The sequence below is a fragment of the Rhizobacter sp. P5_C2 genome (genome assembly GCF_054049715.1).
The window spans coordinates 1-101,062 of record NZ_JBFULV010000010.1 but is presented as its reverse complement, the minus strand read 5'-3'; the positions used below and the strand labels follow the sequence as shown (position 1 = coordinate 101,062).

The 101,062-nt window shown below is 69.3% G+C and carries 102 protein-coding genes, 1 tRNA gene and 1 riboswitch; of the genes, 54 read left to right on the top strand and 49 right to left on the bottom strand.

The features are described from left to right. Both ACXJLU_RS05710 and ACXJLU_RS05705 read left to right on the top strand, forming a co-directional pair. Positions 1 to 273, top strand: a 273-nt coding sequence (locus ACXJLU_RS05710) for a hypothetical protein (protein ID WP_457329482.1), incomplete at its 5' end; no start/stop codon positions are given. 10 nt (positions 274 to 283) lie between these two features. Continuing rightward, positions 284 to 622 carry a hypothetical protein gene (locus ACXJLU_RS05705; RefSeq protein WP_457329481.1) on the top strand — a complete coding sequence of 113 codons (339 nt, stop codon included), beginning with the start codon at positions 284 to 286 and terminating at the stop codon, positions 620 to 622. A 6-nt stretch (positions 623 to 628) separates the two neighbouring features. Here the strand turns inward: ACXJLU_RS05705 and ACXJLU_RS05700 are convergent, their stop codons facing one another. From ACXJLU_RS05700 to dusB, 10 genes are all read right to left on the bottom strand, one after another. After that, complete coding sequence (locus ACXJLU_RS05700; RefSeq protein WP_457329480.1) at positions 629 to 1,108, bottom strand: 6,7-dimethyl-8-ribityllumazine synthase; 480 nt, start codon at positions 1,106 to 1,108, stop codon at positions 629 to 631. An 80-nt stretch (positions 1,109 to 1,188) separates the two neighbouring features. Next, positions 1,189 to 1,359: riboswitch (FMN riboswitch) on the bottom strand. Between the two features lie 48 nt (positions 1,360 to 1,407). Then, positions 1,408 to 2,637: an alpha/beta fold hydrolase gene (locus ACXJLU_RS05695; protein ID WP_457329479.1), complete on the bottom strand. Its 1,230-nt coding sequence runs from the start codon at positions 2,635 to 2,637 to the stop codon at positions 1,408 to 1,410. Between the two features lie 12 nt (positions 2,638 to 2,649). Next, positions 2,650 to 3,561: a hypothetical protein gene (locus ACXJLU_RS05690; RefSeq protein WP_457329478.1), complete on the bottom strand. Its 912-nt coding sequence runs from the start codon at positions 3,559 to 3,561 to the stop codon at positions 2,650 to 2,652. After that, complete coding sequence (locus ACXJLU_RS05685; protein WP_457329477.1) at positions 3,558 to 4,124, bottom strand: DUF6932 family protein; 567 nt, start codon at positions 4,122 to 4,124, stop codon at positions 3,558 to 3,560. Before ACXJLU_RS05685 ends, ACXJLU_RS05690 begins: the two co-directional genes overlap by 4 nt. Before the next feature lie 94 nt (positions 4,125 to 4,218). Beyond that, a complete protein-coding gene (gene ruvC / locus ACXJLU_RS05680; RefSeq protein WP_457329476.1) occupies positions 4,219 to 4,767 on the bottom strand; it encodes a crossover junction endodeoxyribonuclease RuvC in 549 nt (182 codons plus the stop codon). Between the two features lie 15 nt (positions 4,768 to 4,782). Further along, positions 4,783 to 5,751, bottom strand: coding sequence for a phosphatidate cytidylyltransferase (locus ACXJLU_RS05675; RefSeq protein WP_457329475.1), 969 nt, complete (start codon positions 5,749 to 5,751; stop codon positions 4,783 to 4,785). Beyond that, positions 5,751 to 6,371: a lysophospholipid acyltransferase family protein gene (locus ACXJLU_RS05670; protein ID WP_457329474.1), complete on the bottom strand. Its 621-nt coding sequence runs from the start codon at positions 6,369 to 6,371 to the stop codon at positions 5,751 to 5,753. The genes ACXJLU_RS05675 and ACXJLU_RS05670 overlap by 1 nt, the downstream gene beginning before the upstream one ends. Before the next feature lie 22 nt (positions 6,372 to 6,393). After that, positions 6,394 to 7,977, bottom strand: a complete 1,584-nt coding sequence (gene purH / locus ACXJLU_RS05665; protein ID WP_457329473.1) for a bifunctional phosphoribosylaminoimidazolecarboxamide formyltransferase/IMP cyclohydrolase — start codon at positions 7,975 to 7,977, stop codon at positions 6,394 to 6,396. A 14-nt stretch (positions 7,978 to 7,991) separates the two neighbouring features. Next, positions 7,992 to 8,228 carry a Fis family transcriptional regulator gene (locus tag ACXJLU_RS05660; RefSeq protein WP_047500781.1) on the bottom strand — a complete coding sequence of 79 codons (237 nt, stop codon included), beginning with the start codon at positions 8,226 to 8,228 and terminating at the stop codon, positions 7,992 to 7,994. Continuing rightward, entirely contained in the window at positions 8,225 to 9,283 is a 1,059-nt protein-coding gene (dusB, locus tag ACXJLU_RS05655) for a tRNA dihydrouridine synthase DusB (RefSeq protein WP_457329472.1), read from the bottom strand. Before dusB ends, ACXJLU_RS05660 begins: the two co-directional genes overlap by 4 nt. Positions 9,284 to 9,348: 65 nt before the next feature. Between dusB and ACXJLU_RS05650 the strand changes: the two genes are divergently transcribed. Beyond that, a complete protein-coding gene (locus tag ACXJLU_RS05650) occupies positions 9,349 to 9,831 on the top strand; it encodes a YqaA family protein (protein WP_457329471.1) in 483 nt (160 codons plus the stop codon). Positions 9,832 to 9,987: 156 nt separating this feature from the next. Next, positions 9,988 to 10,731: a hypothetical protein gene (locus ACXJLU_RS05645; RefSeq protein WP_457329470.1), complete on the top strand. Its 744-nt coding sequence runs from the start codon at positions 9,988 to 9,990 to the stop codon at positions 10,729 to 10,731. Positions 10,732 to 10,866: 135 nt separating this feature from the next. On the opposite strand, the gene ACXJLU_RS05640 is transcribed toward ACXJLU_RS05645, so the two are convergent. After that, positions 10,867 to 11,394 carry a phasin family protein gene (locus ACXJLU_RS05640; protein WP_073465630.1) on the bottom strand — a complete coding sequence of 176 codons (528 nt, stop codon included), beginning with the start codon at positions 11,392 to 11,394 and terminating at the stop codon, positions 10,867 to 10,869. Between the two features lie 203 nt (positions 11,395 to 11,597). Here ACXJLU_RS05640 and ACXJLU_RS05635 point away from each other — a divergent pair, with 203 nt between their 5' ends. Next, positions 11,598 to 13,595, top strand: a complete 1,998-nt coding sequence (locus ACXJLU_RS05635; RefSeq protein ID WP_457329469.1) for an SDR family oxidoreductase — start codon at positions 11,598 to 11,600, stop codon at positions 13,593 to 13,595. On the opposite strand, the gene ACXJLU_RS05630 is transcribed toward ACXJLU_RS05635, so the two are convergent. The 6 genes from ACXJLU_RS05630 to ACXJLU_RS05605 all read right to left on the bottom strand — a co-directional run bounded on the left by ACXJLU_RS05630 (position 13,545) and on the right by ACXJLU_RS05605 (position 19,818). Beyond that, entirely contained in the window at positions 13,545 to 14,468 is a 924-nt protein-coding gene (locus ACXJLU_RS05630) for a hypothetical protein (protein WP_457329468.1), read from the bottom strand. The two genes, ACXJLU_RS05635 and ACXJLU_RS05630, sit on opposite strands and share 51 nt — an antisense overlap. A 67-nt stretch (positions 14,469 to 14,535) precedes the next feature. Next, entirely contained in the window at positions 14,536 to 15,771 is a 1,236-nt protein-coding gene (locus ACXJLU_RS05625) for an MFS transporter (RefSeq protein WP_457329467.1), read from the bottom strand. Between the two features lie 17 nt (positions 15,772 to 15,788). Next, positions 15,789 to 16,847, bottom strand: a complete 1,059-nt coding sequence (locus tag ACXJLU_RS05620; RefSeq protein WP_457329466.1) for a phosphotransferase family protein — start codon at positions 16,845 to 16,847, stop codon at positions 15,789 to 15,791. A 29-nt stretch (positions 16,848 to 16,876) separates the two neighbouring features. Continuing rightward, on the bottom strand, positions 16,877 to 17,644 hold the full coding sequence (locus ACXJLU_RS05615) for an SDR family oxidoreductase (RefSeq protein WP_457329465.1): 768 nt from the start codon (positions 17,642 to 17,644) through the stop codon (positions 16,877 to 16,879). A 28-nt stretch (positions 17,645 to 17,672) separates the two neighbouring features. After that, positions 17,673 to 18,674, bottom strand: coding sequence for a Fe(II)-2OG oxygenase family protein (locus tag ACXJLU_RS05610; RefSeq protein WP_457329464.1), 1,002 nt, complete (start codon positions 18,672 to 18,674; stop codon positions 17,673 to 17,675). 13 nt (positions 18,675 to 18,687) lie between these two features. Further along, positions 18,688 to 19,818 carry a hypothetical protein gene (locus ACXJLU_RS05605; RefSeq protein WP_457329463.1) on the bottom strand — a complete coding sequence of 377 codons (1,131 nt, stop codon included), beginning with the start codon at positions 19,816 to 19,818 and terminating at the stop codon, positions 18,688 to 18,690. 297 nt (positions 19,819 to 20,115) lie between these two features. Between ACXJLU_RS05605 and ACXJLU_RS05600 the strand changes: the two genes are divergently transcribed. Together ACXJLU_RS05600 and acpA are read left to right on the top strand one after the other, a co-directional pair. After that, positions 20,116 to 21,501, top strand: coding sequence for an FAD-containing oxidoreductase (locus tag ACXJLU_RS05600; protein ID WP_457329462.1), 1,386 nt, complete (start codon positions 20,116 to 20,118; stop codon positions 21,499 to 21,501). A 43-nt stretch (positions 21,502 to 21,544) separates the two neighbouring features. Next, the gene (acpA, locus tag ACXJLU_RS05595) at positions 21,545 to 23,185 is read left to right on the top strand and encodes an acid phosphatase (RefSeq protein WP_457329461.1); all 1,641 of its coding nucleotides are present in this window, start codon (positions 21,545 to 21,547) and stop codon (positions 23,183 to 23,185) included. Between the two features lie 23 nt (positions 23,186 to 23,208). Here acpA and ACXJLU_RS05590 read toward each other — a convergent pair whose 3' ends face one another. Further along, the gene (locus ACXJLU_RS05590) at positions 23,209 to 24,471 is read right to left on the bottom strand and encodes a cytochrome-c peroxidase (protein ID WP_457329460.1); all 1,263 of its coding nucleotides are present in this window, start codon (positions 24,469 to 24,471) and stop codon (positions 23,209 to 23,211) included. Positions 24,472 to 24,603: 132 nt separating this feature from the next. On the opposite strand from ACXJLU_RS05590, the gene ACXJLU_RS05585 reads away from it, so the two are divergent. The 3 genes from ACXJLU_RS05585 to ACXJLU_RS05575 all read left to right on the top strand — a co-directional run bounded on the left by ACXJLU_RS05585 (position 24,604) and on the right by ACXJLU_RS05575 (position 28,800). Next, the gene (locus tag ACXJLU_RS05585) at positions 24,604 to 25,398 is read left to right on the top strand and encodes a substrate-binding periplasmic protein (protein ID WP_457329459.1); all 795 of its coding nucleotides are present in this window, start codon (positions 24,604 to 24,606) and stop codon (positions 25,396 to 25,398) included. 14 nt (positions 25,399 to 25,412) lie between these two features. After that, a complete protein-coding gene (locus ACXJLU_RS05580) occupies positions 25,413 to 27,986 on the top strand; it encodes a CHASE domain-containing protein (RefSeq protein ID WP_457329458.1) in 2,574 nt (857 codons plus the stop codon). A gap of 64 nt (positions 27,987 to 28,050) precedes the next feature. Continuing rightward, positions 28,051 to 28,800 (top strand): class I SAM-dependent methyltransferase, encoded by a 750-nt coding sequence (locus ACXJLU_RS05575; protein WP_457329457.1) that lies wholly within the window; start codon positions 28,051 to 28,053, stop codon positions 28,798 to 28,800. Between the two features lies 1 nt (position 28,801). On the opposite strand, the gene ACXJLU_RS05570 is transcribed toward ACXJLU_RS05575, so the two are convergent. Beyond that, the gene (locus tag ACXJLU_RS05570; RefSeq protein ID WP_457329456.1) at positions 28,802 to 29,641 is read right to left on the bottom strand and encodes a tetratricopeptide repeat protein; all 840 of its coding nucleotides are present in this window, start codon (positions 29,639 to 29,641) and stop codon (positions 28,802 to 28,804) included. Positions 29,642 to 29,791: 150 nt separating this feature from the next. Here ACXJLU_RS05570 and ACXJLU_RS05565 point away from each other — a divergent pair, with 150 nt between their 5' ends. Together ACXJLU_RS05565 and ACXJLU_RS05560 are read left to right on the top strand one after the other, a co-directional pair. Continuing rightward, positions 29,792 to 30,175 (top strand): thioredoxin family protein, encoded by a 384-nt coding sequence (locus tag ACXJLU_RS05565; protein ID WP_457329455.1) that lies wholly within the window; start codon positions 29,792 to 29,794, stop codon positions 30,173 to 30,175. Positions 30,176 to 30,177: 2 nt separating this feature from the next. Continuing rightward, a complete protein-coding gene (locus ACXJLU_RS05560) occupies positions 30,178 to 30,906 on the top strand; it encodes a cytochrome c biogenesis CcdA family protein (protein ID WP_457329454.1) in 729 nt (242 codons plus the stop codon). On the opposite strand, the gene ACXJLU_RS05555 is transcribed toward ACXJLU_RS05560, so the two are convergent. Next, positions 30,881 to 31,591: a cation efflux transmembrane domain-containing protein gene (locus tag ACXJLU_RS05555; RefSeq protein ID WP_457329453.1), complete on the bottom strand. Its 711-nt coding sequence runs from the start codon at positions 31,589 to 31,591 to the stop codon at positions 30,881 to 30,883. The genes ACXJLU_RS05560 and ACXJLU_RS05555 overlap by 26 nt on opposite strands. A 72-nt stretch (positions 31,592 to 31,663) precedes the next feature. On the opposite strand from ACXJLU_RS05555, the gene ACXJLU_RS05550 reads away from it, so the two are divergent. Continuing rightward, positions 31,664 to 32,101 (top strand): Cd(II)/Pb(II)-responsive transcriptional regulator, encoded by a 438-nt coding sequence (locus ACXJLU_RS05550; protein WP_457329452.1) that lies wholly within the window; start codon positions 31,664 to 31,666, stop codon positions 32,099 to 32,101. 62 nt (positions 32,102 to 32,163) lie between these two features. Further along, positions 32,164 to 33,099 carry an acetylglutamate kinase gene (gene argB, locus ACXJLU_RS05545; protein WP_073465612.1) on the top strand — a complete coding sequence of 312 codons (936 nt, stop codon included), beginning with the start codon at positions 32,164 to 32,166 and terminating at the stop codon, positions 33,097 to 33,099. Between the two features lie 6 nt (positions 33,100 to 33,105). Here the strand turns inward: argB and ACXJLU_RS05540 are convergent, their stop codons facing one another. Next, on the bottom strand, positions 33,106 to 33,297 hold the full coding sequence (locus ACXJLU_RS05540; protein ID WP_073465611.1) for a heavy-metal-associated domain-containing protein: 192 nt from the start codon (positions 33,295 to 33,297) through the stop codon (positions 33,106 to 33,108). A 128-nt stretch (positions 33,298 to 33,425) separates the two neighbouring features. Here ACXJLU_RS05540 and ACXJLU_RS05535 point away from each other — a divergent pair, with 128 nt between their 5' ends. The 15 genes from ACXJLU_RS05535 to tatC all read left to right on the top strand — a co-directional run bounded on the left by ACXJLU_RS05535 (position 33,426) and on the right by tatC (position 45,777). Next, positions 33,426 to 35,585, top strand: a complete 2,160-nt coding sequence (locus tag ACXJLU_RS05535; RefSeq protein WP_457329451.1) for a heavy metal translocating P-type ATPase — start codon at positions 33,426 to 33,428, stop codon at positions 35,583 to 35,585. Next, entirely contained in the window at positions 35,582 to 35,968 is a 387-nt protein-coding gene (gene cueR / locus ACXJLU_RS05530) for a Cu(I)-responsive transcriptional regulator (protein WP_457329450.1), read from the top strand. Before ACXJLU_RS05535 ends, cueR begins: the two co-directional genes overlap by 4 nt. Next, positions 35,965 to 36,666 carry a pyrimidine 5'-nucleotidase gene (locus ACXJLU_RS05525; RefSeq protein ID WP_457329449.1) on the top strand — a complete coding sequence of 234 codons (702 nt, stop codon included), beginning with the start codon at positions 35,965 to 35,967 and terminating at the stop codon, positions 36,664 to 36,666. Before cueR ends, ACXJLU_RS05525 begins: the two co-directional genes overlap by 4 nt. A 17-nt stretch (positions 36,667 to 36,683) precedes the next feature. Then, entirely contained in the window at positions 36,684 to 37,340 is a 657-nt protein-coding gene (slmA, locus tag ACXJLU_RS05520; protein ID WP_457329448.1) for a nucleoid occlusion factor SlmA, read from the top strand. A 28-nt stretch (positions 37,341 to 37,368) separates the two neighbouring features. Beyond that, positions 37,369 to 38,046 (top strand): ligase-associated DNA damage response endonuclease PdeM, encoded by a 678-nt coding sequence (gene pdeM / locus ACXJLU_RS05515; RefSeq protein ID WP_457329447.1) that lies wholly within the window; start codon positions 37,369 to 37,371, stop codon positions 38,044 to 38,046. A gap of 51 nt (positions 38,047 to 38,097) precedes the next feature. After that, complete coding sequence (locus ACXJLU_RS05510; protein WP_457329446.1) at positions 38,098 to 40,923, top strand: diguanylate cyclase domain-containing protein; 2,826 nt, start codon at positions 38,098 to 38,100, stop codon at positions 40,921 to 40,923. A 395-nt stretch (positions 40,924 to 41,318) separates the two neighbouring features. Further along, a complete protein-coding gene (locus ACXJLU_RS05505; RefSeq protein WP_457329445.1) occupies positions 41,319 to 42,197 on the top strand; it encodes an ATP-binding protein in 879 nt (292 codons plus the stop codon). After that, positions 42,194 to 42,643 (top strand): NUDIX domain-containing protein, encoded by a 450-nt coding sequence (locus tag ACXJLU_RS05500; RefSeq protein ID WP_457329444.1) that lies wholly within the window; start codon positions 42,194 to 42,196, stop codon positions 42,641 to 42,643. The genes ACXJLU_RS05505 and ACXJLU_RS05500 overlap by 4 nt, the downstream gene beginning before the upstream one ends. Continuing rightward, complete coding sequence (gene hisI, locus ACXJLU_RS05495; RefSeq protein ID WP_457329443.1) at positions 42,640 to 43,038, top strand: phosphoribosyl-AMP cyclohydrolase; 399 nt, start codon at positions 42,640 to 42,642, stop codon at positions 43,036 to 43,038. The genes ACXJLU_RS05500 and hisI overlap by 4 nt, the downstream gene beginning before the upstream one ends. Continuing rightward, on the top strand, positions 43,035 to 43,421 hold the full coding sequence (locus ACXJLU_RS05490; RefSeq protein WP_457329442.1) for a phosphoribosyl-ATP diphosphatase: 387 nt from the start codon (positions 43,035 to 43,037) through the stop codon (positions 43,419 to 43,421). Before hisI ends, ACXJLU_RS05490 begins: the two co-directional genes overlap by 4 nt. Continuing rightward, on the top strand, positions 43,418 to 43,804 hold the full coding sequence (locus ACXJLU_RS05485) for a DUF4870 family protein (RefSeq protein WP_457329441.1): 387 nt from the start codon (positions 43,418 to 43,420) through the stop codon (positions 43,802 to 43,804). Before ACXJLU_RS05490 ends, ACXJLU_RS05485 begins: the two co-directional genes overlap by 4 nt. Then, positions 43,801 to 44,151: a histidine triad nucleotide-binding protein gene (locus ACXJLU_RS05480; protein WP_457329440.1), complete on the top strand. Its 351-nt coding sequence runs from the start codon at positions 43,801 to 43,803 to the stop codon at positions 44,149 to 44,151. Before ACXJLU_RS05485 ends, ACXJLU_RS05480 begins: the two co-directional genes overlap by 4 nt. Positions 44,152 to 44,196: 45 nt before the next feature. After that, positions 44,197 to 44,439, top strand: a complete 243-nt coding sequence (tatA, locus tag ACXJLU_RS05475) for a Sec-independent protein translocase subunit TatA (protein WP_457329439.1) — start codon at positions 44,197 to 44,199, stop codon at positions 44,437 to 44,439. 43 nt (positions 44,440 to 44,482) lie between these two features. Next, on the top strand, positions 44,483 to 44,971 hold the full coding sequence (gene tatB, locus ACXJLU_RS05470; RefSeq protein ID WP_073465599.1) for a Sec-independent protein translocase protein TatB: 489 nt from the start codon (positions 44,483 to 44,485) through the stop codon (positions 44,969 to 44,971). A 17-nt stretch (positions 44,972 to 44,988) separates the two neighbouring features. Further along, positions 44,989 to 45,777, top strand: coding sequence for a twin-arginine translocase subunit TatC (tatC, locus tag ACXJLU_RS05465; RefSeq protein WP_073465598.1), 789 nt, complete (start codon positions 44,989 to 44,991; stop codon positions 45,775 to 45,777). A 37-nt stretch (positions 45,778 to 45,814) separates the two neighbouring features. Here the strand turns inward: tatC and ACXJLU_RS05460 are convergent, their stop codons facing one another. Further along, complete coding sequence (locus ACXJLU_RS05460; protein ID WP_457329438.1) at positions 45,815 to 46,993, bottom strand: trypsin-like peptidase domain-containing protein; 1,179 nt, start codon at positions 46,991 to 46,993, stop codon at positions 45,815 to 45,817. Between the two features lie 17 nt (positions 46,994 to 47,010). Here ACXJLU_RS05460 and ACXJLU_RS05455 point away from each other — a divergent pair, with 17 nt between their 5' ends. Next, on the top strand, positions 47,011 to 47,763 hold the full coding sequence (locus ACXJLU_RS05455) for a Nif3-like dinuclear metal center hexameric protein (RefSeq protein ID WP_457329437.1): 753 nt from the start codon (positions 47,011 to 47,013) through the stop codon (positions 47,761 to 47,763). On the opposite strand, the gene ACXJLU_RS05450 is transcribed toward ACXJLU_RS05455, so the two are convergent. Together ACXJLU_RS05450 and ACXJLU_RS05445 are read right to left on the bottom strand one after the other, a co-directional pair. Then, positions 47,764 to 50,703, bottom strand: a complete 2,940-nt coding sequence (locus ACXJLU_RS05450; protein WP_457329436.1) for a GH92 family glycosyl hydrolase — start codon at positions 50,701 to 50,703, stop codon at positions 47,764 to 47,766. A gap of 209 nt (positions 50,704 to 50,912) precedes the next feature. Beyond that, positions 50,913 to 51,302: a BLUF domain-containing protein gene (locus tag ACXJLU_RS05445; protein ID WP_457329435.1), complete on the bottom strand. Its 390-nt coding sequence runs from the start codon at positions 51,300 to 51,302 to the stop codon at positions 50,913 to 50,915. Positions 51,303 to 51,384: 82 nt separating this feature from the next. Here ACXJLU_RS05445 and ACXJLU_RS05440 point away from each other — a divergent pair, with 82 nt between their 5' ends. Further along, complete coding sequence (locus ACXJLU_RS05440) at positions 51,385 to 52,152, top strand: Crp/Fnr family transcriptional regulator (RefSeq protein WP_073465593.1); 768 nt, start codon at positions 51,385 to 51,387, stop codon at positions 52,150 to 52,152. A 26-nt stretch (positions 52,153 to 52,178) separates the two neighbouring features. Beyond that, entirely contained in the window at positions 52,179 to 53,177 is a 999-nt protein-coding gene (gene pdxA, locus ACXJLU_RS05435) for a 4-hydroxythreonine-4-phosphate dehydrogenase PdxA (RefSeq protein WP_457329434.1), read from the top strand. A gap of 23 nt (positions 53,178 to 53,200) precedes the next feature. Here the strand turns inward: pdxA and ACXJLU_RS05430 are convergent, their stop codons facing one another. Together ACXJLU_RS05430 and mscL are read right to left on the bottom strand one after the other, a co-directional pair. Continuing rightward, on the bottom strand, positions 53,201 to 55,885 hold the full coding sequence (locus ACXJLU_RS05430) for a DUF1631 family protein (protein WP_457329433.1): 2,685 nt from the start codon (positions 55,883 to 55,885) through the stop codon (positions 53,201 to 53,203). Positions 55,886 to 56,045: 160 nt separating this feature from the next. Then, positions 56,046 to 56,474, bottom strand: coding sequence for a large conductance mechanosensitive channel protein MscL (mscL, locus tag ACXJLU_RS05425; protein ID WP_073465590.1), 429 nt, complete (start codon positions 56,472 to 56,474; stop codon positions 56,046 to 56,048). 187 nt (positions 56,475 to 56,661) lie between these two features. Between mscL and petA the strand changes: the two genes are divergently transcribed. The 6 genes from petA (at position 56,662) to ACXJLU_RS05395 (ending at position 60,944) form a co-directional block, all read left to right on the top strand. Beyond that, on the top strand, positions 56,662 to 57,324 hold the full coding sequence (gene petA / locus ACXJLU_RS05420; RefSeq protein ID WP_073465589.1) for a ubiquinol-cytochrome c reductase iron-sulfur subunit: 663 nt from the start codon (positions 56,662 to 56,664) through the stop codon (positions 57,322 to 57,324). A gap of 27 nt (positions 57,325 to 57,351) precedes the next feature. Continuing rightward, positions 57,352 to 58,752: a cytochrome b gene (locus ACXJLU_RS05415; RefSeq protein ID WP_073465588.1), complete on the top strand. Its 1,401-nt coding sequence runs from the start codon at positions 57,352 to 57,354 to the stop codon at positions 58,750 to 58,752. Positions 58,753 to 58,780: 28 nt separating this feature from the next. Beyond that, complete coding sequence (locus tag ACXJLU_RS05410; RefSeq protein WP_457329432.1) at positions 58,781 to 59,554, top strand: cytochrome c1; 774 nt, start codon at positions 58,781 to 58,783, stop codon at positions 59,552 to 59,554. A 119-nt stretch (positions 59,555 to 59,673) separates the two neighbouring features. Continuing rightward, complete coding sequence (locus ACXJLU_RS05405; RefSeq protein ID WP_073465586.1) at positions 59,674 to 60,285, top strand: glutathione S-transferase N-terminal domain-containing protein; 612 nt, start codon at positions 59,674 to 59,676, stop codon at positions 60,283 to 60,285. 21 nt (positions 60,286 to 60,306) lie between these two features. Then, positions 60,307 to 60,855, top strand: coding sequence for a ClpXP protease specificity-enhancing factor (locus ACXJLU_RS05400; protein ID WP_457329431.1), 549 nt, complete (start codon positions 60,307 to 60,309; stop codon positions 60,853 to 60,855). Positions 60,856 to 60,868: 13 nt separating this feature from the next. After that, positions 60,869 to 60,944, top strand: a tRNA-Thr gene (locus ACXJLU_RS05395). Positions 60,945 to 61,013: 69 nt separating this feature from the next. On the opposite strand, the gene ACXJLU_RS05390 is transcribed toward ACXJLU_RS05395, so the two are convergent. Further along, on the bottom strand, positions 61,014 to 61,331 hold the full coding sequence (locus ACXJLU_RS05390) for a DciA family protein (RefSeq protein ID WP_073465584.1): 318 nt from the start codon (positions 61,329 to 61,331) through the stop codon (positions 61,014 to 61,016). Between the two features lie 16 nt (positions 61,332 to 61,347). On the opposite strand from ACXJLU_RS05390, the gene ACXJLU_RS05385 reads away from it, so the two are divergent. The 4 genes from ACXJLU_RS05385 (at position 61,348) to argJ (ending at position 67,279) form a co-directional block, all read left to right on the top strand. Further along, positions 61,348 to 62,310, top strand: a complete 963-nt coding sequence (locus ACXJLU_RS05385) for a M23 family metallopeptidase (protein WP_457329430.1) — start codon at positions 61,348 to 61,350, stop codon at positions 62,308 to 62,310. 216 nt (positions 62,311 to 62,526) lie between these two features. After that, positions 62,527 to 65,283 carry a preprotein translocase subunit SecA gene (gene secA / locus ACXJLU_RS05380; protein ID WP_073465582.1) on the top strand — a complete coding sequence of 919 codons (2,757 nt, stop codon included), beginning with the start codon at positions 62,527 to 62,529 and terminating at the stop codon, positions 65,281 to 65,283. Positions 65,284 to 65,437: 154 nt separating this feature from the next. Next, a complete protein-coding gene (locus tag ACXJLU_RS05375) occupies positions 65,438 to 66,040 on the top strand; it encodes a GNAT family N-acetyltransferase (protein ID WP_457329429.1) in 603 nt (200 codons plus the stop codon). A gap of 9 nt (positions 66,041 to 66,049) precedes the next feature. Further along, complete coding sequence (gene argJ, locus ACXJLU_RS05370; protein ID WP_457329428.1) at positions 66,050 to 67,279, top strand: bifunctional glutamate N-acetyltransferase/amino-acid acetyltransferase ArgJ; 1,230 nt, start codon at positions 66,050 to 66,052, stop codon at positions 67,277 to 67,279. A 655-nt stretch (positions 67,280 to 67,934) separates the two neighbouring features. On the opposite strand, the gene ACXJLU_RS05365 is transcribed toward argJ, so the two are convergent. The 11 genes from ACXJLU_RS05365 to ACXJLU_RS05315 all read right to left on the bottom strand — a co-directional run bounded on the left by ACXJLU_RS05365 (position 67,935) and on the right by ACXJLU_RS05315 (position 81,478). Beyond that, positions 67,935 to 69,107 (bottom strand): glycosyltransferase family 2 protein, encoded by a 1,173-nt coding sequence (locus ACXJLU_RS05365; RefSeq protein WP_457329427.1) that lies wholly within the window; start codon positions 69,105 to 69,107, stop codon positions 67,935 to 67,937. Beyond that, positions 69,104 to 70,255, bottom strand: coding sequence for a glycosyltransferase (locus ACXJLU_RS05360; protein WP_457329426.1), 1,152 nt, complete (start codon positions 70,253 to 70,255; stop codon positions 69,104 to 69,106). Before ACXJLU_RS05360 ends, ACXJLU_RS05365 begins: the two co-directional genes overlap by 4 nt. Beyond that, positions 70,252 to 70,863 carry a polysaccharide deacetylase family protein gene (locus ACXJLU_RS05355; protein ID WP_457329425.1) on the bottom strand — a complete coding sequence of 204 codons (612 nt, stop codon included), beginning with the start codon at positions 70,861 to 70,863 and terminating at the stop codon, positions 70,252 to 70,254. Before ACXJLU_RS05355 ends, ACXJLU_RS05360 begins: the two co-directional genes overlap by 4 nt. After that, positions 70,860 to 71,942, bottom strand: coding sequence for a glycosyltransferase (locus tag ACXJLU_RS05350; RefSeq protein WP_457329424.1), 1,083 nt, complete (start codon positions 71,940 to 71,942; stop codon positions 70,860 to 70,862). The genes ACXJLU_RS05355 and ACXJLU_RS05350 overlap by 4 nt, the downstream gene beginning before the upstream one ends. A gap of 487 nt (positions 71,943 to 72,429) precedes the next feature. Further along, positions 72,430 to 73,608 carry a hypothetical protein gene (locus ACXJLU_RS05345; protein WP_457329423.1) on the bottom strand — a complete coding sequence of 393 codons (1,179 nt, stop codon included), beginning with the start codon at positions 73,606 to 73,608 and terminating at the stop codon, positions 72,430 to 72,432. Further along, positions 73,605 to 74,768, bottom strand: a complete 1,164-nt coding sequence (locus ACXJLU_RS05340) for a glycosyltransferase family 2 protein (protein ID WP_457329422.1) — start codon at positions 74,766 to 74,768, stop codon at positions 73,605 to 73,607. The genes ACXJLU_RS05345 and ACXJLU_RS05340 overlap by 4 nt, the downstream gene beginning before the upstream one ends. 22 nt (positions 74,769 to 74,790) lie before the next feature. After that, positions 74,791 to 76,500 (bottom strand): phosphotransferase family protein, encoded by a 1,710-nt coding sequence (locus tag ACXJLU_RS05335; RefSeq protein WP_457329421.1) that lies wholly within the window; start codon positions 76,498 to 76,500, stop codon positions 74,791 to 74,793. A 47-nt stretch (positions 76,501 to 76,547) separates the two neighbouring features. Then, entirely contained in the window at positions 76,548 to 77,564 is a 1,017-nt protein-coding gene (locus ACXJLU_RS05330) for a polysaccharide deacetylase family protein (protein ID WP_073468516.1), read from the bottom strand. Positions 77,565 to 77,587: 23 nt separating this feature from the next. Further along, entirely contained in the window at positions 77,588 to 78,859 is a 1,272-nt protein-coding gene (locus ACXJLU_RS05325) for an O-antigen ligase family protein (protein ID WP_073468517.1), read from the bottom strand. Then, the gene (locus tag ACXJLU_RS05320) at positions 78,856 to 80,340 is read right to left on the bottom strand and encodes a lipopolysaccharide biosynthesis protein (RefSeq protein WP_457329420.1); all 1,485 of its coding nucleotides are present in this window, start codon (positions 80,338 to 80,340) and stop codon (positions 78,856 to 78,858) included. The genes ACXJLU_RS05325 and ACXJLU_RS05320 overlap by 4 nt, the downstream gene beginning before the upstream one ends. A 13-nt stretch (positions 80,341 to 80,353) precedes the next feature. Then, entirely contained in the window at positions 80,354 to 81,478 is a 1,125-nt protein-coding gene (locus ACXJLU_RS05315; protein WP_457329419.1) for an acyltransferase family protein, read from the bottom strand. A 184-nt stretch (positions 81,479 to 81,662) separates the two neighbouring features. On the opposite strand from ACXJLU_RS05315, the gene ACXJLU_RS05310 reads away from it, so the two are divergent. Continuing rightward, positions 81,663 to 82,823, top strand: a complete 1,161-nt coding sequence (locus ACXJLU_RS05310) for an imelysin family protein (protein ID WP_457329418.1) — start codon at positions 81,663 to 81,665, stop codon at positions 82,821 to 82,823. A 25-nt stretch (positions 82,824 to 82,848) separates the two neighbouring features. Then, positions 82,849 to 83,355, top strand: coding sequence for a GyrI-like domain-containing protein (locus ACXJLU_RS05305; RefSeq protein WP_457329417.1), 507 nt, complete (start codon positions 82,849 to 82,851; stop codon positions 83,353 to 83,355). A 16-nt stretch (positions 83,356 to 83,371) separates the two neighbouring features. On the opposite strand, the gene ACXJLU_RS05300 is transcribed toward ACXJLU_RS05305, so the two are convergent. From ACXJLU_RS05300 to ACXJLU_RS05285, 4 genes are all read right to left on the bottom strand, one after another. Beyond that, positions 83,372 to 84,673: a UDP-N-acetylglucosamine 1-carboxyvinyltransferase gene (locus ACXJLU_RS05300; RefSeq protein WP_457329416.1), complete on the bottom strand. Its 1,302-nt coding sequence runs from the start codon at positions 84,671 to 84,673 to the stop codon at positions 83,372 to 83,374. Positions 84,674 to 84,772: 99 nt separating this feature from the next. Then, on the bottom strand, positions 84,773 to 85,006 hold the full coding sequence (locus ACXJLU_RS05295; RefSeq protein ID WP_073468522.1) for a DUF2630 family protein: 234 nt from the start codon (positions 85,004 to 85,006) through the stop codon (positions 84,773 to 84,775). 44 nt (positions 85,007 to 85,050) lie between these two features. Beyond that, complete coding sequence (locus ACXJLU_RS05290; RefSeq protein WP_457329415.1) at positions 85,051 to 85,746, bottom strand: general secretion pathway protein GspB; 696 nt, start codon at positions 85,744 to 85,746, stop codon at positions 85,051 to 85,053. A gap of 11 nt (positions 85,747 to 85,757) precedes the next feature. Continuing rightward, positions 85,758 to 87,461: an ExeA family protein gene (locus tag ACXJLU_RS05285; RefSeq protein WP_457329414.1), complete on the bottom strand. Its 1,704-nt coding sequence runs from the start codon at positions 87,459 to 87,461 to the stop codon at positions 85,758 to 85,760. Positions 87,462 to 87,557: 96 nt separating this feature from the next. Here ACXJLU_RS05285 and ACXJLU_RS05280 point away from each other — a divergent pair, with 96 nt between their 5' ends. Beyond that, positions 87,558 to 88,217 (top strand): PA4824 family protein, encoded by a 660-nt coding sequence (locus ACXJLU_RS05280; RefSeq protein ID WP_457329413.1) that lies wholly within the window; start codon positions 87,558 to 87,560, stop codon positions 88,215 to 88,217. Positions 88,218 to 88,222: 5 nt separating this feature from the next. Here the strand turns inward: ACXJLU_RS05280 and ACXJLU_RS05275 are convergent, their stop codons facing one another. Together ACXJLU_RS05275 and ACXJLU_RS05270 are read right to left on the bottom strand one after the other, a co-directional pair. Continuing rightward, the gene (locus ACXJLU_RS05275) at positions 88,223 to 88,345 is read right to left on the bottom strand and encodes a hypothetical protein (protein ID WP_255376901.1); all 123 of its coding nucleotides are present in this window, start codon (positions 88,343 to 88,345) and stop codon (positions 88,223 to 88,225) included. Between the two features lie 146 nt (positions 88,346 to 88,491). Then, the gene (locus ACXJLU_RS05270) at positions 88,492 to 88,983 is read right to left on the bottom strand and encodes a pilin (RefSeq protein WP_200799046.1); all 492 of its coding nucleotides are present in this window, start codon (positions 88,981 to 88,983) and stop codon (positions 88,492 to 88,494) included. Positions 88,984 to 89,128: 145 nt separating this feature from the next. On the opposite strand from ACXJLU_RS05270, the gene ACXJLU_RS05265 reads away from it, so the two are divergent. The 4 genes from ACXJLU_RS05265 (at position 89,129) to ACXJLU_RS05250 (ending at position 92,514) form a co-directional block, all read left to right on the top strand. Next, positions 89,129 to 89,995: an alpha/beta hydrolase gene (locus ACXJLU_RS05265; RefSeq protein ID WP_457329412.1), complete on the top strand. Its 867-nt coding sequence runs from the start codon at positions 89,129 to 89,131 to the stop codon at positions 89,993 to 89,995. Positions 89,996 to 90,154: 159 nt separating this feature from the next. Further along, positions 90,155 to 90,574 (top strand): rubrerythrin family protein, encoded by a 420-nt coding sequence (locus ACXJLU_RS05260; RefSeq protein WP_073468527.1) that lies wholly within the window; start codon positions 90,155 to 90,157, stop codon positions 90,572 to 90,574. A 4-nt stretch (positions 90,575 to 90,578) separates the two neighbouring features. Continuing rightward, positions 90,579 to 91,925, top strand: a complete 1,347-nt coding sequence (locus ACXJLU_RS05255) for a (Fe-S)-binding protein (RefSeq protein ID WP_457329411.1) — start codon at positions 90,579 to 90,581, stop codon at positions 91,923 to 91,925. Positions 91,926 to 91,938: 13 nt separating this feature from the next. Beyond that, entirely contained in the window at positions 91,939 to 92,514 is a 576-nt protein-coding gene (locus tag ACXJLU_RS05250) for a DUF3501 family protein (RefSeq protein WP_457329410.1), read from the top strand. Here ACXJLU_RS05250 and ACXJLU_RS05245 read toward each other — a convergent pair. From ACXJLU_RS05245 to rarD, 3 genes are all read right to left on the bottom strand, one after another. Beyond that, positions 92,471 to 93,385, bottom strand: coding sequence for an alpha/beta hydrolase (locus ACXJLU_RS05245; protein WP_457329409.1), 915 nt, complete (start codon positions 93,383 to 93,385; stop codon positions 92,471 to 92,473). The genes ACXJLU_RS05250 and ACXJLU_RS05245 overlap by 44 nt on opposite strands. A 68-nt stretch (positions 93,386 to 93,453) precedes the next feature. Next, positions 93,454 to 94,125, bottom strand: coding sequence for a chitosanase (locus ACXJLU_RS05240; RefSeq protein ID WP_457329408.1), 672 nt, complete (start codon positions 94,123 to 94,125; stop codon positions 93,454 to 93,456). Between the two features lie 433 nt (positions 94,126 to 94,558). Then, positions 94,559 to 95,434 carry an EamA family transporter RarD gene (gene rarD / locus ACXJLU_RS05235; RefSeq protein ID WP_457329407.1) on the bottom strand — a complete coding sequence of 292 codons (876 nt, stop codon included), beginning with the start codon at positions 95,432 to 95,434 and terminating at the stop codon, positions 94,559 to 94,561. A gap of 44 nt (positions 95,435 to 95,478) precedes the next feature. Here rarD and ACXJLU_RS05230 point away from each other — a divergent pair, with 44 nt between their 5' ends. From ACXJLU_RS05230 to ACXJLU_RS05220, 3 genes are all read left to right on the top strand, one after another. Then, the gene (locus ACXJLU_RS05230; RefSeq protein WP_457329406.1) at positions 95,479 to 95,748 is read left to right on the top strand and encodes a MoaD/ThiS family protein; all 270 of its coding nucleotides are present in this window, start codon (positions 95,479 to 95,481) and stop codon (positions 95,746 to 95,748) included. 17 nt (positions 95,749 to 95,765) lie between these two features. Then, positions 95,766 to 96,842 (top strand): WD40/YVTN/BNR-like repeat-containing protein, encoded by a 1,077-nt coding sequence (locus tag ACXJLU_RS05225; protein WP_457329405.1) that lies wholly within the window; start codon positions 95,766 to 95,768, stop codon positions 96,840 to 96,842. Positions 96,843 to 97,006: 164 nt separating this feature from the next. After that, a complete protein-coding gene (locus ACXJLU_RS05220; RefSeq protein WP_457329404.1) occupies positions 97,007 to 97,537 on the top strand; it encodes a hypothetical protein in 531 nt (176 codons plus the stop codon). Here ACXJLU_RS05220 and ACXJLU_RS05215 read toward each other — a convergent pair whose 3' ends face one another. Next, the gene (locus ACXJLU_RS05215; RefSeq protein ID WP_457329402.1) at positions 97,538 to 97,912 is read right to left on the bottom strand and encodes a YchJ family protein; all 375 of its coding nucleotides are present in this window, start codon (positions 97,910 to 97,912) and stop codon (positions 97,538 to 97,540) included. Then, positions 97,909 to 98,883 carry a bifunctional helix-turn-helix transcriptional regulator/GNAT family N-acetyltransferase gene (locus tag ACXJLU_RS05210; RefSeq protein ID WP_457329401.1) on the bottom strand — a complete coding sequence of 325 codons (975 nt, stop codon included), beginning with the start codon at positions 98,881 to 98,883 and terminating at the stop codon, positions 97,909 to 97,911. The genes ACXJLU_RS05215 and ACXJLU_RS05210 overlap by 4 nt, the downstream gene beginning before the upstream one ends. 132 nt (positions 98,884 to 99,015) lie before the next feature. Here ACXJLU_RS05210 and imuA point away from each other — a divergent pair, with 132 nt between their 5' ends. Together imuA and ACXJLU_RS05200 are read left to right on the top strand one after the other, a co-directional pair. Further along, positions 99,016 to 99,831 carry a translesion DNA synthesis-associated protein ImuA gene (gene imuA / locus ACXJLU_RS05205; protein ID WP_457329400.1) on the top strand — a complete coding sequence of 272 codons (816 nt, stop codon included), beginning with the start codon at positions 99,016 to 99,018 and terminating at the stop codon, positions 99,829 to 99,831. Positions 99,832 to 99,849: 18 nt separating this feature from the next. Further along, positions 99,850 to 101,062, top strand: a 1,213-nt coding sequence (locus tag ACXJLU_RS05200) for a Y-family DNA polymerase (RefSeq protein WP_457329399.1), incomplete at its 3' end; no start/stop codon positions are given.

Genomic DNA, 101,062 nt, shown 5'->3' with positions numbered 1-101,062 from the left:
CTGCAGCGCGTCGGCTCGGCCGGGCTGCATGCCGGCGCGGTGGTCGGCCTGGCGAGCCTGGTGGCGGGCCCGTGGCTGCATGCGGCCGATGCGCTGCCGGCGGCGCAGGTGCTGGCGATGGCCGGCGGCATCGGGCTGATCGGCCTGGTGCTGTTCGAGTTCGGCCGGCTGATGTCGTTCGAGCAGCGTGCGCGCGAGGAGCTGTCGCCGCAACGCCTGCGCCCGTCTCCGGCGATCGAGGGCCATTCGAGCCTCGACCGCCGCAAGCACTGAGCAGCCTGCGATGGCGCAACTGGACTTCGGGGACCGCCTCGCGTCGGGCTTCGTCGGCGTGGTCGTCGGTGCGGTGATCGGTGGCGCGGTGGCCTGGTGGCTGGGTGTCTACCACGCGGCGATCGACGTGCCCGACCTGCGGCCGGTGTTCGTGCGCTGGATCGGCGGCACGGCGCTCGGCTTCGGACTGGTCGGCTTCCTGTTCGGCCCGGTCGTCGGCACGCTGCTCGGCGAGGTCATCAGCTTGCTGTTCCGGTTCGAGGACCGGCGACACACCGAGTTCCCGTTCGGGTTCTCGGTGCTGGCGCTGCTCGGCGTCGGGCTCTGGTACTACATCAAGTACCACTGAGCGGCATCAGGCCGGCAGCGCCCTCAGCGCATCGAGCGTCGCCAGGCAGGCGCCGGCCACTTCGGCGCCCTTCTTGACGAAGTGCTCGCTGAAGAACTGCCGGTGCTCCGCATGCTCGTGGAAGTGCCGCGGCGTCAGCACGGCCGAGAATACCGGTACGCCGGTGTCCAGCTGAACGCGCATCAGGCCGTCGATCACCGCGGCGCTGACGAACTCATGCCGGTAGATGCCGCCGTCGACGACGAGCGCGCAGCCGATGACTGCGTCGTAGCGGCCGCTGCGCGCGAGCTTCTGCGCATGCAGCGGGATCTCGAACGCGCCGGGCACGTCGAAAGCATCGATGCCGTGGGTCGGGATCCGTCGTCGCTCGAACTCGTCGAGCAGCCCGCGACGGGCCTGTTCGACGATCTCGCGGTGCCAGGAGGCGCAGACGACCGCGATGCGCGGCGCGTCGGTGGGGGAGGGAGTGGTGAGGGTCTGATTCATGGGGTCCTCGAGTTGGATGGCCAGAATCAGGGCGCGCGACAACGCGGGCGCTGCAGCCGAAGCCGCCGTGCCCGTGGCATTCGCGTTTCTCTTTCATCCGGACTGTGACCGTCGGCCCTGGCATCGCACCAGGTCTGCTGACCCCGATCGCACCGATGCGTGACGCAACGGCATGACCGGGCGCTCGCGGGCTCCCGTGATCGCTCACGGATACCGCCGGTGGGGAATTTCGCCCCGCCCTGAGAACGCTGTCCGCCGGTGAAGGCGGACGCCGCGATTCTAGGAGGGTCGGAGCAAGCTCACTCGCAGCGCGCTGCCCCGCTCGCCACGCAGTCGAAGAAGCCGAGCACCCGGTGCAGCGTCGGGATGCGGTACGCGTCGGCTTCGATCAGCAGCGAGTGCTTGCCCTGCATCACCGTGCGGGCGACGCAGTAGCCGGCGCCGTGCGCTGCGTTGAGGTTGTCGCAGAAAGTCTTCTGCGCCGACGGCTTCACCACCACATCCTGCTCGCCCTGCAGCAGCAGCACCGGCTGGCGGATGCGGCCGGCCGCTTCGCCGCGCACCCGTTCGGCGGCGGCGCAGGACTGCTGGAACCAGCGGTACGACACACCGCCCACCTTCGCATGCGGCGAGCCGCAGTCCGGCCCGTCGCAGCGTGCTTGCGCGCGCATGTCCCAGTGGCGCTTGAAGCGCGCTGCGCTGTGCGTCAGCGCGTTCGGTGCGTCGGGCGCGCGCTGCCTGATCAGCTCGTAGGCCGGATCGAAGGGCGTGCCCTCGGCATAGCTCTTCGGCATCAGCCACGCGATGCCCGACAGCTGCATCGTGCCGCCGTCGCAGAGGTAGTCGGCCAGCTGCGCCGTGACGCCGGCGTTGCTCGCGCCGGTGGCCCACGGCGCCATCATCGGCGTGACGAGCGCCAGCGCCGCGATGCGTGCCGACGGCGAGGCCTCGAGGAACAGCGCCGCCGCGGCGCCGCCCATCGAATGCGCCAGCAGGAACAGCGGCAGCGGCCGGCCGATGCGCGCCGTGCGCACCGGGCCGTCGACGAAGGTTGCGAGGTCGTTCACGTAGTCGTCGAAGTTCTCGACGTGGCCGATCGAATCGTCCTGCGGCAGCAGGCGCTGCGAGAAGCCCTGGCCGCGGTGGTCGTGGATGTAGACCGAGTAGCCGCTGCGCACCAGGTCGCGCACCGTCTCCTGGTAAAGCGCCAGGCCTTCGGTGCGGCCGGTGGAGATGACGATGCCGCCGCGCGTCTCGGTGCGGTGCTGGTACAGCCGGTAGTGGATCTTCACGCCGTCGACGCCGGTGAAGGCGCCGCGCGTGAGCTGGGCCTCTTTCAGCGCGAGGGCTTCGAGATCGGTCCAGCTCGGCGACGCGGCGAGATCGGCCTCGGTGCCGATCACGTAGGGTGCAGGGCCGGAGGCCTCCAGCGGTGGGAACGACGAGGCCTCCTGGGCGTTGGCCGGGTCGGCCGTTGCCACGAAGATCAGCCCTGCGGCCAGCAGCCGCATCAAGTTTCGAAAATTCATCTCAGGGGAATTTCAGGTCCAACGTGGGGAGCGGACAAGCAGGTAGCGCGGGCGTCCGTTGCCGACCTGGGTGGTCAGGACGTCGATTGCCACCGTTTCGCCCAGGTGGCGATTGATCTCGGCGATGCCCTCGACGGTGGGCGCAATCTTCCCGCGCAGGAGTTGGCCGCCGGTGTCGGTCTTGAACTCGAAGGTTCGGGCCTGGGGAAGCAGTCCGGTGAAATGTCCGGTCAACGTGACGTGGTCCTCGTGCAGATTGTCTTCGGCCAATCGTTGCAGGCTTTGCTTCACCTGCCCGACATCGACATAGCGGACGGTGCGATCGGCAACCTGCAGTGTGCAGACAGCATCGTGGTCCGCCAGCACCTTGAGGAACGCTCGCACCTTCTCGACGGCGCGCCGATCGGTCTCGGAGGCGACGTCGGCCAACTCCTCGTCGGTGCCGAAGGTGCTCGCGAGCAGTGCATGCGTGCGCTCGAGCGCCGTGGCCATCGCACTGCGCTCCAGGGAAGGGGTTGGGTCCGGGCTGTGTTCCTCGAGTTCGAAGCCGAAGGATCCCAGTGCCGTGCTCGTGATGAGCAGCGGGTTCTGCCCGCGATTTGGAATCGGGCCCGAGGCAGCGAGTGGCGCCGACAAGGAAGCGGCCATGGCTGCAATGGCTTCGCTGAAGCTGTTCACCGCGCGCATGCCGAAGTCGGCCGAGACACCTCGGCTGCCCACCACCGGTGCGCCGCTGAAGGTGAGTCGGGCACGAGCGGGTTCCGGTTCGAGACCCTCGGGCGTTTCCTGAAGGCGGCTCTCGACGGCGCGCAGGCGGGCTTCATTGCTGCTGCGCGTCAGCAGTGCCGACGCCGGAAGCCGTGCCAACTGATCGCGAAGGAACTGTTGGTCGGCAAGCAGGTGATGGCGTTCGTCGGGTGTCATGGATGCAGCGAATCGTAGCGGTCGAGCCATTGCCGCGCCAGCAGATCGGTGGCGGGCTCGAGGTCGACTTGCAGAAAGCCTTTCCAGGTCGCGTTGCGCCGGTGCGACCAGAGGCTGTACCAGTAGGTGCTCAGGGAGACGATGGTTCGTGCCGGCAGCTTGTCGAGTTCCACGAAGTAGCTGTCGACGTGGAAGCGGGCCTTGGCTTCGTCGTGATCAAGGACGCTGGTGTTGTCCGGACCGGGCGCGAATCCTGGTGGTGAATGAAGAAAAGTGACCACATCGATGTCCCGAGGTGCACGCTGCTCGAGCAGTTCGATGTGCTCCATGAAGCTGCCATCAAGCCACTGCATCCCGCTGACAAGGCCGATGGCATGCAGCGCTGCGCGGTAGTGTACGAATCCCGACAAGATCTGATGGCGCGCCGGGCTGGTCGCGAATCGCATCACCAGATCCAGCATCGAAATGGAATAGGGCGAGCGTTGCGGCGCTGTGGGGTTTTGCGAGTCCATCGGCGGCAGGATGCCCAGCGGCGTCCACTCGGGTATGGCAACGGTGCTCAATGAACTGTCTCCGCCGGGTTGTGAAGGCCGGCGGGCAATCTATCAGCCTGTCGAACGGACGCGAACGGGACAGATGTGCTTTGGTGGCCGAGACTCAGTACGTCCGCCCGGCCTTGAACTGCGCCCGCGTCGTGCGCGTGCGCTGCGTTGCCCGGTCGATCGCGGCGAACGACTTCGCGGCATGCGCATGGCACACCGCGAGGCCGAGCGCGTCCGCGGCATCCTTGCCGGGCAGGCCGGGCAGCTTCAGCAGCCGCATGATCATTTCCTGAACCTGCTCCTTGCGCGCCTGGCCGTGGCCGACGATGGCTTTCTTCATCTGCAGCGCGGTGTACTCGGCCACCTCCAGGTTGCCCGATACCAGCGCGGTCAGCGCCGCGCCACGGGCCTGGCCGAGCAGCAGCGTGCTCTGCGGGTTCACGTTGACGAAGACGATCTCGACCGACGCGCAATGCGGCTCGTAGCGGGCGGCGACCTCGCGCACGCCGTCGAAGATGATCTTCAGCCGCGCCGGCAGGTGGCCGATGTCGGCGGCATCGGTCTTGATGGTGCCGCTGGCGACGTAATGCAATTGCGTGCCGTCGATGTCGACCACGCCGAAGCCGGTGGTCCGCAAGCCGGGGTCGATGCCTAGGATGCGCATGTCAGGTGGCGCTCATCACGCATCGAAGTACCACCGCACCGAATGGAAGAACACCGGCGCCGCGAAGGCGAGCGGTGCGACGCGGTCGAGCAGCCCGACCGCACCCGTCACCGATGCGCGGTTGCCCCAGCGCCGCACGCCGGCATCGCGCTTCAGCGCCTGCATCACCAGCGAGCCCAGCGTGCCGCAGCCCGACGCGATGAAGCCGATCAGCAGCGACTGCGCCGGCTTGAACGGCGTGATCCAGTACAGCAGCCCGCCGACCACCCCGCCGCCCAGCGCGCCGATCACGAAGGCGCGCCACGAGAACGCACGGTCGATGTGGCGGGCCACCGGCCGTGCGCGCACGCGCCGGCTCGCCAGCGCCTGCACGCCTTGCGCACACGCCACCACCAGCACCAGGTACAGCACCAGGAAGGCACCGCGCTCCTGGTAGCCCTCGAAGTCGAGCAGCAGCAGCGCCGGCGCGTGGCTCATGCCGTAGATGCAGACCATCGTGCCCCACTGGATCTTCGCGGTGCGTTCCAGAAAACGCGTCGCGTCGTTGCCGAGCGCCGCCAGGATCGGCAGCGCCGCGAACGCATAGACCGGGATGAACACGGTGAACAGGTCGAAGTGGCGCGTGCCCGCGAGGAAGTACTGCGCCGGCAGCACGACGAAGAAGGCCGCCAGCAGCGCGCGGTGGTCGCCGCGCCGGGTGTGCGTCAGCGTGATGAACTCGCGCAGCGCGAGGAAGCTCATCAGCGCGAACAGCAGCGTCGCGATGAACGCGCCCGACGCCCAGGCCACCCAGAACAGCACCGTGCCGATCCACACCGCGCGCAGCTCGCGCCGGAAGCGCTCGGTCAGCTCGGCCATCTCGGGCGACAGCTCGCGCAGCGAGCGCGCGAACGCGAGGCCGGTCACGATCGCCAGCAGCCCGAAGATGATCACGAACAGCAGGCCGACCTGCTGGCTCACCGTCAGTTGACGCAGCGCACCCATCAGGCGGCCACCTTGCTGAGCGCCAGCACCGCGGAGCGCGCGCGGTCGAGGAAGACGCGCTTGTCTTCACCGGCTGCCAGCGTCATCGGCGCGCCGAAGGTCACCGAGCAGAGGATCGGCACCGGAACCACTTCGCCCTTGGGCATCACGCGTTGCACGTTGTCGATCCAGGTGGGTATCAGCTGCACGTCGGGGAACTGCTCGGCCAGGTGGTAGAGGCCCGCCTTGAAGGCCTGCGGCTCGCCCTTGTTGCCGCGCGTGCCTTCGGGAAAGATCACCAGCGAGTCGCCGTTGCGCAGCGCTTCGGCCAGCGGCTCCAGCGGGTCTTCATCCTCGGTGCGCACGCGGCTCACGTAGACCGCATTGAACACCTCGCGCGTGATCCAGTGCTTCAGCGGCGACGAGGTCCAGTAGTCGCGCGCGGCGATCGGCCGCGTCTGCGCCCGCAGGTCGTGCGGCAGCGAGGCCCAGATCAGCACCCAGTCGAAGTGGCTCTGGTGGTTGGCGAAGTAGATGCGCTGCTCGGCCTTCGGCGGGCTGCCGTACCAGTGCCCCTGGGCACCGGTGATCAGGCGGGCGATCGACGACAGCAGTAAACCGACGAGCTCGGGACGGGTCATGCCGGGATGGTAGCCGCCGGCTTCAGTGACGGAAGTGACGAATGCCCGTGAGCACCATCGCGATGCCGCGCTCGTTCGCCGCGGCGATCACCTCGTCGTCGCGCATGCTGCCGCCCGGGTGGATCACGCAGCTCGCGCCGGCATCGATCACCACGTCCAGCCCGTCGCGGAACGGGAAGAACGCATCGCTCGCGACCGCCGAATCCTTCAGCGACAGCTTGGCGTTCTCGGCCTTGATGCTCGCGATGCGCGACGAATCGACGCGGCTCATCTGCCCGGCGCCGACGCCGAGCGTCATGCCGTTCGCGCAGAACACGATTGCGTTGCTCTTGACGTACTTCGCGACCTTCCACGCGAACAGCAGGTCGAGCATCTGCTGCTGCGTCGGTTGCTTGACGGTGACGACCTTCAGGTCGGCGAGCGCCAGCTCGTGGAGGTCGGCGGACTGGATCAGCAGGCCGGAGCCGACGCGCTTCACGTCCTGCGCATTGCGGCCCTGCGACCACGGCGTGGCGCCGCCCGGCGGCAGCGCGATCTGCAGCAGCCGCACGTTCGGCTTGCCCTTGAAGGCCGCCAGCGCCTCGGCGCTGAACGACGGCGCGATCACCACCTCGGAGAACTGCTTGACGACCAGCGCCGCCGCCGCGCCGTCGAGCTCGACGTTGAACGCGATGATGCCACCGAAGGCCGAGCTCGGGTCGGTGTGCAGCGCCTTGCTGTAGGCCTGCGCGGCATCGGCGCCGATCGCGACGCCGCACGGGTTCGCATGCTTGACGATCACGCAGGCGGCCGGTGCGTCGCCCGGGCCGAACGACTTGACGCATTCCCAGGCCGCATCGGCATCGGCGATGTTGTTGTACGACAGCTCCTTGCCCTGCAGCTGCTGGCCGGTGACGAGCGAGCCCGGTGCCGGGTTCAGGTCGCGGTAGTACGCGGCCGCCTGGTGCGGGTTCTCGCCGTAGCGCAGGTCCTGCAGCTTCACGAAGCGGCCGTTGCTCTGCGCCGGGAAGGCGCTGCGGCTGCCGTCGGGCTGCAGCGACGACAGGTAGTCGCTGATCGCGCCGTCGTAGTCGGCGATGCGGTTGAACGCCGCCACCGCCAGCTTGAACTTCGTCTCGCGGCTCACGCTGCCCGCGGCCTTCAGCTCGGCGACGACGCCGGCGTACTGCGACGCGTCGGTCAGCACCGCGACGTCTTTCCAGTTCTTCGCGGCCGAGCGCACCATCGCCGGCCCGCCGATGTCGATGTTCTCGATCGCGTCTTCGAGCGTGCAGCCGGGCTTGGCCACCGTGGCCTCGAACGGATACAGGTTGACGACCAGCAGATCGATGGTCGAGATGCCGTGCGCCTGCAGCGCCGCCATGTGCTCCGGCACGTCCCGCCGCGCCAGCAGGCCGCCGTGCACTTTCGGGTGGAGCGTCTTCACGCGGCCGTCGAGCATCTCGGGGAAGCCGGTGTGGTCGGCGACCTCGGTCACCGGCAGGCCGGCATCGGCGAGCAGCTTCGCGGTGCCGCCGGTCGAGAGCAGCTTGCAGCCGAGGGCATGCAGTTCGCGTGCGAGGTCGAGCACGCCGGTCTTGTCGGAAACGGAAAGCAGGGCTTGCATGAGGGGGTCTCGAGTTATTTGGTGAGCTTGTGGTCGAGCAGCTTGCGCCGCAGCGTGTTGCGGTTGATGCCCAGCCATTCGGCGGCGCGGCTCTGGTTGCCGTCGGCATGCTTCATCACCACGTCGAGCAGCGGCTTCTCGACGACCTTCAGGATCATGTCGTACATGGCGTTCGGCTCGACGCCGCGCAGGTCCTTGAAGTAGGTCTCGAGGCTGTCACGGATGCATTCTTCGATGTGCTTCTTGCTCATGCTTCTTGTTCGATGAGATCGTGGTTGGCTGCGCCGCCGGGGTGTGCCGCGGGCAGCCGATGGTGCGTGTCGGCCAGTTGATCGAACCAGTCCGTCACGGCGCGGACCTGCTCCTCGCAGGTGTCCAGCGTGTTCATGCGGGCGCGAAAGCCCTCGCCGCCGGGCAGTGCGCGCACTGCCCAGCCGATGTGCTTGCGTGCGGTGCGCACGCCGGCGTATTCGCCATAGAGGCCGTAGTGCTCGTGCAGGTGCTCCAGCAGCCAGGTCTTGGCCTGCAGCACCTCGGGCGCCGGCAGGTGTTCGCCGGTGTCGAGGAAGTGTGCGATCTCGCGGAAGATCCACGGCCGGCCCTGCGCCGCGCGGCCGATCATCAGCGCGTCGGCGCCGGTCGCGGCCAGCACCTCGCGCGCCTTCTCGGGCGAGTCGATGTCGCCATTGGCCACCACCGGGATGCGCAACGCGGCCTTCACCGCGGCGATCGTGTCGTACTCGGCGTGGCCGCCGTAGCCTTGCTCGCGGGTGCGGCCGTGCACCGTCACCATCGCGATGCCGGCCGATTCGGCGGCGCGCGCGATCGCGAGCGCATTGCGTTCGCTCTGGCACCAGCCGGTGCGCATCTTCAGCGTCACCGGCACGTGGCGCGGCGCGCAGGCGGCGACCACCGCCTCGATGATCGAGAGCGCGAGCGGCTCGTCCTGCATCAGCGCCGAGCCGGCCCACTTGGTGCAGACCTTCTTGGCCGGGCAGCCCATGTTGATGTCGATGACCTGCGCGCCGCGGTCGATGTTGTAGGCGGCGGCCTCGGCCATCTCCTGCGGCTCGGTGCCGGCGATCTGCACCGCGATCGGCGCCACCTCGCCGTCGTGGTTGGCGCGCCGCGAGGTCTTCAGGCTGTTCCACAGCTCGCGCCGCGACGTCACCATCTCGCTCACCGCGTAGCCCGCGCCCAGCCGCTTGCAGAGCTGGCGGAACGGCCGGTCGGTCACCCCTGCCATCGGCGCGGCGAACAAGCGGTTCGGCAGCACGATGTTGCCGATGACGGGGCCGGTGGGCATGGTGGGGGGAGTGCCAAAAAAGGAGGCAGAGTATAGCCCTTGGGGTCTGCGCATAATGCCCGCGGATGGATGCATGGATCGACCCGCTGATCGCCCTGCTGGCGCTGCCCGGATACGGCCTCAGTTCGATCTTCGTGATCGCGCTGATCTCCGCCACCTTGCTGCCGATGGGCTCGGAGCCGATGGTGGTGGCCGTGGTGAGTGCCAACACCAGCCTGTTCTGGCCCGCCGTGCTGGTGGCGACCGCGGGCAACACGCTGGGCGGCGCGATCACCTGGTGGATGGGCTACGGCGCCGAGAAGGCCTACGAGCATGTGAAGCACAAGCCGCACGAGGTGCGCGTGCTGCGCTGGCTGCAGCGCTTCGGGCCCAAGGCCTGCCTGCTGTCGTGGCTGCCGATCGTCGGCGATCCGCTGTGCGCGGTGGCCGGTTGGCTCAAGCTGCCGTTCTGGCCCTGCGTCGGATTCATGGCGATCGGCAAGTTCGCACGCTACCTGGTGATGACGGCGGGTGCGCTGTGGTTGTTTCCGGGCTGGTTTGCGGGATGATGGGGGGTTCATTCGGCACCGCAACGGTGCGCAATCAAACCGTGATGGATTGCCGGCCGGCAGCGATTGGCGGCGATTGGCGGCGAATTGCGATGACGGCGCCATGGCCCCTCGTGGCACGATCCTCGCTGGGCCCGCGGGCTGACAAGGCAAAGCATGAAGTTTCCGACCCAATCCAAGCCCGACACCAAGCCCGCCGCTGCGAAGGGGTCGGCCAAGGGTGCGCCGAAGAGCGCGGCCAAGCCGGCCGCCGCACCGGCCCGGCCGATGAAGGCGTCGACTGCGACGCCCGCCTCCACGGCCACCAAAGACACCAAGGGAAGCAAGGCGGCCAAGGCCGGCAAGGCGGGTAAGCCGGCCGCGGACCCGAATGCGTTCCTGAAGAACCCGGTGCGCTGGCTGAAGCGATTGTTCCGCCGGCCGGTCCGGCTGAAGCGTCAGGGCCTGGATTTCAAGCTCGTGCTCGACGATCCGGCGACCCGCTTCGGCGACGCGGCGATGGACGGCCCGAAGATGACGCCGTCGGACACCGCCGACGTGCAGGCGATGCGCCTCGAACTGGGCGCGGTGCTCGACCGCGATCCGCGCTCGCGCAGCGTGCTGGTGCACCTCAACATGCTGGAGCGCGCGCTGAAGACCAAGGGCATGAAGGCCTTTGAAGACCTGCCGGCCGAACTGCTGCGCAAGGCGATGGCCCAGCTCGACACGCTGGTGATGGATTGGTCGGCGCGCGGCCTGACGCTGCTGCGTGCACGCGCCTCGGGCACGCTGGCGCGCACGCGCATCAGCGCCGGCACGCGGCAGGCCGACTTCGGCGACACCACGCATGTGCAGGTGCGCGAAGCGAGCGTCACGACCTTCATGGAAGTCGAGCGCGAGTGGGAAGACATGAAGCGTTGACCACCGCAGAAGTTGACCACCCCCGGAGGTAGAAAGTTGACCACCCCCGGAGGCGCTGCGCGCCTTCCCCCTCAAGGGGGCGCCGCCAGCGGCCCGGCGGAGCCGGTTCCGCGGCGTCCGCTGGGCTGAACCCGCTCAGGCGGTCTTGCGTGCGGCCCGTTTGGCGGGCGTCTTGGTCGGTGCCTTCACGGGGGCCTTTGACGCGGCCTTGCGTGCCGCCTTGGCCGGTGCGCTGCCGTTCAGGCCGGCGACCTTCGCGCTCAGTTCGTCGATGCGCTTCGTCAGCGCAGCGACATCCTTGGCGCTCGGCACGCCCAGCTTGGCCAGCGCCTTCGCGGTGCGTTCCTCGAAGATCGTTTCCAGCTTGTCCCAGTGCTGGCCGGCCTTGGCGCTCACGTCGCCGGCCATGCCGCTCATCTTGTTCGTGACCTCGCCGATCTTCTCCTCGGCCACCGCCTGGGTCTTGCGCTGCAGGCTCACGCCTTCCTTGACCAGCGCGTCGAACACCTTGCCGCCTTCTTCCTGGGCCTTCGAGAAGGCGCCGAGGCCGGCCAGCCAGATCTGCTGGGCCGAATCCTTCACCGTGCCGGCGAACGCGCTGTCGAGCAGGCCGGCCGCCGAGGCGCTCTTCTTCTCGGCCATCTTCTGCAGTTTCTTGACCATGGGTTCCTCTGTGGGTTGTGGAGTCGGTGATGTGAAAGTCGCCGCGCCACTATAGGAGGCCACCTCGCACGCGGCACCGGCTTTCTCTAGGGCGCAGCCTCTATGCGGCATCGGTGGCGGGCTCGGGTAATCGCGCAGCAGGGCGCCTGCGGGTTTGGTCAAGAATCAAACCAAACCAACCCGACCGTTCCCAGGAGGACTGCATGCAGTATTTCGTCACCGGCGCCACCGGCTTCATCGGCAAGCGGCTCGTCAAGACCCTGCTGCAGCGCCGCGGCGCGACCGTCCACTTCCTGCTGCGGCCCGAAAGCGAAGGCAAGGTCGACGAACTGCTGCAGTACTGGGGTGTCACGAAGGCGCGCGCCGTGCCGGTCTACGGCGACCTCACCGCGAAGAAGCTCGGCGTCGCGGCCGATGCGCTGAAGGCGCTGAAGGGCAAGATCGACCACGCCTACCACCTCGCCGCCGTCTACGACCTCGCGGCCGACGAAGAGAGCCAGGTGCGCGTCAACGTCGAAGGCACGCGCAACGTCGTCGAGTTCGTCCGCGCCATCGATGCCGGCCACCTGCACCACGTCAGCTCGATCGCGGCCGCCGGCCTGTACGAGGGCGTGTTCCGCGAGGACATGTTCGACGAGGCCGAGGGCCTCGACCACCCATACTTCATGACCAAGCACGAGAGCGAGAAGATCGTGCGCAAGGAGTGCAAGGTCCCGTGGACGGTGTACCGTCCGGCGATGGTGGCCGGAGATTCGCAGACCGGCGAGATGGACAAGATCGACGGCCCGTACTACTTCTTCAAGCTGATCCAGCGCATGCGGCAGATCCTGCCGCCGTGGATGCCGAGCGTCGGCCTCGAAGGCGGACGGGTCAACATCGTGCCGGTCGATTTCGTCGTCGCGGCGCTCGACCACATCAGCCACGCGAAGACCGAACTCGACCGGAAGTGCTTCCACCTCGTCGACCCGCAGGGCTACCGCGTCGGCGACGTGCTCGACATCTTCAGCAAGGCCGCGCATGCGCCGAAGATGAACCTGTTCATCAATGCCGCGCTGCTGGGCTTCATCCCGCGCAGCGTCAAGAAGGGCCTGATGGCGCTGGCGCCGGTGCGCCGCGTGCGCGCCGCGGTGATGAAGGACCTCGGCCTGCCGGAAGACATCTTCACCTTCATCAACTACCCGACGCGCTTCGACTGCCGCGACACGCTGGCCGCGCTGAAGGGCTCGGGCATCGCCTGCCCGGACCTGCGCGACTACGCGTGGCGGCTGTGGGATTACTGGGAGCGCCACCTCGACCCGGCGCTGCTGATCGACCGCTCGCTGCGCGGCACGGTGGGCGGCAAGGTGGTGCTGGTGACCGGCGGCTCGTCGGGCATCGGGCTGGCGGCGGCGATCAAGTTCGCCGAGGCCGGCGCGATCACGCTGATCTGCGCGCGCGACGAGGCCAAGCTGGCCGAGGCCCGCAAGGAGATCCTGCTGGCCGCCGGCAAGGACGCCCGCGTCGAGACTTTCTCGTCCGACATCTCCGACGAGGCCAGCTGCCGCGACCTGATCGACTGGATCAACACCAACTTCGGCGGCGTCGATTTCCTGGTCAACAACGCCGGCCGCTCGATCCGCCGCGCGATCGAGAGCAGCTACGACCGCTTCCATGATTTCGAGCGCACGATGCAGCTGAACTACTTCGGCTGCCTGCGCGTGACGATGGGCCTGCTGCCCGGCATGGTCGCGAAGAAGAAGGGCCACATCGTCAACATCAGCTCGATCGGCGTGCTGACGAATGCGCCGCGCTTCTCGGCCTACGTGGCCAGCAAGGCGGCACTCGACGCCTGGACGCGCTGCGCCTCGAGCGAGTACGCCGACACCGGCATCACCTTCACGACGATCAACATGCCGCTGGTGCGCACGCCGATGATCGCGCCGACCAAGATCTACAACAACGTGCCGACGCTCGCGCCCGAAGAGGCGGCCGACATGATCGCGCAGGCCTGCGTCTACAAGCCGGTGCGCATCGCGACGCGCCTGGGCATTGCCGGCGAGGTGCTGCATGCGCTGGTGCCGCGCATCGCGCAGATCGTGATGAACACCAGCTTCCGGATGTTCCCGGACAGCTCGGCGGCCAAGGGGGACAAGACAGGCAAGCCGACGCTGTCACCCGAGGCGATGGCCTTGCAGCAGATGATGCGAGGCATCCACTTCTGACAGCGGCACGGGTTCCGAGAGGTACTCGCGCGCCGCGACCGCGCCGGCGCTGATTTCCATCCAGCGCTCGGGCGCCGCGGCGATCTGCTCCAGGTGCTGCTGCGCCGCGCAGGTGCCCTTGCTGCGTTCGGGCAGGTCGCGCAGCACCGCCCAGCAGACACGCCGCAGCGCGTGCAGCGCCGCGGCCAGTTGCAGCGCGTTGCCGCCGAGCTGGGTCGACGCGCTGTCGATCTCGCGCACCACGCGGTCGCTGTCGAGGCCTTCGCGCACGATGCGCTTGACGCTCGCGACCGGGTCGTAGGCGCGGCCCAGCTGGAACAGGCGCAACGCGAGCGCGATCGCGACCAGGCCGGCCAGCACGTGGCGCGCCGCGAACAGCTCGCCGCGCGACAGGTGGCGGCAGATCGACATGTGGGCATAGCCGACGTCGAACTGGGCGCGTGCCGCGATGCGATCGTTCGTCAGCTGGCGAGCCACTGCCGCCTGCAGCGGCATCAGGTGCCTGGAGCCCCACAGCGGCTGCCAGCGCAGCACGCGCTCGACGATCGGCAGCGTGTCGGGCGTCACGATGAAGAGTTCGAGCTTGAAGCCGTCGGCGTACAGCACCGAGGTGCGGCAGCCGAAGCCCTCTTTCCAGCTCGGACCGCCCACCAGCTGCACCGGCTCGGCGACCAGCGGCAGCAGCGCGGTGGCGACCTGCCGGGCGCCGTCGATCAAGGCCCCCTCGGCGAGCAGAACGACGAGGTCGAGGTCGGACTGGTCGTCATGGCGGCCGCTGGCCTGCGAGCCGCCGAGCGCGACCGCCAGCGCATGCGGGCAGTGCTGGAGCGTGGCCTGCGACAGCCGTGCGGCGAGTTGCGCGCAATCTCTCATGGGGGGCTTCTCGTGGGGGTGACGGGCATGGCGAACGGCAGGAGCGGGGGCCGCTGGCGGCGTGGTGTCAGGCCTGCAGCACCGCGCTGACGCGTRCACGCTCGGCCAGCGCCGCGCGCGTCGCGATCACCAGCGCGCCGCCGGCGGTCATCGTGGCCGCCAGCCCGTACACGCCGGCACCCCAGGTCGGCAGCGCGCGGCTGGCGAACCAGGCGGCACCGGCCAGGCCGATGCCGTGCGCGCAGGCGGTGTAGATCGCCTGCCCGGTGATGGCGTAGCGGCTCGGGCTCAGGTCGCGGACCCACAGCGCGCACAGCGCGTGCATCCACGAGAACGATGCGACGTGCAGCACGAAACCCGCCAGCAGCCATGGCAGCGCGCCGTCGGCCGCGAGCAGCGACCAGCGCAGCAGCGACAGCATGACGATCACGCCGAACACCCGGGCGTTGCCCCAGCGGGCGCGCAGGCGGTCGAAGGCGGCGAAGCCGAGCGCTTCGACGCCGAACGCGGCGCACCACAGCGCGGCGATGGCCGGCCCGCCGGCGCCGCGCTGTTGCAGCAGCAGTGTCGCGCTGCCGTAGAACACGCCGTTGGCGCCGATCAGCAGCGTGGCGCCCGCCAGCAGCAGCAGGCCGCTGCGGGTCGCGAGCGAGGGCGGCGTGCGCCTTCCCGTTGCGGTGGGGTGGTGCGCGGCAGCCGGCGACTGCGTCACCGGCCCGCCCTGCACCGTCGCTTGCACCATCGCCTGCACCGCAGATTGCATCGCGCGCAGGCTGAAGAGCAGCACCAGCGCCGACACCAGCACCAGCAGCGGCAGCGCGGCCTGCTGCCACGCCGGTCCGGCCGACCACAGGCCGCCGAACACCAGCACGCCGATGCACACCGAGGCCGAGCCGAGCGCCCGCATCGACCCATAGCGCGCGCCGCCGCCGGCACTGCGCAGCCGGGTCGCGAGGGCCTCCAGCAGGCTCTGGAAATAGTTGCGGCACGCGGCGATGACGACCACGCCGAGCAGCAGCCCGCCGAAATGCGTCGAGCTGGCCAGCAGCCAGACGGCGGCCAGGCCGGCCCAGGCTGCCATCCACAGCAGGCTCGACTGGCGCCGCGACGCATCGGCCCACCAGGCGAGCATCGGCCCGGTCAGCAGCTTGACGCCGAACACCGCGCTGAAGATCCAGCCGACCTCGTCGGGCGCGAGCCCCTTGTCGCGCAGGAAGGGCGGCAGGTAGCCCAGCAGCACACCGGCCGGCAGGAAGAAGCCGATGTAGCCGAGCGGCAGATGCCACGCTCGCCAATCTCGCAAGCCTTGTCCGGTGCAGGTCACAGCAGGCGCTCCAGCATGCCCAGGCTCCATTCGCGCACGCGCCGGCCGGCGGCCTCGTCGAGGTGGCCGGTCCAGACGGCGCGCGTCGGACCGACCAGCCGGTACAGGCACTGGAAGGCCAGGTGCAGGTGCAGGCGCCGCTGCCAAGCCGCCGGATCGGCCGGCAGCCGGGCGCTGCCGTAGTGGTCCCAGGCGCGGGCGACGATCGGCAGCGGGTCGCGATCTTGGTGCAGCGCGCGGATCGCGTACTCGCTGAGCAGGTAGGCGAGGTCGTAACTGCCTTCGCCGAAGTGGCCCTGCTCGAAGTCGATCACCGACACCACGTTGTTGCCGTCGACCAGCAGGTTGCGCGAGTTCAGGTCGCCGTGCACCGGCTCGGCTTCGAGCGCCAGGTAGTCGTGGATGAACGCCAGCGCATCGCGGTGCAGCGGCGGTGGCAGTTCGTCGACCAGGCGGACGTACTGCAGCTCGATCTTGAAGGCCTTGAACGGCCGGCTCGCAGCGAGCAGGTGGTTGCGCGGCTGCAGCGGCAGCGAATGCAGCCGGCCCAGCCAGCGCGCGATCGAACGCAGCGGCACCTCGAGCGCGGCTGCCTCGCTGCTGGTGGCCTGCAGGCGCTCATACAGCGGCGCGCCGGCCGCGGCGTCCATCGCGACGATGTCGTATTCGCTCTGTATCGCGAGCAGCGCCGGCACGTTCAGCGGCCGGGCGGCGGCCTGCGGCGCGCAGGCGCGCGACGCCAGGTCGTGCCAGCTGCAGGCGACGAGGCAGCGCTGCGCGGCACGGGTCGGCAACGGCGGGAAATCGCCCGACAAGGCCACTTCGGTGAAGCGCTTCAGGTAGTGCGTGCCGGCCGGCGAGGTCACCTTCAGCACGCGGTTGAACAGGCCGCCGGCGACCGGCTTGATCGACTGCGGGCTGGGCCAGAGCAGCCTGGCGACCTGGAGCATTTCGCTGTCGATGCCGGTGGTGTCGGCCGGTGCGGCCGATGCACCCGACAAGGGCAGGCTGAGGGGGGCCGTGGCGAGCGGAGTGGTGAAGGCGGTGTATGACATGGTGGCGTGCCGTGAGTGGAGGGACAGGGTCAACGCAGGGATGCCGCCCGGCTGTCGACCGGGGGCGGGTGGCGATGGATGCCGCGCACGTACAGGCTTTGCGCGACCGGGAACAGGCTGATCTCCTGCACGTTGACGTGGGCGGGTTGAAGGTGGATCCATTCGATGGTGCGGGCGAGGTCTTGTGCTTCCAGCGGCGCGAAGCCCTCGAAGCGCCTCGCGGCGTCGAGCCCGGGCTGGCCGTCGAGCAGGCCGGTGCGGGTGGTGCCGGGCTGCACGCAGCTGACGCGCACGCCCGAGCCGTGCAGGTCGGCGCGCACGCAGCGCAGCAGCTGCTGCGTGTAGGCCTTGCTCGCGGCATAGGCGGCCATCGCCGGCGCGGCGTCGTGGCCGGCGATGGAACCGAGCACGATCAGCGTGCCGCCGCCGCGCTGCTGCAGCAGGCGGGCGACGTCGCGCACGACCAGCGTGGTGCCGAGCACGTTGGTGTCGATGGTGGCGCGCAGGTCAGCATCGCTCATGTCGGTGAGCGGCGCGCCCTGGAACGCGCAGCCGGCGCAGTGCACCGCGAGTTCGAGGTCGTGCAGCCGCAGGCGCTCGCCGGCGGCGAGCCGGTCGAAGGCGGCGCGCAGGCCGGGCCGGGCGACGTCGTGCGGCAGCGCGATGAAGCGTTGCGGCCAGTCGCGCGCCATCTCGGCCAGCAGCGCGGCATTGCGGGCGATGCCGATGACGCTGAACCCGCTCGCGAGCAGGCCTTGCGCGACCGCGCGGCCGATGCCGCGGCTGGCGCCCGTCACGGCGCACCAGCGGGTGGGTGGGCGCCGGTCAACCATTGATCAGGTACGAGCTGCCCGGGACCAGGTGGGGCACGTGCGGCGCGATGGCATGCACGTTGACCGTCTTGATGCTCCAGCGCTGGCGTTGCGCGGCCTCGTTGCGCACGGCGCCGATCTCCTTGCCGTGCAAGGACAGGTTGTTCGAGATCGACACGAAGTCGCCAGGCCGCATCTGCACCCGGCGCTTCACGGCATGCAGCGCCTCGGTCAGGCGCTTCACCGCCCGGGTCGCCGAATCGGTCAGGCCCTCGGTGCGGTTCTCGAAGAAGCGCAGTTCGACCTCGCGCGTCAGCACGGCATGGTCGGCCGCCTTGCCCAGCGCCACGTTGCCGCCCATCATCGACAGGTCGTCGTACGGGGTGTAGAACGCCCCTTCGCGCAGCACCGCGAGCGTGTTCTTGTCGAGCGCCGCGAGCACGTCGCGGTTCGCGACGAAGGTGGTCCAGATCTCGTTGTCGTCGCAGCTGCGCAGCGCCAGGATGTTGACCAGGTCGGGGCGCACGAAATGGTTCGCCAGGTCCTTGTGGAAGTGGATCGGGCCGAGCGCCTTCTGCGATTGCGAGGCGCCCAGCGATTCCTTCGGGAAGATGTCCTGGAAGACATCGCCGTCGTTCACGTTCAGGTACGAGATCGGATGCTCGCCGGCCACCTCGGCATGCAGCTGCAGGAAGCCCTCGGCGACGAAGCTGCGCTTCAACCGGTGCTTGTCGGCCACCGGGTCGGCATTGCCGAGCTCGGGCAGCACGCTGTCGATCGGGCAGTTCTCGATGAACACGAACGGCCGCTCGTAGGCCGACACGCGGCGGCGCGCCTCCATGAAATCGCGGTACCGCGCGACGTGGGGGTCGCTCGCGACCAGCATGCGGATCTCGTGGCGGAAGGCCTCGTAGGCCTTGTACGGGTTGACGCGGATGGACTCGAGCCGCCGCACCAGCGCGCTGCGCTCGGTGTCGGCGAAACTGAAATCCAGCGGCAGTTCTCTGCAGGTCATTTGGTGTTCCCTTTCATCGATCGAGAAGTTTCCGCAAGCCCTGCTTGCCGCAGACCGGGTCGAGGGTGACCTCCAGCCAGGGCACGCCGGCGGCACGCAGCCAGCCGAGCGCCGCGGCGGCGGGGTCGCCGCGCTGCGCGAGGCCGCGCGTGTCGCCATGCCAGCACGGGAAATCGGGGTCGTCGGCCGGGAACAGCGCATCGGCGATGTCGGCATGCTGCAGGCCGGCGGTGCTGCCGGCCGAGTGCAGCGTGATGCCGGCCGCATGGCCGGGTTCGAGCGTGGCCCGCACCACGCCGGCCAGCGGCGCGCGCGGCACGTAGAGCGTGCCCAGCACCTCGGCCAGCAGGCAGGGCGCGACGATGCGCTTGTGCTGCTGCTGGTAGCTGCGCCGGTACAGCGCGCGGTCGCAGGTCTGGCCGGCGTCGAGGTGGCGGCGCTGCAGGTCGCGCAGGCCGGCGTCGAAGATGCGCCGCAGCTCGGGGTAGTCGACGATCGTGCCTTCGCAGTACGACAGGTAGCTGGGCCACGACCACACGCTGCGGCCGTCTTCGGCATCGAGCAGCACGCGGTCGTTCGCCAGCGGCCGCGCACCGTGTCGCAGCACCGTGTCGATGAACAGCGTCGACTTGCCCGCCCCCTTGCTGCCGAGGAACAGCCAAGCCGCACCGTCGAGCACGATCGCGCTCGCATGCAACATCGGTGCGAAGCGCGGGCCGCGGCGCCACAGCGTCAGGTTGCGCGCCGCGTGGAAGATCAGCTCGCTGGAGCGCAGCGCGTGCATCGGGTCGATGTGCACGTCGAGGCAGGCGCGTCGCGCGTCGTGGCGGAACAGCATGCCTTCGCCGGGCAGGTGGATCGCCCCGGTGCTGCTGTCGGCATCGAGCTGGGCCGGGCCTTCGAGATTCCAGTGCGGGTAGTTCAGCGAGCGGTGGAAGCGCGCATGCGCCGGCCAGTCGGCGGCGGCGTCGACCAGCTCGGCCGCGCTCGCGTGGTGCACGCGGATGTCGAGCGACGGCGTGGCGCAGGGCTCGATCGGCGAGGGTTCGTACGAGCGCGCGATGCGGTCGAAGAACCACGCATCGCCGAACGCACTGTGAAGCTGGAACTGGCTGTCGAGCAGCCGATGACGACTCGTGTCCACGCAGGCCTCGAAGACGCAATGTTCCTCGGCGGCAAGGGCAGCCGAGGCCCGGTTGAAGGGGGAGCGTCTCCGTGTGGGAGTCGTGTGCCGCATGACAGGCGGCCGGCTGGCGCGGGCCCCAAGAATTCTTGGGGGCCCTGGGCGGCGGAGTCTAAGGAGCCGACATGGGCGGGTCAAGCGCCCTGCGGTGATGAGGGCTGTCAGTTTCCTGTCTCGAACCCGACTGAGGTGCAGCTTCTTTCATGTCGACGCATGATGCTCGGCAGCTTGTTGCACATCACCCCTCGGAGGATTCTGATGACACGCCAATTCGACGCCATCGTGATCGGCAGCGGCCAGGCCGGACCGTTCCTCGCCGCGAAGCTGTGTGCCGCCGGCATGAAGACCGCGCTGGTCGAGCGCGAGCACCTCGGCGGCACCTGCGTCAACGACGGCTGCATCCCGACCAAGACGCTGGTGGCGAGCGCGCGCACCGCGCATGTGGCGCGCCGCGCGGCCGACTACGGCGTCGTGATCGACGGCGCGGTGCGCGTCGACATGAAGGCGGTGAAGGCGCGCAAGGACGCGATGGTGGCGCAGTCGGTTTCGTCGCTGTCGTCGTGGCTCGGCGGCATGGAGAACCTGAGCCTGGTCTGGGGCCACGCGCGCTTCGCCGGACCGCAGCGCGTGCAGGTCGGCGACGAGCTGCTCGAGGCGCCGAAGGTCTTCATCAACACCGGTGGGCGCGCGCTGCTGCCCGACTGGCCCGGCATCGCCGACGTGCCGGTGCTGACGAACACCTCGATGATGTCGCTCGACGTCGTGCCGGAGCACCTGCTGGTGGTCGGCGGCAGCTACATCGGGCTGGAGTTCGCGCAGATGCACCGCCGCTTCGGCGCGCGCGTCACGGTGCTGGAACACGGCGGGCGCCTGGTGTCGCGCGAGGATCCCGAGGTGTCGGCCGAGATCCGCGCGATCCTCGAGCGCGAGGGCATCGAGGTGGTCACGATGGCGCGCGATTTCTCGCTGGCGCGCACGGCGGAGGGTGCGATCCGGCTGAACATCACGCAGGACGGACGGCCGCGCGAGTTCACCGGCAGCCACCTGCTGGTGGCGGTGGGCCGTCGACCGAACACCGATGACCTCGGGCTCGAGCACGCCGGCGTGGCCTGCGATGCGCGCGGCTTCATCGAGGTCGACGACCAGCTGCGCACCAGCGTGCCGGGCATCTGGGCGATGGGCGACTGCAACGGCCGCGGCGCGTTCACGCACACCTCGTACAACGACCACGAGATCGTCGCCGCCAACCTGCTGGACGACGACCCGCGCCGCGTCAGCGACCGCATCCCGGCGTATGCGCTCTACATCGACCCGCCGCTCGGCCGCGTCGGCATGACCGAGGCCGAGGTGCTGGCGAGCGGGCGCGACGCGCTGGTCGGCGTGATGCCGATGACGCGGGTCGGCCGCGCGAAGGAGCGCGGCGAGACGCAGGGCTTCATGAAGGTGCTGGTGGATGCGCAGACCGAGCGCATCCTCGGCGCGTCGCTGCTGTGCATCGACGGCGACGAGATCGTGCATTCGCTGCTCGACGTGATGGCGGCCAACGCGCCGTACACCGTGATCGCGCGGGCGGTGCACATCCACCCGACCATCAGCGAGCTGATCCCGACCTTGTTGCAGCAGCTCAAACCGCTGGAGAAATGATGGAAGATGGCGCTCCCTAGAAGAACCACCAGGAGAGCGACCGATGAAGATCCGTGCCACTGCCGTTGCGCTGGCGGCGTCCCTTGCCGCGTGCGGCACCCAACCGCCGGTGGGCGGATCCGTCAGCGATGCGAAGCTGCAGGACAGCATCCAGACGGTCGTCGTGATCTTTGCGGAGAACCGCGCCTTCGACAACCTGTACGGCCTGTTCCCCGGTGCCGACGGCATCCCCGGCGTGAACCCGTCGTCGCGCGGCACCTGGCAGCCGCAGACCGAGCGCGACAGCGACGTCGTGCTGCCCAAGCTGCCGCAGACCTGGGGCGGCGTCACCGCGGCGGGCCAGGCAGTGACGCTGGCGCAGGGTGCGACCGCGAACCAGGACAACAAGCCGTTCCAGATCGATGCCGAGGCCGGCTACCAGGGCAGCGGCGTGAAGGTCGGGCAGGACGTGATCACGCGCGACCTGTACCACCGCTTCTTCGAGAACCAGATGCAGATCAACGGCGGGCGCAACGACAAGTTCGCCGCCTGGGCCGACGGGGGCGGGCTGTCGTTGGGCTACTACGACGGCAGCCGCATGCGGCTGTGGCAGGTCGCGCAGCAGTACGTGCTGGCCGACCGCTTCTACATGGGCGCGTTCGGCGGCTCGTTCCTGAACCACCAGTACCTGGTGTGCGCCTGCGTGCCGGTGTATCCGGAGGCCGAGCAGTCGCCGGCCAAGGGCTCGATCTCGGTCGTCGACAAATTGCCCGACGGGCGCTGGAGCGCGAAGCTGACGACGCGGCCCGATTCGCCGTCGTCGGCGATCGCCGGTGCGCCGAAGTACATCAACAGCAGCAACCTGACGCCGGCCAACTACGCGGGCGATGGCCAGTACTACGCGGTGAACACGATGCAGCCGGCCTACCAGCCGAGCGGCGTGCCGCCCGCGGCCGCCGGCAGCGACCTGCTGGCCGATGCCGGCAAGGCCAACACGCTGCCGCCGCAGAAGCAGCTGACGATCGGCGACATGCTCGACCGCAAGGGCGTCGACTGGACCTGGTACGGCGGCGCGTGGAACGCGGCGACCGACGAGGGCCGGCAGCCGGCTGCGGTGGTGCGCAAGATCATCTATGCGTCGCCGATCGGCTTCCAGACGCACCATCAGCCGTTCAACTACTACGCGACGGTCGACCCGACCGATCCGGCGAAGGCCGCGTACCGCAAGGCGCACCTGAAGGATTTCGACGAGAGCTTCCTGAAGGACGCGGCCGCGGGCACGCTGCCGCCGGTGGCGTTCTACAAGCCGCAGGGCAACCTGAACCAGCATGCGGGCTATGCCGACGTGGCGTCGGGCGACCAGCACATCGCCGACCTGATCGCGACGCTGCAGCAGAGCCCGCAGTGGAAGCACATGCTGGTGGTCGTGACCTATGACGAGAACGGCGGCTTCTGGGACCACGCGCCGGTGCCGAAGGGCGATATCTGGGGCCCGGGCACGCGCATCCCGGCGATCATCGTGTCGCCGTGGGCGAAGAAGGGCTTCGTCGACCACACGCCCTACGACACCGGTTCGATCCTGCGCTTCATCACGCGGCGCTGGCAGCTGGAGACGCTGCCGGGGTTGAGGATGCGCGATGAGGGGCTCGCAAAGAACGGGTCGGCGGCGATGGGGGATTTGACGCAGGCGTTGAATTTGCGGTGAAGCGGCGGCGAATCGCCCTGCGCTCAGGGCTGGGGTTCGTACCCATCCGTCAACGTCTTCAAGAACGCGATCACCTCCGCGATCTCCTGCGCATCGAGCGCCGGCTTGTCGCCCGCGACCCGATCGAACGGCGGATCGCGGTTGACGTTGTCCTTCAGCGCCCCCGGCAGGTCGTCGTACAGCTCGACCTTGCCATCCGCGCCGCGGCCGAACCAGCGCTGCGGCTCCAGGTCGCGCGTCACGTAGAACTGCATCACCTCGTCCAGCGTGTGCAGCACGCCGTTGTGGAAGAAGGCCTGCCGCAGCGCCACGTTGCGCAGCGTCGGCGTGCGGAATGCGCCGCAGTGCTCGGGCCGGTTGGTGAGGTCATGGCGCTCGGGCCCGCACAGCCCCAGGTCGTGGAAGCCCGCATCACGGTTCGCCGGCAGCTCGCGGTTGCGCGGCACGCCGACCACGATGTGGCCGTGGTCGGTGAAGGCCGGGAACGCGCCGGTCGTCGCGCTGACCGCGCTCGGGTGGCATGACGCGCAGTTGCCCTTGGTCTCGTCGTTGAACAGCGCGAGGCCGCGCGCCTCTTGCGGCGTCAGGCTCGCGCGGCCGCGCAGCACCGCGTCGTACTTGCTGCTGTACGGATGGAACTGCGCCGCATCCTGCTGGAACATCTCCAGCGCCAGCAGCGCCCATTGAAAGGCCGGCTCCACCGCATCGAGCGCGTCGGCGCCGAAGGTCGCGCGGAACTCGCCGGCATACGGCGCGCGGCGCAGCCGCTCCACCACCTCGGCCGCGCTCGCGTTGGCCATCTCGTTCGGCGACAGCAGCGCGAGCCCCGATTGCTCGTGCACCGTCGCCGCGCGGCCGTCCCAGTCGTGGCCGCCGGCGGGGCCCTGGTCGACGCTCTCGTCGACGTCGTCGTCGAAGCGGTGCTCGGTGAACGGCGGCACGTTCTGCAGGTAGCGCAGCGAAGGCGTCGCGCGAAAGCCCAGCGCCTGCCCGTCGCGCCCGCCCGGCTGCACCGGCTTGCCGTTCGGCGGACCGTAGGCCGAGGCCGGGTCGTGGCAGCTCGCGCAGCTCTGCTCGCCGGAGGCCGACAGCGCGGGGTCGAAGAACATCGTGCGCCCGAGTACCTGCATGCGCCGGAAATCCGGCTGCCGCTGCGCCTGCATCGCATAGGCCTCGGCGGCCTGCGCACCGGCCGGCGCGAGGCAGGGCCGGCCGGCCAGCAGCAACAGCGCGGCGAGCGCGAGGCGGGCGCCACCGGCGAGGGAGCAAGAGAAAGAAGTCGTCATCGAGGCGCAGATTCTGCCGCCGCGGCCGCGGGTGCCGTGGCATTTTCCCGTTCGTTGCGGCAAGTCCCGGGGCCACGCGGCCCGCGCCGGGACTATGCTGCCGGCCCAGGGGGTCTCTGATCGAGCATGCAGATGTCGTTGTATTGGCTGCGGGCCTGGGGATGTGCGTGGGTCCTGGCCTTCGTCGGTGGCGTGGCCATCGCCGCCGACGGGCCCGATTGCCCGCGCCCGATGAGCCTCGCGCTGCACGAGCACGGCCTGCTCTACTCGGGCGTCACCGGCGAGGGCATCGACAAGGACATCGCCGACGAACTGGCGCGCCGCAGCGGCTGCAAGTTCGTCGTCTCGGTGCTGCCGCGCGCCCGCATCTGGCAGCTGATCGAAGGCGGCGCGCTCGACTTCAGCCTGTCGGGCATCACCAACCCGGCGCGCGAGCAGTTCGCCGCGTTCGCCTGGTACGTGTCGAACAAGTACTACCTGCTGGTGCGCCAGGATGCCGGCGTCGCCGAGCTGGCCGATTTCGAGCGCAACCCGAAGCTCCGGCTCGGCGTGATCCGCAGCTTCCGCTACAGCACCACCGCCAACCGCCTCGTCGACGCGCTCGATGCGCAGGGCCGCGTGAGCCACGCGTCCAGTCTCGAGCCGCTGTACCAGGTGCTGCTCGACAACCGCGTGCAGGCGATGATCATCGAGCCCTTCGATTACCCGACGGTGCAGCAGGGCACGATCCGCGCGCAGACCCGCATCGTCGAATTCGACGACCCGCCGGTGCCGCACGGGCTGATCATGTCGAAGAAGTCGCTGTCGCCGGCGCAGCAGCAGGCGTGGCGCGCGCTCGTCGACGAAATGCGGGCCGACGGCAGCATGCAGCGCATCTTCGAGAAGTACTTCTCGGCCGAGCTGGCGCGCACGATGACTCAATTTTGAGCACGGGCCCGGGCGTGAAGCGAGCCTTTCCGTTGCTGATGTCGCTGCTGGTCGCGGCGCTCTCGCTCACGGTCACCGCGCTCGCGTGGCGCCATGAGCGCGCGTCCGAGGAGGCCGCGCTGCGCGCGAGCTTCGACTTCAGCCTGCGCCAGGCCACCAGCCGCATCGAGCAGCGCATGGCGGCCTTCGAGCAGATGCTGCGCGGCGTGCAGGGGCTGTTCCTCGCGTCCGGCTCGGTCGACCGCGCGCACTTCGACCGCTATGTCGATGCGCTGCTGGTCGGCGTCGACTTCAACGGCCTGCAGGCGATCGCCTACGGGCCGCTGGTGCAGGGCCCCGACGTCGAAGCGCACGAAGCGGCGCAGCGCCTGTCCGGCGTGCCCGGCTACCAGGTGCGCCCGCCCGGCCCGCGCGCGAGCTACGTGCCGGTCACCTACATCGCGCCAGCGGTCGGTCGCAGCCTGAGCGCGCTCGGCTACGACATCTCCACCGACCCGTCGCGCCGCGCCGCGCTCGACAAGGCGCGCGATTCCGGCAGCGTCGCGATCACTGGCCGCATCCGCCTCGTCACCGAACCCGACCATGCACCGCAGTACGGCTTCCTGATGCTGCTGCCGCTGTACGCGCCCGGGCAGGCGCTGGACAGCGTGGCCGCGCGGCGGCGCAACGTGGTGGCCTGGGTGTGGGCGGGCTTTCGGATCGGCGACCTGATGTCCAGCCTGTACGGCGAGTCGACGCCGGGGCTGGACCTGCGCATCTACGACGGCGTCGAGCTGAGCGACGACGCGCTGATGTACCGCTCGATCGGCGCGGAGGCCGATCGCCAGCCGGCACGTTTCGAGGCGCAGGAGTACATCGGCGTGGCCGGGCAGAGCTGGACGGTGCAGGTGCGCAGCACGCCGGAGTTCGAGGCGCGCCACCACCGCGAATCGGCCCGCATCATCGGCTTCGCCGGCATCGGACTGAGCCTGCTGCTGGCCGCGCTGACGTGGCAGCTGACGACCGCGCGCATGCGCGCCTACAGCGTCGCCCGCGTGATGACGCGCGAGCTGCGCGACAGCGAGCTGCGCTACCGCCGCATCGTCGAGACGGCGAACGAGGGCATCTGGCTCGTCAACGCGCAGGGCAGCCTGTCCTTCGTCAACCCGAAGCTGCTGCGCCTGCTCGGCCAGGGCGCGGCCGACATGCTCGACCGCCCGCTCGCCGAGTTCCTCGACGACCCGGCCGGCCGGCTGGCGCCCGATGCGCTGGCGAGCCGGCAGGCGGGCACCGTCGAGGCCGTCGAGCTGCGCATGCACCGCAGCGAAGGGCAGCCGCTGTGGGTGTCGATGTCGGTCACGCCGGTGTTCGACGAGGCCGGCCGCTATGTCGGCTCGCTCGGCATGGTGACCGACATCAGCGAGCGCAAGCAGGCCGAGGCGAGGCGCGTGCTGCTCGAGGCGCAGCTGCGCGAGTCGCAGAAGATGGAGGCGATCGGCACGCTGGCCGGTGGCATCGCGCACGATTTCAACAACATCCTCGCGGCCATCCTCGGCAACGTGTCGCTGGCGCGCGACCGGCTCGACGAGGCCCATGGCGCGACGCCGCCGCTGAAGCAGATCGAGATGGCCGGCGTGCGCGCGCGCAGCCTGGTGCAGAAGATCCTGGCGTTCAGCCGCATGCAGCCGCATGAGCTGGTGAGCCAGCCGATGCGGCCGATGATCGAGGAATCGATTGCGCTGCTGCGCTCGACGCTGCCGGCCACCGTGGAGCTGGTGCTGGCGCTCGAGGACCGGCCGCTGTTCGTCAGCGCCGACGCCACGCACGTGCAGCAGATCCTGCTGAACCTGTGCACCAACGCCTGGCATGCGCTGCAGGGCAGCAGCGGGCGCATCACGATCGGGCTGGACGAGCGCCGCATCGATGCCGACGAGGCGCAGCGCCTGGGCGAGCTGGCGCCCGGCGCCTGTGCCCACCTGTGGGTGGCCGACAACGGCGTCGGCATGGACGAGCCAACGCGCGCGCGGGTATTCGAACCCTTCTTCACCACCAAGCGGGTCGGGCAGGGCACCGGCCTCGGGCTCTCGGTGGTGCACGGCATCATGACGGCGCATGCCGGCGCGATCGACGTCGAGAGCGAGCCGGGACGCGGCAGCACGTTCCACCTTTACTTCCCGCTGTTGCCGCACCGGCCGCAGCGCGCGGAGGTGGCGGCCGCGCAGGCGCAGGCGCCCACGGGTCGCGGCCAGCACGTGATGGTGGTCGACGACGATCCGGCGATGCTGCTGATGGTCGAGAGCCTGCTGCTGCGTGCCGGCTACCGCGTGACCGGCATCGACCAGCCGCGCGAGGCGGCGGCGCTGCTGAAGGCCGACCCCGGCGCCTACGACCTGGTGGTGACCGACTACAACATGCCGGAGCTGACGGGCATGGAACTCGCGGCCGAGATCTCGCGCATCCGCGCCGACCTGCCGGTGGTGATCAGCTCGGGCTTCATCTCCGACGAGATGCGCGCCGCGGCGCAGGAGGCCGGCGTCAAGGGCCTGATGCAGAAGGAGTACACGCTGGAGCAGCTGGGCGGCATCGTGCATGCCGTGCTGAACCCCTGAATCCCTTGCCGGGCGCCTGAAACGCATCCGTCGCAGAATGCGGCCTCTTTCCAGGGAGCCGAAGATGAGCCAGCCGCGTGTTCGCCGAATCGTGATCCTGTCGATGCTCGCGGCGATGGCGTTGCCGTGGCCGGCCCGGGCTGCCGCCGATGCAGCCACCGATGCCGATCCGGCCGCGCTGCTCGCCAGCCCGCTGCGCACCGACGACGACCGCAAGGCCGATGCCGGCCGCCACCCGATCGAGCTGCTGCGCTTCGCGCAGGTGCAGCCCGGCATGTCGGTGCTGGATGTTTCGGCCGGTGGCGGCTACACGGCGCAGCTGATGGCGCTGGCGGTCGGCCCTGAAGGCAAGGTGTGGGCGCAGGTGGAGCAGCGCAGGCCGATGCTCGACAAGCGACTGGCCGCCCACCCGCAGCCGCAGCTCGCGGTGCTGGTGCGGCCGTTCGAGGACCTGTTTCCGGACGATGCGCCGCGTGTCGACCTGGTGACGCTGGTGCTGTCGTACCACGACATCGCGTATTCGACGGTCGACCGCGCGAAGCTCAATGCCGCGATGTTCGCGGCGCTGAAGCCGGGTGGGCACCTGGTGCTGGTCGACCATGCGGCGAAGGCGGGCACCGGCGTGGCCGATGCGAAGCGCCTGCACCGCATCGACGAATTGCTCGTGCGGCAGGAGATCGAGGCGGCCGGCTTTGTGTTCGAAGCCGACAGCGATTTCCTGCGCAATCCCGGCGACCCGCGCGAACAGGCCTTCTTCGACATGAAGCAGCCGGCCGACCGGTTCGCGCTGCGCTTCGTGCGACCGCGGCCTTGAGTCACCAGCCGTCGCTGCCGCCGCCGTCGGAGCCACCGCCACCGCCGCCGCTGTCCCAATCGCCGCCCGAGCCGAAGTCGACCGAGCGGTTCGACAGCTCATCAGCCGCGCCGTTGTCGAAGTAGCCGGGGGTGAGGCCGCCGTCGGACGCATGGCTGGCCGACGACGAGCCGCCGTCGCGGTGGCCGTCGAGCATCTTCTCGGCCAGCATGCCGGCCGCGAAACCGCCGGCCGCCGCCAGGCCGGTGCCCAGCATGCCGCTGCCGGTGCCGCCGCCCATCGGGCTGTAGTTCGGGCCGTAGCCGCCGGTCGGCATGCCGCCGGCATAGGCGGGTGTCATCGGCTGCGCGCGGCGGGCGCTGAACATGCGCCACAGCAGCACCGCGATCACCGCGAAGCCGGCGCCCCAGATCCAGCCGGGGATGCCGCTGCTGCGCTGCTCGACGGCGCGCGGGGCTTGCATCGCCGTGCCGGCCGTGTTGCCACCGGTCGCATTGCCCCCAGCGGTGGCGCCGCGCTGCTCGCGCTCCAGCAACTGCTCGAAGCTCTTGAACTTCTCGGGCTGCGTGAAGCCGATCGCCGGATCCAGCTGCTTCGCGAGGCGTGTCTCCTGCAGCGCGAACTCGAAGCGCTTGTTGTGCGCGAGGATTTCGGCATACACGTAGTGCGCCTTCGCGCTGCCGGGCTTGGCGGCCACCACGTCGCGCATCAAGGTTTCGGCCTGGGCATAGTTGCCCTTCTGCACCTCGGCCTGCACATCGGTGACGGACGGCAGCGCGAACGCCGCGGCCGACACCAGACCCATGGCCACGAAGGCCAGCATGGCAAGAAGTCGTTTCATGTCCGTTTGCCTTTCTCTTTCAATGGAACCTCGGTCAAGAGGAACTTGCTGCCGGTAGGTGGGGGTCTGCGTGCCGCGCCACAAGACCCGGTGTGTAAGTTCGGGGGCCGGCGAGCGACCCACGTGTTCGTTCTCCCTGGAGTGTGCGTGATGCGAACCCTGTTCAAGCTGTTGACCCTGTGGCTGGCGGGTGCAGCCGTTTCGATCGCCGCGGCGGCGCCGCGCCCCTTCGACCAGGCCGCCTTCGACAAGGCGGTCGCGGCCGGCGGGCCGGTCATCGTGCAGTTCCACGCCGACTGGTGCCCGACCTGCCGCGCGCAGAAGCCGGTGGTCGAGCAGGTGCTGAACGAGCCGGCGATGAAACCGGTGCAGTTCTTCGTCGCCGACTTCGACACCGAGAAGGCGCTGAAGAAGGCGTTGCGCGTGTCGCAGCAGAGCACCTTCGTCGTGTTCAAGGGGGGCAAGGAGGTCACCCGTTCGACGGGGCAAACCACGCGCCCGGGCATCGAGGCGGTGTTCGCGCAGGCGCTGTGAGCATGGATTTCGGTGCCGCGACCTTCGGCCTCGGGTACCTGGCGGGCGTGCTGTCGACGCTGTCGCCCTGCGTGCTGCCGCTGGTGCCGATCCTGCTGGCGACGGCGGTCGGTGCGCACCGGTTCGGTCCGTATGCGTTGGCGCTAGGCCTGGCGCTGTCGTTCAGCGTGGTCGGGCTCTTCCTGGCGACGGCAGGCGCCGCGCTCGGGCTGGATTCGGGCAGCTTCCGGGCGGTGGCCGCGGTCGTGATGATCGCCTTCGGCGTGCTGCTGCTGTCGACACGGCTGCAGGCGCGTTTCGCGGGGGCGACGTCGGGCCTGAGCGCAGCCGGCGACCGGCTGCTGTCGCGCCTGCGGCTCGAGGGTGCGGGCGGCCAGTTCGTGGTCGGCCTGGTGCTGGGCGTGATCTGGAGCCCGTGCGTCGGCCCGACGCTCGGCGCCGCGACGACGCTCGCCTCGCAGGGCAAGGACCTGGCGCAGATCGCGCTGCTGATGGCCTTGTTCGGGCTCGGGGCCGGCACGCCGCTGGTGCTGCTGGGCTCGCTGTCGCGCAGCGCCGTCACCCGCTGGCGGGGCCGGTTGATGGCGGCCGGGCAGGGCGGCAAGCTGCTGCTGGGCGTGCTGATGCTGGCCATCGGCATCACGATCCTGAGCGGATGGGACAAGCGCTTCGAGGCCTGGGCCGTCGACGTGTCGCCCGCCTGGCTCACGAACCTGACGACGCGGTATTGAGCGGGCCGGCCCGCCGCAGCTCGGTACGCGCCTGCCGCATCACCGCGATGCCGCCTTGCAGGCCGAGGCCGGCCATCAGCAGCGCGACCACGACGTCCGGCCACATCGTGCCGGTGCCGAACACGCCGACCGCCGCCAGCAGCACCGCGGCATTGCCGATCGCATCGTTGCGGCTGCACAGCCACACCGAGCGCATGTTGGCATCGCCGTCGCGGAAGCGGTAGAGCAGCAGCGCGACACCCAGGTTCACCGCCAGCGCCAGCCCGCCGATCCAGCCCATCGTGGCCGCGGCCGGCGACGCGCCGTACCAGGCGTGCCACAGCGCCAGCGCCAGCACGCCGGCACCGTAGACCGCCATCGTCGCGCCCTTGAACCAGGCGACGCGCGGCCGCCACACGGCGGCCATGCCGAGCGCGACCAGGCTCAGCCCGTAGTTGACGGCATCGCCGAAGAAATCGGCCGCATCGGCCAGCAGCGAGGCCGAATCGGCGTGCACGCCGCCGCCGATTTCCAGCACCGCCATGCCGGCGTTCAGCACCAGCGCGACCCAGAGCACGCGGCGGTAGGCGGCCGAGACCGGGCCGGTCGGCAGGTGGTCGTGGGAATGACCGTGGCCGTGGTCATGCCCCGCGGCGTGGGCATCGGCCGGGGCGTGGTGATCGTGATCGCAGCAATGTCGTGACATGGAGAACTCGAGGCAAGGCGAAAGCGCTGTGGCACATTCGAAAGCCTGGAGTCCCTCCAAGGTCAAGTCCCCATGCGCATCAAGGATGTATCCGAAGCCACCGGCGTGCCGGTCGACACGATCCGGCACTACGAGAAGGCCGGCCTGCTGCCCGCGCCGGCGCGCGGCGGCAACAACTACCGCCGCTTCACCGAGGCCGATGTGCAACGGCTGCGCTTCATTCGCAACTGCCGGTCGCTGGACATGAGCCTGGACGAGGTGCGCCCGCTGCTCGAGTTCCTCGACCATCCGCAGGCCGATTGCTCGAAGGTCGACGCGGTGATCGAAGGCCACCTGGCGCACGTGCGGGAGCGGCTCGCGAGCCTGCAGGTGCTGGAGCGCCAGCTGGAGCTGCTGACCCAGGTGTGCGGCCAGCAGCGAGCGCAGGAGCTGTGCGGCATCGTGATGGCCTTGTCGAAGGATGCGCCGGGTGGCGTTCCGCCGGCCGGACGCGGCGTGCACACGACCTGAATCCCGACCCTACAATTCGCGCCGCAGCGGTCCGTGGCGGCCGCGTTCCGGAAAGCCTCCTCATGAACAACGAGCCCCCCGCCAGCAAGCCCGCCGGCCACAACAACGGCCCCGACCTGTCGCACATCTCCCCGCGCGACAAGGCGGAGATCCTGGCCCAGGCGCTGCCGTACATCCAGAAGTTCCATGGCAAGACCATGGTCATCAAGTACGGCGGCAACGCGATGACCGATCCGTCGCTGCAGCAGGATTTCGCCGAAGACGTGGTGCTGCTGAAGCTGGTCGGCATCAACCCGGTGGTGGTGCACGGCGGCGGGCCGCAGATCGAGGACGCGCTGGCCAAGATCGGCAAGAAGGGCACCTTCATCCAGGGCATGCGCGTCACCGACGAGGAGACCATGGAAGTGGTCGAGTGGGTGCTGGCCGGCCAGGTGCAGCAGGACATCGTCGGCCTGATCAACGCGGTCGGCGGCAAGGCCGTCGGCCTGACCGGGCGTGACGGCGGGCTGATCCGGGCGCACAAGCTGAAGATGGTCGACCGCGACGACCCGACCAAGGTGCACGATGTCGGCCAGGTCGGCGAGATCGAGTCGATCGACCCGTCGGTGGTCAAGGCGCTGCAGGACGACCAGTTCATCCCGGTGATCTCGCCGCTGGGCTTCGGCTCGGAGAACGAGAACTACAACATCAATGCCGACGTGGTGGCCGGCAAGCTGGCCGAGGTGCTGAAGGCCGAGAAGCTGCTGATGCTGACCAACATCCCGGGCGTGCTCGACAAGCAGGGCAAGCTGCTGACCAACCTGTCGGCGCGCGAGATCGACGAGCTGTTCGCCGACGGCACGATCAGCGGCGGCATGCTGCCGAAGATCGCGTCGGCGCTCGATGCGGCGAAGAACGGCGTCAACACCGTGCACATCATCGACGGCCGGGTGCCGCACGCGATGCTGCTCGAGATCCTGACGGAGCAGGCCTACGGCACGATGATCCGCAGCCACTGATCCGGGCTACCGGGGCGGGTACCCCGCCTCGGTCAACGCTGCGGCGAGGAGGCTTCGATCGGACGCCGATTCCACCTCGACGGTGTGCTCCGCGAGGTTCACCACCACCAGCGCGTGGGGATCGGCCTCCTTCAGCGCCTGCGTCACCGCCTTGACGCAATGGCCGCAACTCATGCCGTCGACCTGGAACTCGATCATGGGGTTCTCCGTTGAGGTAGTGCGCAGACTGTGAAGCTTGCCACCGTGGCAAGGTCAAGCCGGGGAATGAATCCCCACGCGCTCCAAGGCCTTGACTTTGCCATGATGGTAAGGTTGAGACTCCCGGCATGAACACGAACTCCCTGTCCCTCAGCATCGACGGCATGACCTGCGCGTCCTGCGTCACGCGTGTCGAGAAAGCCCTGCGGAAGGTGCCCGGCGTGGTATCGGCGACCGTCAACCTGGCGACCGAGCGGGCCGAGGTGCAGACGAGCGCCGGCGATGCCGCGGCGTTGCTGGCGGCGGTCGAGAAGGCCGGTTATGCGGCGCACGTGCATGAAGACGACGAGGCGCCGTCCGCTGCCGCGCCGGCGTGGCCGGTGATCGCGGCCGCGGCGCTGTCGGTGCCGCTGGTGCTGCCGATGCTGCTGTCGCTCGCCGGCGTCGACGCGATGTTGCCGGGCTGGCTGCAGCTGCTGCTGGCGGCGCCGGTGCAGTTCGTGCTCGGCGCGCGTTTCTACCGCGCCGGCTGGAAGGCGCTGCGCGCGCGCACCGGCAACATGGACCTGCTGGTGGCGCTCGGCACCTCGGCCGCGTTCGGCCTCAGCGTGCAGCAGCTGCTGGCGCATGGAGGCCACGGCCATCTGTATTTCGAGGCGTCGGCGGTGGTGATCACGCTGGTGCTGCTCGGCAAGTGGCTGGAGCAGCGCGCGAAGCGACAAGCGACCGATGCGATCCAGGCCCTCAATGCGCTGCGCCCGCAGACGGCGCGCGTGCGCCGCGACGGCATCGAACTCGAGCTGCCGATCGCGCAGCTGCGGGTCGGCGACGTCGTCGTCGTGCGGGCCGGCGAGCGCATGCCGGTCGACGGCGAGCTGCTCGAAGGCGAGAGCCATGTCGATGAATCGCTGATCACCGGCGAGGGCCTGCCGGTGCTGCGCCAGCCGGGCGGTCGCGTCACCGGCGGATCGGTCAACGGCGAAGGCCTGCTGCTGGTGCGGGCGACGACGCTCGGTGCCGAGTCGGCGCTGTCGCGCATCGTCCACCTGGTCGAATCGGCGCAGGCGAAGAAGGCGCCGATCCAGAAACTGGTCGACCGTGTCAGCGCGGTGTTCGTGCCGGTGGTGCTGGTGATCGCAGCCGTCACGCTGCTCGGCTGGGGCCTGGCGACGGGGGCCTGGGAGCAGGCGGTGCTGAACGCCGTCGCGGTGCTGGTGATCGCCTGCCCGTGCGCGCTCGGCCTCGCGACGCCGGCGGCGCTGATGGCCGGCACCGGCGTCGCGGCCCGGCGCGGCATCCTGATCAAGGACGCCGAGGCGCTGGAGCGCGCGCGCCACGTCGACATCGTCGCGTTCGACAAGACCGGCACGCTGACCGAAGGCCATCCGGAACTTGTCGCCTGCGAACCGGCCGACGGCGATGCACCCTCGCTGCTCGCCGACAGCGCGGCGCTGCAGGCCGGCAGCGAGCACACGCTGGCCGCGGCGGTGCTGGCCGCCGCGAAGCGCGACGGCCTCGCGATCACGACGGCGGGCCAAGTGCGCAGCGTGGCCGGCCGCGGGCTGTCGGGCGAGGTCGGCGGGCGCACGCTGCTGCTCGGCAGCAGCCGCTTCATGGGCGAGCGTGGCATCGATGTGTCGCCGCTGCAGGCCCGCGCGGACGCGCTGCAAGCCGACGGCCGCACCGTCTCGTGGCTGGCCGAGGCGGCACCGCTGCCGCGGCTGCGCGGCCTGCTGGCCTTCGGCGACGCCGCGAAGCCGCATGCGGCCGACGCGGTGCGCCAGCTGCAGTCGCTGGGCGTGCGCTGCCTGCTGCTGACCGGCGACAGCGCCGGCGCCGCGGCGAAGCTGGCGCGCGAACTCGGCATCACCGAAGTGCACGCCGCGCTGCTGCCGCAGGACAAGGCGGCGCTCGTCGAGACGCTGCGCCGCGGTGGCGCGCGTGTCGCGATGGTCGGCGACGGCATCAACGACGCGCCGGCGCTGGCGGCGGCCGACGTCGGCATCGCGATGGGCAGCGGCACCGATGTCGCGATGCAGGCGGCCGGCATCACGCTGATGCGCGGCGATCCGCGCCTGGTCGCCGATGCGCTCGAGATCGCGCGGCTCACGCAGCGCAAGATCCGCCAGAACCTGTTCTGGGCCTTCATCTACAACGTGGTCGGCATCCCGCTGGCCGCCTTCGGGTTGCTGAACCCGGTGATCGCCGGTGCGGCGATGGCGTTCAGCAGCGTCAGCGTGGTCGGCAATGCGCTGCTGTTGCGGCGCTGGAAGGGAGCGGCACGATGAACATCGGCGAAGCGGCGCAACGCTCGGGCGTGTCGGCGAAGATGGTGCGGCACTACGAATCGCTGGGGCTGCTGCCGCCGGTCGTCCGCACCGACGCGGGCTACCGCCAGTACGGCGACAACGAGGTGCACACGCTGCGCTTCATCCGGCGCGCCCGCGACCTCGGCTTCGGCATGGCCGAGATCGGCGAGTTGCTGAAGCTGTGGCAGAACCGCCGGCGCGCGAGCGGCGACGTGAAGCGCATCGCGCTCGCCCACATGGCCGACCTCGACCGCCGCATCACCGAGATGGAGGCGATGAAGCGCACGCTGTCGCGGCTGGCGAGTTGCTGCCATGGTGACCAGCGGCCCGATTGCCCGATCCTCGACGAGTTGGCCGAATGAGCGGTCGGCGCCTTGCCCCGGTTTGGCTTTTTGATCTGGACAACACGCTGCACGATGCCTCGCACGCCGCGTTCGGCCCGACCAACCAGGCGATGAACGACTACATCGCGGCGCACCTGGGCCTGGCGGCGGCCGAGGCGTCCGCGTTGCGCCAGCACTACTGGGACCGCTACGGCGCGACGCTGCTCGGCCTGGTGCGCCACCACGGCGTCAACGCGAGCCACTTCCTCGAGGAAACGCACCGCCTGCCCGGGCTCGAGGACCGGCTGCGCACCCATGCACACGACCGCGCCGCGCTGCGCCGGCTGCGCGGCCGCAAGCTCCTGCTGACGAACGCACCGCGCTCCTACGCGCTGCGCGTGCTGCGCGCGCTGGGCCTGGCGGACTGCTTCGACGGCGTGATCAGCATCGACGAGATGACGATGTTCGGCGACCTGCGCCCGAAGCCCGACGCGCGCATGCTGCGGCGCGTCGCGGTGCGGCTGAAGGTGGCGCCGCGGCGCTGCGTGCTGGTCGAGGACACGCTGGCGCACCAGAAGTCCGCGCACCGCATCGGCATGCGCACGGTCTGGATGCAGCGCTACCTGAAGACGGCCAAAGTTGCGAACAACAGCACAGAAGTTGGCGTTCACCCTTGCCGAAAGCCCCCCTATGTGTATGCAAGAATTCAATCGCTGAACAAGCTCCATACCCTGTGACAACTCCGATCGCCGCGATGACCGACACCCCTGCCATCCCCGAAGACACCAGTCCCGAGGTGGCAGCCGACGCGGTGGCCGAGCCGGCGGGCCGCAAGCGCCCGAAGCCGGGCGAACGCCGTGTGCAGATCCTGCAGACGCTGGCCCACATGCTCGAGCAGCCGGGTGCCGACCGCATCACGACCGCCGCGCTGGCCGGCAAGCTCGATGTCTCCGAAGCGGCGCTGTACCGCCACTTCGCGAGCAAGGCCCAGATGTTCGAAGGCCTGATCGAGTTCATCGAGCAGAGCGTGTTCACGCTGGTCAACCAGATCACCGAGCGCGAGACGAGCGGGGTCGTGCAGGCCCAGAAGATCCTCACCGTGCTGCTGCAGTTCGGCGAGAAGAACCCCGGCATGACGCGCGTGATGGTCGGCGATGCGCTGGTGTTCGAGAACGAGCGCCTGGTCACCCGCATGAACCAGTTCTTCGACCGCATCGAATCGCAATTGCGCCAGAGCCTGCGCAGCGCCGCCGAAGCGGCCGGCTCGTCGACGCCGACGGTCGATGCGAACGCGCAGTCGTCGGTGCTGACCGGCTTTGCCGTCGGCCGCCTGCAGCGCTATGCGCGCTCGGGTTTCAAGCGCGTGCCGACCGAGCACCTGGACGCCGCGCTGCGCCTGCTGGTCGGCTGACGCCGGCCTCCCTCTTTTTCACACGGCCATGGTCACGACGGACGTCGGCGGCCAGCGCCTCGCGTTGTTGCCCGAGAAAGCCGCCTGGTGGCCGGCGCAGCAGGCCTTGCTGATCGCCGATGCCCACCTCGGCAAGGCCGTGTCGTTCCGCCGGCTCGGCGTGCCGGTGCCAGAGGCCACGACCAGCGACACGCTGTCGCGGCTGACCGGGCTGGTCGAGCGGCACAGCGCGCGGCGCATCGTGTTCCTCGGCGATTTCCTGCACTCCGTCCATGCGCATGCCGCCTCGACGCTCGATGCGCTCGCGCGCTGGCGCGAGCGGCATGCGGATCTGCATCTGACATTGGTGCGCGGCAACCATGATGCTCATGCCGGCGATCCGCCCGCCTGGGCGCGCATGGAGGTGGTCGACGAACCGCTGCTGCTGGGCGGCCTGGCGCTGTGCCACCACCCGGTGCCGCGCGACGGCGCCTATGTGCTGGCCGGCCACCTGCACCCGGGCATCGTGCTCGGCGGACGGCCTCACGACCACCTGCGGCTGCCGTGCTTCTGGTTCGGCGAGCGCGTCGGCGTGCTACCGGCCTTCGGCGCGTTCACCGGGCTGAAGACGATCCGGCCGGCCGTCGGGGACCGGGTCTTCGCGCTGGCCGATCAGGCCGTGCTGCCGGTGTCCCCGCTCCCGCCTGCCGCTCAAGAACCCGGCTGAGTCGGCCGATATCCGGCAAAGCTCCGCACCTGGCGGCGCTGGGTTGCCGTCATGCCGATTTTTCCCCGTGTGCCGTTCCATCGTCTCGCCGCCCTGGGGCTGGCGGGCGTCGGCGTGTGCGTGATGGCCGGCGTGCTCAGCGGTCGCGTCGAGTTGGCGCGCCTGTTCCTGAATTCGGTGCCGGCCAGCCTGAATGCGGGACTGCTGGGCCTCGTGGCCGCGCTGGCGCTGTGGAGCGACCCGCGCGTGCCCTCGCGCCGATTGGCATGGTGTGCCGTGCTGCTGATGCTGCTGCCCGCGCTGGTGCTGGCCGAGCAGCTGGGCGGCATCGACCTCGGGGTCGACCTGACGGCGCTGCACAGCACGTTGCAGGCGAGCTCGTCCCACCCCGGGCGCCTGGCGCCGAACACCTGCCTCGGCTTCCTGTTCGCAGGCCTGGCGCTGTGGTTGCAGCACCGGCCGGGGCTGCGCTGGCGCAGCCTGCTGGTGTCGTGCAGCGTGTACGGCACGCTCGCGGTCGGGCTGTCGGCGCTGGCTGGCTACGTGCTCGACCTGCAGGAGATGTACAAGCTGCTGTCGTTCAACAGCATGTCGGCGGCCGTGATGGCGATGCTGGTGGTGTTGGGTGCGACGCTGTGGTCGAGCTTGCTGGCCGGAGAGTCGGCCGAACCGGCGGGCGAGCGGCCCGAGGACCGCATCACGCGCACGGCCGTCGGCGTGCTGGGCATCGTGGCCGTGGTGTCGGGCGTGGCCGGCTTCGGGCTGATGCAGCGCGCCTACAAGATGACGGTGGCCGAAGGCCTCGAGACCGCGGCGCGCGGCCATGCCGGCGCGTTCGCGCACAGCCTGAAGCAGGAGATGGAGATCGCCGAGAGCGTGTCGCGGCAGCTCGCGCTGCAGCGGGCGCTCGCGCAGCTGGCAGTGAAGCCGACCGATGCGCTGGCCTTCGATGACCTGCGTGAGCTGGCGGTCAGCGTGCTGAGCCAGGATTACAGCGCCTTGCGCGTGCAGAACGGGCAAGGCGAGTCGCTGCTGGAGGCGGGCTCGTCGCGGCTGCGCGCGGCGCCGGTGGCGCTGCCGCTGGGCGATGGCCACTCGACGCTGCTGTGGGACGACGGCCTGGTGCTGCACAGCGAGCTGCCGGTCGAGCGCAACGGCGAGCGCGTGGGTGGCCTGATGCTGGAGCGCCGGCTGGGCGTGCTGACCGGGCTGCTGTACGACCTGCAGCACCGCGACGATTCGACCGATGCGCTGCTGTGCGCGCGCATCGATGACGACGCGGTGTGCCTGCCGAGCCGCTTCTACGAGGCGGGCCGCCACATCGCGATGTTCCGGAAGGACGGCCAGCCCTACTTGCCGATCTCGAAGGCGCTGCTCGGCATGACGGGAACCGACTCGGTGAAGGACCTGCGCGACGTGCCGGTGCAGGCCGGCTATGCGCCGCTGCGAGGCGTCAACCTGGGCCTGGTGGTCAAGACCGACAGCGGCGAGTTGTTCAGCTACATCCGCTCGCGGCTGCACCTGCTGACGGGCCTGCTGGCGGCGCTGGTGCTGGTGGGCGCCTGGCTGCTGCGCTCGCATGTGCTGCCGCTGGCGCAGCGCCTGGCGCGCAGCGAGCGCCGGCTGCAGATGGTGTCGGACAACCTGCCGGCGCTGGTGTTCCATGTCGACGCCGACCTGCGCTACCAGTTCGCCAATGCCCGCTACCTGCCGATGGCCGGCCTCGACCCGAAGGCGATGATCGGCGAGCGCATGCAGGACGTGCTGGGCGCGGAAGCGTTCGGTGTCATTGCGGAACACATCGCGGCCGCGTTGCGCGGCGAGCGCGTGCGCTACGAGCGGCACGGTGAGTGGCTCGGCCGCGAGCACCATCACCTGGTCGAGTACGTGCCCGAACGGCGGCCGGACGGCAGCGTCGCCGGCCTCTACGGCATGGTGATGGACATCACCGAGCGCCACCAGGCGCAGGCGCAGTTGGCCGCGAGCGAGGCGCGGCTGCGCACGATCACCGACAACGTGCCGGCCTTGATCACGTATGTCGACACCGACCTGCGTTTCCAGTTCTGCAACCCGGTGTTCGAGGCCTGGACGGGCATCCGGGTGGCCGATGCGCTGGGCCGGCGCATGCAGGACGTGTTGCCGCCGAAGGTGATGGCGTTGCGGCAGCGCCAGATCGAGCGCGCGCTGCGCGGCGAGACGGTGCAGTTCGAGACGGTGGCGGTGCTGGGGCAGGGGCCGCGGCACTTCCAGGTCAACTACCTGCCGCACCGCGACGAGCAGGGGCGGGTGATCGGCGTGTACAGCCTGACGAACGACATTTCGGCGCAGAAGGAACTCGAGCGGAAACTGCAGACGCTGGCGCGGGTCGACGCGCTGACGGGCCTGGCCAACCGGCGGCAGTTCGAGGAGCGTTTCTCGGAGGCGATGTCGCGCTGCCGGCGCAGTGGCCGGCCGATGGCGCTGATGTTCATGGACATCGACAAGTTCAAGGGCATCAACGACACGCTGGGCCATGCCGGTGGCGACGAGGTGCTGAAGACCTTCGGGCAGCGGCTGTCGGCCAGCGTGCGCAAGACCGACACGGTGGCGCGGCTGGCGGGCGACGAATTCGTCGTGATCCTGGAAGGGCTGAACACGGTGGACGAGCCGCATTTCCTGGCCCGCAAGATCCTCGCGGCGATCTCGGCGGAGCAGCAGGTTCTGGGGCATTCGCTGAGCGTGACGACGAGCATCGGGATCTCGTTCTACGAGGGCGACGACAGCACCGAAGGGGCGCTGATGGCGCTGGCGGACAAGGCCTTGTACGAGGCCAAGTCGGCCGGCCGGGGGACCTATCGTTGTGCTCCGCGTTCCGTCGTTGTTGCTGGGCGTGGTTGATCGTTCTTGAGGCAAAGGCGCGTGGGGGAGGCCGTGCTCCTTTGGGGGATCAACCTTCACTTCAACCAATCTCCCAAACACAAGCCGTCCGCGTGGTGCGGCTGGGGGCAGGCGGTGGGGCGACTTCTGGGGCGACGGAGAAGATCGGCTTCGGGGGTGGCGTGCGCAGCACGCTTCGTAGACCAACTCATCGGCACTGTTTGACCACAACGAACGAAGTGAGTGGAGGGAGTTTGCCGATGCACCCCCGAAGCCGATCTTCTTCGTGGAGTCGGCCCCCGGGCCGACCGCCCCGGCCGAGCCCCACCGCCTGCCCCCAGCCGCACCACGCGCGCACGGCAAACTACACTGACGGCCCGTTCCAGCCTAGGTGCCGGTAGACCCGGCGGTCCCGCATGTCTTTCGCTCCCGACACGTTGCTGCAACTGATTCAACGCGCCGATGCGCTGCTCACCCGGCTGGAGTCGGTGCTGCCGCAGCCGCTGGCCGCACCCGACTGGTCCGCGTCGATCGCGTTTCGCTACCGCCGGCGCGGTGCCACCGGGCAGTTGCTGCCGGTCCGCCACGTCGCGCATGTGCGGCTCGCTGAGCTGGTCGAGGTCGAGCCGCAGAAGGAACGCCTGCTGCGCAACACCGCGCAGTTCGTCGCCGGCCATGCGGCCAACAACGTGCTGCTCACCGGTGCTCGCGGCACCGGCAAGAGCTCGCTGATCAAGGCCTGCCTGAACGAGTTTTCCGATCGGGGCTTGCGCTTGATCGAGGTCGACAAGGCCGACCTGGTCGACCTGCCCGACATCGTCGACCTGGTCGCCGAGCGGCCCGAGCGCTTCGTCGTGTTCTGCGACGACCTCAGTTTCGACGAGGGCGAGCCCGGCTACAAGGCACTCAAGTCCATCCTCGATGGTTCGGTCTCGCAGGCGTCGGACAACGTGCTGATCTACGCGACCAGCAACCGCCGCCACCTGCTGCCCGAGTACATGAAGGAGAACCTCACGTACCAGCACACCGACGACGGCGAGGTGCACCCCGGCGAGGTGATCGAAGAGAAGATCTCGCTGAGCGAACGCTTCGGGCTGTGGGTCAGCTTCTACCCGTTCAGCCAGGACGAATACCTCGCGATCGTCGCGCAGTGGCTGCGCGGCTTCGGGGTCGGCGAGGACGAGATCGCCGCCGCCCGCCAGCCCTCGCTGGTGTGGGCGCTGGAGCGGGGTTCGCGCTCGGGCCGGGTCGCGTTCCAGTTCGCGAAAGACTACGCCGGGCGGCACGCGTCATGAGCGGCGGCGACGAGCGCACGCCGGTCGAGGTGGCTGTCGGCGTGCTGATCGATGCCGACGGCGGCTTCCTGCTGACCAGCCGGCCCGAAGGCAAGGTCTACGCCGGCTACTGGGAGTTCCCCGGCGGCAAGCTCGAGGCCGGCGAGAGCGTCGAACAGGCGCTGCGCCGCGAGCTGCACGAGGAGATCGGCATCACGATCGGGCCGGTGCAGCCGTGGAAGGTCGAGATCGTCGACTACCCCCATGCGCGCGTGCGCCTGCACTTCTGCAAGGTCTTCGAATGGACCGGCGAGTTCGAGATGCGCGAGCGCCAGCAGATGGCCTGGCAGAACCTGCCGGTGCAGGTGCAGCCGGTGCTGCCCGGCACCGTGCCGGTGCTGGCCTGGTTCGCCGAGGAACGCGGTTTCTCGGGAGCGACTTACACGACAGATACACTCGCCCGATGAGCTGGCTCGACGAGATCAAGTGGGATGCGCAAGGCCTGCTGCCGGTGATCGCGCAGGAGGTCGGCAGCAACGACGTGCTGATGTTCGCGTTCATGAACCGCGAGGCGCTGGCCCGCACCGCCGAGCTCGGCGAGGCGGTGTATTACAGCCGCTCGCGCCAGCGCCTGTGGCACAAGGGCGAGGAAAGCGGGCACGTGCAGCAGGTGCACGAGATGCGCCTCGATTGCGACAACGACGTGCTGCTGCTGAAGGTTGTGCAGCAAGGCCACGACCCCGACAAACTCGGAATTGCGTGCCACACCGGCCGCCACAGCTGCTTCTTCCAGCTTTACAAGGACGGGGCCTGGCAGACCGTCGAGCCGGTCTTGAAAGACCCCGGGACCATCTACAAATGACGGACGTGAAAACCGCGGTGAGCACCCCCGGCAACGGCAACGGCAACGACACGCTGGCCCGCCTGGCCGCAGTGATCGAGTCGCGCCGCCTGGGCGACCCGGACAAGAGCTACGTCGCCCGGCTGTTCCACAAGGGCACCGATGCGATCCTGAAGAAGATCGGCGAAGAAGCCACCGAGACGGTGATGGCCGCCAAGGACGGCGACCGCCAGAAGATCGTCTACGAGGTCGCCGACCTGTGGTTCCATTCGATGCTCGCGCTGAGCGCCTTCGGCCTGACACCGGCCGACGTGCTCGCCGAGCTGGAGCGGCGCGAGGGCCTGTCAGGGCTGGAAGAATTCGCCGCGCGCAAGTTGCAAACCCGAGAGGCGGACGGAACATGAACGATGTCGTGAACACTTCTGAACGGGACTCGTCGCTGAAGACGATCGGCCACATCAGCTACCTGCTGCATGCGATCGTCGCGGTGGGCGCGGTGCTGCCCGGTACGCAGGCCTCGATCACGCTGCTGATCGTCGCCTTCATCCTCGACCTGGTGAAGAAGGACGAAGCCGCCGGCAGCTGGCAGGAGTCGCACTTCCGCTGGCGCATCCGCTCGGTGATCTGGGCCGCCGTGCTCTACGTCGTCACGCTGCCGCTGTGGTTCCTGTTCCTGATCCCCGGCTGGATCGCCTGGGGCGTCATCTCGATCTGGTTCCTCTACCGCGTCGTGCGCGGCTGGGTGAACCTGAACTCGAACACGCCGATGCCGGTGTCTGCGCCATGAGCCACGATCCAGGCTGCATCTTCTGCAAGATCGCCGCGGGCCAGATCCCCAGCCGCAAGGTCTACGAAGACGACGAACTGATCGCCTTCCACGACATCGCGCCGTGGGCGCCGATCCATTTCCTGATCGTGCCCAAGGAGCATCTGCCGTCGCTGTACGACACGGTGCCGGAGAAGCACCAGGCCCTGCTCGGCAGGATGCTGGCGCTGGCCCCGGGGCTGGCCCGCGAGCAGGGTGCAACCAACGGTTTCCGCACCGTGGTCAACACCGGCGCCGATGGTGGGCAGGAAGTCCCACATTTGCACATGCATGTCATCGGCGGACCAAGGCCCTGGGCCAAGGGTTGACTCGGTCACCACCTAGAATCCGCTATTTCCCGCAGGAGAAGAATCATGGGTTCATTCAGCATCTGGCACTGGCTCATCGTGCTGGTGATCGTGGTCCTGGTGTTCGGCACCAAGAAGCTCAAGAACATCGGCAGCGACCTCGGTGGCGCCGTGAAGGGCTTCAAGGACGGCATCAAGGATGGCTCGGCCAACGCCGGCACCGATGCCGCCGTGCCGCCGTCGCAACAGGTCGGCCAGAAGCCCGCCGATCCGAACACCGTCGACGTCGAAGCGAAGACCAAATCGTGAGCATCCGAGGCCGGCCCGGGCTGGCCCGTCGGATGGCGGCCGCATGATCGATTTCGGGTTCGACAAGATCGCGCTGATCGGCGCCGTGGCGCTGATCGTCATCGGCCCCGAGCGCCTGCCCAAGGTCGCCCGCACCGTCGGGCACCTGCTCGGCAAGGCGCAGCGCTACGTGGCCGACGTGAAAGCCGAAGTCAACCGCTCGATCGAGCTCGAAGAGCTCAAGAAGATGAAGGGCGAGTTCGAGGACGCGGCCCGCAACGTCGAGCAGACGGTGTCGAACGAAATCCACCAGACGCGCGCCGACATGGCCAGCGCGTGGGATGCCCCCGGTGACGCGGTCTCGAGCCCGAACAGCGGCCAGCACCTCGGCTGGGAACCCCCGCCGCCGCAATACAAGCACCCGAAGAAGAACTGGCGCCTGAAGCGCGGCGCGACGCCGCAGTGGTACAAGCAGCGCAACGGCGTGCGCAGCAAGGCGCAATCCGGCGCGGCGCGTGTCGCGCGTTTCCGCCCGCCGCGCTCGTCGGTCTGAGAACCTGAATCCCTCCCATGAAGTTGAACAGCGACGGCCGTGATGAGCTGGAAGGCACCGAGCAGCCCTTCGTCACGCACCTGATCGAACTGCGCGACCGGTTGATCCGCGCGGTGATCGCGATCGGCGTGTGCTTCGGCATCCTCGCGATCTACCCCGGCCCGGCCGCGCTCTACGACCTGCTGGCGCACCCGCTGGTGGCGGCGTTGCCGGCCGGCGGCAAGCTGATCGCGACCAACGTGATCTCGCCGTTCCTGGTGCCGCTGAAGATCACGCTGATGGCGGCCTTCCTGCTGGCGCTGCCGGTGGTGCTGTACCAGGTGTGGGCCTTCGTCGCGCCGGGGCTGTACACGCACGAGAAGAAGCTGGTGCTGCCGCTGGTGATCTCGAGCACGCTGCTGTTCTTCATCGGCGTCGCGTTCTGCTACTTCTTCGTGTTCGGCAAGGTGTTCGCGTTCATCCAGACCTTCGCGCCGAAGAGCATCGCGGCCACGCCGGACATCCAGGAATACCTGAGTTTCGTGCTGACGATGTTCGTCGCGTTCGGTGCGGCCTTCGAGGTGCCGATCGTCGTGGTGGTGCTGGCGCGCATGGGCATCGTCACGCTCGACAAGCTGAAGGCGTTCCGCGCCTACTTCATCGTGCTGGCCTTCATCGTCGCGGCCGTCGTGACGCCGCCCGACATCGTCTCGCAGCTCGCGCTCGCGATCCCGATGTGCATCCTGTACGAGGTCGGCATCTGGGCCTCGGTGATTTTCATCAAGCACACGCAGGCGCCGCCGGAAGACACGACGCAGAAAGTGTGATGCCGCGGAGGGCCTTCTGAGGAGGCACCCTCCCGGCTCACTCCTGCCGCGGCACCACCTTGCTGCGCGGCCGCTGCGCCACCATCACGCTGATCTCCAGCGCCTTGTCGCCGCGCTGCACGCCGATCTGCGCCTTTTCCTTCGGCTTCAGCGCGGCTACCGCGGCCAGCAGCTGCACCGTGTTGCCCACCGGCGTCTCGGCCACCTTGACGACCACGTCACCGGGTCGCAGGCCGCCGCTCGCGGCCGGGCCGTTCTGCAGCACGCCGGTGATCAGCACGCCTTCCTTGATCGGCAGGTTGAAGGTCTCGGCGATCTCGGGCGTCAGGTCGCGCGGTTCGACGCCGATCCAGCCGCGGGTGACCTGGCCGTCGCGGATCAGACCTTCCATCACCTGGCGCGCGGTCGTCTCGGGGATCGCGAAGCCGATGCCCAGGCTGCCACCGCTGCGCGAGTAGATCGCGGTGTTGATGCCGATCAGGTTGCCGTTGGTGTCGACCAGCGCGCCGCCCGAGTTGCCGGGGTTGATCGCCGCATCGGTCTGGATGAAGTTCTCGAAGGTGTTGATGCCCAGCTGGTTGCGGCCGAGCGCGCTGACGATGCCCGAGGTCACCGTCTGGCCGACGCCGAACGGGTTGCCGATCGCGAGCACCACGTCGCCGACCTGCAGCGTCTCGGCGCTGCCGAACGCGATCACCGGCAGCTTGTCGAGCGTGATCTTCAGCACCGCGACGTCGGTGTCGGGGTCGCTGCCGACCACCTTGGCCTTCGCGCGGCGCGCGTCGACCAGCTGCACCTCGATGTCGTCGGCGCCTTCGACGACATGGTTGTTGGTCAGCAGGTAGCCCTCGGGCGAGACGATCACGCCGGAGCCGAGGCCGACCTGCGGCTGCTCGCGCTGCTGCGCGCCCTGCTCACCGAAGAAGAACTTGAACCACGGGTCTTCGCCGTGCGGGCTGCGCGCCGGCGCCTTGCTGGCCGTGATGCTGACGACCGCCGGCGAGGCACGCCGCGCTGCGCCGCTGTAGCTCGGGGCGCTGCCGCCGGGCGGCAGCGACACCGTCTGGATCGACGGCGCCTGGCTGATCGACACGATGCTCGGCAGGCCGTTGCCCGGCTGGCGCCGCACCCAGTCCGGCTTCAGCGTCGCGACCACGAACAGCACGGCCACGGCCACCGTCACGGCCTGGGAGAAAATCAGCCACGTCTTGCGCATCAACAGGGTCCTGTGTCATGGCCGCACGCTCCGAAATCGAGTCCTACCTGAACACGCTGCTGGACGTGGGCCGCTTCCGCGATTATGGGCCGAACGGTCTGCAGGTCGAGGGCAAACCCGAAGTGCGCAAGCTGGTGTCGGGCGTCACCGCGAGCCAGGCCTTCATCGAGGCGGCGATCGAGCGCGGCGCCGATGCGCTGCTGGTGCACCACGGCCTGTTCTGGAAAGGCCATGACGGCCGCATCACCGGCTGGCTGAAGGGCCGCATCGAGCGGCTGCTGGCGGCCCAGGTCAACCTGCTGGCCTACCACCTGCCGCTGGACGCGCACCCGCAGTTCGGCAACAACGCGCAGTTCGGCGTGCGGCTCAATTTCATGGCCGATGGCCGCTTCGGCGACCAGGACCTGGGCTGGATCGGCAGCCCGGCCCAGCCGCTGACGGTGCCGGCGCTGACGGCGCTGCTGAGCCTGCGGATGAACCGCGCGCCGGTCGCGGTCGACCCCGGGGTGGGGCGGCCGATCCGGCGCGTCGCCTGGTGCACCGGCGGTGCCCAGGGGTATTTCGAAGCGGCGATCGCCGCCGGTGCCGATGCCTACGTCACCGGCGAGATCTCCGAACCGCAGGCGCACCTCGCACGCGAGACCGGCGTGGCCTTCTTCGCGTGCGGGCACCACGCCAGCGAGCGCTATGGTGCGCCTGCGCTGGCCGCGCACGTGGCCGAGAAATTCGGCCTCGAGCACGAGTTCATCGAGATCGACAACCCGGCTTGATCACGGCGCGACGCGGATGTCGTCGACGAATCCGCGGAAGGTGCCGGTGGCATCCGGCCGGTCATAGGCCACCAGGATGCGCACGATCGTCTTGCCGGCCGCCCACTGGCCGATGTTCGAGCGCACCTCGTTCCAGGTGTTGCCGGCGAGCCGGCCGCCGCGGCCCTGGAACTCCGGATGCACGCGCACGCCGTTCTGGTCGGTCGCGCCCGAATCGCGCAGGCTGCTGCCGTCGGTGAAGATCAGGTCGACTGCGACGAACGCGCTGTTCGGCGCCGAGCTCTGCGGGTAGATCCAGTACGACAGCGTCGTGCTCGCGGTCACCGGAATGCGCACGTCGAACACCTTGTTGTACGAGAACGAGCGCGTCGCGTCGGCGTCGTTGCCCGAGTACATCAGCGCCGTCGTGCCGCTGTGCGCGATGTTCTCGCGCCGCGTCGAGGTCTCCATCTGCGCCAGCCCGCAGCAGAAGCCACCGATGTTGGCCTGGAAATCGACGGTGTCGTTCCAGTCCGGTTGCGCAATGCCGGCTTCGAAGTCCGAGAAGAAGCCGCTCGCGTTGGTGGTCGTGCGCGGCGCATCGAACGACGGCGGTGCATCGGCCGCGGCGCTGCCCCAGGCGGTGTTGGCGCTGCCGCCGAGCACGAAGTCCAGCGTGGCGTCCGCGTCCAGCTGCGCGAGCGGCAGCCAGGTGCGCGTCGACGTCGCGCCGTTCAGCTTCAGGCTTTGCACATAGGTGCCGTTCGCGCCCGCGTTCGATGCGTTGATCGTCAGCGTGCGGCCGTTGCCCATGCGCACCGCGGTGCTCGGGAACAGCGGGCTGCCGAGCACGAAGCCGCCGAGGCCCGGGATCTCCGGGTACAGCCCGAGCGCGCCCCACACGTACCAGGCCGAGGTGGCGCCCAGGTCGTCGTTGCCGGTCAGGCCGTCGGGCCCCGTCTTGTACAGGTCGGTCAGGATGCGCCGCACCACCGCCTGCGACTTGTACGGCGCACCGGCGAAGGTGTAGGCCCACGGCGTGCCGTGCTCGGGCTCGTTGCCCATGAAGGCGTACGGGCTGTTCGGCCCCGAGTCGAGCTGCGTGAAGTGCTCGTCCAGCCGCGCGATGGCTGCCGCGTTGCCGCCCATGCGGTCGAACAGGCCGCGGTAGTTCTGCGGCACCATCCAGGTGTATTGCGCCGAATCGCCTTCGACGAAACCGGCGCCGTCGGTGCGCGTGAACCCGCTCTTGAAGCTGCCGCCCGCGGTGCGCGGGTGGATGTAGCCGCTGACCTTGGAGTACAGCGGCTTCCACATCTGCGCCTGCGTCAGGTACTTGTCACGCTTGACGGTGTCGCCCAGCGACGCGGCGAACTGCGCGATCGCCGAATCGGCCAGCGCGTACTCCTCGGCCGACGCGGCCGCGCCCCACAGGTTGGGCGTCTCGATCGGGATGTAGCCGTGTCCCAGGTAGTCGGCCAGCCCCGGGCGTGTCTCGCAGTTGCGCGAACGGGTGCCGGGCTGGGTCGCCCCCTGCTCCATGTAGCGCAGTGCGGCGGTGGTGTCGAAGCTGCGGCCGCCGAAGGCGTACAGGTTGGCGACGATCACCGCGCCGGCATCGCCGACCATCACGCAGGTGTCGTCGTTCGCGGTCGGCCACTTCGGGTAGCCGCCACCGCCCGTCTGGGCGTCGACCACCATCGACTGCGCCATGTCGCTCGCCTCCTTCGGCGCGAGCCAGCCGATCAGCTGCACCTGCGAGCGGTAGATGTCCCAGCCGGAGAAGGTCGCGTACTTGTCCCAGCCGTTCGCGGTGTAGGTCTTGTTGTCGAAGCCGATGTACTGGCCGTTCACGTCGCTGAACAGGTTGGGGTGCAGCAGCGAGTGGTACAGCGCGCTGTAGAACTTGGTGCGGTCGTCGGTCGAGCCACCGGTCACCTGCACCTTGTTCAGCGTCGCGTTCCAGGTGGCCTGCGCCGCGCTCTTCAGCCCGTCGAAATCCCAGGCCGGGTTCTCGGTCTGCATGTTCAGCTTGGCGTTCGCGGTGCTGACGTACGAGACCCCGATGCGCAGACCCACCTGCCCGCCACCGGCGAACTTGACCCAGCCGCCGTTGTTCTGCGCGCGGGCCGCGGTGCGCGAGCCCGGTGTCACGGTGTCGCCCTGATACGTGCCGAAGCTCGCGAACGGCTTGTCGAACTGGCCGTGGAAGTAGACGAAGTAGCCGCCGCCGCCGCACACGCCGCCGGTCTCGACGAAGCCCTGGACCGAGTCGGTGCCGACGATCTCCAGCTGCGCGCTGCGCGCGCCGACGCCGTTGCGGCCGATGTTCAGGATCATCGTCGCGTCATTCGTGGCCGGCCAGGTGAAGCGGCCGGCGCCGGTGCGCTTCGTGACGGTCAGCTCGGCATTGACGCCGTTGTTCAGCCCGACGCGGTACGAGCCCGGCACGGCCTGTTCGTTGGCGTGCGAGAAGCCGACCTGGTAGGCCTCGATGTGCGTGCCGGGCGATGTACCGATGTTGCCCACGATCGGCAGCATCGAGATGTCCTGCTGGATCGAGCAGCCGGTGCCGCTGGAGTGGATCAGGCTGATGCCCTGGATCACGCCCTTGTCGTAGTTGTAGCCGCCGAAGCCGTAGAACTCGCCGTAGCCGGTGTCGGGGCTGTACTGCACCATGCCGAAGGGCAGCGTCGCGCCGGGGAAGGTGTTGCCCACCGCACCGCCGGTGCCCTGGTTGTCGGGGTTCGGGTTGCCGATCTTGGTGCCGACGAACGGGTTCACCAGCGGCAGCAGGTTCACGTCGGCCGCTTGCGCGGCTTCTGTCGGGGCGCGCGATGCAGTGGTTGGCGCGTCCTCGTGCCCGCCACCGCCACCGCCGCAGCCCGCCGCCAGCAGGGCCGCGAGCCATCCCAGCCGCAGGGCGAAGCCTCGCCGCGGCGTTGAACGATCTTGTTGCAATCTTGTCTCCTCAGTCGTGCGAATGATCGACCGATGCTCAGCGGAGCTTGGCGTGCGGTCCTGTCCGCACGAAACTGCCACACGTCTACTTCTTGCTCTGGAGGCACCCTGGCTGTGCAGCGTAGGGGCAGGGCGGCGCCGGCCGGACGGGAGATTCCCGCGCAGGAGTCAGCGCAACGAGCGAAACAAGCCGGGGTCGGTCAGCGGTTTCAGGACGACAGGTCCCAGCCCGGCACGCGCTGCATGAACGTCTGCAGGGCCTGGGCTGCGGTGAGGGCTGTGCCTTCCTCGAAGACGTCGAGGTCGTCGGGCTCGCAGTAGCCGGTGAGCCAGCGCGGCAGCAATCGCGCGCTGCCGTCCTCGTTCTCGAACAGCACGCGGTAGCCGGTGTGGCGCGGATCCGCCTGGATGCGTTGCGCCAGCGAGACGACATGCGCGCGCGGACCCTCGATCAGCTGGCAGAAGCGCGCGCCATCGAACACCAGCGCGCCGGTGATGCCGAGCTGCTGGTTGCGTTCGCGGGACACGTGCAGAATCTGCGCAACCACCGAGAAGTCCCGACCGGACGCGAGATGGCTGAGGTAGAGGACGCGGTACACGGGTGATGGGGCGGACAACGGGGCGAGTGGGTTCAAGAGGAGGCTCAAACCTCCAATCTATCGGCCGCGGAGGGCCGCACACATGTCAAAAGACACTGCACCGCAACACCCCGCGGTGCGCATTCCGTGCAGCGAGTGCCCGCTGCGCGCGCTGCCGCTGTTCGTGGGGGCGGCGCCCGACGAGCTGGCGCTGATCCAGTCGCTGAAGCACCGCGAGCTGCGGCGCGACAGCGGGGCCAGCATCATCGACGAGGGCGCGACCGACGCGCCGCTGTTCACGCTGTTCTCGGGCTGGGCCTTTCGCTACAAGACGCTGAGCGACGGTCGCCGGCAGATCCTGAACTTCCTGCTGCCCGGCGACTTCATCGGCGTGCAGCAGAAGATGACCGATGCCGCGGTGCATGGCGTCGAGGCGCTGGGCGAGGCCTGGCTGTGCGTGTTCGAGCGCGATTCGCTGTGGTCGCTGCACCAGCACACGCCGCGGCTCGGCTTCGCGGTCACCTGGCTGGCCGCGCACGAAGAGGCGCTGGTCGACGACAACCTGCTGTCGGTGGGCCGGCGCAGCGCCGCCGAGCGGGTGGCGACGCTGCTGGTGCACCTGTTCCGGCGCGCCGCCGCGCTGATGCCCGATGCCGGCGCGAACGGCGTGCCGTTTCCGCTGACGCAGCAGCACGTCGCCGACGCGCTCGGGCTGTCGCTGGTGCACACCAACAAGACCTTGCGCAAGCTGGAGCGGCGCGGGCTGCACCGCATCGAGAATGGGCAGCTGTTTCTCACCGACGTGCAGGCGCTGGAGCGCATTGCCGACCTGTATGGCGATGGCAAGTTGTCGCCGCGGCCCTTGATCTGAATCGCTGACCTGAAAGGCCCCACCGAATGACGACGCATGCACCGATCGCGCTGACGCAGGGCGATGCCTGCGGCATCGGCCCGGAGATCATCGCGAAGCTGTTCCGCACGCCGCAGGCGGTGGGTTGCTTCGTGATCGGCGACGTGGCGGTGCAGCGCCGTGCGGTCGCATCGACCGGTGGCGGGCTGGTGGTGGCCGCGATCGAGCGCGCGGCCGATGCGCTCGATGCGCCGCCGGGCTGCATCCCGGTGCTGGTGCCRCCCGGCCTGCCGGTCGACCTGATGGCGGCGCCGATCGGGCAGGTCGATGCGCGGGCCGGTGCGGCGGCGGCGCGCTGCATCGAGCAGGCGGTGCGGCTGGCGCGCGGCGCGGAGATCGCGGCCATCGTCACCGCGCCGATCCACAAGGAGGCGCTGTCGGCCGCCGGGGTCGCGTTTCCGGGGCACACCGAGATGCTGCAGGCGCTGTCGGTCGATGCCGGCGCGCCGCTGCCGCCGGTGCGCATGATGCTGGCCAACGACGAGCTGCGCACCGTGCTCGTGACGATCCACCTGTCGCTGCGGCGCGCGATCGATGCGGTGACCTTCGACGCGGTGCTGCAGACGCTGCGCATCTCGCAGCAGGCGGCCGCGCGCTGGGGCCAGCCGGCGCCGCGCATCGCGGTGGCCGGGCTGAACCCGCATGCGGGGGAGGGCGGGCTGTTCGGCGATGAAGAGATCCGCATCATCCGCCCGGCCATCGAGGCCGCGCGTGCCGAGGGCATCGATGCGACCGGCCCGTTCGCGCCCGACACGGTGTTCATGCGTGCCCGCCGCGGCGAGTTCGACCTGGTGGTGGCGATGACGCACGACCACGGGCTGATCCCGGTGAAGTACCTCGGTGTCGAGCAGGGCGTCAACGTGACGCTCGGGTTGCCGTTCGTGCGCACCAGCCCCGATCACGGCACCGCGTTCGACATCGCCGGCACCGGCCGCGCCGATGCGTCGAGCCTGCTGGCCGCGCTGGAGATGGCACGTCGCCTGTAGCCCGGATGGCGATCCGGGCTACGTCAGTGGCGCGTCGTCGGCTGGGATGAAGACGACGCCGACAACGCCGCCAGCTGCTTGCGCGCCCGTGCGGTCGCCCGCTCCATCAGGTAGGCCTGCTCGAACGCCTTGAAGCGCCCGGTCTCGCACATGCGCGCCAGCATCCGCGAGGTCAGCGACACCGTCTCGTGGTGGCGCTTGCCGCGCGTGAACACGAAGAACGCGCGCCCCGGGCTCACGTAGCTCAGGCGCACCTTCTGCCACTGGTCGTTCAGGTGCATCTGGTAGGCGAAGCCGAGCTTCACGTGGTCCATCAGCTGCACGCCGTGCGACGGCTCGGCCGGCTCGCTCGGCGACAGGTCGAGGTCGATGTCGACGCCGCCGACGTGCAGCGGCCCCGGCTGCGTGTCGCCGCCACCGGCGCCCGGCTCGGTGTCCGGGCCGGTGTCGGCGGTCAGGTCGATGTCGACGCTGCCCGACCAGTCGATCGAACTCTCTTGCACCAGGCCGATGCGCTTGGCCTCGTCCGGCGAGAAGTGGGGTTCGATCGGCGCGGCGCCCATGCTGGACATCGGCACGTCGCGCAGCAGGCCGTCAGGCTCCGGCAGTGCCGTGTTGAACACGCCTTCGAGCTGCTTGGACAACAGGTTGTACTCGAGCTCCGACAGCGGCTGGCCCTTCAGCGAATCGGCATGTGCCGGCAGCAGCTTGCTGAAGAACTCCTTCTGCGCCGCGTCCGGCCAACCGATCAGCGCCATCCCTTCGTTCAGGTCCTTCATCAGCGGCGGCAGCTGCATCAGGAACTTCTTGCGCATCGCGGGCGAGCCCTTGGGCTGCACGCTCATCACCAGGTCGCGGCCGGCGCGCTTCAAGCGCTGCACCAGCTCGGAGTTCACGCCGTGCGCCTTCGTGCCCTGGGCGAGCGCCTGGCTCCACACCTGGGCCAGGAAGTTGCGCAGGTAGTCGGGCAGCGCCATCGGGTTCAGCGCGGCCTGCAGCTGCAGCATGTAGCGCTGCTGCACGCGCAGGTCGGATTCCTTCGCGTCGACCAGCGTCACCGCCGACGCATTCGCCTGCACCTCTTCCCTGGCCTGCTGCGCGATGAAGGTCTCGAGCGCGGCGAGCTTGGAGGTATAGAGCTCGATCTGGTCGAAGTCGCCCTGCACGATCTCCTGCACCAGGTCGCGCACCCGGGCCATGAACTGCTTGCCGGCGCCTTCGTCGAGGTCGTCGAACGCGACCGCGAGCGACGCGATGCGGTTCACGAAGCGGCGCACCGGGTGCTTGCGCGACGAGAAGAAGCTCGGGTCGGCCAGCGCGACGCGCAGCACCGGCAGCTGCAGGCGAGCGATCTGGCGCGCCATCTGCGGCGGCACGCGCGGGTCGGACAGGATCTGGTCGAACAGGCTGCCGACCACGTCGATCACCATGTGGTCGAGCGAGCCGGTCGAGGCCTGGCGCAATTCGTCGCGGTGCTGGCGGATCACGTTGACCGCCATCAGGCCCGACAGGCCCTCGTTCAGGCCGCCGCTGCCGGTGATGGCGCCGCTCAGGCTGGCGAGCGCGCTCGCGCGCCCGAGGCCGGGCGAGCCGGTGTGCAGGCCGCCGCCGGTCGGCCCGCCCAGGTCGCCCGGGCGGGTGGCCAGGAAGGTCAGCCGGCGGATCAGCGACATCAGCTCGGCATCGGCCTGCGCGCTGACGCCGGGGCGCGGCGTGAAGCGGCCGGCACCGGCGTTCGGATTGCCGAAGCTCGCGTTGCCGCGGCCGGCGCCATCGCGGCCGAGCGTGCTGGTGCCGGGGCGGCCCATCGTGCCGACGCCCGCATTGCCACCACCACCACCGCCACCATTCCCGCCCGCCCCGCCGCCGGGACCGCCGAAGCCGCCGCGGGACGACGATCCGGGCATGCCCTGGCCGCGGCCGGGCAGGCCGCCCTGGCCGCTGTCGAAGTCGCCGGTCATCGTGGTCGGGCTGTACAGGTTGCCGCTGCCGGACGAGCCGGTGTCGCGCAGCGTCGCGTAGCCGGAGTTGACGCGATCACGCGCCAGCTCGTTGCCCGGGCCTTCGACGCCGCGCACCGACAGGCTGACCGGTTGCACGCCGCGGGCGCGGAAATCCTTCAGGATGTCGCCATAGCAGGTGGGCATCGCGCGCGCCAGCGCGAGGCTCATCTCGCGCGCCAGCACCTTGCGCGTCTCGCGCTCGTTCGACACCGATTCGATCGCGCGGAACACCGCGGCGCCCATCACCTCGCCGCGCAGCGGGTTGCGTTCCTGGTCGGCGCGCCCGATGCCCAGCAGCGTGCCGGTGTAGGCCGCCATGTCGCGCAGCTCCCACTCGCAGGCGTGGGTGATGGCCTGGCTGATGCGGTCGGCCGACATCTGCTCTTCCATCTCGGCGTCGCCGACGATGCTGAGCGACATCCAGTCGGTCTCGGCGAGGCTGCGGCCGCTCTCGCGGTTCGGGCTCAGTTCGCGCGTCACGCGCTTGCTCAGCGTGTCGCCGAACACCAGCACGAAGGTGCTCATGTGGCGGCGCAGGTCGAGCTGCGCGGTGATCAGGATGTCGCGCTCGTAGATGCGCATCGCCGCCGAAGCCAGCGTGCCCAGATGGGTCGACACGCGGTCCGCCACCGCCGCGGTGGTCGTCTTCAGGTGGCTGATGGCGGCGTCGAACGCCGCTTGCGAACGTGGATCGATCGGATTCATCTACGGACAGGGCCGATGGGCGGACCGGGGCGAAACCGCCGGACGGGTGGTCCGGACGGAGATACCGCCAGTATGAGCCCAAACGCAAGGGGCACGCGCCGCGTTGCGGCGCGGCGACGTCGGCCGGCGGGGAGCATTTCACGCCCCGCGGCGCGAACGGTCACTTCTTCAGCGAATCGCGGATCTCGCGCAGCAATTGCACGTCTTCGGGCACGGCGGCCGGCGGCGCGGCCGGGGCCTCGTGCTTGAGGCGGTTGATCTGCTTGACCATCACGAAAATGATGACGGCCAGGATCACGAAGTTGAGCGCCACGGTAATGAAGTTGCCGTAGGCGAACAGCGGAACGCCGGCTTTTGTCAGCGCCTCGTAAGTCTGCGGGCCCTTGAAGTCGGCCGGTGGATTGGCCAGCATCAGGAAATAGTTCGAAAAATCGAGCCCGCCGATCAGGCGGCCGATCACCGGCATGATCAGGTCCTTGACGATGGAATCGACGATCTTGCCGAAGGCCGCGCCGATGATGACGCCGACCGCGAGGTCGACGACATTGCCCTTCATCGCGAAAGCCTTGAATTCGGTGGCGAATCCCATGGGGTGCTCCTGTTCTTGGTGTTGCGCGGCAGTATTGACCAGCAATGGTGGATGTCAAGCCGAAACCCGCGTCAATGAGGGTCCGCCCGCAGTGGCGCGGACCCCTCGGCGCCGGGGGAGGGGGGTTGACACGTCCGCTAGAATTCTCGGTTGCCCGTGACTAGAAGTCGCAAGCCGAGGACCCCCAATGAGTGACAAGCAAGGTCGTTCAGACAGCAGTGAGCAAAGAGGCGAGCAAGGTGGTTCACACCATGGTGAATCCCATGTCGATCAAGGCCGCCGGACCTGGGTGGCCATCGCCTGTGGTGCCGGTGCCGTCGGTGGCGTCGCAGCCGCCGTCCCTTTTGTCAGCACCTTCCAGCCGTCCGAGCGGGCACGTGCCGCCGGTGCCGCCGTCGAAGTGGACATCAGCGACCTGAAGCCGGGCGAGAAGAAGACGGTCGAATGGCGCGGCAAGCCGGTGTGGATCGTCCGCCGCACGCCCGAGCAGCTCGCCACGCTGCCGAAGAACGACGCGCAGCTCGCCGACCCCAATTCGCAGCGCAAGCCCGATGAGCTGACCCCCGAATACGCACGCAACGAGGGCCGCTCGCGCAAGCCCGAGGTGCTGGTGGTGGTTGGCATCTGCTCGCACCTCGGCTGCTCGCCGAGCGACAAGTTCCAGGCCGGTGCCCAGCCTTCGCTGCCCGACGACTGGACCGGCGGTTTCCTGTGCCCGTGCCACGGCTCGACCTTCGACATGGCCGGCCGCGTCTACAAGAACAAGCCCGCGCCCGACAACCTCGAAGTGCCGCCGCACATGTACTTGTCCGACGCCAAGCTGCTGATCGGCGAAGACAAGAAGGCCTGAGCCCCGAGCACCCCGGAGAACAACGACATGGCTGAATTCAAGCAAGTGCCCGCCAATGCGTCCGTGGGCGTCAAGCTCATGACCTGGGTCGACAACCGCTTCCCCGCCACGAAGATGTGGAACGAGCAGTGGGGGCAGTACTACGCACCGAAGAACTTCAACTTCTGGTACTTCTTCGGCTCGCTCGCGATGCTGGTGCTGGTGATCCAGATCGTCACCGGCATCTTCCTCGTGATGCACTACAAGCCCGATGCGGCGCTCGCCTTCGCATCGGTCGAGTACATCATGCGCGACGTGCCCTGGGGCTGGCTGATCCGCTACATGCACTCGACGGGCGCCTCGGCGTTCTTCATCGTCGTCTACCTGCACATGTTCCGCGGGCTGATGTACGGCAGCTACCGCAAGCCGCGCGAGCTGGTCTGGATCTTCGGCTGCGCGATCTTCCTGTGCCTGATGGCCGAGGCCTTCATGGGCTACCTGCTGCCGTGGGGCCAGATGTCGTACTGGGGCGCGCAGGTCATCGTGAACCTGTTCGCCGCGGTGCCGTTCGTCGGCCCCGACCTGGCGCTGCTGATCCGCGGCGACTACGTCGTGAGCGACGCCACGCTGAACCGCTTCTTCAGCTTCCACGTGATCGCGGTGCCGCTGGTGCTGCTGGGCCTGGTGGCAGCCCACCTGATCGCGCTGCACGAAGTGGGTTCGAACAACCCCGACGGCATCGAGATCAAGGCCAAGCGCGGCCCGGACGGCCACCCGCTGGACGGCATCCCCTCGCACCCGTACTACTCGGTGCACGACATCTTCGGCGTCGCCGGTTTCCTGCTGATCTTCAGTGCGGTGGTGTTCTTCGCGCCCGAGTTCGGCGGCTATTTCCTCGAGTACAACAACTTCATCCCGGCCGATCCGCTGAAGACGCCGGCGCACATCGCCCCGGTCTGGTACTTCACGCCGTTCTACTCGATGCTGCGCGCGACCACCACGCTGATGGTGCAGGTGCTGTCCGGCATCATCGCGGTGGCCACCGTCGCGGCCTTGCTGAAGGGCAAGTTCGGTGGTGCCGCCAAGCTGGCGATGGTGGTCGTGGCGGTCATCGCGGTCGCGCTGCTGAACGTGTTCGATGCCAAGTTCTGGGGCGTGGTCGTGATGGGTGGTGCCGTCATCATCCTGTTCTTCCTGCCGTGGCTGGATCACAGCCCGGTCAAGTCGATCCGCTATCGCCCCGACTGGCACAAGCTCGTGTACGGCGTCTTCGTCGTGTTCTTCCTGATCCTGGGCTACCTGGGCGTGCAGCCGCCGTCCGAAGTCGGCAACTACGTGTCGCAAGTGGGTACGCTGCTGTACTTCGGCTTCTTCCTGCTGATGCCGTGGTGGAGCCAGCTGGGCACCTTCAAGCCCGTGCCCGACCGCGTGACCTTCCACGCCCACTGATCACCACGAGAGCCCCGGAGACAACACCATGAAGAAACTCCTTCTCACGTTGCTGGCGAGCCTGGCACTGATGGGTGGCACGGCGCAGGCTTCGGAAGGCGGCGTGGCCTGGGACAAGTTCCCGTCGGCCAAGACCACCGACCTGGCGGCGCTGCAGAACGGCGCCAAGCTGTTCGTCAACTACTGCCTGAACTGCCACTCGGCCGCGTTCATGCGCTACAACCGCATGCGCGACATCGGGCTGACCGAAGCGCAGATCAAGGCCAACCTGCTGTTCGCGACCGACAAGGTCGGCGACACGATGAAGACCTCGCTCGACCCGAAGCAGGCCAAGGACTGGTTCGGTGCCTTGCCGCCCGACCTGTCGGTGATCGCCCGTTCGCGCGCCGACATCGGCAAGGGCTCGGGTGCCGACTACCTGTACACCTACCTGCGCAGCTACTACCGCGACGACACCAAGGCGACCGGCTGGAACAACCTGGCCTTCCCGAGCGTCGCGATGCCGCATGTGCTGTGGGAACTGCAGGGCCAGCGCGTCGCGAAGTTCGTCGAAGAGAAAGACCCGCACGACGAGGCGAAGTCCATGCATCGCTTCGCCGGCTTCGAGCAGGTGACACCCGGCAAGCTGAGCGCCAACGATTACGACGAGGCCGTGGCCGACCTCGTCGCCTACCTACAGTGGATGGGAGAGCCAGCCCAGGGCCAGCGCGTTCGCGTCGGCGTCTGGGTGCTGCTGTTCCTCTCCGTGTTCGTCGTCATCACCTGGCGCCTGAACGCGGTTTACTGGAAAGACGTGAAATAACGATGTGATTTCGCGCCCCGGGCTGCACGACGGCCCGGGTCGACGACGCAGCGGCTGCCTGACGGCGTGCCTGCTGCGTCTTGTGTTTTGTTTGACCTCAGCTTCAAGGAGCCACCACCATGATGGTGCTTTACTCCGGAACGACCTGCCCTTACTCGCATCGTTGCCGCTTCGTTCTGTTCGAAAAGGGCATGGACTTCGAGATTCGCGACGTCGACCTCTTCGCCAAGCCCGAAGACATCGCGCTGATGAATCCGTACAACGAGGTGCCGATCCTCGTCGAGCGCGACCTCATCCTGTACGAGTCGCACATCATCAACGAGTACATCGACGAGCGCTTCCCGCACCCGCAGCTGATGCCGGGCGACCCGGTGGCGCGCGCCCGCGTGCGGCTGTTCCTGCTGAACTTCGAGAAGGAGCTGTTCTCGCACGTCAACGTGCTCGAGTCGCGCGGCCTGAAGCCCAACGACAAGCAGCTCGAGAAGGCGCGCGCGCAGATCCGCGACCGCCTGACGCAGCTCGCGCCGATCTTCCTGAAGAACAAGTACATGCTGGGCGACGACTTCTCGATGCTCGACGTGGCCATCGCACCGCTGCTGTGGCGCCTGGACTACTACGGCATCGACATGTCGAAGAACGCCGTGCCGCTGCTGAAGTACGCCGAGCGCATCTTCTCGCGCCCGGCCTACATCGAGGCGCTGACGCCGTCCGAGAAGGTGATGCGCAAGTGATTGCGTGACTGAACGCTCCGCATGGCCTCCACTCCCACGGCACCGGGCAACGCCGGCTCATCGACCCGCCCGTACCTGATTCGTGCGCTGCACGACTGGTGCACCGACAACGGCTTCACCCCGTACCTCGCGGTGTTCGTCGACCGGGGCGTGCACGTGCCGGCCGAGTACGTGAAGAACAACGAGATCGTGCTCAACGTCAGCTTCGAGGCCACCACGGCCCTGAAGCTGGGCAACGAGCTGATCGAGTTCAAGGCACGTTTCGGCGGTGTCGCGCGCGAGATCGCGGTGCCGGTGGACCATGTCATCGCGATCTATGCGCGCGAGAACGGGCAGGGCATGGCCTTCCCGATGCCCAGCGAATCGGCGGCCGAGACGGCCGGCGCGTCGGATGACGCCGCGCCGCCCGATCGTCCGGCGGGCGGCGGGCTGCGCCTGGCCACGACCGAAGGCAGTGCCGAGCCGGCGGCCGCGGCACCGGCACCGGCTGGCGAGTCTGAAGAAGACAAACCGCCCGAACCTCCGGCGGGCGGCGGCGGGCCGCGTCCGGCGCTCAAGCGCATCAAATAGAATCCCCGCCTCAGCCCTTGTAGCTCAGCTGGTAGAGCAGCGGTTTTGTAAACCGAAGGTCGCGGGTTCGATTCCTGCCGGGGGCACCACCATCGATCTGGCCGCAGTGGTCTAGGCCAGACACATTTCTTCATCAACCCCCTGACACACGTCAGGCCTCAGGTTGATTGAACCTTCACTCGTATTGCAGTAACCTGCCAGCCCCGGGCACGGAGTGTTTGCTCCATCCGGGGTTGCAGCTGGCGCAGCTTGGAGGCGACCGCAGAGTTGGCCGCAAGCAGAGACCAGCCCTCATCGTCGACCGGCCCGGGCTTCACATGCAGGGCCAATGTGGGTGGCAAACAGTTTCGTACCGCATCGAAGCGTGCATTCGACTCCTGCAGCAAGCGCTGCAAGTGAGCCAGAGGCGCACTTCGGCTCAGGGCCTCTTCGATGCGCAAGGCGTTGGGGGTGACCGGGGATGTCTTCGGTTTCACCGGAAGGAGTTTAGCGATGCAGATCCTGATCACGCACGGCACCTTGGCCCGAACGCGTGTATTGCGTTTCAACCGGTTCCAGGCCTTCGGCGCGCTGCTGGCGCTGGCCGTGGTGCTGATGCTGCTGTCCGGCACCATCTACCACGTGGTGTTCCTGAAGGCGGCGCGCGAAGGCTGGCCGGTGGTCAGCCAGATCGTCCGGCTGGTGGTGCGCGATGAATTCGCCCAGCGCGACCGGTTCGTGCGCGAGAACCTCGACGCGATGGCGCAGAAGGTCGGCGAGATGCAGGCCAAGCTGATCAAGCTCGAGGCGATGGGCGAGCGGGTCTCGGGCCTGGCCGGTATGAAACCGGAAGAGTTGAAACAGATCGTGCCGGCCGCCGTGTCCGGCGGGCAGGGCGGGCCCTTCGTGCCGGCGCGCACGCCGTCGTTCGATCAACTGACCGGCATGGTGTCGTCGCTCGACGAGGCGGCCGAGCAGAGCACCGACCTGTTCACGATGATCGAATCGCGCTTGTTCGAGCAGCGCATGCAGCAGCTGATGGTGCCCAACAGCCGGCCGATCGACGTGCAGGTCGGCTCCGGCTTCGGCTTCCGCACCGATCCGTTCACCGGGCGTGCCGCGCTGCACACCGGCCTCGATTTCCCGACCGACGTCGGCACCCCCATCATGGCCGCGGCCGGCGGCGTGGTGCGCTCCACCGACGTGCACCCGGCCTACGGCAACCTGCTCGAGATCGACCACGGCAACGGGCTGGTGACCCGCTATGCCCACACCTCGCGCATCGCGGTCAAGACCGGCGACCTGGTCCGGCGCGGCCAGGTCGTGGCCTATGTCGGCACCACCGGCCGCTCGACCGGCCCGCACCTGCACTTCGAGGTGCTGGTCGAGGGCGTGCCGCAGGACCCGGCGAAATTCCTGGCCGGCGGGGCGCGGGCCGGCAACACCGCGGCCGCGAAGGGTGCCGCCCGGCGCTGAGCCGGTGCTGAGCCGGCAACGGACCCCGGCCACGCCGGCGACGTCCGCTTGCCGTAAAATCCGCCGCTTTCGCTGTTCGTGCGCCGGGCTTGTAAAGGCGGGCCGCACCCTCAGCTCACCCCAGCATCCAAGAAGTCGGCCCCTTTTCTTTTCGAGAAGTCGCGAAGAATCGTGAGAGGTCGCAGCTGCCTTCCGTATACCAACCCCTGACGCTGCATGTTGCCCAAGCTTCTCACCCAGATTTTCGGTAGCCGCAACGACCGACTGCTCAAGCAGTACCGGCTGGTTGTGCAGCAGATCAATGCGCTGGAGCCGCAGTTCGAGCAGCTCAGCGACGAGGCGCTGAAGGCCAAGACGGCCGAGTTCAAGGAACGCCACGCGAAGGGCGAAACGCTCGACGCGCTGCTGCCCGAGGCCTTTGCGGTCGCCCGTGAAGGCGGCAAGCGCATCCTGAAGATGCGCCACTTCGACGTGCAGCTGATCGGCGGCATGTCGCTGCACAACGGCAAGATCGCCGAAATGCGCACCGGCGAAGGCAAGACGCTGATGGCCACGCTGCCGGTCTACCTGAATGCGCTGGCCGGCAAGGGCGTGCACCTGGTGACGGTGAACGACTACCTGGCGCGCCGCGACGCCGAATGGATGGGCCGGTTGTACAACTTCCTGGGCCTGACGGTCGGCATCAACCTGCCGCAGATGTCGCGCGAGGAGAAGCAGGCCGCCTACGCCGCCGACGTCACCTACGGCACCAACAACGAATACGGCTTCGACTACCTGCGCGACAACATGGTCTACGAGACGGCCGACCGCGTGCAGCGCGGCCTGTCGTACGCCATCGTCGACGAGGTGGATTCGATCCTGATCGACGAAGCCCGCACGCCGCTGATCATCAGCGGGCAGGCCGAAGACCACACCGAGCTCTACGTGCGCATCAACGCCGTGGTGCCGCAGCTGAAGAAGCAGATCGGCGAACTCGACCTGCGCACCGGCGAGGGCGTGATCGAGCCGGGCGACTTCACCGTCGACGAGAAGACGCACCAGGTCTTCCTGACCGAAGACGGCCACGAGAACGCCGAGCGCATCCTGCGCGAGGCCGGCCTGCTGGTCGAGGGCGCGAGCCTGTACGACCCGCAGAACATCACGCTGATGCACCATGTGTACGCCGCGCTGCGCGCGCGCCACCTGTACAACCGCGACCAGCACTACGTGGTGCAGGACGGCGAGGTGATCATCGTCGACGAGTTCACCGGCCGGCTGATGACGGGCCGCCGCTGGTCCGACGGCCTGCACCAGGCCGTCGAGGCCAAGGAAGGCGTCGAGATCCAGAGCGAGAACCAGACCCTCGCGTCGATCACCTTCCAGAACTACTTCCGCATGTACGGCAAGCTGTCGGGCATGACCGGCACGGCCGACACCGAGGCCTACGAGTTCCAGGAGATCTACAACCTCGAAACGGTGATCGTCCCGCCGAACCGGCCGACGGTGCGCAAGGACGAACTCGACCTGGTCTACAAGACCAACAAGGAAAAGTTCAACGCCGTCATCGACGACATCCGCGACTGCGTCAAGCGCGGCCAGCCGGTGCTGGTGGGCACGACCTCGATCGAGAACTCGGAGCTGATCTCCACGCTGCTGCAGAAGGCGCAGCTGCCGCACCAGGTGCTGAACGCCAAGCAGCACGCGAAGGAAGCCGAGATCGTCGCGCAGGCCGGGCGCCCGGGCGTGATCACGATCGCGACCAACATGGCCGGCCGCGGCACCGACATCGTGCTGGGCGGCAACGTCGAGAAGCAGATCCAGCTGATCGAGGCCGACGACGCCGTCGCCGAAGCCGACAAGGTCTCGCGCTCCGACACGCTGAAGAGCGAATGGCAAGGCCTGCACGACCAGGTGAAGGCGGCCGGTGGCCTGCGCATCATCGCGACCGAGCGGCATGAGTCGCGGCGCATCGACAACCAGCTGCGCGGCCGCTCGGGCCGCCAGGGCGACCCGGGCTCGTCGCGCTTCTACCTGTCGCTCGAAGACCCGCTGATGCGCATCTTCGCCGGCGACCGCGTGCGCGCGATCATGGACCGGCTGAAGATGCCCGAGGGCGAGGCGATCGAGGCCGGCATCGTCACGCGCAGCATCGAGAGCGCGCAGCGCAAGGTCGAGGCGCGCAACTTCGACGTGCGCAAGCAGCTGCTCGAGTACGACGACGTCTCGAACGACCAGCGCAAGGTGATCTACCAGCAGCGCAACGACATCCTCGAGGCGCCGCAGCTCGATGCCCAGGTGGCGAGCCTGCGCGAGAGCACGCTGACCGACGTGGTGCGCACCTACGTGCCGGCCGAGAGCGTCGAGGAGCAGTGGGACCTCGATGCGCTCGAGAAGACGCTGCGCGACGAGTGGCAGCTCGAGCTGGCGGTGAAGGCGCATGTCGAGAAGAGCCAGGCGATCACCGACGACGAGATTGTCGAGATGGTGGTGAAGGCCGGCCACGAGGCCTTCGCGGCCAAGCTCGCGATCGTCGGTGCCGAGCAGTTCATTCCGTTCGAACGGATGATCCTGCTGCAGCAGATCGACCAGCACTGGCGCGAGCACCTGGCGGCGCTCGACTACCTGCGCCAGGGCATCCACCTGCGCGGCTATGCGCAGAAGAACCCGAAGCAGGAGTACAAGCGCGAGGCCTTCGAGCTGTTCAGCCAACTGCTCGATGTCGTCAAGATGGACGTGACCCGCATCCTGATGACGGTGCGCGTGCAGACGCAGGAGCAGGTCGCGCAGGCGGCCGAGGCGATCGAGGAACGCGCCGAGGCCATCAGCAACGTGACCTACACGCACCCGAACGAAGACGGCAGCGTGTCGCAGGAGCCGGATGTGGCGCGCTTCGCGCAGATGGTGGCGAGCGGCATCCCGCCGGTCGGCCGCAACGACCCGTGTCCGTGCGGCAGCGGCAAGAAGTACAAGCAGTGCCACGGCAAGCTGGCCTGATGGGCCCACCCCCGAGGCGCTGGCGCGCCTCCCCCTCAAGGGGGCGCCGCCAGTGGCCCGGCAGAGCCGGTTCCACGGCGGCCGCTGGGTCTTGACCGTTTGATGCGATCAGCGGAGCCTTCGGGCTCCGTTGTCGCATGTGGAGAGGACTCTGATGGATGAAAGCACGCTGCAAGGCGCGCCGCGCGAGCTGTTCACGCCGCGGCTGCGGCTGGAGCATCCGCGCGAATCGCACGCGGCCGTCGTGATGGAGAGCGTCAATGCGTCGCTCGGCGAGCTGCGCTACATCGCGTGGGGCCAGGTGGCTTTCACGGCCGCCACGGCCGAGCGCTTCTGCCGCCGCAATGCCGAGCGGGTGGCAAAGGGCGAATGCCTGATCTATTTCGCATTCGACCGCGAGACCGGCGCGTTCGTCGGCAACCTCGACCTGCACAGCTTCGAGTTCGAGGTGCCGCGCTGCCAGATCGGCYACGTGGCCGATTCGCGCCAGGCCGGGCGCGGCCTGATGCACGAGGCCGGCACGGCGCTGATGCAGCTGGCGTTCGGGCTGGGCGTGATGCGCATCGAGGCCTGGTGCGATGCGCGCAACCACCGGTCGATCGGGCTGGCCGAACGCCTGGGCATGAAGCGCGAAGGCGTGCTGCGGGCCTATGAGCGCGACGAAAGCGGTGAGCTCAGCGACCAGGTCGTGCTCGCGAGACTTCGCGATGACATCGCGCCTTTCTACAATGCGTTTCCCAACCTGATGCCCGACTGAGAGACCGCCATGCCCGTCAACCTGAGCGCCCCCGATCCCAAGACCCTGCACCCCGTTCCCGGCGTCAAGCTCGGCATCACGATGGCGGGCGTGCGCAAGGCCAACCGCCGCGACCTGAGCGTGATCACGCTGGCCGAGGGCTCGCAGGTGGCTGGCGTCTTCACCAGCAACCGTTTCTGCGCTGCGCCGGTGCAGCTGTGCCGCAAGCACCTGGCGAGCGGCACCGGGCCGCGCGCGATCGTGATCAACACCGGCAACGCGAACGCCGGCACCGGCGAAGACGGCCTGGTGCGTGCGTTCTCGACCTGCGTCGCGCTCGCGCGGCACCTGGAGCTGGCACCGGAGCAGGTGCTGCCGTTCTCGACCGGCGTGATCATGGAACCGCTGCCGAACGGCCGCATCGAGGCGGGCCTGCCGGCGGCGCTGGCCGACCTGAAGGAAGACAACTGGGGCGTGGCCGCCGAGGCCATCATGACGACCGACACGCTGCCGAAGGCGGCGTCGCGCCAGCTGCGCATCGGCGGCAAGACGGTCACGGTGACCGGCATCAGCAAGGGTGCCGGGATGATCCGCCCGAACATGGCGACGATGCTGAGCTTCGTGGCCACCGACGCGGTGATCGCGCCGGCGCTGATGCAGAGCCTGGTGAAGGAGGCGGCCGACCTGTCGTTCAACCGCATCACGATCGATGGCGACACGTCGACCAACGATTCGTTCGTCGTCGTCGCGACCGGGCAGGCCGGGCACGCGCCGATCACCAGCGTCGACAGCGTTGAAGGCGCGGCGTTGCGCGAGGCGCTGGTCAGTGTCGCGCAGCAGCTCGCGCAGGCGATCGTGCGCGATGGCGAGGGCGCGACCAAGTTCATCACGGTGCAGGTCGATGCCGGCGGCAGCGAAGCCGAGTGCCAGCAGGTGGCGTATGCGATCGCGCATTCGCCGCTGGTCAAGACGGCGTTCTTCGCGAGCGACCCGAACCTCGGCCGCATCCTGGCGGCGGTGGGGTATGCCGGCATTGCCGACCTCGACCAGACGAAGATCGACCTGTTCCTCGACGACGTGCACGTTGCGAAGCAGGGCGGGCGCAACCCGAGCTACCGCGAGGAAGACGGCCAGCGCGTGATGAAGCAGAGCGAGATCGACGTGCGGGTGGTGCTGAACCGCGGGGTGGCTTCGGCGACGGTGTGGACCTGTGACCTGAGCTACGACTACGTGAAGATCAACGCGGATTACCGGAGCTGAGTCTTTCGCTCGTCTGCGCTTGCAAAGGCGCGGGTGGGGAGGCTGTGGCTCGCCGGCCGGTGCGGTCATTGCCCCTGGCGGGGCAATGACTTCCCTCCGCTGACTGGTTTCATGGCCCGTCGCCCAAACTCCCGCCGCTCACTTCGTTCGCTGTGGTCAAACAGTGGGCGACAGTCAGTTCACGAAGCGTGCTGCGCACGCGGGCCATGAAACCAGCCAGCTCCGGCGCCCCGTCCCTATTGGCGCTCCACAGCCTCCCCACCCGCGCCTTTGCGGGCACCGCCCCTCTGTGTTTGGGGGAAAAGATTGAAGTGACCGACAAGCGTGCAGGTGCTCGCATGCTCGTCGGTCACTTCAATCTTTTCCCCCAACAAGAGCTGGTGGTGTTGAGCGGCGGGTGAGGGAGTGGGCTGGGGGCGATTTCTGAGGCGACGGAGAAGATCGGCTTTGGGGATGGCGTGCGCCAGCACGCTTCGTAGACATACTCATCGGCACTGTTTGACCACAACGAACGAAGTGAGTGGAGGGAGTTTGCCGATGCATCCCCAAAGCCGAGCTTCTCCGTGGAGTCGGCCCGCCAGGGCCGACCGCCGAGGCATGAGCCCCCAGCCCACTCCCTCACCCGCCGCGACGCGACGCGCAACAAGCCGCAAAGTCAGCGCCAACGCTTTACGCCACTCAAACTGCTCAAGTAGATCCACGTCCGCCAGGCGATGAACGCCGGCGCCCACAGGATGTCGAGGAAGGTCTTCGCAGGGACCCCGCTCAGCAGGTTGCCGGCGATGAAGTACAGCAGGTACGCCGGCAGCAGCGCGAAGGCCAGCACGAACTGCCACGAGGCGAATCCGCAGACGGCTGCTGCCACGACGATCGCGACGAACAGCAGGCTCAGCTGTACCGCGTGCGAGGGCAGCAGGAAATCGATCAGCAGGTTCAGCGCCGCCCCATCGCCGCTCGCACGGAAACGCGCCCACAGCGCCCGCACGCTGCGCCCGACGATCGCCGAGCGCCCGCCGGCCCAGCGCCTGCGCTGCGCCGCCGCTTCCTTCGCCGTCTCCGGGATCACGCTCGATGCGCGCGCATGCTCCAGCCAGTGCACCCGCTGGCCGCTGCACACCAGCTTCACCAGCATCTCCTGGTCCTCGACCATCGTGTCCGAATGCCAGGGCATGCGCTGCAACACATCACGCCGGAACACCATGCCGTGGCCGCGCAGGTTGCAGCTCCAGCCGGCCTGGCTGCGCGCCAGCTCCTCCAGCCGGTTCTCGACCACCGCGTTCATGTAGTTCAGCCGCGAGAACAACGTGGCCTGCCAGTTGTGCACGCCGACCCGCCCCTGCAGCACCGCATGGCCCTCATGCAGGCCGGCCGCGGCCTGCTGGAAGAACAGCGGGTCGACGAGATTGTCCGCATCGAAGAAGGCGACCGCGTCGAGCGCCTCGCCGTGTTTCGCCTCGAGCATCGTGATGCCCTCGGCCAGGCTCGCGGTCTTGCCGCGCGCACCGCTCTGGCGGTCCAGGCAGTCGAAGCCCGCGGCACGGATCTCGGCCACCGTCGCATCGGTGCAATGGTCGGCGACGAACAGGATCGCCAGCTGCTCGCGCGGGTAGTCCACGCGCGCGAGCGACGCGAACAGCGGGCCGAGCACGCCTTCCTCGTTGTGCGCCGGCACCAGCACGCCGAAGCGCTTGTCGCGGCGCGGCGCCAGCGGGGCCGGCGCGCGCACGCCCCACAGCCCGCGGATCGCCTGGTAGAAGAAGATCGCCGCCACCCCCAGCACCAGCGCGCTCGCGGCCAGCGCCGCGACCATCCACAGCGCGTGCATCATGCGGCGCTCCCTGCCGCAGGGGCCGGCGCACCGGGGCGCACCAGGCCGGCTTCGTAGATCTCGACCATGCGCTTCATCCGCGCATCGAACAGGAAACCGTCGCGCACCTTCGTGACCGCCGCCGCGCCCATCGCCATGCGGCGCGCCGGGTCGCCAAGCAAGGCCGCGAGCGATTCAACGAAGCGCGCCAGGTCACCCGGCGGTACCAGCAGCCCGTCGACGCCGTCGCTCACCACCTCCGGAATGCCACCGACCGCCATCACGACGCCCGGCACGCCGTGCAGCATCGCTTCGAGCAGCACGTTCGGCAGGCCTTCGCGCAGCGAGGCCATCGCCAGCAGGTCGAGCGCCGGGTAGATCGCCGGCAGGTCGTTGCGGTGGCCGAGCAGGTGCACCGCGCCGTCGAGCTTCAGCTGCGCCACCTGGGCCTCGATCTCGGCGCGCTGCGCACCTTCGCCGGCGATCAGGAAACGCGCCTTCGGGAAGCGCTGCGCCAGCTGCGCGGCGGCCTCGACGAACAGCCGGTGGCCCTTCTCGATGCCGAGCCGGCCGATGATCGCGACGACCTGCGCATCGTCGTCCAGGCCCAGCGCCGCACGCGCATCGCTGCGCGCCTGAGCGCCTTGTGCCTGGTACGAGCTGCGGATCGCGTTGTGCACGACGGTGATCTTGCGGTCCGGCACGCCGGCGGCCCTCGCGAGCTGGCGGTAGCTCTGCGACACGCAGACCACGCGGTCGAAGAAGCGCCACAGGAAGGCCTGCAGGCGCTCGTACAGCCGCACCTTCGCGTTCTCCGACGTCCAGCCGTGTGCGGTGGTCAGGGCCGTGACCTTCGCGCGTCGCGCGGCCAGCAGCGTGTACAGGTCGGCCTTGTAGCCGTGGCTGTGCGCCACCGTGCCGGGCTGCGCCGAGAGCTTGCCGGCGAGCGCGCGGATGGCGCCCAGGTCGAGCTTGCCGGCCGACTGCAGGCATTCGTAGTCGATGCCGGCCTCGCGCACCTTGCGCGAGATCGGCGTGTCGTCGGTGTTCCAGATGTTGATGATCCGGACGTGCCAGTCGCTGCCGCGCAGTGCGAGGCATTCGTTGATCACGGTCTTCTCGGGGCCGAACACGTCGTCGGCGCTGATGATGTGGATGAGGGTCTTCACACGGTCTCCAGGACGCCGAAGCGCAGGCCGGCTGCGCGGGCGTTGTCCAGCAAGCGCGGCAGGGCCTGCGCGGTCACCGGGGTGTCGTCATGGAACAGCAGGATGTCGCCGTCCGTCAGGGCTTGCGGCGTGACCCGCGCTTCGAGTTCGGCGGCCTGCTGCACGAACGAGTCGCGGGTTTCGAACGACCACATCACGATCTTCACGCGGTTCAGCAGGCACCAGCCGATGCGCAGCACCGACAGCTCGCCGTACGCCGGCCGGTAGCTGCGCAGCCGCACGCCGAAGCGCGCCGCCACCGCGCGCATGCGGCGCAGGTCGTCGAGCTGCTCGCGCCAGCTCATGTCGGCGCAGTGCCGGTGCGTGAAGCCGTGCAGCGCGATCGCATGGCCGCGCGCGCGCACCTCGGCCACCAGCGCTGGATGGCGTTCCATCTCCTGGCCGATCATGAAGAAGGTGGCCTTCACGCCGCCCTGGTCCAGCGCGTCGAGCACCTGCGGCGTGACGACAGGGTGCGGGCCGTCGTCGAAGCTCAGGTACAGCCCGGGCGCGTCGCCACGGTAGCGCAGCACCGGGCTCAGCAGCTTGCGCAGCACAGCCTTGATCACTGCAGGCCTCCGGCATAGATTTGCAAATAGCGCTGGGCGGCGCTCTCGAGCGAGAAGGCTTCGCGCTGGCGTTGCGTGGCGGCGCGGCCGAGCACGCCGCGGCGGCTCGCATCCTGCAGCAGCGTCAGCATCGCATCGGCGAACGCAGCCTCGTCGCCATCGGGCACCAGCAGGCCGCTCTCGCCCTGCAGCACGGTCTCGGGGATGCCGCCGACCTGCGTGCCGACGACCGGCAGCCCGGCGCGCATCGCCTCGAGGATCGCGATCGACACGCCTTCGTAGTGCGACGACATCAGGAACACGTCGGCCGCCGCGAGCAGCTCGGCGACATCGTTGCGGAAGCCGAGGAACTCGACGCGGGACGCGACGCCGAGCGAGGCGGCCAGCGCCTCGAGGGCCGGGCGATCGGGGCCGTCGCCGACCAGCTGCAGCCGTGCATCGGGGCGCGAAGCCGCGACGCGCGCGAATGCGCGAATCATCATCGCGTGGTTCTTCACCGCCGCCATGCGCCCGACGGTGATGAACGTGGTGCCGCGCCGCTCGCCCTGCAGCGACACGCGTTCGTCGATGCCGTTGTGCACCGTCTCGACGCGGCGTGCGTCGATGCCGATGTTCTCGACCACGTAGCTCTGGATCGAATGCGACACCGTGACGATGCGCTGGTGCCAACGCGCCGCGAAGCGCTCCAGGCGGTGGCGCAGCGCGAGCTTCAGGCGCGGGATGAAGCGCTGGCCGTAGTCCTGGTAATTGCCGTGCACCGTGTGGACGAGCGGAACGCCGGCGAGCTTGGCGGCGAGCGCCGATTCGAGGTAGACACCCCACAGATGCGAATGCATCACGTCGAAGCCCTGCTCGCGCACCAGGCGTGCGAGGCGCCACGGCACGGTCAGGTCGTTGCCTTCGCCCTTGCCGAGCGAGAACACCTGCACGCCGTCGCCCAGGCGCTGGGCCAGTTCGCCGCTGTGCTTCACGCAGCAGACGGCGGGCTGGCAGCGGCCCTTGGTGGCGGCGACGAGGTCGACGACGACCTTCTCGGCACCGCCGAAGTCCAGTGTTTCAATGACATGCAGGACTCTCATGCTCGGTGTGTCGCGGTGGGTGAGGGGATGGGCTGGGGGCTCATGCTGGGGCGGTCCGCGCCCCCTGGGGGGCGCGGACTCCACGAAGAAGCTCGGCTTTGGGGATGCATCGGCAAACTCCCTCCACTCACTTCGTTCGTTGTGGTCAAACAGTGCCGATGAGTCAGTCTACGAAGCGCGCTGGCGCGCGCCATCCCCAAAACCGATCTTCTCCGTCGCCCCAGAAATCGCCCCCAGCCCMTCCCCTCACCCCCCGCGAAGCACCGCTCACTCTTGTTGGGGGGAAAAGACTGAACAGACCGACGAGCATGCGAGTGCACGAACGCTTCGTCGGTCACTTCAATCTTTTCCCCAAAACACGGAACGACGGTGCCCGCAAAGGCGTGGGTGGGGAGGCTGTGGAGCGCCAATAGGGACGAAGACCGCACCGGCCGGCGAGCCACGGCCTCCCCACCCGCGCCTTTGCAAGCAAGAACAGAGCAGCAGCTCACGCCACAACCTCCTCACGTAACGAAGAGGCTTTCACCGCCTCGTTCCGACACAGCCGCTCGATCTGCTGGTACATCTCCCACGCCGTCACGTAGTGCAGCGAGAACCCCGGCCGATCGCGGAAGCGCTTCTCCAGCTCGGTCCACATGCGCTGCATGCCACCGTCGAGCAGGGCCCCCGCGGTGCGCTCCTCCGCGCCATGCGTGTGCACCTTGATGAACAGGTGGTTCTCCACCCCCTCGATGCCGATGGCCGCCTGCTCCCACAGCGCGACGCGCGCCGCCGTCGGCAGGGCATCGGCCGAGATCTCGCTCGATTCGATGCGCGGCATGATGCCGGCCTTGCGGTCGCTCCAGTTCAGCGCCAGCGGGCCCTGCACCATCAGCAACTCCTTGCCCTGCAGCCACTCGCCCACGCGCGCATCGCGACCGTGGTCGTGCGACTTGCAGCAGCCCGCTTCGCCCTGCGCGAAGTAGATCGAGTTGATCTTGCTCGTCTGCGTGTCGCTCGGCGCCGACGGCAGCGTCATGTCCATGCGGCAACCGGTCTCGTGCAACACGTCGAGCTCGTTGTTGACGCCACACCAGCGGCCGTCCGGGCGCGAGTTGTCCAGCGCCCAGTTGCCGTGGATGAAGGCATACAGCACCTGGCCCGTCACCGGGTCCTTGCGCAGCAGCCCGTGCCGCTCGTTCAGCAGCTTCGTGAAACCGCTCAGCGTCTTGCGCAGGTTCTCGGCCGTGTCGTTGTCGTGGTGCAGGTGCACCTCCACGTCGCCGAAGCCGCGCTTGCACAGGTCGGCCAGCTGGTCGAGGATCACTTCGTCGTACTCTTCCTCCGGGTAGAAGAACGAATGCTGCGGATGCCTGCCGTTGCTGTCGGTGTGCTCGGCGGCGATCTTCGGGTAGCGGTCCATCCAGCGGTCGACGCGCGCCCGCGCGGTAGCGAGATCGGGCTTGTGCCAGAACGGCTCGTAGTGGTCGGCGAAGCAGAAGTGCACATGCGTGTGCTTGTGCGTCATCCTGGCGCCGCGACCGTGCAGCCTGCGCGGCCACTGCTTCAGGTAGCTCGCGATCCACAGGTCCATGTGGCGCGAACGCAGCAGGCGCCACACCACGCCGGCGCACGCGGCCACCAGCACGAGCAGGATCAATGCGGCCATCATCGTCGTGCCTCTCATCGTTGCGCCTTCCGCCAGCTCGTGCCCTGCTTGCCGGTCACGAAGCGCACGAAGCCCAGCAGCGCGGCCAGGTTCATCGTGCAGAAATAGAACGGCACGTACAGCGCCGTCGGCAGCGGCCCGCGGCGCAGGCGCAGCCAGCCGGCCCACGCGGTACCGTAGAACAGCAGTTGCAGCACGACCAGCCCTTGGTACACCGCCTCGCCGGTCGCGGCCAGCCACAGCGAGCCGACGGCGATCGCCACCAGGAACAGCGGCACCAGGTAGCGCAGCACCTTGTGCGACAGGTAGGCGAGCGCGAACCACGACAGCGGCGGCAGCAGGCGGCGCCACTGCTGCGCGATGGTCTGGAAGCCGCCGGCCACCATGCGCACCTTCACGAAGAAGTCGTCCTCGATGCGGATCGACGCGTACTCGGTGGATCGCGCCGCCGGCTCGTAGAGGATGCGCTTGCGCTGGTCGACGATGTCGAAGGTGATCTGTGCGTCGTCGTTGATGATGTCCTCGGCGATCGGCCGCCACAGGCCGCGGCGCATCGCGAAGATCTCGCCGTCGGCGTTGGTGATCGAGCCGATCTGCCCCTCGGCCAGCTTGATCGCCGATTCATAGCGCCAGTACAACCCGTCGCCGACGCTGCTCTCGCGGTCGCCGGCCTCGCGGATCTGCTTGACGCCGCACACGCCCCCCACCGCCGGGTCGGCGAAATGCTGCACCAGCGCCTTCAGCGCATCGCGGTTGAAATCGTTGTTGGCGTCGGAGAACACCACGATCTCGCCGGTGGCCGCCGCGACACCGCGGTTCAGCGCCGCCGTCTTGCCGCGCCGCGGCGCCTGGTGCATCGAGACCGCGCCGCGGTGTGCATAGCGCGACACGATCTGCGGCGTGCTGTCACTCGAACCGTCGGAGACGACGATCAGCTCGATCGGGTGCGGGTAGTCGAGCTCCAGCGAGTTGAGGATCTTGCCCTCGATCACCCGCTCCTCGTTGTACGCGGCGATCAGCAGCGTGACGCGCGGCCACTGCGCGCTGCCCTCGGGCGACGCGGGATAAAGGGCCGCGGCGCCATGGCCGCGCCAGCGGGCGATCAGCAGCACCAGCGCCGGGTAGACCGCATAGTGGTACAGCACCGCGGCAATGCTCAGCAGGACGATCAGTTTCATCACGACGCCATTCTCGAATTCTTCAGGTCAGGGGGCGCGCCGCGGCGCGCGGTGCCGGGGCGGCGGGCAGCACGCTGGCCAGCGCGGCAGGCGCCGGGGACCGCACCAGCAGTTCGATGCAGCTCTCGATCAGCGCGTTCAGCTCGGCACTGGCCTGCGTGGACCACTGGCCGTGCCAGCGGCAGCCGATGTGGTGCACGACGACCAGCGCGCGCAGCACCGGCACCAGCCGCTCCGGCAGCCGCGTGGCGCGCCAGTACTCGGCCTCGATGGCCAGCTCGTTCGGGCTGACCCGGCCGGCCAGCAGCGCTCGCGCCGCCTGCAGCCAGCTCTCGCCGCCCAGCATGCGGTTGTAGGTCAGCAGGTAGGCCATGTCGATGTACGGCAGCCCGCAGAGCATCGCATGCTCCCAGTCGATCACGCCGGTGATCTCGCAGGTCTGCGGGTCGTACATCACGTTCTCGATCTTGAAGTCGCCGTGGCTGCAGACGTCCAGCCACACATGGCCGAGCACGTGCTCGCGCATGTGCTGCGCGAGTCGCTGCAGCGCCGGCGCGGCCTGCGGGTTGCGCAGCACGGCCGAGTCGAAGATCGGCTGCAGGCTTGTCTCCCAGGCCTCGTCGTCCATCACGCGCTTCACGCAGGTCACCTCGTGCAGCGCCAGCAGGAAGCGCTGCGCGGTGCGCGTCACGCGCTGCAGCCCGGGCACGGGCGCGTCGGCGGTCACGCCGCGCATGTGCTGCAGCACGAAGCAGTCGTTGCCGTCGAGCTTGAAGCGGTCGAGCACGCGCGGCAGCAGCACACCCAGGTGCGCCGGCAGCAGCGCATGCAGGCGGCGCAGGCTCTCGGCCTCCTGCACACGGCGCGCCACCGCGAGCGGGTCGCGCGTGATCACGACGACGCGCGAGGTCTCGCGGTCGGAATCGGGCCGGAAGGTCGCGATCACCTTGCCGCTCAGCAGCACCAGGTACTGCACCCACTGGAACTGGCTGCCGCCGGCCTGCAGCGTCAACGCGACCGCATCGATCAGCCCCGGTTGCGAATCGCCGATCCAGCCGACCGCCGCCAGCGCCGGCGCGAACCAGCGCGCGGCCCGCGGGCCCCACAGCCATTGCTTGATGCGCTCGCGCGTCAGCCCCTGGTTCTTGGTCGGCAGGTAGCCGGTGGGCGCGATGGCCTCGCTGATGCCGGCGTATTCGTTCAGCAGCAGCGGGTGCACGCGCGGCGCGCGCACGCCGAGGCGGCGCAACTGCGAGGCGAGCGTGAACCACGGCCAGGCGCTCCCGCCGCGCAGGCCGCGCGTCAGGCGATCGCGGCTCAGGCCGAAGCGGTTCGGCGTGGCCAGCAGCACGAAGGCGCCGTCGCGCAGCAGCGGACGCGCCTGGGTGAGCAGCCGGCTCAGGCCGCCGCGCACCTTGGCCAGCGCGCGGCCGCTCAGGTCGCTGACGACCAGGCCGTCGAACGCGATCGGCGCGGCGCGGTGCAGGTCGTCGAGCGCGATCACCTCGACGTGCGTCCAGCCGTGCGCCCGCACGCGCTGTGCGAGTTCGTCGGCGCTGCGGCCGTCGGCGGCCAGCACGCGCACGCGCGCGCAGCGCTGCGCCAGCGCGGTGACCGCCGGTCCGCCGTCGTCGAGGCAGACGACCGAGCGGCCGCCCAGCGGCCCGACCAGCAGCTCCCAGCCCTCTTGCCACGGCGGGGCGTTGCGCAGCTCGGCCGGTTGCGAGATCACCGGCTGGACCGTCGAAGAAGCCGTCGAAGAGAACGCAGACGAGGCCATCAGACGAAGATTCCGGGAAAGGTCATGCGGGCCATGAACAAGGGGTGCGGGATGTAGCGCTCGACCGCGATGCGCTTCAGCGCGAAGCGGTCGGCGCAGCTCGGGTCGTTGACGCCGTCGATGTAGGCCAGCGCGGCACGGTAGCCGCATTCCCGGGCGATCGCGACGACGCGGTCGTTGAAGGTGTAGCTCTTGCCGACCGGGTAGGCCAGCAGGTCGACCCGCTGGCCGGTCTCGCGGCGGATGGTCTCGCGCGACTGCGACAGCTCGAAGCGCACCCGCTCCTCGGTCTGCATCGACAGCACCGGGTGGGTGACGGTGTGCGAGCCGAACTCGATGCCGTGCTGCGTCATCTCGCGCACCTGGTCCCAGTTCAGCGCCGAGGTGGGCGCGGCATCGGCCGGCACGGCGTGGCGGGCGAGCAGCGCCTCCAGCTCCTGCAGCGCATCGCGGCGGCGCTCGTCGGCCAGGCGCTTCAGCACCGACAGCAGCCGGTCGGACGCGGCGCGGCGCGACGCCACGTCGGACAGCTCCAGCGTCAGGTCGGCCAGCGGCAGGCGCAATGTGCCGGCGGGCGCGCAGAACAGCAGCGTCGACACGCGGTCGAACCAGAACGGGTCGCGGCTGCCGATGTACAGCGTCGACAGGAAGATGGTCGCCGGCACGTTCATCTCGCGCAGCAGCGGGAAGGCGTGGGTGTAGTTGTCGAGGTGGCCGTCGTCGAAGGTGATCGCGACGCTGCGCGGCGGCAGCGCCTGGCCGCGCTCGATCACGTCCATCGCGTTCGACAGCCCGATCGGGTTCCAGTGCTCGCGCAGGAAGGCGAGCTGGCGGCGGAATTCGGCGACGCTCGCGCTGATCAGCTCGGGGTCGGCCGCGAAGCGCGATTCGTCGCCGAGGTCCTGGATGCGGTGGTACGCGAGGATGGTCAGCCCGCGCGGCCCGCTGCGCAGGCGCGCGCGGGTCACCCCGGCCATGTCCAGCCACCTCGCGAGCATTGCCTGCTTGCCGACCATGGTGTCCCCTCGCTCCGTGACTGCTAGTAGTACCCCATGATGAACACCTTGAAGGCCATGTAGTACGCGACCTGGAAGGCCACGATGAACATGAAATCCCTGCGGGTGAAACTCACGGGTTGTGTGGTGAAGCGGCCCACTGCGGCCGTCATTCCCAGGAGGAAATACATCACTTCCGTCTCGAGCGAGACGAAGAGCGAACTGATCAGGTAGCCCGACAGGCTCATCATCACCGCGAGCAGCGCCTGCTTCTCGGTCGGGTCGGTGGCTTCCTTGAGCCGCACCACGATGTGCTTGAAGCCCATGTAGATGATCGCGATCCACAGGAACATGCCGGGGAAGCCGGTCTCGCCCATCGCCTCGAGCGCCGAGTTGTGCGCGACCAGCTTGCGGGTGTAGACCGCGAAGTTGCCCTTGCCGACGCCGAACAGCGGGCTCTCCTGCACCATCTGCAGCCCCATCGCCCACATCTCGACGCGGCCCTGCGCCGAGTTGTTGGCGTCCTTGGTCTCGGTCAGGTACGACGGCGCCGCGGCCAGCGCGATGCCGCCGCAGGCCGCCGCGATCACCAGCTTGCCCAGGCTGATCTTGAAGCGCGAGACGATGAACATGCCGACCATCGCCGCGGTGGCCAGGATGCCGCCGCGCGAGCCGGTGTAGAAGGCCGCGAGCAGCAGCGGGAAGGTCAGCCCGACGGCCGCCACCACGCGCAGCCACAGCGCATACGGGCTCACCATGTACTGGAACGCGAACGGCGCGGCGGCGGTGAACATCACGCAGAACACGCCCGGGCCGTCGAAGATGCCGATCCAGCGGATGCGCGACTTCAGGCCGATCGACGAGGCCGAGCCGTCGATCCAGGCATAGCTCTGCCCCGCCCAGCCGATGCCCTCGGCGTTGTTCATGTGCTGGATGCCCTCGATCGCGATCAGCAGTGCGAGCGCGATCAGCGCATAGCCGGTGCGCTTCAGGTCGGTCACGTCGCTGATGGTCGCGCTGACGAGGCGGTACACCAGGAACAGCTTCGCGTAGTAGACGAGGTAGAACTGGCCGATGTCGGTGAGGCCGGCCACCATCACGCTGAGGAAGATCCACACGTACATCAGCAGGAAGAAGTAGTCCTGCGTGCGGAAGCGGAACACCTCGCCGAGCCGGCCGCGCGACGCGAGCACCAGGATCCACATCGGGTAGACGATGTAGTCGACCCGCAGGCCGAGCAGCGGCGACCACCACAGCTGCGGCGCGACGAGCAGGCTGCCGAGGAACAGCCAGATGGGCAGCACGGCGAAGCTCATGTCGCGGCCCCGGAAGGCCGGCCGAAGCGCTGCAGCAGCTTCGCGCGTGCGGCGGCCAGTTCGGCCGGCTCGATCACGCGCGTCGCGACGATGCCGACCAGGAAGGCGGCGCTGAGCACGAAGCGCAGCGGCAGGCTCCACAGCAGCGGCAGCCGGTCGGCCGCCTGGCCGGCGACCGCGACGGCGATCACCAGCGCGAGCAGCGTGCCGAGCTTGCGCCATTCGTAGTGCACCGGGAAGAAGCGCTGGCTGATGCGGTCGGTCATCACCACCGAGACGATCGAGACGCCCAGCACCGAGAGGCAGGCGCCGAGGATGCCGAAGGCCCAGATCAGCGGCACGCCCAGCACCAGGCCGGCGACGCAGGCCGCGAGCGCGATGTGGAAGATGCTGCTGGATTTCTTCTGGTAGTAGATGCCGGTCTGCAGGGGGTAGGTCAGCACCTGCAGCACGGCGGCGCCCACCAGCCACGGCAGGTAGCGCGCGGCTTCCCAGTAGGCGGGCGCCGCGATCAGGCGCAGCGCATCGCCGGCGAACAGCACGATGGCCAGGCCGATCAGCGACAGGATCACCGCGAGGTAGCGCACCACCTGGGCCTGGATGACGCCGGCGTCGTCGCGCTCCATGATCGTGAAGCGGAACGCGCCGTAGGCCCGGTTGATCGGCTCGCCGACCAGGTCGGACGCGAGCTTCGACAGCTTCAGCGCGAGTGCGTAGATGCCCAGTGCCTCCAGCGACACCAGCGACTGCAGCAGGAAGCGGTCGGCGGTGCTCGCGACGACACCGACCATCGTGGTCCACAGCAGCGGCAGGCTGTAGCGCAGCACCGGCATCAGCTTGGCCCATTCGAAGCGCAGCCCGCAGTCGCGCAGCGTCACCCACGACAGCAGCGCGAAGCCGAGCGCGACGGTCAGGCAGTTGCCGGCCATCACGCCTTCGACGCCGGCGTTGAAGTGCATCAGCGCGACCGAGTTGGCGATCACCTGCACCACCAGCTTCACGAACGAGACGACGATGAACAGCATCGAGCGCTCGACCGCGCGCACGTAGGCGAGGCCGACCTGCGACGCGAGCTCGAACACGATGGTGGCGAGCATCCACTGGATCGCCCAGCCGAGCGACTGGCCCTTGAACAGCCAGGCGGCGAGCGGGTTGGCGAACAGCGAGACGACCAGCACGCCGATGATGGAGATGACCAGCGAGGCGATCAGGTTGGTGCTGACCACCGAGCGGCGGTCGGCGGCGTCCTTGTAGTCGAAGTAGAAGCGCAGCGTCGCGTGCGCGATGCCGACGCCGAGCACGCCGGAGACGACGGTCGACACCAGGTACAGCGTTTCGAGCGTGCCGTATTCGGCCGGCGACAGCAGCCGGGTGTAGATCGGCAGCAGCAGGAAGGCGCCGACGCGGTTCAGCGCATTCCCGATGGCATAGATGCCCGAGTGCTTGAAGAAGCGGCCGACTTCCGAGGCGGTGGAGGACATGGGGACGGCCGGGTCAGGTCGCGACGGCAGCGTGCACCGCGGGGACGGCGGCGCGCGGCATCGGCACCTTCTTGCTCCAGCGGATGGCCGGCAGCTCGACGGCGCGGTACAGGATCCACGCGGCGACGATGCTGGTGCCGATGCCGCAGGCCATGTACAGCAGGCCGAGCGGCACGGAAGGGTGGTCGCCGAACAGCTTCTTCAGCACCGAGATCGTGCTCCAGCCGACGATCGGGTGCATCAGGTAGAGGCTGTACGACAGCTTGCCGAGGAACTGGTGCAGCGCGCCGCTGAGCCAGCCGCGCGCGGCCACCCAGCGGCTGGACAGCACCAGCACCAGCGCGGCCAGCACCGGCGCGACGTGGGGCAGCGACGGCGCGCTGCCGAACACCACCGCGAGCTCGACGACGACCAGCGCCCACCACCAGCGCCACGACAGGTCGCCGAACACGCACCAGCAGGTCAGCGCACCCAGCGCGAACATGTGCCAGTAGCGCACGAACAGGCCGTCGACCGGCAGCTTGATCTGGCCGACCGCGAGCACCAGCGACAGTGCGACCAGCGCGGCGACCGCGAGGATCGGGCGGCTGCGCGGCTGCGCCGGATCGTGCGCGGCGGTCAGCACCAGCACCAGCACGAGGTAGAACTGCAGCTCGATGCACAGCGTCCAGAACACTGCCGAGATGTCGCCGTAGCCGAGGATGTCCTGCAGGTAGAACAGGTGCGCGACGATCTGCGCGGCGGAGAACTGGCCGCGGCCGGCGAGTTCGGCGAACAGCAGCGCCGACAGCTTGGCCATCCCGATGCACAGGATGATCGTGGCCCAGTACGGCGGGTCGAGCCGCACCGAGCGGCGCAGCGCGAACATCGCGACGTAGCGGCCCGACAGCGGCGCGTCGCGCAGGCTCATCGAGATCACGAAGCCGCTCAGCACGAAGAACACGTTGACGCCGGTGGCGCCGAAGCTGCCGATCAGCGTGTGCAGCCAGTCGGGCGTGAACGGGCGCAGCAGCGTCTCGGTGTTGAGGTAGAGGTGGTAGAGCACGACCAGCATCGCCGCGATGCCGCGCAGGCCGTCGACCGTCAGGTTGCGCGAGGGCAACGAGGCGGGGGCGGCGGAGGCGTCGGGTCGGGTCATGCGGCTTGGCGTGGGGGCGAATCGGCAGGGTCGGAAAGCGCCCCGCCGAGGGAAAAGGCGTCGCATTGCACCATAGGGATCTGGCAGAAAACACCACCCGGGCAGGGGGTCGTCCCTCGGGCAGGGGGGCGGGGGCGGACCGGAAAAGACACGCGAGAAGTGTGACTTTGTCCATAATCTGCCGATGCCTGCGAGCCCGGTTCACCGTCCGCCCCGCGCCGCCCTGGCGCGCCGCGAGCTGCTGTGGCGGCTGGCGTCGATCGCCGCGATCTCGGCCGCCCCGGCCGGGGCCCGCGCGGCCACCGACCCGTTCGTCACCTGGATGCAGATGCTGCACGACCAGTGGGCGCTGCCGGCCTACGACGCGCTGGACCGCAGCGCGGCCGGGCTGGTGGCGGTGCTCGATGCGGCGATGGCGGCCGGCGGCAAGCCGACGCCGGCCCAGCTGAAGGAGAGCCAGGCGCTGTGGCTGCAGGCGATGCTGAGCTGGCGCCGGCTCGAGGCACTGCAGATGGGCCCGACGCTTGCGCGGCGCAGTTCGAAGGCGATCGATTTCTGGCCGACCCGGCCGAAGGTGATCCAGCAGGCCGCCACCGTCACCGCGACGGCGCCGATGACCGGTGCGGCCGCGAATGACGCGATGGAGCGCTGGGGCACCGCGGTGAAGGGGCTGCCGGCGCTCGAATGGCTGCTGTTCCCGGCCGGCACCGAGCCCGACGCGCCGGTGCTGCGCAGCCCGGCGCTGTGCCGCTACACGCTGCGCATCGCGATGTCGCTGAAGGAAGAGGTGGGCCTGCTGCTGGCCGGCTGGCGCACCGAGGCCGAGCACTGGCGCTCGGCGACGCCGCCCGACGTGCCGGCGGCGAAGAAGCTGATCCTGAACCTGCTGGTCGGCAGCGTCGAACTGCTGCGCGGCAAGAAGCTCGAGAAGGCGGCCCGTGCGCAGGCGCTGCAGGTGCCGGGGCAGCGCGATGCGCTGGAGAACTTCGACAGCATGCGCACGAAGCACACGCGGGAGTTCCTGCTGGCGCATGTGGATGGTGTCGCGCAGCTGCTGCTCGGGCAGACGCCGGGCCTGGCCTACACGCAGGGCGGGCCGCGCTGGGGGCTCGACGACGTGCTGGCCGAGCAGGGCCTCGCGAAGCCGCATGGTGCGGCGCTGCGCCGCGCGGTGGCCGCGGTGCGGCAGTCCGTCGCGGCGCTGCCGGTGGACGCAGCCACCTGGACGCCGGCGCGCATCGCGGCGCCGGTGAAGGCGCTGGTCGCGCTGCGCGCAGTGATCGACCCGCCGATCGCGACGGCCTGGAAGGTGACGATCGAGTTCACCGATGCAGATGGAGATTGACCCAGCCTGACGAAAGGAGCCTCGCATGACGACCCTGACGACCCCGCGCTTCGAACAGCGCCTCGAGCAGCCCTGCATGTTCATCCGCACCGAGGTGGCGATGGGCGAGATCGGGACCAAGGTGGTGCCGCTGATCCCGCAGCTGTTCGAGTGGCTGCAGGCGCACGGCGTGCCGCCGGTCGGCCCGCTCTTCTTCCGCTACAACGTGATCGACATGGCCGGGCTGATGGAGATCGACGTCGGCACCATCGTCGAGAAGCCGGCCGCGGGCGATGCCCGGGTGCAGTCGGGCCGCATCGCCGCCGGCAGCTACGTGACGATGCGCCACACCGGCCACCCCGACGAGCTGATGCCGGCCACCGGCTACCTGCTCGCCTGGGGGCAGCAGCACGACGTGGCGTGGCGCAAGCACCCGCGCGGCAAGGCCGAGGTCTGGGACGGGCGCTACGAGTTCTACCTCGACGGACCGGACACCGAGCCCGACATGTCGAAGTGGCGCACCGACCTCGTGTTCGCCGCCGAGCCGCGCTGAATCGGCCTCTCCGCCCTCAGTCCCCCGCCTCCCATTCGATTTTCGCCCCGAGCGCACACAGGTTCTCGACGAACTGCGGGTGCGCGCGCCGGATCGGCCCGGCGTTGCGGATCACCGAGCGGCCCGGGATGCTGGCCGCCAGCATCAGCAGCGCGATCGCGACGCGGATGATGTAGGGGCTCTCGACTTCGGCCGGCGACAGCGGCTTGCCGCCGAAGGTGACGATGCGGTGCGGATCCGACTGGAACGCGTGGGCGCCGAACTTCGACAGCTCCGAGGTCCAGCCGAGCGCGCCGTCGTAGACCTTGTTCCAGAACATCACGCTGCCGTGCGCGCGCGTGCCGAGCGCGATGAAGATCGGCAGCAGGTCGACCGGCAGGTAGGGCCACGGCGCGGCCTCGATCTTCGGCAGCATGTTCTGCGTGAACGGCTCGGCCACGCGCAGCGGGCCGTCGACCACGGTGCGCGACCAGCCGCCCTCGTGCAGCACCTGCACGCCCAGCTTCGCGAAGCTGCGGTCGATCAGCGGGAACTGGTGCGGCGCGGTGTTGCGCACCCGCACGTCGCCGCCGGTGATCGCGCCGAGCGCGAGGAAGGTCACGACCTCGTGGAAGTCGTCGGCGAAGCTGTAATCGGCGCCGCCGAGCGCGTCGACGCCGTGGATCGTCAGCCGCGAGGTGCCGCAGCCTTCGATGCGCGCGCCGAGCTGGCGCATGAACTCGCAGAACTCCTGCACGTGCGGCTCAGAGGCCGCGTTCATCAGCGTCGCGCTGCCCTCGGCGAGCGCGGCGCACAGCACGAAGTTCTCGGTGGTGGTGACCGACGCGTAGTCGAGCCAGTGGTCGGCCGCGCGCAGCGGGCCGTCGCCGCGCACGATCAGCGCGTCAGGCCGGCGCTCGACGCGCGCGCCGAAGCGCTGCAGCACCTCGACGTGCGGATCGATCTCGCGCACGCCCAGCGTGCAGCCCTGCACGTCGTTCTCGATGCGCGCGACGCCGAAGCGCGCCAGCAGCGGCGGCACCAGCATGATCGACGAGCGCATCTCCTGCGGCAGGCGGTGCACCGTCTCGTCGAAGTTCGTGAGGCGGTGGTGCAGGTCGAGCAGCCCGGTCTTGAAGTCGATCTCGACCCGGCTGCCGAGCGAGCGGAACACGTCGAGGATCTTGCGCACGTCGGTGATGTCGGGCACGCGGCGCAGGCGCACCGGCTGCCGCGTCAGCAGCGTCGCGCACAGGACCGGCAACACCGCGTTCTTGTTGGCCGACGGGACGATGCGGCCCGACAAGGGCTGGCCGCCGTGAACGATGAGGTGGGACATGGGACAGTGCGCGAGGCGCGCGGTGGTGGGCACCGGCGCACTGTCCCCGGCGTCGTCGAACGCCGGATGAAGCCTGTGTGAAGTGAGGCGGGCCTGGTGTCAGCCTTCGTAGCCTTCGACGGTCTTCTCGTCGCGCACTTTGGCACTCGCCGGGTCTTCGCCGAACTCGCGCTTGGCGCGGCGCTGCCGCAGCAGGTCCCAGCACTGGTCGAGCTGGTGCTCGATGTGGCGGATGCGCTCGGCGTTCTGGCCGGGCGCCTTGGCGCCGTCGCGCAGGTGCTGCTCCTCGTCGACGAGGGCGCTGATGTGGTCGAGGATGGATTTATCGCTCATGGCCGTTCTCCTGCAGTGGCGGATGGGGGCAGCGTACGACGGAATCAGTAGCCGACGCTGTAGCGGTAGTTCTTGTAGCGCAGCACCGCCGACTTGAGCCGGATCTGCTCCAGGTGCAGGTTGGGCGCGATGGTGTCGCCCTCGTGGTAGAGCTGGCCGTTGACGATCAGCATGCGGCTCCCGCGGCTCGCGGAGTAGCTGGCCCCGCTGATCGACAGCGCCGGCAGCTGGCGGCGCACGTCGTCGGGCAGCTCGCTCATCGGCACGGCCGGCGTCTCGTCGACGGCTGGCGTGGCGGGGCGTGCGGCTTCTCGCCTGGCGGGCACCGGCTTGCGCTGCGGCTTCTCGGCAGCCGGTGTGGCGCGTGCCGCGGTGGTCGTTGCGGATGCGGACGAGGCCGCCACCGGTTCCGCGCTCGATGCCAGGGCGGGCGCAGGTGCAGGCGCCGTCACCATCGCGGCGGGCGCGGGTGGCGCAGGGGCCGGTACCGGCTGTGGCGGCGGCGGGGCCGAGACGATCACCTCGATCGGCTTGTCGCGCCCGAACGCCATCCACGCGAAGACCACGATCAGCGCCAGCCCGAGCAGCGAGGCGACGAAGCCCCATCGCATGCCGCCGCGGCCATCGGGCATGTCGTCCTCATCGGCCGCGCTGCCGGCCGGCTGGGCATGCAACCCGGGGACGCGGCCCCGTTCGCGTTCGGAATCGGCGCGCCGCAGGGCATCGAGGATGTAGGACATCGCAATGCCTCTCAGTGGACCAGGCCGGCATCGGCCTGCAGGCGCGGCTCGTCGACGCCGGTGGCGCGGTTGAGCTGCATGAAGGTGGTGGGACCGGCGACGCCGTCGGCGGTGAGGCCCCAGGCCACCTGGAAGCTGGCGAGGCGCGATTTCAGCGCCGCGTTGAAGGCGGGGCCGCCGCTCGGCGCGCTCGCGCCCTCGGCCCGTGCCACCAGCGTGGCCAGCGCCTCGACCACCGGCCCGGCGTTGCCCTCGTTCAGCGCCGACTGGTAGCCCTCGGGCGCGCGCCAGAAGGTCGCGAAATCGCCGCGCCACACCTTGGCCAGCGACAGCAGCGACACCGTCTGCGAGACGCCGCCGGCGCGCAGCGTCGCGGTCTGCGGCGTCAGCGCGGTCAGCAGCACGAAGACCGACTGGCCGGCGTCGTCGCGCAGCAGCAGGATGCCGGGGCGGCTCAGCTGGCGGATCAGCGCCAGCGTCGCCACGGTGCGGAAGCACAGCAGGTTCTCGCGCTGCGCGCTGGCGCAGGGGTCCGGCAGGTCGGCGGGGAGTTTCCACGCCGGGGCCAGCTCGCGCCAGGCTTCCTTCTCGCTGCGCCAGGCGGTCTTCATGCCATCACGCAGGTCGAGCGACACCGCGCTGGCCGGTGGTGCGGTTGGGGTGGCAGCCGATGCGGCAGCCACCGCCGGGCGGGCCTTGTCGGGCGAACTGGCCGCCGATGCCGGGAACTGCGACGCCTGCGCATCGGGGTTGCCGCTGGAAGGCCGCCCGAGCCGCCCGTCGACCGCCCAGGCCACCATGCCCAGCAGCGCCGCGGCGCCGGCCGCGCCGAGCCCCCAGCGGGCTGCCTGCTGGAAGCGCGACGCGGCAGGCAGCGTCGCGTCGTCGTCGTGGGCCGAGCCGAACACCTCGGCCGCCGCCTTCTCGACGATGGCTTCGTCGACGCGCGGCTGGCCCTGCCCGTAGGCGCCCAGCAGCGCGCGGTCGCACAGCAGATTGATGCGCCGCGGCACGCCGCGCGACAGCTGGAAGATGCGGTGCCGCGCCGGCCGGTCGAAGGGCAGCGCGGTGCGCATGCCGGCCACGGCCATGCGGTGGCGGATGTACTGCGAGGTTTCCTTCTCGCTCAGCGCCTTCAGGTGGTAGCGGGCGATCACGCGCTGCGCGAGCTGCTCGAGCTGCGGCCGCGCCAGCATGTCGCGCAGCTCGGGCTGGCCGATCAGGATGATCTGCAACAGCTTGCGCTCGGTGGTCTCGAGGTTGGTCAGCAGGCGCAGCTGCTCCAGCACGTCGGGCGACAGGTTCTGCGCCTCGTCGATGATCAGCACGTTGTTCAGGCCGATCGCGTGGGTGCGCAGCAGGAAGTCGTTCAGCGGGTCGAGGTAGTCCTTGACGGTCGGCGCGCCCGCGCCCTGGTGCTGGTACGGGATGCGGAATTCCTCGCACACCGTCTTCAGCAGCTCGAGCACCGTCAGCTTCGGGTTGAAGATGTAGGCGACGTTGCAGCGCTTCGGGATCTGCTCGAGGAAGCAGCGGCAGACGGTGGTCTTGCCGGCGCCGATCTCGCCGGTCAGCAGCACGAAGCCGCCGCCGCCGCGCACGCCGTACAGCAGGTGCGCGAGCGCCTCGCGGTGCCGCTCGCTCATGAACAGGTAGCGCGGATCCGGGGCGATCGAGAAGGGCTCCTGCTTGAGCCCGAAGAATGGCGCGTACATGGGGGCGGGGGTGACGTTGCGAGCGGCCGGTGCGGCCTCGCGCAGTCTATCGCCGCCCGCCATCGCTCTGACATCCACGGCGCAGATACTCGCGAGGTGCCGTATCCACTCCTTGCCGGCCTGGTGCTGGGTTTCGCCTTGCTGCCGGCGCATGCGGCCGGTGGGCACTTCGACGTCGACGACGCCACCATCGCCGACCCGGGGCACTGCCAGGTCGAGGCTTGGCTGGGTCGCGCGCATCGCGTCGACGCCCAGCAGCAGCACCTGGGCCCGGCCTGTCGGGTCGGGCCGGTCGAGCTGGGCCTGAACGCCGATCGCCTGCGCGATGACGGCGGCGTGCAGCGTAGCCTGGGGCCGCAGGTGAAATGGGTGGCCGATCCGGCCGCCCAGCGCCTGAGCCTCGGGCTGGTCTGGGGGACGCCATGGGATCGCCGGCATGCGCACACGCTGTACGTGCCGCTCACCGCGTGGGCGACAACGGCGCTGCAGTTGCACCTGAACGCGGGTTGGGACCGGATGCGCGGCGTGGACACCACGCGGCGCTGGGGCGCCGCTGGCGAGTGGGCGGCCGGTGACGCCGCCAGCGTGCTGCTGGAGCACAGCAGGATCGTCGGTGAACGGGTGTCGCGGCTGGGCGGACGCTGGAACCTGTCGAGCCGGTTCAGCCTGGACCTGAGCCTGTCACGCCACCGCCCGGCCGATGCCGGTGGCTACACCGGTGCGACGCTGGGCCTGAACCAGGACTTCGGGGGCTGAAGCGATCAGACGAACGAATGCGCAAAGCCGACCAGGGCCATCGCGCCGGTCGCCAGCACCACCAGCACCCAGTTCGGCAGGAAGCCGTGGGGGACGGGGCGAGGGCGGTGACGTTGTTTGTCAATCATGTGAACTCCATGTTTCTGGATCGCCCCGAAACCGCCGGAACGACCACCTGGCGCGGGTTGTTCCGGCCAGGTGAGGACATGGAAGCGATCTTCGTGCCAGCTTTTGGGTGGCGGATCGCGCCGCGCTCGGTGGCAGGCAGGGCAGCTCAGCGGCAGTTCACCGGCAGGAAATTGGGTGGCACATCGGTCTTGTTGAGCCCCTTGGCCGTCATCTTGGCCGGCACGGCCGAATTGCCGCAGACCCACGAGACCGGCACGACCTGTGCGTCCTCGACCACCGCCGGGCGCAGCGTCAGCGTCTTGCCGCGTATCGCGCCGTTGGCCTGGTTGCCGAAGGTGATCTGGATCGCGCCCGATTCGACCGCCACCGAGCTGACCAGCGTGCTGACGATCTTGTCGCTGGCCGGCAGCCCGGCGGCGGCGTTGTCCAGCGGCAGGGTCTTGGTGGTGGCCCAGGCGGCGGCCACCGGCGCCTTCGCGATGTCGGCCAGCTTGACCGCGTCGACCAGCTGCCCGCGCACCAGCCGGCCCTGCATGCTGGGCACCGCCAGCGTCGCCAGGATGGCGATGACGGCCACGACCACCATCAGTTCGATCAGCGTGAATCCGCGCGAAGGGCGGTGGGAAGGTGCGTGCATGCGGGCCTCGTAGCGATGGCGCATTCTGCCGTGGCGCGGGGGCTGCACCGGTTTCGATCGGTGACCTGCGCCGGCTTGCCCTGCGGCGGCGGGCGGGTTAGAAACAGGCCCATCCGGCACCCTGCGCCGGCACCGCGGAGATTGCATGGCCCGATTCGACCCCGACCGCCTCGACAAGCAATACAACAACCGGGCCCGCATCCCCGAGCACCCGGAGATCTTCGAGCGGTGGGCGAAGGCCTCGGCGCTGTCGCGCGACGGGCTGTCGCGCCGCCTCGACGTGCCCTACGGCGACGGCCCGAACGAGACGCTCGACATCTTCCCGTCGCCGCGCGCCGGCGCCCCGGTGCTGGTGTTCATCCACGGCGGCTGGTGGCGCTCGCTCGACAAATCCGACCATTCCTTCGTCGCGCCGACCTTCGTGCATGCCGGCGCGATGGTGGTGGTGCCGAACTACGCGCTGTGCCCGGGTACGCCGGCAGCACCGGTGGGCATCGACTTCATCGCGCTGCAGATGGTGAAGGCGCTGGCCTGGGTGTGGCGCAACGCGGCGCTGTACGGCGGCGACCCGCTGCGCATCATCGTGGCCGGGCATTCGGCCGGCGGCCACCTGGCCGCGATGCTGCTGAACTGCGAATGGCCCCAGGTGGGCGCCGACCTGCCGCCGTACCTGGTGCGTGGCGCGCTGGCGGTGAGCGGCGTGTTCGACCTGGAGCCGGTGCGCCGCACACCCTTCCTGGCGGCCGACCTGCGGCTCACGCCGGCGCTCGCCGCGAAGCTGAGCCCGGTGGCGATGCCGGCGCCGAACGGCGTGCTGTGCGCCGCCGTCGGGGGGGACGAGAGCGAGGAATTCCTCGCGCAGAACGACGCCATCCGCACCGCCTGGGGCGAGCGCGCGGTGCCGGTGTGCGAGCGCATCCCCGGCACCAACCACCTGACCGTGCTGCACGACCTGGCGTCGCCCGACGGGCGGCTCAACCAGCTCACCCGCCAACTGCTCGGCCTGGGGTGACCGGTCCGGCGATTTTTCGTCCTCGCGCTTTTACCTTCCTCGTTTACCCGCGGAAAACATAGCGGCCTGCTATGCACTGCATTGAAGCTTTGTATTTGCCGCGCGCCGGCCAGCGCGCTACGGTTCGCCGGACCCCTCATTCACTAGCAGGAGAGCGCCATGGGATTGAAAGGATCGAAGACCGAGCAGAACCTGAAGGACGCGTTTGCCGGCGAATCGCAGGCCAACCGCCGCTACCTCTACTTCGCGAACAAGGCCGACATCGAAGGGCAGAACGACGTGGCGGCGCTGTTCCGCTCCACCGCCGAGGGCGAGACCGGCCATGCGCACGGCCACCTCGAATTCCTGGAGGTGGTGGGCGACCCGGCCACCGGGCTGCCGATCGGCTCGAGCCGGCAGAACCTGCTGGCCGCGGTGGCCGGCGAGACGCACGAGTACACCGACATGTACCCGGGCATGGCGCGACAAGCGCGCACCGAAGGCTTCGACGAGATCGCCGACTGGTTCGAGACGCTGGCCAAAGCCGAGCGTTCGCACGCCAACCGGTACCAGAAAGCATTGGACGCGCTGGTCGATTGACAGCATGACCCGCGAAGGCAATCTCGAAGCGCCCACACGCCACCCGGTCGACTGGAAGAACCCGGCGTTCTACGACGAGGAGGCCTGCCTCCACGAGATGGAGCGCGTCTTCGACATCTGCCATGGCTGCAGGCGCTGCGTGAGCCTGTGCCAGTCGTTCCCGACGCTGTTCGACCTGGTCGACGGCAGCAAGACCGGCGAGGTCGACGGCGTCGCGAAGGCCGACTACGCGGGTGTGGTCGACCAGTGCTACCTGTGCGACCTCTGCTACATGACGAAGTGCCCGTACGTGCCGCCGCACCCGTGGAACCTCGATTTCCCGCACACGATGCTGCGGGCCAAGGCGATCAAGTTCAAGAAGGGCGAGGTCGGTGCCGGCGAGCGCTTCCTCGCGTCGACCGACGTGCACGGCCAGTTCGCCGGCATCCCGGTGGTGGTGCAAGTGGCGAATGCGCTGAACCGCACGAAGCCGATGCGCGCGCTGCTCGACAGCACGCTGCACGTGCACCCCGAGGCCTGGCTGCCCGACCTGGCCGCGAGCCGCTTCCGCTGGAGCGCGAAGAAGCAGGGCGCGGCGACTGTCGTGACGAACGGCGAGCGCACGCCGGGCAAGGTGGCGATCTTCTCGACCTGCTACGTCAACTACAACGAGCCCGGCATCGGCCATGACCTGCTGAAGGTGCTCGAGCACAACGACATTCCGTACACGATCGTCGACAAGGAGTCGTGCTGCGGCATGCCGAAGCTGGAGCTCGGCGACCTCGATGCGGTGGCGCGGCACAAGGAGGCCAACGTGCCGGTGCTGGCGCGCTACGCGAGCGAGGGCTTCGCGATCCTGAGCGCGATCCCGAGCTGCACGCTGATGTTCAAGCAGGAGCTGCCGCTGATGTTCCCGGACGATGCCGACGTGAAGCGGGTGCAGGCGGCGATGTTCGACCCGTTCGAATACCTGATGGCGCGCCACAAGGACGGCCTGTTGAAGACCGACTTCAAGCAGCCGCTCGGCAAGGTGAGCTACCACGTGCCCTGCCACGGCCGCGTGCAGAAGATCGGCAAGAAGACCGAGGAGGTTCTGAAGCTGATCGGCCAGGCGGTCACGGTGCAGCTCAACACGGTGGAGCGCTGCTCCGGCCATGCCGGCACCTATGGCGTGAAGACGCCGACCCACCCGGTCGCGATGAAGATCGGCAAGCCGGTGTTCAAGGCGATGGCGGCGAACGGGCCGGACTACATCAGCTCCGACTGCGCGCTGGCGGGGCACCACATCGCGCAGGGCATGGCGCAGCAGGGCGCGCCGGCCGCCAGGCTCGCGCACCCGCTGAGCCTGGTGCGCATCGCCTACGGACTCTGACGGAGCGACCGAGATGATCACGAAGGACAGCCTGCTGACGCTGGAGGCCTACGCGAAGATCCGCACTGCGCAGCGGTCGGCCTTCATCGCGCACCGCCGGATGCGCTCGGTGGCGCTGGGCGAGCATGTCACCGTGCAGTTCGAGGACGAGCAGACGATCCGCCGCCAGATCCAGGAGATGCTGCACATCGAGAAGATCTTCGACGAGGACGGCATCCAGGGCGAGATCGAGGCCTACGCGCCGCTGCTGCCCGACGGCGCCAACTGGAAGGCGACGATGCTGATCGAGTACCCCGACGTGCACGAGCGCCGCCGCGAGCTGGCACGGCTGATCGGCATCGAGGACCGCATGTTCGTCGAGGTCGAGGGCCAGGCGCGCGTCTACGCGATCGCCGACGAAGACCTCGACCGCGAGACCGACGAGAAGACCTCGGCGGTGCATTTCCTGCGCTTCGAATTTCCGCCCGCCGCACGCGAGGCCTTGCGCGCCGGAGCGGCCTGCAAGCTGGGCTGCGACCACACGCACTACCCGGCGCATGTGGCGATCAGCCCGGAGACGCTGGCTTCGCTGGCGGGGGATCTGCGCTAGCGCCGACGCCGAACAGCTCGGCCACCGCAGCGCGGTATTGCGGCTGCCCCAGGTCGTTGGTGCTGTGGTGCGAGGCGCCTTCGACCAGCAGGAAGCGCTTCGGCTCGCGGGCCCGTTCGAACAGCGCGCGGCCGAGCGCCGGCTGGATCAGCGTGTCGTCGCTGCCGTGCACCACCAGCACCGGCGAACCGACGTCGGCGATGCGCGACGCGGCATCGAAGCGCTGCGTGATGAACGGTGCGACCGGCAGCCAGCCCCAGCGGAAGGTCGACACCACGTCGGGGATCGACGTGAAGCCGCCTTCGACGATCAGGCCGGCCTCGTCGGGCACCTCGGCCGCGAGCTGCACCGCGATCGCACCGCCCAGCGAGTGGCCGAAGATGAAGCGGCGGGCGTGCGGGCGCTTCTGCGCGAGCCAGTCCCACGCGGCGTGGGCATCCTCGGCGGCCAGCTCCTGTGACGGCAGGCCGGCGCTGCTGCGGCCGAAGCCGCGGTAGTCGATCGCCAGGACCGAGAAGCCCAGCTCATGCATGCGCCGCATGCGGGTCGCGCTGGTGCGCACGTCGAAGCGGGCCCCGTGCAGGTAGAGCAGCACCGGCGCCTTGGGGTCGTCTTGCGGCAGCCACAGGCCGTGCAGGCGCACCGCCTGGTCACGCGATTCGGCGACGTGGGAGCGGTAGTCGATCCAGGCGTCGTCCATGCCCTTGGCGGCCGCGGCACCGCCGTACCAGACGCGGTCGCCGGGCTGGAAGATCCAGGCACGCTGGCGTTCGTCGAGCGTCGCGCAGCCGATCTGCAGGCCAAGCAGCACGGCGATGCCGGCCGCGAGGGCGGCCGGGCGGTGCCAGCGGCGGAAGGACAACGAGCGCATCGGGCAACGATGTTGCCACGCCGCCAGCAGGCGACGGCGCCGCTCGGGCTTTCCGGCCCGGCCAGGCGCTACTTGATGCTGAAGCTGTCGCCGTAAACCTTCCAGTTCAGCGGCGTGTTCAGGTCGAAGTTGCCGGCCTTCAGCCACACGCGCTGCGCGGTGTCGACGCGGGTGGTGTCGCTGTGCGCTTCTTCGGTCTTCATCGCGGCCACGCGGGCATCGAGGAAGGCGTTCAGGTAGGTCGTCTCGTCGCCGCCCTGCGCAGGCGTCTTGGCCTTCGCCATCGCCGCCTTGCGGATGCCGCCGAAGCTGACGCCGTTGTTGCCCGGGCCGTGCATCACGATCGCGTCGTAGTAGGCGAACTGGCCGAGTGCGCGCAGGCCGTCGGTCCTGGCCTGGCTCACCGCCGGATTGAAGTAGGTGTCGTCGCGCACGCTGTCCTGCGACTGCTGGAAGATCACGTCGGCGGCGGCGGTCTTCCAGTCGCCGGTGAAGTTCGGATCGAGGCCAGCGTGCGAATCGCTGCCGTTCACCTTCTTCAGTGCCGGCAGGTACTTGGCCAGCACGTTGTTCGGCGAGCGCTGGGTGTAGTCCTGGACGACTTCCAGCATGTCGCTGGTGCCGGAGCAGAAGCCGATGATGCCGSCGGTGTAGCCGCGGCCGTCRTKGATGTCCTGGATGTAGGCGTACTGCGCCTTCCAGTTCAGCGACGAGTTCTCGGCGCTSGAGACGATCTGCATCGCGATGTCCTTCTTGCGGGCATCGSTCAGGTCGGTGGAGGACGGCGCGGGTGCAGGCGCCGGGGCCGGGGCAGGTACCGGAGCGGGCGCAGGGGCCGGTGCAGGCGCGGGAGCCGGTGCGGGGCTTGGCGCAGGAGCCGGCGCGGGGGCCGGAGCAGGGGCCGGTGCGGGAGAGGGCGCCGGTGCGGGGGCAGGCGCCGGAGCGGGTGCCGGTGAAGGTGCGGGTGCCGGCGGAGCACCCGACACCGGCTGGGACGATTCGTCGTCCGAGCCGCCGCCGCAAGCGGAGAGGGCCATGCTCAACGACAGCAGCGCAAGGTGGGTTCGACGGTTCATGGTGGAAAGGTCCGGTGGAATCGTTTCCATTCTGAACGCGCGATGCCGCCGCGGCGGTGCCGGGTTGTGACCAGCTGAAACCCCTGTGTCGGCGGCTTCAGGCGCGGGCGCGCCGCACCGTCAACCACCCTTCCACGCTGTACACCGCCAGCGCCAGCCAGATCAGCCCGAACCCCAGCAGCCGCGCGCCGCCGAACGGTTCGCCGAACAGCCACACGCCGAGCCCGAACTGGATCGTCGGGCCGATGTACTGCATCAGCCCGAGCGTCGTCATCGAGATGCGGCGCGCGCCGGCGGCGAACAGCAGCAGCGGCACCGCGGTGATCGGCCCGGCCGCCAGCAGCCACAGGTTGGTCGCGGTGTCGGGCAGCGGGAACAGCCCGGTGCCCTGCGCCTGCCAGAACAGCAGCGCGGCGATGGCCAAGGGCGCGAGCAGCATGGCCTCCAGCGTGAGGCCTTCGAGCGGCCCGAGCACCGCCACCTTGCGCAACAGCCCGTAACTGCCGAAGCTCGCGGCCAGCACCAGCGCAATCCACGGCAGTTGGCCGGCCTGCACCGTGAGCCAGACCACGCCGGCCGTCGCCAGCGCGAGCGCGATCCATTGGCCGCGGCGCGGCCGCTCGTGCAGCACGGTGTAGCCGAGCAGCACGTTGACGAGCGGCGTGATGAAGTAGCCGAGGCTCGCGTCGATCACGTGGCCGTTGTTGACCGACCAGATGTAGGTCAGCCAGTTCACCGCCAGCAGCAGCGCGCTGGCGGCGAACGCGCCCAGCACGCGCGGCTGGCGCAGCAGCGGCCGCAGCCAGCCCCACTGGCGGCGCACGCCCAGCACGATCAGCACGAAGGCCAGCGACCAGACGATGCGGTGCGCCAGCACCTCGCCGGCGGGCAGCATGGACAGCCGGCGAAAGAACAGCGGGAAGATGCCCCACAGCGCGAAGGCGAGGGCGGCGTAGAAGGGTCCGTAATTCATCCGGTGGATTGTCGCGGCTGGCCGCGGCGGGCATCATCGTGCCCATGGCCCACGTCGTGTTCACGCAGCAGCTGCGCCGCTTCATCGAGACCCCCGAACTCGATGTCGACGCCGCCAGCCTGCGCGCTGCGCTCGACGCGGTGTTCGCCGCCCACCCGCGGCTGCGTGGCTACGTTCTGGACGAACAGGGCCACCTGCGGCCGAACGTGGTGGCCTTCGTCGACGGCGTGCGCAGCGCAGACCGCGCCGCGCTGGCCGACCCGCTGCGGCCGGACAGCCGGGTCCACGTGATGCAGGCCCTGTCCGGCGGTTGAGATTCAAGGAGTTGCCGATGTCAGAGCGTGCCTGGGTCGCGACCCGCAAGGGCCTCTTCGAGTTGCAGCGCGGCCGCGGCGGCGCGTGGGACATCGCCCGCACGAGCTTTCTCGGCGAGCCGGTGTCGATGCTGCTGCCGCCCGGCGCCGACGGCCGCCTGCTGGCGGCGCTGAACCTCGGCCACTTCGGCGTCAAGCTGCATGCGTCCGACGACCAGGGCGTCAACTGGCACGAGGTCGCGGCGCCGGCCTTTCCGGTGCAGCCGGCCGATGCGACCGGCGTGCCGTGGAAGGTGGTCCAGGTGTGGTCGCTGGAGCGCGACCACGGCACGCTGTGGCTCGGCACGCTGCCGGGCGGGCTGTTTCGCAGCGGCGACGGTGGTGCGTCGTGGCAGCTGGTCGATTCGCTGTGGCAGCGGCCGGAGCGCGCCGAATGGTTCGGCGGCGGCTACGACGTGCCCGGCATCCATTCGATCTGTCCGCATCCCACGCGGGCCGGCGACCTGGTGCTCGGCATCAGCTGCGGTGGCGCCTGGGTCACGCACGACGACGGCGCGAACTGGCTGCTGCAGGCCGACGGCATGCGCGCCGCCTACATGCCGCCGGAGCAGGCCGGCTCGCCGAACACGCAGGACCCGCACCGCATCGTGCGCTGCGCCGCGCAGCCGGACGTGCTGTGGACGCAGCATCACAACGGCATCTGGCGCTCGACCGACGCGTCGGCCTCATGGCAGCAGGTGACGAGCGCCCCGCTGTCGGATTTCGGCTTCGCGGTCGCGGTGCACCCCGGCGATGCGCAGACGGCCTGGTTCGTGCCGGGCGTCGCCGACCAGCAGCGTGTGCCGGTCGGCGGGGCGCTGGTGGTCAACCGCACGCGCGACGGCGGTGCGAGCTTCGAGACGCTGCACAGCGGCCTGCCGCAGCAGCATTGCTACGACCTGCTGTACCGCCACGGGCTCGACGTGTCGCCGGACGGCCGCAGCCTGCTGATGGGCAGCACGACCGGCCATGTGTGGGGCAGCGACGACGGCGGTGACCTCTGGACGGCGCTGCCGGCCCAGCTGCCGCCGGTATACGCGCTGCGCTTCGGTTGATGCACCGGCCCGGTCCGCACACCGGTGGATACATCGACTGACACCTTGTGGCGCCATGTGCACAGATGGCGCGTTACCGTCCCCTCGATCTTGGGGGGCCGCGTGTTGCAGCGCATGACAAGGCCGCCCGTGCTCCGGACAATCGGAGCTGTCGAGGAAGCGCCATGCCCACCACCATCACCGTCGGAGCCCGTTCCATTTTCGTCACCGCGACCGCGTGGGTGTTCATCCTGCTCGGCGCGCTGGCCTGTGCCTCGGCGCTGCTGCAGAACGCGATGCTGGTGTCGGGCGGGTTTCGCAGCGAGGGGCTGCAGGTCAGCGGGCTGTTCGGGCTGCTGATCGCCCACCTGCCGTGGGTGGTCAATGCGGGGCTCGTGATGTCGCTGGCCACGCTGGTGTCGGCGGTCGGGCTGCTGCTGCGGCTCAACTGGGCGCGCCGCACCTTCATCGCGCTGCTGCTGCTGGCGATCGTCGCGAACCTGCTGGGCGTGTGGCTGCAGCAGGAGGTGATGCAGTCGGTGGTCGACAGCACGCTGAGCACCGCGACACTGCCGCCACGGGCGCTTGGCGTGTTCGGCGGCTTCGTGACCGCGGCGCGCGTGATGGCGGTGCTGGTGACGCTCGGGGCCTGCGGGATGCTCGGGTGGATCATCCGCCGGCTGATGTCGGCCAGCGTGCGCCAAGAGTTCGCCTGATCAGAACTCTCCGTCGACGTAGAACCAGCGGCCGTCTTCGCGCACGAAGCGGCTCGTCTCGTGCAACCGCTGCGCGCGGCCGCCGAGCTTGCTGCGGGCGATGAACTCCACGGTCGCGTGATCGGTATCCTGTGAAGCATGCCGTCGCACGTCCAGCCCCAGCCAGCGCAGCCCCGGCGGATCGGGCTCCAGCGTGGCGGGCCGCGTGCTCGCATGCCAGGTCGCCAGCAGGTAGTCCGGCATTCCGTTGACGAAGGCGCTGTAACGCGAGCGCATCAAGGCCTCGGCATCGGGCGCCTGCAGGTGCAGCGGTCCGGCGTGGTAGCGGCCGCAGCAGTCGGCATAGGGAACGGGCAGGCCGCAGGGGCAGGTCATGTCAAATCGAGGATCCAGGTTTCTCCGACCAGATCGTGCCCGAAACTGTGGTGCGGTTCGCTCGCGACGAGCCGGTAGCCCGCGGCCGCGTAGATGCCGCGCGCGGCACTCAGGTTGCCGTTGGTCCACAGCGTGATGCGGCGGTAGCCGGCGTGGCGCGCGAAGCGCTCGCACTCCTGCACCAGCCGGCGCCCCAGCCCCAGCCCGCGGGCCGACGGCTCGACCAGCAGCATGCGCAACTGGGCCACGCCTTGCTGCACCGCCTGCGTCGCTTCGTCGCGCGCCTGCACGAGGAAGACGCAGCCGACGTTCGCGCCATCGCGCTCGGCGATCCAGCAGGCCTCGCGCGCCGGCTCGAAGCGCTCGATGAAGGCGGCCGCGATGCGCGCCACCAGCGCCTCGAATCCGATGTCCCAGCGGTACTCCTGCGCATACAGCGCGCCGTGGCGCGCGATCACCCAGCCGATGTCGCCCGGGCGGTGTGCCCGCAGCAGGTAAGGCTGGCGCGTGCGGCGTGCCGGGTCGTCGTCGAGCAGGCGCTGCAGCGTGCCCATCGCCTGCAGCAACTGCTGCTGCGATGGCTCGTCGAGCGCCGCGAGCAGCGCCTGCACCTGCTGCTGCGAGCCGCTGTCCAGCGGCGCGAAGGCGGCCCGGCCGGCTTCGGTGAGCGACAGGTGCGACTGCCGCGCGTCGCTGGCCGACGGCGTCGCCTCGATCAGCCCGCGCTCGCGCAGGCCGCGCAGCAGCCGGCTCAGGTAGCCGGGGTCGAGCTCCAGCGAGCGCGCGAGTTCGCCGGCCGTCGGCTGCGCCTGGTGCGCAAACTCCCACAGCAGCCGCGATTCGGTCAGCGTGAAGCCRCTGTCCACCAGGCCTTCGCGCAGCACGCCGATGCGGCGCGTGTAGAAGCGGTTGAAGGCGCGCACCGCGGCCACGCGGTCGCTCGGATCAGAGGGGGAGAGGGCGTCGGGCATGCCCGGCATGCTGCCGCAATTGATTGCCAAAAGCAATCATCAATGTGCCAAAGGCTGCTTCGAACAGGCTTGTAACGGCATGCCCCCGTTTTCAAGTGGATCGATATACTGGATGTGCATACAGTAGTTGCCATGCCTTCCGCCACCACTCACTTCGCCCCCCACGCTCGCGCGCCGCTGCCCGAGCGCTTGCACACCAGCGTGTGGCGCGGCAACCAGATGGGGCGCAGCGCCGAACGCGCACTGCCCAGCGGCTTTGCCGCCCTCGATGCGCAACTGCCGGGCGGCGGCTGGCCGCGCCGCGCGCTCAGCGAGTTGCTGCTGCCCCACCCTGGCCTCGGCGAAATCCGCCTGCTGGCCCCCAGCCTCGCTGCCACGCAGCAGGCCGGCCGGCTGGTGATGCTGTTCGATCCGCCGGCCGCGTTGTCGGCCTGGGCGCTGATGCAGATGGGGCTGGATGCCGAGCAGCTGCTGGTGATCGACACCGGCACGCAGGGCATTCCCGGCGTCGACGGCCGGCCGCACGAGGCGGGTGTCGATGCGCGGCTGTGGGCGCTGGAGCAGGCGCTGCACAGCGGGCATGTCGGCGCGGTGCTGGCGTGGTTGCCGCCACGCCTGCGCGCCGAGCGCCTGCGCCGGTTGCAGGTGGCCGCCCATGCGCACGACGGCCCGGCTTTCGTGCTGCGCGAGATGGCGGTGCAGCAGCAGGCGAGCCCCGCGCCGTTGCGCTTGGCGTTGCAGGCCGGCGGGGCCGATTGCCTCAGCGTGCGCGTGCTGAAGCGCCGCGGCCCGCCGCTCGCCCAGGCGCTGCTGCTCGAGCTGCCGCCGGTGCTGTCGGCCAGCGCCACGCGCAAGGCCCGCGAGCTGGCGGCGCAGACGGTGCTGTCGGGGCAGGGCGCAGCCGCAGCGCCGTCGCTGCGCGCCGCGACCTTCGTCAACCTCGCCTGATGTGCGCATGGGCACGCGATGCTCTGGATCGGTCTTCACCTGCCGTTGCTGCCGCTGGAATCCTTCCTGGCGACGCTCCCGGCGGGCGGCGGCAGTGATGAGCCGGCCGTCGCGCTGGTCGAGGCGCATCGCATCGTCCATGCCAATGCGAACGCGCAGGCGCTGGGCGTCAAGCCGGGGTTGAAGCGCGCCACCGCGCTGGCGCTTGCGCCGCAGCTGCTGATCGGCCAGGCCGACGCGCTGCGCGACCGCCAGGCGCTCGCGAGCGTCGCGCATGCGGCGCTGGCCTTCACGCCGGCGGTCARCTTCACGCTGCCGCAGGGCGTGCTGCTCGAGGTCGAGGCCAGCCTGCGTTACTTCGGTGGGCGCGAGGCGCTGCTGCAGCGGCTGCGCGAGGCATTGCGGCCGCTCGGCCATGCGCTGCACTGCGTCAGCACACCGACGGCGCAGGGCTCGGCGCTGTTGTCGCGGAGCGTCGACGGCCTGCATTGCGCCGATGCCGCCGCGCTGCAGCGCGCGCTCGATGCCGCGCCGGTCTGGCTGCTCGGCCCGGGCCGCGAGCACTGGGAGGCGCTGCAGGGCATGGGCCTGAACACGCTGGGCGACCTGCGCAGCCTGCCGCGTGCCGGACTGACGCGGCGCTTTGGCGAGGCCTTGCTGGTCGAGCTCGATGGCGCGCTCGGCCGGCGCCCCGATCCGCGCGTGTCGATCGAGCTGCCGGCGAGCTTCGACAGTGCGCTGGAGCTGTTCGCGCGGGCCGACACCACCGAGCAGGTGCTGCACGGCGTGGAGGTGCTGCTGGCGCGGCTGGTGGCGTGGCTGTCGGCGCAGCATGCCTTCGTGCGCCGCTTCAGCCTGCTGATGAAGCACGAGCCGCGCTGGCGGCGCGATGACAAGACCCCCTTGCACACCACGCTGGAGATCGCGCTGRCCGAGCCGTCGCGCGACCCGAAGCACCTGATGGCGCTGCTGCGCGAGCGGCTGTCGCAGCTGGCCTTGCCGGCGCCGACGCTGGAGCTCGCGCTGCGCGCCAGCGACATCGCGCGCCAGCCGCCGCCGAATGCCGAGCTGTTCCCGACGCCGCGCAGCGAGCGCGAGGGACTCACGCGCCTGCTCGAGCGGCTGCAGGCGCGGCTCGGCCGCGAGCGGGTGCAGCGCGTGCTGCCGGTGCAGGACCATCGGCCCGAGCGCGGCAGCCGGGTGTGCGCGGCGCAACTCGACGGCCCGGTGC

What these genes read in the sequence shown, in the direction of transcription:
- rarD (WP_457329407.1), bottom strand. Translation starts at nt 95,434, where the DNA reads ATGAATTACGGACCCTTCTACGCCGCCCTCGCCTTCGCGCTGTGGGGC.
- ACXJLU_RS05650 (WP_457329471.1), top strand. Translation starts at nt 9,349, where the DNA reads ATGGATGCATGGATCGACCCGCTGATCGCCCTGCTGGCGCTGCCCGGA.
- ACXJLU_RS05565 (WP_457329455.1), top strand. Translation starts at nt 29,792, where the DNA reads ATGCGAACCCTGTTCAAGCTGTTGACCCTGTGGCTGGCGGGTGCAGCC.
- ruvC (WP_457329476.1), bottom strand. Translation starts at nt 4,767, where the DNA reads ATGCGCATCCTAGGCATCGACCCCGGCTTGCGGACCACCGGCTTCGGC.
- acpA (WP_457329461.1), top strand. Translation starts at nt 21,545, where the DNA reads ATGAAGATCCGTGCCACTGCCGTTGCGCTGGCGGCGTCCCTTGCCGCG.
- ACXJLU_RS05490 (WP_457329442.1), top strand. Translation starts at nt 43,035, where the DNA reads ATGACGGACGTGAAAACCGCGGTGAGCACCCCCGGCAACGGCAACGGC.
- ACXJLU_RS05245 (WP_457329409.1), bottom strand. Translation starts at nt 93,385, where the DNA reads ATGCGCTCGTTGTCCTTCCGCCGCTGGCACCGCCCGGCCGCCCTCGCG.
- cueR (WP_457329450.1), top strand. Translation starts at nt 35,582, where the DNA reads ATGAACATCGGCGAAGCGGCGCAACGCTCGGGCGTGTCGGCGAAGATG.
- purH (WP_457329473.1), bottom strand. Translation starts at nt 7,977, where the DNA reads ATGCAAGCCCTGCTTTCCGTTTCCGACAAGACCGGCGTGCTCGACCTC.
- ACXJLU_RS05345 (WP_457329423.1), bottom strand. Translation starts at nt 73,608, where the DNA reads ATGAGAGGCACGACGATGATGGCCGCATTGATCCTGCTCGTGCTGGTG.
- ACXJLU_RS05695 (WP_457329479.1), bottom strand. Translation starts at nt 2,637, where the DNA reads ATGAATTTTCGAAACTTGATGCGGCTGCTGGCCGCAGGGCTGATCTTC.
- ACXJLU_RS05325 (WP_073468517.1), bottom strand. Translation starts at nt 78,859, where the DNA reads ATGAGCTTCGCCGTGCTGCCCATCTGGCTGTTCCTCGGCAGCCTGCTC.
- ACXJLU_RS05220 (WP_457329404.1), top strand. Translation starts at nt 97,007, where the DNA reads ATGCCCACCACCATCACCGTCGGAGCCCGTTCCATTTTCGTCACCGCG.
- ACXJLU_RS05570 (WP_457329456.1), bottom strand. Translation starts at nt 29,641, where the DNA reads ATGAAACGACTTCTTGCCATGCTGGCCTTCGTGGCCATGGGTCTGGTG.
- ACXJLU_RS05290 (WP_457329415.1), bottom strand. Translation starts at nt 85,746, where the DNA reads ATGTCCTACATCCTCGATGCCCTGCGGCGCGCCGATTCCGAACGCGAA.
- ACXJLU_RS05300 (WP_457329416.1), bottom strand. Translation starts at nt 84,673, where the DNA reads ATGTCCCACCTCATCGTTCACGGCGGCCAGCCCTTGTCGGGCCGCATC.
- ACXJLU_RS05510 (WP_457329446.1), top strand. Translation starts at nt 38,098, where the DNA reads ATGCCGATTTTTCCCCGTGTGCCGTTCCATCGTCTCGCCGCCCTGGGG.
- ACXJLU_RS05620 (WP_457329466.1), bottom strand. Translation starts at nt 16,847, where the DNA reads ATGTCATACACCGCCTTCACCACTCCGCTCGCCACGGCCCCCCTCAGC.
- ACXJLU_RS05215 (WP_457329402.1), bottom strand. Translation starts at nt 97,912, where the DNA reads ATGACCTGCCCCTGCGGCCTGCCCGTTCCCTATGCCGACTGCTGCGGC.
- ACXJLU_RS05670 (WP_457329474.1), bottom strand. Translation starts at nt 6,371, where the DNA reads ATGACCCGTCCCGAGCTCGTCGGTTTACTGCTGTCGTCGATCGCCCGC.
- ACXJLU_RS05275 (WP_255376901.1), bottom strand. Translation starts at nt 88,345, where the DNA reads ATGATTGACAAACAACGTCACCGCCCTCGCCCCGTCCCCCACGGCTTC.
- ACXJLU_RS05455 (WP_457329437.1), top strand. Translation starts at nt 47,011, where the DNA reads ATGGCCGCACGCTCCGAAATCGAGTCCTACCTGAACACGCTGCTGGAC.
- ACXJLU_RS05460 (WP_457329438.1), bottom strand. Translation starts at nt 46,993, where the DNA reads ATGCGCAAGACGTGGCTGATTTTCTCCCAGGCCGTGACGGTGGCCGTG.
- ACXJLU_RS05645 (WP_457329470.1), top strand. Translation starts at nt 9,988, where the DNA reads ATGAAGTTTCCGACCCAATCCAAGCCCGACACCAAGCCCGCCGCTGCG.
- ACXJLU_RS05415 (WP_073465588.1), top strand. Translation starts at nt 57,352, where the DNA reads ATGGCTGAATTCAAGCAAGTGCCCGCCAATGCGTCCGTGGGCGTCAAG.
- ACXJLU_RS05635 (WP_457329469.1), top strand. Translation starts at nt 11,598, where the DNA reads ATGCAGTATTTCGTCACCGGCGCCACCGGCTTCATCGGCAAGCGGCTC.
- tatB (WP_073465599.1), top strand. Translation starts at nt 44,483, where the DNA reads ATGATCGATTTCGGGTTCGACAAGATCGCGCTGATCGGCGCCGTGGCG.
- ACXJLU_RS05430 (WP_457329433.1), bottom strand. Translation starts at nt 55,885, where the DNA reads ATGAATCCGATCGATCCACGTTCGCAAGCGGCGTTCGACGCCGCCATC.
- ACXJLU_RS05675 (WP_457329475.1), bottom strand. Translation starts at nt 5,751, where the DNA reads ATGGGTGCGCTGCGTCAACTGACGGTGAGCCAGCAGGTCGGCCTGCTG.
- ACXJLU_RS05600 (WP_457329462.1), top strand. Translation starts at nt 20,116, where the DNA reads ATGACACGCCAATTCGACGCCATCGTGATCGGCAGCGGCCAGGCCGGA.
- dusB (WP_457329472.1), bottom strand. Translation starts at nt 9,283, where the DNA reads ATGCCCACCGGCCCCGTCATCGGCAACATCGTGCTGCCGAACCGCTTG.
- ACXJLU_RS05320 (WP_457329420.1), bottom strand. Translation starts at nt 80,340, where the DNA reads ATGTCCTCCACCGCCTCGGAAGTCGGCCGCTTCTTCAAGCACTCGGGC.
- ACXJLU_RS05535 (WP_457329451.1), top strand. Translation starts at nt 33,426, where the DNA reads ATGAACACGAACTCCCTGTCCCTCAGCATCGACGGCATGACCTGCGCG.
- mscL (WP_073465590.1), bottom strand. Translation starts at nt 56,474, where the DNA reads ATGGGATTCGCCACCGAATTCAAGGCTTTCGCGATGAAGGGCAATGTC.
- ACXJLU_RS05525 (WP_457329449.1), top strand. Translation starts at nt 35,965, where the DNA reads ATGAGCGGTCGGCGCCTTGCCCCGGTTTGGCTTTTTGATCTGGACAAC.
- ACXJLU_RS05230 (WP_457329406.1), top strand. Translation starts at nt 95,479, where the DNA reads ATGGCCCACGTCGTGTTCACGCAGCAGCTGCGCCGCTTCATCGAGACC.
- slmA (WP_457329448.1), top strand. Translation starts at nt 36,684, where the DNA reads ATGACCGACACCCCTGCCATCCCCGAAGACACCAGTCCCGAGGTGGCA.
- ACXJLU_RS05550 (WP_457329452.1), top strand. Translation starts at nt 31,664, where the DNA reads ATGCGCATCAAGGATGTATCCGAAGCCACCGGCGTGCCGGTCGACACG.
- ACXJLU_RS05555 (WP_457329453.1), bottom strand. Translation starts at nt 31,591, where the DNA reads ATGTCACGACATTGCTGCGATCACGATCACCACGCCCCGGCCGATGCC.
- ACXJLU_RS05410 (WP_457329432.1), top strand. Translation starts at nt 58,781, where the DNA reads ATGAAGAAACTCCTTCTCACGTTGCTGGCGAGCCTGGCACTGATGGGT.
- ACXJLU_RS05385 (WP_457329430.1), top strand. Translation starts at nt 61,348, where the DNA reads ATGCAGATCCTGATCACGCACGGCACCTTGGCCCGAACGCGTGTATTG.
- imuA (WP_457329400.1), top strand. Translation starts at nt 99,016, where the DNA reads ATGCCTTCCGCCACCACTCACTTCGCCCCCCACGCTCGCGCGCCGCTG.
- ACXJLU_RS05225 (WP_457329405.1), top strand. Translation starts at nt 95,766, where the DNA reads ATGTCAGAGCGTGCCTGGGTCGCGACCCGCAAGGGCCTCTTCGAGTTG.
- ACXJLU_RS05500 (WP_457329444.1), top strand. Translation starts at nt 42,194, where the DNA reads ATGAGCGGCGGCGACGAGCGCACGCCGGTCGAGGTGGCTGTCGGCGTG.
- secA (WP_073465582.1), top strand. Translation starts at nt 62,527, where the DNA reads ATGTTGCCCAAGCTTCTCACCCAGATTTTCGGTAGCCGCAACGACCGA.
- ACXJLU_RS05270 (WP_200799046.1), bottom strand. Translation starts at nt 88,983, where the DNA reads ATGCACGCACCTTCCCACCGCCCTTCGCGCGGATTCACGCTGATCGAA.
- ACXJLU_RS05265 (WP_457329412.1), top strand. Translation starts at nt 89,129, where the DNA reads ATGGCCCGATTCGACCCCGACCGCCTCGACAAGCAATACAACAACCGG.
- ACXJLU_RS05640 (WP_073465630.1), bottom strand. Translation starts at nt 11,394, where the DNA reads ATGGTCAAGAAACTGCAGAAGATGGCCGAGAAGAAGAGCGCCTCGGCG.
- tatA (WP_457329439.1), top strand. Translation starts at nt 44,197, where the DNA reads ATGGGTTCATTCAGCATCTGGCACTGGCTCATCGTGCTGGTGATCGTG.
- ACXJLU_RS05505 (WP_457329445.1), top strand. Translation starts at nt 41,319, where the DNA reads ATGTCTTTCGCTCCCGACACGTTGCTGCAACTGATTCAACGCGCCGAT.
- ACXJLU_RS05310 (WP_457329418.1), top strand. Translation starts at nt 81,663, where the DNA reads ATGCCTGCGAGCCCGGTTCACCGTCCGCCCCGCGCCGCCCTGGCGCGC.
- ACXJLU_RS05590 (WP_457329460.1), bottom strand. Translation starts at nt 24,471, where the DNA reads ATGACGACTTCTTTCTCTTGCTCCCTCGCCGGTGGCGCCCGCCTCGCG.
- ACXJLU_RS05340 (WP_457329422.1), bottom strand. Translation starts at nt 74,768, where the DNA reads ATGAAACTGATCGTCCTGCTGAGCATTGCCGCGGTGCTGTACCACTAT.
- ACXJLU_RS05260 (WP_073468527.1), top strand. Translation starts at nt 90,155, where the DNA reads ATGGGATTGAAAGGATCGAAGACCGAGCAGAACCTGAAGGACGCGTTT.
- ACXJLU_RS05690 (WP_457329478.1), bottom strand. Translation starts at nt 3,561, where the DNA reads ATGACACCCGACGAACGCCATCACCTGCTTGCCGACCAACAGTTCCTT.
- ACXJLU_RS05330 (WP_073468516.1), bottom strand. Translation starts at nt 77,564, where the DNA reads ATGGTCGGCAAGCAGGCAATGCTCGCGAGGTGGCTGGACATGGCCGGG.
- argB (WP_073465612.1), top strand. Translation starts at nt 32,164, where the DNA reads ATGAACAACGAGCCCCCCGCCAGCAAGCCCGCCGGCCACAACAACGGC.
- ACXJLU_RS05405 (WP_073465586.1), top strand. Translation starts at nt 59,674, where the DNA reads ATGATGGTGCTTTACTCCGGAACGACCTGCCCTTACTCGCATCGTTGC.
- ACXJLU_RS05660 (WP_047500781.1), bottom strand. Translation starts at nt 8,228, where the DNA reads ATGAGCAAGAAGCACATCGAAGAATGCATCCGTGACAGCCTCGAGACC.
- ACXJLU_RS05315 (WP_457329419.1), bottom strand. Translation starts at nt 81,478, where the DNA reads ATGACCCGACCCGACGCCTCCGCCGCCCCCGCCTCGTTGCCCTCGCGC.
- ACXJLU_RS05440 (WP_073465593.1), top strand. Translation starts at nt 51,385, where the DNA reads ATGTCAAAAGACACTGCACCGCAACACCCCGCGGTGCGCATTCCGTGC.
- ACXJLU_RS05700 (WP_457329480.1), bottom strand. Translation starts at nt 1,108, where the DNA reads ATGAATCAGACCCTCACCACTCCCTCCCCCACCGACGCGCCGCGCATC.
- ACXJLU_RS05285 (WP_457329414.1), bottom strand. Translation starts at nt 87,461, where the DNA reads ATGTACGCGCCATTCTTCGGGCTCAAGCAGGAGCCCTTCTCGATCGCC.
- argJ (WP_457329428.1), top strand. Translation starts at nt 66,050, where the DNA reads ATGCCCGTCAACCTGAGCGCCCCCGATCCCAAGACCCTGCACCCCGTT.
- pdeM (WP_457329447.1), top strand. Translation starts at nt 37,369, where the DNA reads ATGGTCACGACGGACGTCGGCGGCCAGCGCCTCGCGTTGTTGCCCGAG.
- ACXJLU_RS05575 (WP_457329457.1), top strand. Translation starts at nt 28,051, where the DNA reads ATGAGCCAGCCGCGTGTTCGCCGAATCGTGATCCTGTCGATGCTCGCG.
- ACXJLU_RS05400 (WP_457329431.1), top strand. Translation starts at nt 60,307, where the DNA reads ATGGCCTCCACTCCCACGGCACCGGGCAACGCCGGCTCATCGACCCGC.
- ACXJLU_RS05255 (WP_457329411.1), top strand. Translation starts at nt 90,579, where the DNA reads ATGACCCGCGAAGGCAATCTCGAAGCGCCCACACGCCACCCGGTCGAC.
- ACXJLU_RS05540 (WP_073465611.1), bottom strand. Translation starts at nt 33,297, where the DNA reads ATGATCGAGTTCCAGGTCGACGGCATGAGTTGCGGCCATTGCGTCAAG.
- ACXJLU_RS05250 (WP_457329410.1), top strand. Translation starts at nt 91,939, where the DNA reads ATGATCACGAAGGACAGCCTGCTGACGCTGGAGGCCTACGCGAAGATC.
- ACXJLU_RS05705 (WP_457329481.1), top strand. Translation starts at nt 284, where the DNA reads ATGGCGCAACTGGACTTCGGGGACCGCCTCGCGTCGGGCTTCGTCGGC.
- ACXJLU_RS05480 (WP_457329440.1), top strand. Translation starts at nt 43,801, where the DNA reads ATGAGCCACGATCCAGGCTGCATCTTCTGCAAGATCGCCGCGGGCCAG.
- ACXJLU_RS05560 (WP_457329454.1), top strand. Translation starts at nt 30,178, where the DNA reads ATGGATTTCGGTGCCGCGACCTTCGGCCTCGGGTACCTGGCGGGCGTG.
- petA (WP_073465589.1), top strand. Translation starts at nt 56,662, where the DNA reads ATGAGTGACAAGCAAGGTCGTTCAGACAGCAGTGAGCAAAGAGGCGAG.
- ACXJLU_RS05305 (WP_457329417.1), top strand. Translation starts at nt 82,849, where the DNA reads ATGACGACCCTGACGACCCCGCGCTTCGAACAGCGCCTCGAGCAGCCC.
- ACXJLU_RS05585 (WP_457329459.1), top strand. Translation starts at nt 24,604, where the DNA reads ATGTCGTTGTATTGGCTGCGGGCCTGGGGATGTGCGTGGGTCCTGGCC.
- ACXJLU_RS05610 (WP_457329464.1), bottom strand. Translation starts at nt 18,674, where the DNA reads ATGACCTGCAGAGAACTGCCGCTGGATTTCAGTTTCGCCGACACCGAG.
- ACXJLU_RS05365 (WP_457329427.1), bottom strand. Translation starts at nt 69,107, where the DNA reads ATGATGCACGCGCTGTGGATGGTCGCGGCGCTGGCCGCGAGCGCGCTG.
- tatC (WP_073465598.1), top strand. Translation starts at nt 44,989, where the DNA reads ATGAAGTTGAACAGCGACGGCCGTGATGAGCTGGAAGGCACCGAGCAG.
- ACXJLU_RS05630 (WP_457329468.1), bottom strand. Translation starts at nt 14,468, where the DNA reads ATGAGAGATTGCGCGCAACTCGCCGCACGGCTGTCGCAGGCCACGCTC.
- hisI (WP_457329443.1), top strand. Translation starts at nt 42,640, where the DNA reads ATGAGCTGGCTCGACGAGATCAAGTGGGATGCGCAAGGCCTGCTGCCG.
- ACXJLU_RS05350 (WP_457329424.1), bottom strand. Translation starts at nt 71,942, where the DNA reads ATGAGAGTCCTGCATGTCATTGAAACACTGGACTTCGGCGGTGCCGAG.
- ACXJLU_RS05485 (WP_457329441.1), top strand. Translation starts at nt 43,418, where the DNA reads ATGAACGATGTCGTGAACACTTCTGAACGGGACTCGTCGCTGAAGACG.
- ACXJLU_RS05295 (WP_073468522.1), bottom strand. Translation starts at nt 85,006, where the DNA reads ATGAGCGATAAATCCATCCTCGACCACATCAGCGCCCTCGTCGACGAG.